The organism is Pseudomonas sp. MWU318 (assembly GCF_016756945.1).
Lineage (GTDB): Bacteria > Pseudomonadota > Gammaproteobacteria > Pseudomonadales > Pseudomonadaceae > Aquipseudomonas > Aquipseudomonas putida_A.
The window spans coordinates 57,672-169,499 of record NZ_JAESJL010000003.1 but is presented as its reverse complement, the minus strand read 5'-3'; the positions used below and the strand labels follow the sequence as shown (position 1 = coordinate 169,499).

At 61.6% G+C, this 111,828-nt stretch carries 110 protein-coding genes (2 of these 110 running past the window's edge); 59 read left to right on the top strand and 51 right to left on the bottom strand.

The window, feature by feature from the left end; translation table 11 throughout:
* Both JN524_RS08840 and JN524_RS08835 read left to right on the top strand, forming a co-directional pair.
* Positions 1-542 carry the 3' portion of an ABC transporter permease subunit gene (locus JN524_RS08840; RefSeq protein ID WP_171061891.1) on the top strand. Its footprint begins 340 nt before the window's first position, so 542 of the gene's 882 nt are visible here — the last part of the coding sequence; its start codon lies off the left edge, out of view; it ends in the stop codon at positions 540-542.
* A complete protein-coding gene (locus JN524_RS08835) occupies positions 539-1,429 on the top strand; it encodes an ABC transporter permease subunit (RefSeq protein ID WP_027610518.1) in 891 nt (296 codons plus the stop codon). The genes JN524_RS08840 and JN524_RS08835 overlap by 4 nt, the downstream gene beginning before the upstream one ends.
* Before the next feature lie 91 nt (positions 1,430-1,520).
* On the opposite strand, the gene JN524_RS08830 is transcribed toward JN524_RS08835, so the two are convergent.
* The gene (locus JN524_RS08830) at positions 1,521-2,162 is read right to left on the bottom strand and encodes an HD domain-containing protein (protein ID WP_202369117.1); all 642 of its coding nucleotides are present in this window, start codon (positions 2,160-2,162) and stop codon (positions 1,521-1,523) included.
* 226 nt (positions 2,163-2,388) lie between these two features.
* Here JN524_RS08830 and JN524_RS08825 point away from each other — a divergent pair, with 226 nt between their 5' ends.
* Positions 2,389-3,354 carry a GlxA family transcriptional regulator gene (locus JN524_RS08825; RefSeq protein WP_202369116.1) on the top strand — a complete coding sequence of 322 codons (966 nt, stop codon included), beginning with the start codon at positions 2,389-2,391 and terminating at the stop codon, positions 3,352-3,354.
* A gap of 140 nt (positions 3,355-3,494) precedes the next feature.
* On the opposite strand, the gene JN524_RS08820 is transcribed toward JN524_RS08825, so the two are convergent.
* On the bottom strand, positions 3,495-5,906 hold the full coding sequence (locus tag JN524_RS08820) for a penicillin acylase family protein (RefSeq protein ID WP_202369115.1): 2,412 nt from the start codon (positions 5,904-5,906) through the stop codon (positions 3,495-3,497).
* 102 nt (positions 5,907-6,008) lie between these two features.
* Positions 6,009-6,587: a DUF6436 domain-containing protein gene (locus JN524_RS08815; RefSeq protein ID WP_202369114.1), complete on the bottom strand. Its 579-nt coding sequence runs from the start codon at positions 6,585-6,587 to the stop codon at positions 6,009-6,011.
* 99 nt (positions 6,588-6,686) lie between these two features.
* Here JN524_RS08815 and JN524_RS08810 point away from each other — a divergent pair, with 99 nt between their 5' ends.
* Positions 6,687-7,634 (top strand): alpha/beta hydrolase, encoded by a 948-nt coding sequence (locus JN524_RS08810; RefSeq protein ID WP_202369113.1) that lies wholly within the window; start codon positions 6,687-6,689, stop codon positions 7,632-7,634.
* A 103-nt stretch (positions 7,635-7,737) separates the two neighbouring features.
* Here the strand turns inward: JN524_RS08810 and JN524_RS08805 are convergent, their stop codons facing one another.
* Complete coding sequence (locus tag JN524_RS08805; RefSeq protein ID WP_202369112.1) at positions 7,738-8,490, bottom strand: DUF2059 domain-containing protein; 753 nt, start codon at positions 8,488-8,490, stop codon at positions 7,738-7,740.
* Positions 8,491-8,598: 108 nt separating this feature from the next.
* On the opposite strand from JN524_RS08805, the gene JN524_RS08800 reads away from it, so the two are divergent.
* The gene (locus JN524_RS08800; protein ID WP_202369111.1) at positions 8,599-9,231 is read left to right on the top strand and encodes a 2OG-Fe(II) oxygenase; all 633 of its coding nucleotides are present in this window, start codon (positions 8,599-8,601) and stop codon (positions 9,229-9,231) included.
* Between the two features lies 1 nt (position 9,232).
* Positions 9,233-9,718, top strand: coding sequence for a DUF523 domain-containing protein (locus tag JN524_RS08795; RefSeq protein WP_202369110.1), 486 nt, complete (start codon positions 9,233-9,235; stop codon positions 9,716-9,718).
* A gap of 100 nt (positions 9,719-9,818) precedes the next feature.
* On the opposite strand, the gene JN524_RS08790 is transcribed toward JN524_RS08795, so the two are convergent.
* Entirely contained in the window at positions 9,819-10,382 is a 564-nt protein-coding gene (locus tag JN524_RS08790) for a transporter substrate-binding domain-containing protein (protein WP_202369109.1), read from the bottom strand.
* A gap of 135 nt (positions 10,383-10,517) precedes the next feature.
* On the opposite strand from JN524_RS08790, the gene JN524_RS08785 reads away from it, so the two are divergent.
* On the top strand, positions 10,518-10,943 hold the full coding sequence (locus tag JN524_RS08785) for a DUF4399 domain-containing protein (protein ID WP_027610528.1): 426 nt from the start codon (positions 10,518-10,520) through the stop codon (positions 10,941-10,943).
* A gap of 61 nt (positions 10,944-11,004) precedes the next feature.
* On the opposite strand, the gene serA is transcribed toward JN524_RS08785, so the two are convergent.
* Positions 11,005-12,234, bottom strand: a complete 1,230-nt coding sequence (serA, locus tag JN524_RS08780) for a phosphoglycerate dehydrogenase (protein WP_003229219.1) — start codon at positions 12,232-12,234, stop codon at positions 11,005-11,007.
* A 204-nt stretch (positions 12,235-12,438) separates the two neighbouring features.
* On the opposite strand from serA, the gene JN524_RS08775 reads away from it, so the two are divergent.
* The 4 genes from JN524_RS08775 to JN524_RS08760 all read left to right on the top strand — a co-directional run bounded on the left by JN524_RS08775 (position 12,439) and on the right by JN524_RS08760 (position 16,719).
* Positions 12,439-13,833 carry an FAD-binding oxidoreductase gene (locus tag JN524_RS08775; protein ID WP_202369108.1) on the top strand — a complete coding sequence of 465 codons (1,395 nt, stop codon included), beginning with the start codon at positions 12,439-12,441 and terminating at the stop codon, positions 13,831-13,833.
* A gap of 39 nt (positions 13,834-13,872) precedes the next feature.
* Entirely contained in the window at positions 13,873-14,538 is a 666-nt protein-coding gene (locus tag JN524_RS08770; RefSeq protein WP_202369107.1) for a fumarylacetoacetate hydrolase family protein, read from the top strand.
* A gap of 213 nt (positions 14,539-14,751) precedes the next feature.
* Positions 14,752-15,675, top strand: a complete 924-nt coding sequence (locus JN524_RS08765; protein WP_202369106.1) for an SdiA-regulated domain-containing protein — start codon at positions 14,752-14,754, stop codon at positions 15,673-15,675.
* A gap of 126 nt (positions 15,676-15,801) precedes the next feature.
* Positions 15,802-16,719, top strand: coding sequence for an SdiA-regulated domain-containing protein (locus JN524_RS08760; RefSeq protein WP_202369105.1), 918 nt, complete (start codon positions 15,802-15,804; stop codon positions 16,717-16,719).
* Between the two features lie 145 nt (positions 16,720-16,864).
* Here the strand turns inward: JN524_RS08760 and rpiA are convergent, their stop codons facing one another.
* Complete coding sequence (rpiA, locus tag JN524_RS08755) at positions 16,865-17,539, bottom strand: ribose-5-phosphate isomerase RpiA (protein ID WP_007913886.1); 675 nt, start codon at positions 17,537-17,539, stop codon at positions 16,865-16,867.
* A gap of 315 nt (positions 17,540-17,854) precedes the next feature.
* Between rpiA and ilvA the strand changes: the two genes are divergently transcribed.
* Positions 17,855-19,369 carry a threonine ammonia-lyase, biosynthetic gene (gene ilvA, locus JN524_RS08750; protein ID WP_202369104.1) on the top strand — a complete coding sequence of 505 codons (1,515 nt, stop codon included), beginning with the start codon at positions 17,855-17,857 and terminating at the stop codon, positions 19,367-19,369.
* Between the two features lie 39 nt (positions 19,370-19,408).
* The gene (locus tag JN524_RS08745) at positions 19,409-19,834 is read left to right on the top strand and encodes a DUF2269 domain-containing protein (protein WP_202369103.1); all 426 of its coding nucleotides are present in this window, start codon (positions 19,409-19,411) and stop codon (positions 19,832-19,834) included.
* A gap of 82 nt (positions 19,835-19,916) precedes the next feature.
* On the opposite strand, the gene JN524_RS08740 is transcribed toward JN524_RS08745, so the two are convergent.
* Positions 19,917-20,573 (bottom strand): HAD family hydrolase, encoded by a 657-nt coding sequence (locus JN524_RS08740; protein WP_202369102.1) that lies wholly within the window; start codon positions 20,571-20,573, stop codon positions 19,917-19,919.
* Positions 20,574-20,716: 143 nt separating this feature from the next.
* Here JN524_RS08740 and JN524_RS08735 point away from each other — a divergent pair, with 143 nt between their 5' ends.
* Both JN524_RS08735 and ptsP read left to right on the top strand, forming a co-directional pair.
* A complete protein-coding gene (locus tag JN524_RS08735; protein WP_003229203.1) occupies positions 20,717-21,196 on the top strand; it encodes an RNA pyrophosphohydrolase in 480 nt (159 codons plus the stop codon).
* Positions 21,197-21,218: 22 nt separating this feature from the next.
* Positions 21,219-23,498, top strand: a complete 2,280-nt coding sequence (gene ptsP, locus JN524_RS08730) for a phosphoenolpyruvate--protein phosphotransferase (protein WP_007965577.1) — start codon at positions 21,219-21,221, stop codon at positions 23,496-23,498.
* A 116-nt stretch (positions 23,499-23,614) separates the two neighbouring features.
* On the opposite strand, the gene JN524_RS08725 is transcribed toward ptsP, so the two are convergent.
* The gene (locus tag JN524_RS08725; protein ID WP_202369101.1) at positions 23,615-24,361 is read right to left on the bottom strand and encodes an NRDE family protein; all 747 of its coding nucleotides are present in this window, start codon (positions 24,359-24,361) and stop codon (positions 23,615-23,617) included.
* A gap of 130 nt (positions 24,362-24,491) precedes the next feature.
* Here JN524_RS08725 and JN524_RS08720 point away from each other — a divergent pair, with 130 nt between their 5' ends.
* From JN524_RS08720 to JN524_RS08710, 3 genes are all read left to right on the top strand, one after another.
* Positions 24,492-25,274 carry a sulfite exporter TauE/SafE family protein gene (locus JN524_RS08720; RefSeq protein WP_027610537.1) on the top strand — a complete coding sequence of 261 codons (783 nt, stop codon included), beginning with the start codon at positions 24,492-24,494 and terminating at the stop codon, positions 25,272-25,274.
* Between the two features lie 93 nt (positions 25,275-25,367).
* Entirely contained in the window at positions 25,368-26,183 is an 816-nt protein-coding gene (gene lgt, locus JN524_RS08715; protein WP_007965581.1) for a prolipoprotein diacylglyceryl transferase, read from the top strand.
* Between the two features lie 50 nt (positions 26,184-26,233).
* Positions 26,234-27,205 (top strand): thymidylate synthase, encoded by a 972-nt coding sequence (locus JN524_RS08710; RefSeq protein ID WP_047596629.1) that lies wholly within the window; start codon positions 26,234-26,236, stop codon positions 27,203-27,205.
* Positions 27,206-27,374: 169 nt separating this feature from the next.
* Here JN524_RS08710 and cadR read toward each other — a convergent pair whose 3' ends face one another.
* Positions 27,375-27,824, bottom strand: coding sequence for a Cd(II)/Pb(II)-responsive transcriptional regulator (gene cadR / locus JN524_RS08705; RefSeq protein WP_007964189.1), 450 nt, complete (start codon positions 27,822-27,824; stop codon positions 27,375-27,377).
* Positions 27,825-27,908: 84 nt separating this feature from the next.
* On the opposite strand from cadR, the gene JN524_RS08700 reads away from it, so the two are divergent.
* From JN524_RS08700 to JN524_RS08670, 7 genes are all read left to right on the top strand, one after another.
* The gene (locus tag JN524_RS08700) at positions 27,909-30,164 is read left to right on the top strand and encodes a heavy metal translocating P-type ATPase (protein WP_202369100.1); all 2,256 of its coding nucleotides are present in this window, start codon (positions 27,909-27,911) and stop codon (positions 30,162-30,164) included.
* A gap of 16 nt (positions 30,165-30,180) precedes the next feature.
* Positions 30,181-31,044: a LysR family transcriptional regulator gene (locus tag JN524_RS08695; RefSeq protein WP_027610541.1), complete on the top strand. Its 864-nt coding sequence runs from the start codon at positions 30,181-30,183 to the stop codon at positions 31,042-31,044.
* Between the two features lie 192 nt (positions 31,045-31,236).
* Positions 31,237-32,313 carry a putative 2-aminoethylphosphonate ABC transporter ATP-binding protein gene (locus JN524_RS08690; RefSeq protein WP_202369099.1) on the top strand — a complete coding sequence of 359 codons (1,077 nt, stop codon included), beginning with the start codon at positions 31,237-31,239 and terminating at the stop codon, positions 32,311-32,313.
* Entirely contained in the window at positions 32,313-34,037 is a 1,725-nt protein-coding gene (locus tag JN524_RS08685) for a putative 2-aminoethylphosphonate ABC transporter permease subunit (RefSeq protein ID WP_202369098.1), read from the top strand. The genes JN524_RS08690 and JN524_RS08685 overlap by 1 nt, the downstream gene beginning before the upstream one ends.
* 47 nt (positions 34,038-34,084) lie before the next feature.
* Complete coding sequence (locus tag JN524_RS08680) at positions 34,085-35,110, top strand: putative 2-aminoethylphosphonate ABC transporter substrate-binding protein (RefSeq protein ID WP_003229178.1); 1,026 nt, start codon at positions 34,085-34,087, stop codon at positions 35,108-35,110.
* Positions 35,111-35,269: 159 nt separating this feature from the next.
* Complete coding sequence (locus JN524_RS08675; protein ID WP_202369345.1) at positions 35,270-36,385, top strand: TIGR03364 family FAD-dependent oxidoreductase; 1,116 nt, start codon at positions 35,270-35,272, stop codon at positions 36,383-36,385.
* On the top strand, positions 36,385-36,942 hold the full coding sequence (locus JN524_RS08670) for a phosphonate degradation HD-domain oxygenase (protein ID WP_202369097.1): 558 nt from the start codon (positions 36,385-36,387) through the stop codon (positions 36,940-36,942). The genes JN524_RS08675 and JN524_RS08670 overlap by 1 nt, the downstream gene beginning before the upstream one ends.
* 128 nt (positions 36,943-37,070) lie before the next feature.
* Here JN524_RS08670 and JN524_RS08665 read toward each other — a convergent pair whose 3' ends face one another.
* Together JN524_RS08665 and JN524_RS08660 are read right to left on the bottom strand one after the other, a co-directional pair.
* Positions 37,071-38,447, bottom strand: coding sequence for a GTPase/DUF3482 domain-containing protein (locus JN524_RS08665; protein WP_202369096.1), 1,377 nt, complete (start codon positions 38,445-38,447; stop codon positions 37,071-37,073).
* A complete protein-coding gene (locus JN524_RS08660; RefSeq protein WP_202369095.1) occupies positions 38,440-39,813 on the bottom strand; it encodes a DUF2868 domain-containing protein in 1,374 nt (457 codons plus the stop codon). Before JN524_RS08660 ends, JN524_RS08665 begins: the two co-directional genes overlap by 8 nt.
* A 96-nt stretch (positions 39,814-39,909) precedes the next feature.
* Between JN524_RS08660 and JN524_RS08655 the strand changes: the two genes are divergently transcribed.
* Complete coding sequence (locus tag JN524_RS08655) at positions 39,910-40,422, top strand: dihydrofolate reductase (protein WP_202369094.1); 513 nt, start codon at positions 39,910-39,912, stop codon at positions 40,420-40,422.
* A 120-nt stretch (positions 40,423-40,542) separates the two neighbouring features.
* Here the strand turns inward: JN524_RS08655 and JN524_RS08650 are convergent, their stop codons facing one another.
* A complete protein-coding gene (locus JN524_RS08650) occupies positions 40,543-41,934 on the bottom strand; it encodes an L-cystine transporter (protein ID WP_097088937.1) in 1,392 nt (463 codons plus the stop codon).
* 241 nt (positions 41,935-42,175) lie between these two features.
* On the opposite strand from JN524_RS08650, the gene JN524_RS08645 reads away from it, so the two are divergent.
* Positions 42,176-43,231, top strand: coding sequence for a haloacid dehalogenase-like hydrolase (locus JN524_RS08645; RefSeq protein ID WP_202369093.1), 1,056 nt, complete (start codon positions 42,176-42,178; stop codon positions 43,229-43,231).
* Positions 43,232-43,412: 181 nt separating this feature from the next.
* Here the strand turns inward: JN524_RS08645 and ilvD are convergent, their stop codons facing one another.
* The 6 genes from ilvD to JN524_RS08615 form a co-directional block, all read right to left on the bottom strand.
* Positions 43,413-45,254: a dihydroxy-acid dehydratase gene (gene ilvD / locus JN524_RS08640; RefSeq protein WP_202369092.1), complete on the bottom strand. Its 1,842-nt coding sequence runs from the start codon at positions 45,252-45,254 to the stop codon at positions 43,413-43,415.
* Between the two features lie 257 nt (positions 45,255-45,511).
* Positions 45,512-46,744: a multidrug effflux MFS transporter gene (locus JN524_RS08635; protein WP_202369091.1), complete on the bottom strand. Its 1,233-nt coding sequence runs from the start codon at positions 46,742-46,744 to the stop codon at positions 45,512-45,514.
* Positions 46,737-47,714, bottom strand: a complete 978-nt coding sequence (locus tag JN524_RS08630) for a diiron oxygenase (RefSeq protein ID WP_202369090.1) — start codon at positions 47,712-47,714, stop codon at positions 46,737-46,739. The genes JN524_RS08635 and JN524_RS08630 overlap by 8 nt, the downstream gene beginning before the upstream one ends.
* Positions 47,711-48,784 (bottom strand): SagB family peptide dehydrogenase, encoded by a 1,074-nt coding sequence (locus JN524_RS08625; RefSeq protein ID WP_202369089.1) that lies wholly within the window; start codon positions 48,782-48,784, stop codon positions 47,711-47,713. The genes JN524_RS08630 and JN524_RS08625 overlap by 4 nt, the downstream gene beginning before the upstream one ends.
* A 439-nt stretch (positions 48,785-49,223) precedes the next feature.
* Positions 49,224-50,420: a class I SAM-dependent rRNA methyltransferase gene (locus JN524_RS08620; protein WP_047596614.1), complete on the bottom strand. Its 1,197-nt coding sequence runs from the start codon at positions 50,418-50,420 to the stop codon at positions 49,224-49,226.
* Positions 50,421-50,671: 251 nt separating this feature from the next.
* Positions 50,672-51,211: a type 1 glutamine amidotransferase domain-containing protein gene (locus tag JN524_RS08615; RefSeq protein ID WP_202369088.1), complete on the bottom strand. Its 540-nt coding sequence runs from the start codon at positions 51,209-51,211 to the stop codon at positions 50,672-50,674.
* Between the two features lie 228 nt (positions 51,212-51,439).
* Here JN524_RS08615 and JN524_RS08610 point away from each other — a divergent pair, with 228 nt between their 5' ends.
* The 3 genes from JN524_RS08610 to JN524_RS08600 all read left to right on the top strand — a co-directional run bounded on the left by JN524_RS08610 (position 51,440) and on the right by JN524_RS08600 (position 53,470).
* On the top strand, positions 51,440-52,252 hold the full coding sequence (locus JN524_RS08610; RefSeq protein ID WP_202369344.1) for an HDOD domain-containing protein: 813 nt from the start codon (positions 51,440-51,442) through the stop codon (positions 52,250-52,252).
* 12 nt (positions 52,253-52,264) lie between these two features.
* Positions 52,265-53,077 (top strand): bifunctional DNA-formamidopyrimidine glycosylase/DNA-(apurinic or apyrimidinic site) lyase, encoded by an 813-nt coding sequence (gene mutM / locus JN524_RS08605; protein ID WP_003229159.1) that lies wholly within the window; start codon positions 52,265-52,267, stop codon positions 53,075-53,077.
* Positions 53,078-53,146: 69 nt separating this feature from the next.
* Positions 53,147-53,470, top strand: coding sequence for a multidrug transporter (locus JN524_RS08600; protein WP_202369087.1), 324 nt, complete (start codon positions 53,147-53,149; stop codon positions 53,468-53,470).
* A 132-nt stretch (positions 53,471-53,602) separates the two neighbouring features.
* Here the strand turns inward: JN524_RS08600 and JN524_RS08595 are convergent, their stop codons facing one another.
* The 5 genes from JN524_RS08595 to JN524_RS08575 form a co-directional block, all read right to left on the bottom strand.
* Positions 53,603-53,854, bottom strand: coding sequence for a YfhL family 4Fe-4S dicluster ferredoxin (locus tag JN524_RS08595; protein ID WP_003195146.1), 252 nt, complete (start codon positions 53,852-53,854; stop codon positions 53,603-53,605).
* 102 nt (positions 53,855-53,956) lie between these two features.
* Entirely contained in the window at positions 53,957-54,436 is a 480-nt protein-coding gene (coaD, locus tag JN524_RS08590; protein ID WP_003229157.1) for a pantetheine-phosphate adenylyltransferase, read from the bottom strand.
* Between the two features lie 115 nt (positions 54,437-54,551).
* Entirely contained in the window at positions 54,552-56,147 is a 1,596-nt protein-coding gene (locus JN524_RS08585; RefSeq protein WP_202369086.1) for a GMC family oxidoreductase, read from the bottom strand.
* A gap of 119 nt (positions 56,148-56,266) precedes the next feature.
* Positions 56,267-56,812, bottom strand: a complete 546-nt coding sequence (locus tag JN524_RS08580; RefSeq protein WP_202369085.1) for a twin-arginine translocation pathway signal protein — start codon at positions 56,810-56,812, stop codon at positions 56,267-56,269.
* Between the two features lie 28 nt (positions 56,813-56,840).
* Positions 56,841-58,271 carry a coniferyl aldehyde dehydrogenase gene (locus tag JN524_RS08575; protein WP_202369084.1) on the bottom strand — a complete coding sequence of 477 codons (1,431 nt, stop codon included), beginning with the start codon at positions 58,269-58,271 and terminating at the stop codon, positions 56,841-56,843.
* 145 nt (positions 58,272-58,416) lie between these two features.
* Between JN524_RS08575 and JN524_RS08570 the strand changes: the two genes are divergently transcribed.
* Both JN524_RS08570 and JN524_RS08565 read left to right on the top strand, forming a co-directional pair.
* Complete coding sequence (locus tag JN524_RS08570) at positions 58,417-59,088, top strand: TetR/AcrR family transcriptional regulator (RefSeq protein ID WP_007964152.1); 672 nt, start codon at positions 58,417-58,419, stop codon at positions 59,086-59,088.
* 31 nt (positions 59,089-59,119) lie between these two features.
* Complete coding sequence (locus JN524_RS08565; RefSeq protein ID WP_202369083.1) at positions 59,120-59,974, top strand: sulfurtransferase; 855 nt, start codon at positions 59,120-59,122, stop codon at positions 59,972-59,974.
* A 77-nt stretch (positions 59,975-60,051) separates the two neighbouring features.
* Here JN524_RS08565 and JN524_RS08560 read toward each other — a convergent pair whose 3' ends face one another.
* The 5 genes from JN524_RS08560 to JN524_RS08540 form a co-directional block, all read right to left on the bottom strand.
* Positions 60,052-60,882, bottom strand: coding sequence for an AraC family transcriptional regulator (locus JN524_RS08560; RefSeq protein ID WP_108591874.1), 831 nt, complete (start codon positions 60,880-60,882; stop codon positions 60,052-60,054).
* On the bottom strand, positions 60,879-61,877 hold the full coding sequence (locus JN524_RS08555) for a hydrolase (protein ID WP_202369082.1): 999 nt from the start codon (positions 61,875-61,877) through the stop codon (positions 60,879-60,881). The genes JN524_RS08560 and JN524_RS08555 overlap by 4 nt, the downstream gene beginning before the upstream one ends.
* Positions 61,878-61,990: 113 nt before the next feature.
* Positions 61,991-62,596: a 16S rRNA (guanine(966)-N(2))-methyltransferase RsmD gene (gene rsmD / locus JN524_RS08550; RefSeq protein ID WP_202369081.1), complete on the bottom strand. Its 606-nt coding sequence runs from the start codon at positions 62,594-62,596 to the stop codon at positions 61,991-61,993.
* Complete coding sequence (locus tag JN524_RS08545; RefSeq protein WP_202369080.1) at positions 62,596-64,083, bottom strand: M16 family metallopeptidase; 1,488 nt, start codon at positions 64,081-64,083, stop codon at positions 62,596-62,598. Before JN524_RS08545 ends, rsmD begins: the two co-directional genes overlap by 1 nt.
* Positions 64,076-65,431 carry a M16 family metallopeptidase gene (locus tag JN524_RS08540; RefSeq protein ID WP_202369079.1) on the bottom strand — a complete coding sequence of 452 codons (1,356 nt, stop codon included), beginning with the start codon at positions 65,429-65,431 and terminating at the stop codon, positions 64,076-64,078. The genes JN524_RS08545 and JN524_RS08540 overlap by 8 nt, the downstream gene beginning before the upstream one ends.
* Before the next feature lie 344 nt (positions 65,432-65,775).
* On the opposite strand from JN524_RS08540, the gene ftsY reads away from it, so the two are divergent.
* From ftsY to rpoH, 4 genes are all read left to right on the top strand, one after another.
* Entirely contained in the window at positions 65,776-67,320 is a 1,545-nt protein-coding gene (ftsY, locus tag JN524_RS08535; protein ID WP_202369078.1) for a signal recognition particle-docking protein FtsY, read from the top strand.
* The gene (gene ftsE / locus JN524_RS08530; protein ID WP_009051326.1) at positions 67,317-67,988 is read left to right on the top strand and encodes a cell division ATP-binding protein FtsE; all 672 of its coding nucleotides are present in this window, start codon (positions 67,317-67,319) and stop codon (positions 67,986-67,988) included. The genes ftsY and ftsE overlap by 4 nt, the downstream gene beginning before the upstream one ends.
* Entirely contained in the window at positions 67,985-69,010 is a 1,026-nt protein-coding gene (gene ftsX / locus JN524_RS08525; RefSeq protein ID WP_007964135.1) for a permease-like cell division protein FtsX, read from the top strand. Before ftsE ends, ftsX begins: the two co-directional genes overlap by 4 nt.
* 115 nt (positions 69,011-69,125) lie before the next feature.
* Positions 69,126-69,980 (top strand): RNA polymerase sigma factor RpoH, encoded by an 855-nt coding sequence (rpoH, locus tag JN524_RS08520; protein ID WP_202369077.1) that lies wholly within the window; start codon positions 69,126-69,128, stop codon positions 69,978-69,980.
* 205 nt (positions 69,981-70,185) lie between these two features.
* Here the strand turns inward: rpoH and mtgA are convergent, their stop codons facing one another.
* Entirely contained in the window at positions 70,186-70,908 is a 723-nt protein-coding gene (mtgA, locus tag JN524_RS08515) for a monofunctional biosynthetic peptidoglycan transglycosylase (RefSeq protein ID WP_202369076.1), read from the bottom strand.
* A gap of 74 nt (positions 70,909-70,982) precedes the next feature.
* On the opposite strand from mtgA, the gene JN524_RS08510 reads away from it, so the two are divergent.
* The 4 genes from JN524_RS08510 to trmB all read left to right on the top strand — a co-directional run bounded on the left by JN524_RS08510 (position 70,983) and on the right by trmB (position 73,224).
* Positions 70,983-71,354 carry a DUF423 domain-containing protein gene (locus JN524_RS08510; protein ID WP_202369075.1) on the top strand — a complete coding sequence of 124 codons (372 nt, stop codon included), beginning with the start codon at positions 70,983-70,985 and terminating at the stop codon, positions 71,352-71,354.
* Between the two features lie 80 nt (positions 71,355-71,434).
* The gene (gene thiS, locus JN524_RS08505) at positions 71,435-71,635 is read left to right on the top strand and encodes a sulfur carrier protein ThiS (protein ID WP_027610571.1); all 201 of its coding nucleotides are present in this window, start codon (positions 71,435-71,437) and stop codon (positions 71,633-71,635) included.
* A 59-nt stretch (positions 71,636-71,694) separates the two neighbouring features.
* A complete protein-coding gene (locus JN524_RS08500) occupies positions 71,695-72,489 on the top strand; it encodes a thiazole synthase (protein ID WP_007964131.1) in 795 nt (264 codons plus the stop codon).
* A gap of 9 nt (positions 72,490-72,498) precedes the next feature.
* Complete coding sequence (gene trmB, locus JN524_RS08495) at positions 72,499-73,224, top strand: tRNA (guanosine(46)-N7)-methyltransferase TrmB (RefSeq protein ID WP_202369074.1); 726 nt, start codon at positions 72,499-72,501, stop codon at positions 73,222-73,224.
* Between the two features lie 236 nt (positions 73,225-73,460).
* On the opposite strand, the gene JN524_RS08490 is transcribed toward trmB, so the two are convergent.
* From JN524_RS08490 to JN524_RS08445, 10 genes are all read right to left on the bottom strand, one after another.
* Positions 73,461-73,784 (bottom strand): DUF3392 domain-containing protein, encoded by a 324-nt coding sequence (locus JN524_RS08490; protein ID WP_003229134.1) that lies wholly within the window; start codon positions 73,782-73,784, stop codon positions 73,461-73,463.
* Positions 73,785-73,812: 28 nt separating this feature from the next.
* Positions 73,813-75,018 carry a radical SAM family heme chaperone HemW gene (hemW, locus tag JN524_RS08485; RefSeq protein ID WP_237403008.1) on the bottom strand — a complete coding sequence of 402 codons (1,206 nt, stop codon included), beginning with the start codon at positions 75,016-75,018 and terminating at the stop codon, positions 73,813-73,815.
* Positions 75,015-75,611: an RdgB/HAM1 family non-canonical purine NTP pyrophosphatase gene (rdgB, locus tag JN524_RS08480; protein ID WP_096795762.1), complete on the bottom strand. Its 597-nt coding sequence runs from the start codon at positions 75,609-75,611 to the stop codon at positions 75,015-75,017. The genes hemW and rdgB overlap by 4 nt, the downstream gene beginning before the upstream one ends.
* A complete protein-coding gene (locus JN524_RS08475) occupies positions 75,608-76,042 on the bottom strand; it encodes a DUF4426 domain-containing protein (protein WP_027610575.1) in 435 nt (144 codons plus the stop codon). The genes rdgB and JN524_RS08475 overlap by 4 nt, the downstream gene beginning before the upstream one ends.
* 26 nt (positions 76,043-76,068) lie before the next feature.
* Positions 76,069-76,689: a methionine biosynthesis protein MetW gene (gene metW, locus JN524_RS08470; RefSeq protein ID WP_003229126.1), complete on the bottom strand. Its 621-nt coding sequence runs from the start codon at positions 76,687-76,689 to the stop codon at positions 76,069-76,071.
* 7 nt (positions 76,690-76,696) lie between these two features.
* Positions 76,697-77,836 (bottom strand): homoserine O-succinyltransferase MetX, encoded by a 1,140-nt coding sequence (gene metX, locus JN524_RS08465; RefSeq protein WP_202369073.1) that lies wholly within the window; start codon positions 77,834-77,836, stop codon positions 76,697-76,699.
* A 230-nt stretch (positions 77,837-78,066) separates the two neighbouring features.
* Positions 78,067-78,360 carry a DUF167 domain-containing protein gene (locus tag JN524_RS08460; RefSeq protein WP_095137544.1) on the bottom strand — a complete coding sequence of 98 codons (294 nt, stop codon included), beginning with the start codon at positions 78,358-78,360 and terminating at the stop codon, positions 78,067-78,069.
* A complete protein-coding gene (locus JN524_RS08455) occupies positions 78,357-78,947 on the bottom strand; it encodes a YggT family protein (protein WP_096795760.1) in 591 nt (196 codons plus the stop codon). Before JN524_RS08455 ends, JN524_RS08460 begins: the two co-directional genes overlap by 4 nt.
* A 10-nt stretch (positions 78,948-78,957) precedes the next feature.
* Positions 78,958-79,776 (bottom strand): pyrroline-5-carboxylate reductase, encoded by an 819-nt coding sequence (gene proC / locus JN524_RS08450; protein ID WP_103369354.1) that lies wholly within the window; start codon positions 79,774-79,776, stop codon positions 78,958-78,960.
* 28 nt (positions 79,777-79,804) lie between these two features.
* On the bottom strand, positions 79,805-80,491 hold the full coding sequence (locus tag JN524_RS08445) for a YggS family pyridoxal phosphate-dependent enzyme (protein WP_202369072.1): 687 nt from the start codon (positions 80,489-80,491) through the stop codon (positions 79,805-79,807).
* A 56-nt stretch (positions 80,492-80,547) separates the two neighbouring features.
* Here JN524_RS08445 and JN524_RS08440 point away from each other — a divergent pair, with 56 nt between their 5' ends.
* Positions 80,548-81,582, top strand: a complete 1,035-nt coding sequence (locus JN524_RS08440; RefSeq protein WP_202369071.1) for a type IV pilus twitching motility protein PilT — start codon at positions 80,548-80,550, stop codon at positions 81,580-81,582.
* A gap of 84 nt (positions 81,583-81,666) precedes the next feature.
* On the opposite strand, the gene JN524_RS08435 is transcribed toward JN524_RS08440, so the two are convergent.
* On the bottom strand, positions 81,667-82,293 hold the full coding sequence (locus JN524_RS08435) for a C40 family peptidase (protein WP_202369070.1): 627 nt from the start codon (positions 82,291-82,293) through the stop codon (positions 81,667-81,669).
* Positions 82,294-82,541: 248 nt separating this feature from the next.
* On the opposite strand from JN524_RS08435, the gene JN524_RS08430 reads away from it, so the two are divergent.
* On the top strand, positions 82,542-82,973 hold the full coding sequence (locus tag JN524_RS08430; RefSeq protein ID WP_041063521.1) for an NINE protein: 432 nt from the start codon (positions 82,542-82,544) through the stop codon (positions 82,971-82,973).
* A gap of 178 nt (positions 82,974-83,151) precedes the next feature.
* Here the strand turns inward: JN524_RS08430 and JN524_RS08425 are convergent, their stop codons facing one another.
* From JN524_RS08425 to gshB, 7 genes are all read right to left on the bottom strand, one after another.
* Positions 83,152-84,423: a dihydroorotase gene (locus tag JN524_RS08425; RefSeq protein ID WP_202369069.1), complete on the bottom strand. Its 1,272-nt coding sequence runs from the start codon at positions 84,421-84,423 to the stop codon at positions 83,152-83,154.
* On the bottom strand, positions 84,420-85,424 hold the full coding sequence (locus JN524_RS08420; RefSeq protein WP_003229107.1) for an aspartate carbamoyltransferase catalytic subunit: 1,005 nt from the start codon (positions 85,422-85,424) through the stop codon (positions 84,420-84,422). The genes JN524_RS08425 and JN524_RS08420 overlap by 4 nt, the downstream gene beginning before the upstream one ends.
* 28 nt (positions 85,425-85,452) lie before the next feature.
* Positions 85,453-85,959, bottom strand: coding sequence for a bifunctional pyr operon transcriptional regulator/uracil phosphoribosyltransferase PyrR (gene pyrR / locus JN524_RS08415; RefSeq protein ID WP_027610583.1), 507 nt, complete (start codon positions 85,957-85,959; stop codon positions 85,453-85,455).
* Positions 85,960-86,040: 81 nt separating this feature from the next.
* On the bottom strand, positions 86,041-86,478 hold the full coding sequence (gene ruvX / locus JN524_RS08410) for a Holliday junction resolvase RuvX (RefSeq protein ID WP_003229101.1): 438 nt from the start codon (positions 86,476-86,478) through the stop codon (positions 86,041-86,043).
* Complete coding sequence (locus JN524_RS08405) at positions 86,478-87,050, bottom strand: YqgE/AlgH family protein (RefSeq protein WP_041063515.1); 573 nt, start codon at positions 87,048-87,050, stop codon at positions 86,478-86,480. Before JN524_RS08405 ends, ruvX begins: the two co-directional genes overlap by 1 nt.
* A 235-nt stretch (positions 87,051-87,285) precedes the next feature.
* Entirely contained in the window at positions 87,286-88,185 is a 900-nt protein-coding gene (locus tag JN524_RS08400; protein ID WP_007964106.1) for an energy transducer TonB, read from the bottom strand.
* 107 nt (positions 88,186-88,292) lie between these two features.
* Positions 88,293-89,264 (bottom strand): glutathione synthase, encoded by a 972-nt coding sequence (gene gshB / locus JN524_RS08395; protein ID WP_027610584.1) that lies wholly within the window; start codon positions 89,262-89,264, stop codon positions 88,293-88,295.
* Positions 89,265-89,489: 225 nt separating this feature from the next.
* On the opposite strand from gshB, the gene pilG reads away from it, so the two are divergent.
* The 16 genes from pilG to madM all read left to right on the top strand — a co-directional run bounded on the left by pilG (position 89,490) and on the right by madM (position 108,316).
* The gene (pilG, locus tag JN524_RS08390; protein WP_007964102.1) at positions 89,490-89,894 is read left to right on the top strand and encodes a twitching motility response regulator PilG; all 405 of its coding nucleotides are present in this window, start codon (positions 89,490-89,492) and stop codon (positions 89,892-89,894) included.
* A gap of 60 nt (positions 89,895-89,954) precedes the next feature.
* The gene (gene pilH / locus JN524_RS08385) at positions 89,955-90,320 is read left to right on the top strand and encodes a twitching motility response regulator PilH (protein WP_025109154.1); all 366 of its coding nucleotides are present in this window, start codon (positions 89,955-89,957) and stop codon (positions 90,318-90,320) included.
* A gap of 10 nt (positions 90,321-90,330) precedes the next feature.
* Positions 90,331-90,870 carry a chemotaxis protein CheW gene (locus JN524_RS08380; RefSeq protein ID WP_007964098.1) on the top strand — a complete coding sequence of 180 codons (540 nt, stop codon included), beginning with the start codon at positions 90,331-90,333 and terminating at the stop codon, positions 90,868-90,870.
* Between the two features lie 200 nt (positions 90,871-91,070).
* Positions 91,071-93,125, top strand: a complete 2,055-nt coding sequence (locus JN524_RS08375; RefSeq protein WP_027610585.1) for a methyl-accepting chemotaxis protein — start codon at positions 91,071-91,073, stop codon at positions 93,123-93,125.
* Between the two features lie 11 nt (positions 93,126-93,136).
* Positions 93,137-99,037, top strand: a complete 5,901-nt coding sequence (locus JN524_RS08370; RefSeq protein WP_202369342.1) for an Hpt domain-containing protein — start codon at positions 93,137-93,139, stop codon at positions 99,035-99,037.
* A complete protein-coding gene (locus JN524_RS08365; RefSeq protein WP_027610587.1) occupies positions 99,030-99,500 on the top strand; it encodes a chemotaxis protein CheW in 471 nt (156 codons plus the stop codon). Before JN524_RS08370 ends, JN524_RS08365 begins: the two co-directional genes overlap by 8 nt.
* Positions 99,501-100,032: 532 nt before the next feature.
* Positions 100,033-100,398 carry a DUF6124 family protein gene (locus tag JN524_RS08360; protein WP_202369068.1) on the top strand — a complete coding sequence of 122 codons (366 nt, stop codon included), beginning with the start codon at positions 100,033-100,035 and terminating at the stop codon, positions 100,396-100,398.
* 670 nt (positions 100,399-101,068) lie between these two features.
* Positions 101,069-102,739, top strand: coding sequence for a malonate decarboxylase subunit alpha (mdcA, locus tag JN524_RS08355; protein WP_202369067.1), 1,671 nt, complete (start codon positions 101,069-101,071; stop codon positions 102,737-102,739).
* Positions 102,739-103,611, top strand: coding sequence for a triphosphoribosyl-dephospho-CoA synthase (locus JN524_RS08350; RefSeq protein ID WP_202369066.1), 873 nt, complete (start codon positions 102,739-102,741; stop codon positions 103,609-103,611). The genes mdcA and JN524_RS08350 overlap by 1 nt, the downstream gene beginning before the upstream one ends.
* Complete coding sequence (locus JN524_RS08345) at positions 103,611-103,910, top strand: malonate decarboxylase subunit delta (RefSeq protein ID WP_003229075.1); 300 nt, start codon at positions 103,611-103,613, stop codon at positions 103,908-103,910. The genes JN524_RS08350 and JN524_RS08345 overlap by 1 nt, the downstream gene beginning before the upstream one ends.
* Complete coding sequence (locus tag JN524_RS08340) at positions 103,903-104,754, top strand: biotin-independent malonate decarboxylase subunit beta (RefSeq protein WP_202369065.1); 852 nt, start codon at positions 103,903-103,905, stop codon at positions 104,752-104,754. Before JN524_RS08345 ends, JN524_RS08340 begins: the two co-directional genes overlap by 8 nt.
* Complete coding sequence (mdcE, locus tag JN524_RS08335; RefSeq protein ID WP_202369064.1) at positions 104,751-105,536, top strand: biotin-independent malonate decarboxylase subunit gamma; 786 nt, start codon at positions 104,751-104,753, stop codon at positions 105,534-105,536. The genes JN524_RS08340 and mdcE overlap by 4 nt, the downstream gene beginning before the upstream one ends.
* A complete protein-coding gene (locus tag JN524_RS08330) occupies positions 105,530-106,150 on the top strand; it encodes a malonate decarboxylase holo-ACP synthase (RefSeq protein WP_202369063.1) in 621 nt (206 codons plus the stop codon). The genes mdcE and JN524_RS08330 overlap by 7 nt, the downstream gene beginning before the upstream one ends.
* Complete coding sequence (gene mdcH, locus JN524_RS08325) at positions 106,147-107,067, top strand: malonate decarboxylase subunit epsilon (protein WP_202369062.1); 921 nt, start codon at positions 106,147-106,149, stop codon at positions 107,065-107,067. Before JN524_RS08330 ends, mdcH begins: the two co-directional genes overlap by 4 nt.
* Before the next feature lie 66 nt (positions 107,068-107,133).
* Positions 107,134-107,550 carry a malonate transporter subunit MadL gene (madL, locus tag JN524_RS08320; RefSeq protein ID WP_003229065.1) on the top strand — a complete coding sequence of 139 codons (417 nt, stop codon included), beginning with the start codon at positions 107,134-107,136 and terminating at the stop codon, positions 107,548-107,550.
* 1 nt (position 107,551) lies between these two features.
* Positions 107,552-108,316 carry a malonate transporter subunit MadM gene (madM, locus tag JN524_RS08315; RefSeq protein ID WP_202369061.1) on the top strand — a complete coding sequence of 255 codons (765 nt, stop codon included), beginning with the start codon at positions 107,552-107,554 and terminating at the stop codon, positions 108,314-108,316.
* A 111-nt stretch (positions 108,317-108,427) separates the two neighbouring features.
* Here madM and JN524_RS08310 read toward each other — a convergent pair whose 3' ends face one another.
* Complete coding sequence (locus tag JN524_RS08310) at positions 108,428-109,342, bottom strand: LysR family transcriptional regulator (protein ID WP_108591843.1); 915 nt, start codon at positions 109,340-109,342, stop codon at positions 108,428-108,430.
* A 211-nt stretch (positions 109,343-109,553) separates the two neighbouring features.
* Here JN524_RS08310 and trhA point away from each other — a divergent pair, with 211 nt between their 5' ends.
* The gene (trhA, locus tag JN524_RS08305) at positions 109,554-110,171 is read left to right on the top strand and encodes a PAQR family membrane homeostasis protein TrhA (protein WP_007964065.1); all 618 of its coding nucleotides are present in this window, start codon (positions 109,554-109,556) and stop codon (positions 110,169-110,171) included.
* Between the two features lie 93 nt (positions 110,172-110,264).
* On the opposite strand, the gene JN524_RS08300 is transcribed toward trhA, so the two are convergent.
* Positions 110,265-110,984: a 16S rRNA (uracil(1498)-N(3))-methyltransferase gene (locus JN524_RS08300; RefSeq protein ID WP_096795744.1), complete on the bottom strand. Its 720-nt coding sequence runs from the start codon at positions 110,982-110,984 to the stop codon at positions 110,265-110,267.
* A gap of 143 nt (positions 110,985-111,127) precedes the next feature.
* Positions 111,128-111,828, bottom strand: the end of a protein-coding gene (locus JN524_RS08295; RefSeq protein ID WP_024164438.1) for an adenosylmethionine--8-amino-7-oxononanoate transaminase. It continues 706 nt past the right edge of the window; only the last 701 of its 1,407 coding nucleotides appear in the window; its start codon lies beyond the right edge, outside the window; the stop codon is at positions 111,128-111,130.

Genomic DNA, 111,828 nt, shown 5'->3' with positions numbered 1-111,828 from the left:
TGATCATGATGCCGACCTGGACTGCGATCCTGATCCGCGTTTACGCGTGGATGGGCATCCTCAGCAACAACGGCCTGCTCAACGGTTTCCTGATGAGCATGGGCTTTATCGACGAGCCGCTGCAGATCCTCAACACCAACCTCGCGGTGTACATCGGCGTGGTTTATTCGTACCTGCCGTTCATGATCCTGCCGCTGTACGCCAACCTGGTGAAGCACGATCAGAGCCTGCTGGAAGCGGCGTCCGACCTCGGTTCGAGCACCTTCAACAGCTTCTGGAAAATCACCATTCCACTGTCCAAGAACGGGATCATCGCCGGCTGCATGCTGGTGTTCATCCCGGTGGTCGGCGAGTTCGTGATCCCGGAACTGCTTGGCGGCCCGGAAACCCTGATGATCGGTAAAGTGCTCTGGCAAGAGTTCTTCAACAACCGTGACTGGCCGGTGGCGTCCGCCCTGGCGGTGGTGATGCTGGCGATCCTGATTGTGCCGATCATCCTGTTCAACCGCAGTCAGGCCAAGGAAATGGAGGGCAAAGAATGAAACGCATCCGTTTCTCCAGCCTGATGCTGGTACTGGGTCTGTTGTTCATCTACCTGCCGATGCTGATCCTGGTGATCTACTCGTTCAACGCCTCGAAACTGGTGACGGTGTGGGGCGGCTGGTCGATCAAGTGGTACGTCGGCCTGCTCGACAACACCCAACTGATGGGCTCGGTGGTGCGCTCGCTGGAAATCGCCTGCTATACCGCCGTTGCCGCGGTGGCGCTGGGTACGCTGGCCGCCTTCGTGCTGACCCGCATCACCCACTTCAAGGGCCGCACGCTGTTCGGTGGTCTGGTGACGGCGCCGTTGGTAATGCCTGAGGTGATCACCGGTCTGTCGCTGTTGCTGCTGTTCGTGGCCATGGCGCAGATGATCGGCTGGCCGCAGGAGCGTGGCATCGTCACCATCTGGATCGCCCACACGACGTTCTGTGCGGCGTATGTGGCGGTGGTGGTGTCGGCGCGTCTGCGTGAGCTGGACCTGTCGATCGAAGAAGCGGCGATGGATCTGGGGGCGCGGCCGTGGAAGGTGTTCTTCCTGATCACCATCCCGATGATCGCGCCGTCGCTGGCAGCGGGCGGCATGATGTCGTTCGCTCTGTCGCTGGACGATCTGGTACTGGCGAGCTTCGTTTCCGGCCCGGGTTCGACCACGCTGCCGATGGAAGTGTTTTCCGCGGTGCGTCTGGGCGTAAAGCCTGAGATCAACGCCGTGGCCAGCCTGATTCTGCTGGCGGTGTCGATCGTGACGTTCATGGTGTGGTTCTTCAGCCGCCGCGCCGAAGAAGCGCGCAAGAAAGCCATCCAGCAAGCCATCGAAGAAGGCGCCGCCGATTCGTGGAAGCAACCGGACGTACGCCGCGCGCCTGCGCCGGAAGCGGCTTAACAGGCAAAAAGATCGCAGCCTGCGGCAGCTCCTACAGGGATTGCATTCCAATGTAGGAGCTGCCGCAGGCTGCGATCTTTTGCTTCTGGGCTCAGGAAGTCCAAGGGGACTTGCGGATGACCTCGACAAAGTTCATCGGTTTGAACCCCGGCTCCTGATCCACCAGCACATCGGTCTTCACGTTGCCGAACGTGGTCTGCGAACGATGGCGCAAGCCGTCGGCAAACGCGCAGATGATGCACTCCTTGAAACCTTCCCCGCGTGGATGCGCATGCACCACCGCCTCGCGCTGGGTGCTGCTGAACGCCGCGTAATCCATGCCCAGCACGTCCATCTCGACACCCGCCGTCACCAGCGCCACGGTCGGTCGCAAATGCTTCGGCACGCCCGGCGTGGTGTGCAGGGCAATCGACAGCCAGACCTGCTCGATGTCGTCATCGCTCAGACCGTACGGCTTGAGAAACGCCGCTGCCGCGTTGGCGCCATCCACTTCGAAACGCTCGTCGTCACTGCGATAGCCTTCGACCAGACCGAGGTCGTGGAACATCGCGCCGACGTACAGCAGCTCCGGGTTGTAGGCCAGTTGCTGGCGCTCACCGCTTAGCGCACCGAATAGAAATACCCGGCGCGAGTGGTGGTAGAGCAGGTCGGATTCGATGTCGCGAATGTACTCGGTGGTGGCCCGGGCGAGGGCGCTGTCGGGGAGCTTGATGCCGGCAATGGTCGTGCTCATGAAGGTATCCTCATCGAAAACGCCGTCGTGGCGCTGATGGACAAAGTCTGTTCCCTGAGGCACTGAACGGACAATCAACGCATGGCTGCGATCCTTGCCAATCGACCTGCAAATCGTGCCAAGCTAAAAAGATCGCAGCCTTCGGCAGCTCCTACAGTTGTCCACATTCCTTTGTAGGAGCTGCCGCAGGCTGCGATCTTTTGCTCTTGAAAGGGAATCCACAGTCATGAACAAAACCATCGCCATCGTGGTATTCCCCGGCGTGCAGGCGCTGGATGTCAGCGGGCCGATGGATGTGTTTGCCGAGGCCAATCGTTTTTTGCCGCCTGAGGATCACTATCAACTGGAGGTGATCGGCCTCGAACGCGGGCCGATGGCCTGCTCCAACGGGTTGAACCTCAGTGCTCACCGGCACTTCAGCGAAGCGCTCGACGCCTGGGACCTGCTGCTGGTGGCCGGCGGCCCGCAGTTGCCGTTCATGGATTTCGGTAAAAGCTTCGACACCTGGCTGCGCGAGGCCTGCGCCCGTGCGCGGCGTTTCGGCTCGATCTGCAACGGCGCGTTCATGCTGGCGCGGGCGGGGTTGCTCGAAGGGCGCACCGTGACCACCCACTGGAACGATGCCGAAGCCTTGGCCCAGTTGTGTCCATCGACCCAAGTCGAGGCCGACCGCCTGTATGTCGAGGACGGTGCGCTCTACACCTCAGCCGGGGTCACCGCCGGGATCGATCTGTCGTTGTACCTGTTGGCCCGCGATCACGGCGCTGAAGTGGCGCTGAGTGTGGCCAAGCGGCTGGTGGTTTTCACCCAGCGCTCCGGCGGGCAATCGCAGTTCAGCCCGTTCCTCACGCCGCATGCGGAGCCGACGTCGGCGGTGGCGATGGTGCAGTTGTATGTGCTGGCCAACCTCACCGGGGATCTGACGATTGCCGATCTGGCAAATGCAGCTAACATGAGTGCGCGCAACTTCTCCCGGGTGTTCGCTCGCGAGGCCCGGGTCACCCCGGCGGAGTTCGTCGAAAGTGCACGAGTGGATGCGGCGCGGGTGCTGCTGGAAAGCACCACGGCACCGCTGAAGACCGTGGCCTATCAGTGCGGGTTTCGCGATGCGCAGCACATGCGCAGTGTGTTCAATCGCCGGTTGGGGGTGACGCCGCAGCAGTTTCGGCTGAATTTTGCGTTGATGCTCTGAAGGTCTCTTGTGTTCTTAAGGGCCCCATCGCTGGCAAGCCAGCTCCCACAGGTTTCTCGGGTGTTCACATAATCTGTGTTCACTGAAAATCCTGTGGGAGCTGGCTTGCCAGCGATGGGGTCAGTCCAGTCAGCACAATCCTATTGAGCAGCCCTTGCCGGCAACAGCTTAAGGGTACTGCGCGTATTGGCCGTCACCTCTTCCTCGCTGAAATGCGCCTGCACATACATCCCCTCGACGTACTCCTCGGCCTGATCGTCGTAATGGCTGTCGAACGGCACACCGCTCTGGCCGACCGGGTTGATGGTCAGGCTGTGCGCCGGGTCGGCGAAGTCCACCAGGCGCCGCGTCGAAGGTCCATAGGTCACCGGCCACGGCGCCGGGCCGAGCTTGGCCGAGAGGTTGTTCGGCACTTCGTGGCTACCCGGCGCAGCGAACGGCCCGACATTGACGATCCGGTCCAGCGGCTTCTGCTGACCCAGCGGATGACCGTGGGTCAGGGTGTGCGCCGTGCCCCATTGCCAGTTGGACGGGTTATCGCCGAGGGTCTGTTTCAGATGCGTCATGCTCGCCTGCCACGCCGCTTTGACGACGTCGGCGCGAGTCTCCCTGTTCGGCGTGTTGCGGTTGTCCCACCACGGTGAATCGGCGTTCGCCGCCAGTCGCGGCAGGGCGGCATCGATCACCCGGGTCGACAGCAGCGTTTCGAAGAAGTCGTTGCCCAGCTCATCACGCATCGCCGCATCGGCGAGGTCGTAAAGAAACTGGTTGAACAGCGTCGCGCTGACCGAATCCAGCGGATAGTCGCCTTGCCACTGCGCCAGTTGCTCGACCAGTTTCAGCTGCGCCGGATCGCTCACCACTTCCCGCAACACCGGCAGCAATGGCGCCAGGGTACGCGGGCCGTAGGCGGTGGTGGTGCCCAGTTGCAGATTCTGGTTGGCCTCGTTGCTCCATTTCACGCTCTTGTCGCTGAGCTGGCGGTTGAGCTGCTGGCCGCGATCGGCGAGGTTGTAGTAACCGGGGATTTCCATCCCGGTCGGCGACAGCGGCTGGAAGTTGGCCGAGACGATGTAGCCGCGCGCCGGGTTTTCTTCCTGCGGGTTGGCGCTGAACGGGTAGTAGCCGTCCTTGTCCGCCTGATTGCTGCTGCCGTCGAGGATGAACTCGGGCTTCACCCCGGCCGGGCGTTTCGGCAACAGCGCCGAGGCCCACCAGGCGATGTCACCCTTGGCGTTGGCGTAGACGATGTTCAGCCCCGGCGCCTGCACCTTGGTCGCAGCGGCCCGGGCCTTGGCCAGGGTGTCGGCGCGATTGAGCTGGTAGAAACCTTCGAGAATCGGATTCGGCGTTTCGAGGAACGCCCACCACATGGCGATCGGTGTCTTGCCGGCGGCAGTGCCGAGCGCATCATTGACGATCGGACCATGGGGCGACTGGCGCAAGGTCAGCGTCACCGGCGTCTGGCCCTTCACGGCGATCTGCTGCTCGGAGCTGACCAGATCGGTCCACTGGCCGTGGTACCAGACCTGATTCGGGTTGTCCGGGTTGACCTTCTCGGCGATCAGATCCAGATCGTCGTTCTGGAACATGGTCAGGCTCCAACCGAAATCCAGGTTGTGCCCCAGGAATGCGAACGGCACCAGCGCCTGATGATGGCCGTAGAGCTCAAAGCCCGGTGCCGACAGTTGCGCCTCGTACCACACCGACGGCACCGAGAAGCGAATATGCGGATCACCGGCCAGCAGCGGTTTGCCGCTCTGGCTACGGCTGCCGGCGATCACCCAGGCGTTGCTGCCTTCGAATTGCGGCAGGCCGTTTTCAATCAGCGCCTGCTCGCTGAGACGGGCGAGGGCATTGAGGTCTTGCCAGTCACCGGCGGCGAGGGTCGGCGACTTCTTGGCCTGACCTTTGACGAGCACGCCTTTGGGCTGCCAGTCGAGGTCGAAGACGTTGAGGTAATCGGCGCCGAGTTGATCGCGCACGTAGGTCAGCAGTGGCTCGGTGCGAAACGCGGCGGCAAAGCTGTAGGCCATGTAACCGGCGACGCTGATGCTGTCTTCGGCGGTGAACGGCCGCTTGGGGATGCCCAGCACGTCGAACTCGATCGGCGCGGCGTGGCTGTCCTGATATTGGTTGATGCCGTCCAGATAGGCTTGCAGGGCCTTCCACGCCGGCGACTGTTTATCGAGACTGGCGACATAACGGGCGGCGCGTTCGCGAATGCGCAGGCTGCGGAACAGTTTGTCGGTGTCGAGCAGCTTCGGCCCGAGCACTTCGGCCAGTTCGCCACGAGCGAGGCGGCGCATGGCTTCCATCTGGAACAACCGGTCTTGAGCGTGCACGTAGCCGAGGGCGCGATACAGATCGGTTTCGTTCTCGGCACGAATATGCGGCACCCCGCGTTCGTCGTAACGCACGGTCACCGAACCCTGCAGATTGCGCAGCTCCACCTGGCCCTGACGCGTCGGTTGCTTGCTATAGACGTACCCGCCGACACTGGCGAGCAGGACAACGATGAGCAAGGCAAGAACGGTGAAAACGCGTTTCATGGTGACTCCTTGTGCATGCGGGATTGCCGCCCGTCGGGCTGCAAACATTTAGCACAGACCTTCCGTGCCGTGCATCGCTGTCCTCGAAAAGTCCGGAATGCCTTACTGCGCCACCACCGGCCAAGGGCAATAACAACCGACCGCCAGGGTGTGAGTGGCGTTGACCGGGCGATCATCGGTCAGGGCATTGAGGATCGGTTCGATAAAGCTGTTGCTGGAGTTGCAGGTCAGCCCTTCGCTGTAAGGGCCGAAGTACGCCAGTTTGCCGCTACGGTCCCAGATCGCCACGGCGGGACTGGCCGGGATCTGCTCGGAGCCGGGCAATACCGCGATGGTTTTCAGATTGCTCAGGGGGGCGGGTAACTGGCCGTGGGAGCCGGCGCGCTGCACGGCGAAGAATTCCACACCGCGCGCGCCGTACTGCTCGACCATCTCGGTCAGGTGCTGTTGATTGCCGACGTTGCACGGGCAGGCCGGGTCCCAGAAATGCACGAGACGGATTTTGCCGGGGCCGGCCAGTTCATCCGGCAGGCGCAACGGGTCCCCGGAAAACACGGCGGTGTGCTGACTGAACGCGCGCAGATAGCGCCCCTGAAACCAGTCGTACGCCGCCCACAGCACCCCGGCACACACAAGCGCGAGCAGGCTGGCAAACAGTGCGGTGCGGTAGGGCGAGCGCATGGTTTTTCGATCCTCGAAGGGGGGCTAGCTTGCCATGCTTGCCGCAACAGATGAATATCGCAGGCCGATAAAGTCTGTTTACCGCTTTGGAATACCCGCATGCCTGACACTTTTGATGCCGATCATTTACGCGCCAGCCTCAAGCCTTTGGCACAGTGGCAGCCGTTGTCGGACGAGGCGAAGGCGTATCAGCGGTTCTATCAGACCGACTTCCCCGAGCGTGATGTCTGGCGCGGCATGGGCCGTTTCGAGGTAGACGGCTATGAGCTGGTCAGCCATTGCTGGTGGCCGGAGAAGGTCAAGGGCACGCTGTTTCTGCTGCACGGTTTTTACGATCACACCGGGCTGTATCGGCATGTGATCGAGTGGGCGCTGGATCAGGATTTTGCCGTCATCGCCTGCGACTTGCCGGGTCATGGTTTGTCGAGTGGGCCGCGGGCGAGCATTCGCGACTTCTCCGAATATCAGGACACGTTGCAAGCGTTGTTCGCTGAAGCCTGTTCGATTGCCCTGCCGCAACCCTGGCACCTGTGCGGGCAAAGCACTGGCGGCGCGATCGTCGTCGATCACGTGCTCAATCATGGCGAGAACAGTCCGGCGCAGGGCCAGTTGATTCTGCTGGCGCCGCTGGTGCGTCCGCGCGCCTGGGGCTGGTCGCAGCTCAGTTATTACTTGCTGAGGCCTTTCGTGCGGGGCGTCACCCGGCGCTTCAGCGAGAACTCCAACGACCCGGATTTCCTGCCGTTTCTGCAGGCCGACCCGCTACAGCCCAAACGCTTGCCGACGGCGTGGGTCGGTGCGCTGTCGCGCTGGATCATCCGTGTGGAACACGCGAAAAAAAGTCCGCGACGGCCGCTGATCATTCAGGGGCAGGCGGACATGACCGTGGACTGGCAGCACAACTTGCAGGTGCTGAAGTGGAAGTTCGATCGGCCGCAGATTCTGCTGCTGCCGCAGGCGCGGCATCATCTGGCGAATGAGACCCTGGAGATGCGCGAGGAGTATTTCGAGTTTCTGAACAAGCGGATCAGAGGGCGGAATCTTTAGCGTATTCGAGGGCCTTATCGCGAGCAGGCTCACTCCTACAATTAATCGCGGTCTCCTGTAGGAGTGAGCCTGCTCGCGATGGCGGTCTGACAGTCGATGAAGATCACTGGCCGAGGTTCGAAGCGCTTTGCCCCACCGCCAACCCCGCCCGGATCGCCGCCAGCGCCGCCTGGTAATACGCCTTGCCCTCGCTGGACTCGGCAAAGGTCGCGAACTGCTCCAGTTCGTCATCCGACAGATCGCGATAAACGTAGAGCAGCGTGTTGTTCAAGTCGGTGCCGATCTGCTCCATCAGGCGCTGGCGCTGACCGTTCAGCATGCCTTGCGCCTGACCGCCACCAAGCAGGCCGGGAATCATCGAACTCAAACTGTCCGCCGCCACCCCGGCAATTGCCAGACTGACTTCGGCGCCGGCCTCGCGTGCCGGCAGCGCTTGCGCCAGATGGCCGATGATCAGCAGGCGGCTGTCGCTGGCCTGCATCTTCGGCAGGCCCTTGGCGTTCTTCGCCAGTTGATCGCGACGGGTGGCGAGCAATTCAGCGGCGACAATTTTCTTGCCCAGCGGCGATTGAAAGAACGTCAGCGCCGGTTGTGGATCGGCCAGGTGCTGGCGCAATTGCGCTTCGGCACGCTGATCCATGGCCTGGGGGGCGAAGCGCTGGTTGCTGTTGTTGACCAGGGCTTGAAACACCGCCGGCGGCAGGTTGTTCTGGTAGCGCTGCTGCGCGGCACTCAGGGCATCATTGAAATGCGCACGTTGATCTGGCCAGCCGGCGATCTTGTACAACTGATCGTGGCCGTCCGCCCAGGCGGGCAAAACGCAGAACATCAACAGTGAAAAAAGCAAACGGCGCATAGGGACTCCTGTCAGCAGCGGACTATTCTCCGTGCGGTGCCGGTACTTGTCGAGAATTCGTAGCAAGCCGCTGCGTGGCTCTGTCGGATTTCCTGCCGCCGGCATACTATGCGCGCCATGCAAATATCCTCTGAACACCCGCTGCTGTTACGCATCGTCGACGACCTGGCCGAACACGGCTGGTCGCAGCAGAACATTTTCCTGCCCGCAGGTTTGACCCGCGAGCTGGCGGCCGAGTGCCGCAAACGTGAGGCCGAGGGCGAGTTGGCGCCAGCGGCGGTGGGTCGTGGGCCGTTTTCGGAGATTCGCGAGGGCATTCGTGGCGACCACATCCAGTGGATCGACCCGGGCCAGGCCGAGGCCAGCGACCGTTATCTGAACCTGATGGACAGCCTGCGCGAGGCGCTCAATCGCGGCTTGTTCCTGGGGCTGGAGGATTTCGAATGCCACTTCGCCCTGTATCCGCCGGGCGCGTTTTACCGCAAGCACGTCGACCGTTTTCGCGACGATGACCGGCGCATGGTTTCGGCGGTGGTCTACCTCAATGACGCGTGGCTGCCGGAAGACGGCGGTCAGTTGCGCATGTATCTGGACGATGAGCGCGTCCACGATGTGCAACCCACCGGCGGCTGTCTGGTGGTGTTCCTCTCCGGTGAGGTGCCGCATGAAGTGCTGCCGGCGCACCGCGAACGCCTGTCGCTGACCGGCTGGTTCCGCCGCCGTGGCAACGAGCCGTTCTGATATGCAGAAGATTCTGGTCAGCCGCTGCTTGTTGGGCCACCGGGTGCGCTACGACGGCGGGGCCAGCGGGCCGTTCGATCTGCTTGAGCAGTGGATCACCGAGGGGCGTGTGGTGCCGTTGTGTCCGGAAGTCGCCGGTGGGCTGCCGACTCCACGGGCAGCGGCGGAGATCCCGGGCGGGCAGGGCACCGAAGTGCTCGATGGCAAGGCGGCGGTGATCACCACCGAGGGCGAGGACGTCAGCGCGCAGTTTCTCGATGGCGCGCGGCAGGCGCTGGCGCTGGTGCAGGAGCACGGTATCCGCGTCGCGGTGCTTAAGGCCAACAGTCCTTCCTGCGGGAATTTGCTGACTTATGACGGGACGTTCAGTGGGGTGAAGGTCTCGGGAGAGGGTGTGACGGCTGCGCTGCTCAAACGCCATGGGGTGCAAGTCTTCAGTGAGCTCGAACTACCGCAGGCCGCTCTGGCCCTGACCCAACTCGACTAAAAGCCCACCCCGGATTCTTCTGTAGGAGCTGTCGAGTGAAACGAGGCTGCGATCTTTTGATCCTTAAAAACAATCAAAAGATCGCAGCCAGCGGCAGCTCCTACGGTTTGGTGAGCCACTTTTGTGACAATGCCGCCAAGCGCCCATCCGCCTTGATCCGCTGCAACGCACCCGCAAGGCTCGCCTGAAACGCCGGGTTGCCCTTCTGAAACGGAATAGCCAGCTCCACCGGGGTCGCCTTCGGCTTCTCCTCGGTCAGCGCCTGTACCAGCACCATCGGTCGTGGCTGCTCATCTTTCTTCGCCCATAGCTGCGAGTCGACCTTGCCGTAAGACTCGCTGAAGTCGAAACGATCCTTGAGTTCAGGTGTCAGTGCTATGTGATTGAGCGCAACGTCGTATTTGCCGCTTTCAACGCCCTGGAGCAGGTCGGCTTCGTCGGTGACGATGAAGTCGGCGCGTACATCCAGCTCGTTGGCCAGCAGTTGCCCAAGCTCGACCTCGAACCCCCTGAGTGTGTCGCCATCCTTGAAATTGAAGGGCGGTGTATTAGCCTCAAGGGCAATGCGCAACTCGCCACGGTCGTTGATGTCATCAATCAGTTCGGCGTGAGCCAGAGGGCTCAGAAGGGGTAGCAGGCAGATCAGGCCAGGCAGAAAGCGCATGGTCACTCCTTTGAAGTCATTATTGCGATGCTCTGAGTCAGGCTCGCTTTGCTATGGTTGTCGAGTGCCTTCGACAACGAATGGTCATGAAGTTGTCATGACCGCGCGGATTTTACGGAAAAACTGGAGAAGAGAATGAAAACGTTTATGTCACGAGCAGCCTTGGCTGGCCTGTTGATGGGTGTTTCAGTGCTGGCCAGTGCAGCGACCCCGGCACCCAAGGGCGCCGAAGTGTTCATCGTTTCTCCCGAAGACGGGGCCACGGTTTCTCAGGAGTTCAAGGTCAAGTTCGGGGTCAAGGACGTTGCGCTGGCACCCGCCGGTGACGTCACCAAGAACACCGGTCACCACCACCTGCTGATTGATGCCAAGGAAATCGTTCCGGCCGGTTCCGTCGTGCCGACCGACGCCAACCACATGCACTTCGGCAAGGCACAGACCGAGGCCACGATCAAACTGGCCCCGGGCAAGCACACCTTGCAACTGGAGCTGGGTGACAGCGGCCACATGGCGTTCGATCCGCCGATCGTGTCGAAAAAGATCACCGTCAACGTCGAATGACGTTTTCGCTCGCATGAAAAAGGGAGCCCGAAGGCTCCCTTTTTTGTCGCTCAGCGTCGGATCAGAACAACACGCGGCTACGGATAGTACCGTTGACGTGTTGCAGCTTCTCTTGCGCCAGCTCCGAGTACTCGGCGTCGACGTCGATCACCACGTAACCGACTTTCTCGTTGGTCTGCAGGAACTGACCGGAGATGTTGATACCGTTTTCGGCGAAGACCTTGTTGATCTCGCTCATCACGCCCGGAATGTTCTCGTGGATGTGCAGCAGACGGTGCTTGCCAGGGTGAGCCGGCAGGGCCACTTCCGGGAAGTTCACCGACGAAACGGATGTACCGTTGTCGCTGTACTTGACCAGTTTTTCCGCCACTTCCAGACCGATGTTGGCCTGCGCTTCGGCAGTCGAGCCACCGATGTGCGGGGTCAGGATCACGTTGTCCAGGCCACGCAGCGGGCTTTCGAACTCTTCGTCGTTGGAGCGTGGCTCCACCGGGAACACGTCGATGGCCGCGCCGATCAGGTGCTTGTCCTTGATCGCGTCCGCCAGGGCGTCCAACTCGACCACGGTGCCGCGCGCGGCGTTGATCAGGATGCCGCCCTTCTTGATGGCGCGGATTTCCTTCTCGCCGATCATCCACTGGGTCGCGGCGGTTTCCGGAACGTGCAGGGTGACGATGTCGGACATGCCCAGCAGCTCGTGCAGGTTGCCGACCTGAGTGGCGTTGCCCAGCGGCAGCTTGGTCACGGTGTCGTAGAAGAACACCTGCATGCCCAGACCTTCCGCCAGAACCGACAACTGCGTACCGATCGAGCCGTAGCCGACGATGCCGAGTTTCTTGCCACGGATTTCGAAGGAGTTGGCTGCGGACTTGATCCAGCCGCCACGGTGGCAGGAAGCGTTTTTCTCAGGAATGCCGCGCAGCAGCAGGATCGCTTCGGCCAGCACCAGTTCCGCGACGGAGCGGGTGTTGGAGTACGGCGCGTTGAACACGGCGATGCCGCGCTCGCGGGCAGCACTCAGGTCAACCTGGTTGGTGCCGATGCAGAAACAGCCGACCGCGACCAGCTTCTTCGCGTGATCGAAGATCTCTTCGGTCAGTTGGGTGCGCGAACGAATGCCGATGAAGTGAGCGTCAGCGATCTTTTCCTTGAGCTCGGCTTCCGGCAAGGAGCCTGTCAGGTATTCGATGCTGGTGTAGCCCGCCGCCTTGAGGACGTCGACAGCCGATTGGTGGACGCCTTCGAGAAGAAGGAACTTGATCTTGCTCTTATCGAGAGAAGTCTTGCTCATCTGCGTAAACCTGTATCCCGGAGAAAAATGGCAGGAAATGGTCAACAGACATTGACCTGGACGACAAGAAAGCCGTCACCGCAGAACTGGCCTTGGGCACTGGCCTGCGGGGTCGGTATGCTAGCATAGCCACCCCGCTAAACACTCATTCCTGCGACGTGAAGCGTCTTCAGGATGACCATGAATTGTTCGAGAGTTCTGTCGATGACCAATCCTGCCCTGATTGATGAACTGAAGACCTTGGTCGAGCCTGGCAAGGTCCTGACCGACGCCGACTCCCTGAATGCGTACGGCAAGGATTGGACCAAGCACTTCGCCCCCGCGCCGAGCGCTATCGTGTTTCCTAAGACCATCGAGCAGGTGCAGGCCATCGTCCGCTGGGCCAACACCCACAAAGTGGCGCTGGTGCCATCCGGCGGGCGCACCGGGCTGTCCGCTGCCGCCGTGGCCGCGAATGGCGAAGTGGTGGTGTCGTTCGACTACATGAACCAGATTCTCGACGTGAACCTCACTGATCGCACCGCCGTGTGTCAGCCGGGTGTGGTCACCGAACACTTGCAGGACGTCGCCGAAGAGAACGGCTTGTACTACCCGGTGGACTTCGCGTCGGCCGGTTCCAGTCAGATTGGCGGCAATATCGGCACCAATGCCGGCGGGATCAAGGTGATTCGCTACGGCATGACCCGTAACTGGGTCGCCGGCCTGAAAGTGGTCACCGGCAAGGGCGATGTGCTGGAGCTGAACAAGGACCTGATCAAGAACGCTACCGGTTACGACCTGCGCCAGTTGTTCATCGGCGCCGAAGGCACCCTCGGGTTTGTGGTTGAAGCGACCATGCGTCTGGATCGCGCGCCGAAAAATCTCACCGCGATGGTCCTCGGCACCGCCGACTTCGACTCGATCATGCCGGTGCTGCACGCCTTCCAAGGCAAACTCGACCTGACCGCGTTCGAGTTCTTCTCCGACAAGGCCCTGGCCAAAGTGCTGGGCCGTGGCGATGTGCCGGCGCCGTTCGAGACCGATTGCCCGTTCTATGCGTTGCTGGAGTTCGAGGCGACCAGCGAAGAAGTGGCCAACACTGCGCTGGAAACCTTCGAGCATTGCGTTGAGCAGGGCTGGGTACTGGACGGCGTGATGAGCCAGAGCGAAACCCAGCTGCAGAACCTGTGGAAGCTGCGCGAGTACATCTCCGAGACCATCTCGCACTGGACACCGTACAAGAACGACATCTCGGTCACCGTGTCGAAAGTGCCGGCATTTCTGCAGGAAATCGACGCGATCGTCGGCGAATACTACCCGGACTTCGAAATCGTCTGGTTCGGCCACATCGGCGACGGCAACCTGCACCTGAACATTCTCAAGCCGGATAACCTGAGCAAGGACGAGTTCTTCGCCAAGTGCGCGACCGTCAACAAGTGGGTGTTCGAAACCGTCGAGAAGTACAACGGTTCGATCTCCGCCGAGCACGGCGTGGGCATGACCAAGCGCGACTACTTGACCTACAGCCGTTCTCCGGTCGAAATCGAGTACATGAAAGCGGTCAAAGCGGTGTTCGACCCGAACGGCATCATGAACCCGGGCAAGATCTTCGCGGTTTGATTGGCAATCCCCTGAATCAATGAAGGCAGGAGTCGGTAAATGAGCTATCAGCACCAGTATGTCGACGGCACGCGCATTCACTTCCCGATCGGGAAAGTCGTGTGCATCGGCCGTAATTACGCCGAACACGCCAAGGAACTGGACAACCCGGTGCCTACCGAGCCGTTGCTGTTCATCAAGCCAGGCAGTTGCGTGGTGCCGCTGGAAGGCGGTTTCAGCATTCCGACCGAGCGCGGTTCGGTGCACTACGAAGCGGAAATCGCCGTGTTGATCGGCAAGCCGCTGTCGACTAAGCCGAGCCGTGAAGAAGTGCTCGACGCGATCTCCGGGTTCGCCCCGGCGCTGGACCTGACCCTGCGTGACAAGCAGGCCGAGCTCAAGTCCAAGGGCCTGCCATGGGAAATCGCCAAGTCGTTCGACGGCGCGGCGGTGATTGCCCCGTTCGTGGTCGGCAGCACTTTCCCTGACCTGACCGACATCGGCATTCGCCTGACCATCAACGGTGAAGTACGCCAGGACGGTAACAGCAGCGCAATGCTCAACCCGATCGTGCCGATGATCCAGCACATGGCCGGCTGCTTCTCGCTGCAGGCTGGCGACGTGATCCTCACCGGCACGCCAGTGGGCGTCGGCCCGCTGAATGTCGGCGACGACATCGTCCTGGAACTGGTTGGCGCGAGCAGCTTCACCAGCAGCGTTCGCTAAGAGCAAAAGATCGCAGCCTGCGGCAGCTCCTACCCCTGTCTCTGTAGGAGCTGCCGCAGGCTGCGATCTTTTGATCCGGCTTTATAAGGCAGTGGCAATCCCGCCATTTGCCGTTTTTTTCACATCCTGTCCGGATAATTCCTCTCATTCTGGCGTCTGAGCCGGCCTCTTTGTGCTATTACCCATAGCCTGAATATTCGGAATGCGTCCCTGATGTCCGCTCAAACTCAGCTCAAAACTTCCCGTCGTTCACGTTTTGCCCTGCGCTGGTATGTCTGGCTGTTGCTGGTGCTCGCTGTCGCTTATGGCGTGGCGCATATCATGCATTGGGACGACCGTGGTCTGCTGTGGCTGCGCGAGCGACTCGAGACTCAGGCCGAGCAGAAGGCAAGCATCTGGTTGCCGGATTATCGGGCGGTGATCGACGGCAAGCTGCTGCCGGGCATGGAAAAGGACGAGGCCTCGGACCTGTCCTACAACCCGCAGACCAAAACCCTGTTTTCGGTGATGGGCAAGAACCCGTTCCTGGTCGAATTGACCCTGCAGGGTGATGTGCTGCGCAAGATGCCACTGGTGGGCTGGAGCAATCCGGAAGGCGTGACCGTGTTGGAAAACGGCCTGATGGCGATTGTCGACGAGCGCGAGCACTTGCTGACTATCGTCAAGGTAGATGCCAATACCCGCGAGCTGAATATCGCCGACTTCCCGAAATACGATCTCGGTCCGTCGAAAAACCAGAACAAGGCGTTCGAGGCAATCACCTGGGATCCGCGCAACCAGCAGTTGCTGCTGGGCGAAGAACGGCCGCCGGCGCTGTTCACCTGGAAAAGCGACGGCAGCCAGATCCTCAAGGGCGACAAGCAGAAGCTGGCCAATGATGAGCTGGATATCCGCAACCTCTCGGCACTGGCCATCGACCCGCGTACCGGCCACACCCTGGTGCTGTCTGCCGACTCGCACCTGTTGCTGGAACTGGACGAGAAGGGTGAGCAGGTCAGCTTCATGACCCTGCTTGGCGGCTTCAATGGTTTAAAGGACACCATCCCCCGCGCCGAAGGCGTGACCATGGACGACGCGGGTACGCTGTACATGGTCAGTGAGCCGAACCTGTTCTATCGCTTCGAAAAGCAGAAATAACCACCTGAATCTCTTCCTGTAGGAGCTGCCGCAGGGTCATCTTGTGGCCTGAGGCAAGTGGCCATTAAGCTTCAGTTCAGACAGGCGTGATATTTCATCCGCCTGTTTTGATCCGAGCCTGCCCGAATGCGTCGACTTGCCCGCCCCAAACCTCTGTTTGTCATCCTGTCGGTGGTTGCCCTGATCGTGTTGATCGCGATCGGCCAATACCTGCGCCTGTTCGAGCGCGCCTGGTTCAATCTGCATACCTTGTGGCAGCCGTTGAGCAGTGAGGCCATTGGTCTGGATCAATACCGGGTCGAGGTCGAGGCCAGGATCATCGACGGCCTGAACGACGATGTTTCGGCGCTGACCTACGATCCGGTGCGCAAAAGCCTGTTCACCGTGACCAACAAGAATGCCGAGCTGGTCGAGTTGTCGCTGGAGGGCAAGATCCTGCGGCGTATCGCGCTGATCGGCTTCGGCGATCCTGAAGCGGTGGAGTTCATCAGCGCCGACACCTATGTGATCACCGACGAGCGCCAGCAACGCCTGATCAAAGTCCATTTGGAGCAGGACACCACGTTCCTCGATGCGGCGGATGCCGAACAGATGACCCTGGGCGTGCACATGAGCGGCAACAAGGGCTTCGAAGGCCTGGCGTATGACTCGGTGGGCAAGCGCCTGTTCGTCGCCAAGGAACGTGATCCGATGCTGATTTATGAGGTGCACGGTTTTCCGCACTTCAATCCGGAAAAGTCCTACGCGGTACACGTGATCAACAACCCCAAGCGCGATGCCGGGATGTTCGTGCGCGATCTGTCGAGCCTGCAATACGACGAGCGCAGCGGCCATTTGCTGGCGCTGTCCGACGAGTCGGGGCTGATTCTGGAACTGGATGTGGACGGGCGGCCGCTGAGCACGCTGTCGCTGAACAAGGGCCGGCAGGGTTTGCGCAAGAGCGTGCCGCAGGCCGAAGGCATTGCGATGGATGACGACGGGACGTTGTATCTGGTGAGTGAGCCGAATCTGTTTTACGTCTTCAAGAAACCTGCGCAACCTTGACTAACACCACAAACCACTGTGGGAGCTGGCTTGCCAGCGATGGCGGCCTGTCAGTCAACATGGTTGTTGAATCTGACGACCTCATCGCTGGCAAGCCAGCTCCCACAGGTTTATTCGTCTGCCCATAACTTGTGGGCAATCGGGCTTACTCAGCCTTCAGCGTCTTCACACCTTCGCTGGTGCCCAGCAACAGCAGATCCGCCGGACGCGCCGCGAACAGGCCATTGGTGACCACGCCGACGATCGCGTTGATCTGCGCTTCCAGCTCCACCGGGTTGGTGATCTGCAGGTTGAACACGTCGAGGATGATGTTGCCGTTGTCGGTCAATACGCCTTCGCGGTAAACCGGGTCGCCGCCCAGTTTCACCAATTGGCGGGCGACGTGGCTGCGGGCCATCGGGATCACTTCGACCGGCAGCGGGAATTCGCCCAGCACCGGCACCAGTTTGCTGGCGTCGGCGATGCAGATGAAGGTCTTGGCCACGGCCGCGACGATCTTCTCGCGAGTCAGGGCGGCGCCGCCACCCTTGATCAGGTTCAGGTGCGCATCGCTCTCGTCGGCGCCGTCGACGTAGAACTCCAGGTCGCTGACCGTGTTCAGCTCATACACCGGAATCCCGTGGCCCTTGAGGCGTGCGGCAGTGGCTTCGGAGCTGGCGACCGCGCCATCGAACGCGCCCTTGTGTTGGGCCAGCGCATCGATGAAGCAGTTGGCGGTGGAGCCGGTGCCGACCCCGACGATGCTCTTGTCGTCGAGTTTCGGAAGGATGAAGTCGACGGCGGCCTGAGCCACTGCCTGTTTGAGTTGATCCTGGGTCATGCGGGCTCCGGAAGCGGGCAAGGTGAGTACGGAAAGGCCGGCATTATAGGCCCCGCGACAAGGCAGGGGGAAACACCCTGTGGTGAGGGGATTTATCCCCGATGGAGGGCGAAGCGCTCCCCGGCACTCCTCCCAAATATTGCGCTCTCAGGTTGACGACGGCTGCGCCGCCGATCGGGGATAAATCCCCTCACCACAATGAGGTTTACATCACAAAGTGTTCGCCCCGGCTAAAACCCCCTGTTCAGTGTGGTCGTGCGCCCAAAAGCCGGGTTAGACTCGTCGGTCCCGCCCAATCGCCAGTGATGCTTTCCGATGCTCGAACAGTACGTCAAAAAGATCCTCACCTCGCGCGTTTATGACGTTGCCGTAGAAACCCCGCTGCAGAATGCTCGCCAGCTCTCCGAGCGGCTGGGTAATGACATTTGGCTCAAGCGCGAAGACTTGCAGCCGGTGTTCTCGTTCAAGATTCGCGGCGCCTACAACAAGTTGACCCAACTGACCGACGAAGAGCGCGCCCGTGGCGTGGTCACCGCGTCGGCGGGCAACCATGCGCAAGGTCTGGCGCTGGCGGCAAAAGTGCTAGGCGTGAAGGCGACCATCGTGATGCCCAAGACCACTCCGGAGATCAAGGTCGAAGGCGTGCGCTCGCGCGGTGGCAAAGTGGTGCTGCACGGCGATTCGTTCCCGGAAGCCCTGGCATACTCGCTGAAGCTGGTCGATGAAAAGGGTTACGTCTACATCCACCCGTACGACGATCCCCACACCATTGCCGGGCAGGGCACCGTGGCGATGGAAATTCTGCGTCAGCACCCGCAACCGCTGGACGCGATCTTCGTGCCGGTTGGCGGCGGCGGTCTGATTGCCGGTATCGCGGCGTACGTGAAATACCTGCGTCCGGACATCAAGATCATCGGCGTCGAGCCGGACGACTCCAACTGCCTGCAAGCGGCGATGGCCGCTGGTGAGCGTGTGGTGCTGCCGACCGTGGGCATTTTTGCCGACGGCGTGGCGGTGGCGCAGATCGGCCAGCACACCTTCGATATCTGCAAGGATTACGTCGATGAAGTGATCACCGTCAGTACCGACGAGATCTGCGCGGCCATCAAGGACATTTACGACGATACCCGCTCGATCACCGAGCCTGCCGGCGCCTTGGGCGTGGCCGGGATCAAGAAGTACGTCGAGTTGCGCGGCGTCAGTGGCCAGACCTTCGTCGCCATCGACTCCGGGGCCAACGTCAACTTCGACCGTTTGCGCCATGTCGCCGAGCGCGCCGAGCTGGGTGAAGGCCGTGAAGCGATCATTGCCGTGACCATCCCGGAGCAGGCCGGCAGCTTCAAGGCCTTCTGCGAAGCGATCGGCAAGCGCCAGATCACCGAATTCAACTACCGCTACAACACCGGCAGCGAAGCGCACATCTTCGTCGGCGTGCAGACTCACCCGGAAAACGACCCACGCAGCGCACTGCTGGCGAGCCTGACCGGGCAGGGCTTCCCGGTACTTGACCTGACCGACAACGAACTGGCCAAGTTGCACATCCGCCACATGGTCGGCGGCCACGCGGCGCACGTGATCGACGAAGTGGTGTTTCGCTTCGAATTCCCGGAGCGTCCGGGCGCGCTGTTCAACTTCCTCAACAAGCTCGGCGGGCGCTGGAACATCTCGATGTTCCACTATCGCAATCATGGCGCGGCGGATGGTCGTGTCGTCGCAGGCCTGCAAGTACCGCATGACGAGCGTCATCTGGTGCCGGCGGCACTTGAAGAAATCGGCTACCCGTACTGGGATGAAAGCGAGAACCCGGCCTATCAGCTGTTTCTTGGCTGAGCGGCTACGCTGATGGGCAGGCCCTGAGGAAATCGAACAATGGAAACGTTAACTGCCCTGAAAGCCGCGCACATTGTCGCCACTGTAGTGTTGCTGGCCGGTGCGCTCGGGTTGGGAGTCTGGGTTTTTCTGGCAAAACGCAAAGGTGATGCAACGGCGGGCAGCCGCATCTTGCAACGGCCACGGGTGTTCATCTGGCTGTTGATGGGCCTGGCATTGTTGAGCATGCCGTTTACCGGCTGGGGCATGGTGCATCTGGTCGGCTGGCCGCTGGGGCAGACCTGGCTGCTGGCCTCAAGCGTGCTGTACACCGTGGCCGCGCTGGCGTGGTTCTGGTTGCTGGTGCGGTTGAATCGGTTGCGCAAGGCGCCGGGTGGCATTGGCAAGTTTACTTTTGCCTTGGCGTTATTCAGCTTTGTCTGTTTTATCGCCATTGCCGGGTTGATGGGCGCGAAGCCTGTGTGAAGCGAAAAGATCGCAGCCTTCGGCAGCTCCTACATGGGATGTATACCTGTAGGAGCTGCCGCAGGCTGCGATCTTTTGATCTTCAGTCGCGCAACGAAATTACCGGCCAGCCACGCTTCTCGGCCTCAGCGCGCAGATTCGGATCCGGATCCACCGCCACCGGGTTCGCCACCTGCTCCAGCAGCGGCAGGTCATTCATCGAATCGCTGTAGAAATAGCTGTCATCCAGCGAATACCCGGTTTCGTCGAGCCAGCGATTCAGGCGCGTCACCTTGCCCTCGCGGAAGCACGGAATATCAGTACTGCGCCCGGTGTAGCGGCCATCGACCATCTCGCACTCGGTGGCGATCAGGGTTTCGACGCCCAGGCGCACGGCAATCGGGGCGGTGACGAAGCGGTTGGTGGCGGTGATGATCACCAGTTTGTCGCCGGCGTCGCGGTGCTTTTTCAGCAGTTCCAGCGCCTTGGGCATCACGATCGGCTCGATGCAGTCGCGCATGTAGTCGTTGTGCCACTGTTCGAGCACGGCCATTTCGGTGCGGCCGAGGATTTCCAGGCAGAAGTTCAGGTACGCGGCGTTATCCAGTTGGCCGGCCAGGTAATCCTGATAGAACTCGTCGTTGCGCGTCTTGTACGCCACCGGATCGAGGAAGCCGCGTTCGCACAGATAATCGCCCCAGGCGTGATCGCTGTCGCCGCCCAGAAGGGTGTTGTCCAAATCGAATAGAGCCAGGCGCATTGCAGTTACCCGCTGAAAAGTCAGTAAAAAGGCGACAAGAATACGGTCTTTTCACAAGAGTGCACATAAGGTAGGAACCTTCGTTGCCGCCTTATCAAGCTTTGTGGAACAATGCGGCGACATGCGTTTGCGAGGTTGTTGCCGTGATCGACCCCGATGGTTTCCGCCCCAATGTCGGGATCATTCTGACGAATGACGCCGGCCAGGTGCTATGGGCTCGCCGTATCAATCAAGATGCCTGGCAGTTTCCACAAGGGGGAATCAACCCCGAGGAGACGCCGGAGGACGCCTTGTACCGCGAGCTGAACGAAGAAGTTGGCCTGGAACGTGAAGATGTTGAAATACTGGCCTGTACCCGGGGCTGGTTGCGCTATCGTTTGCCGCAACGTCTGGTGCGTACCCACAGCCAACCGCTGTGCATCGGCCAGAAGCAGAAATGGTTTCTCCTGCGCCTGATCTCCAACGAGCAGCGGGTGCGGATGGATTTGACCGGTAAACCGGAGTTCGATGGCTGGCGCTGGGTCAGTTATTGGTATCCGTTGGGCCAGGTGGTGACATTCAAGCGCGAGGTGTATCGACGCGCCCTCAAAGAGCTTGCCCCGCGCCTTTTAGCGCGCGACTGACGACGGAGTTCGACCCCGAGCCATGCTCAATACGCTGCGCAAGATCGTCCAGGAAGTTAACTCCGCCAAGGATCTCAAGGCGGCGTTGGGGATTATTGTGTTGCGCGTCAAAGAGGCCATGGGCAGCCAGGTCTGCTCGGTCTACCTGCTTGATCCCGAGACCAACCGCTTCGTCCTGATGGCCACCGAGGGCTTGAACAAGCGCTCGATCGGCAAAGTCAGCATGGCACCCAACGAAGGTCTGGTGGGTCTGGTCGGCACGCGTGAAGAACCCCTGAACCTCGAAAACGCCGCGGATCACCCGCGCTACCGCTACTTCGCCGAGACCGGCGAGGAGCGCTACGCCTCGTTCCTCGGGGCGCCGATCATTCACCACCGCCGCGTCGTCGGCGTGTTGGTCATCCAGCAGAAAGAACGCCGCCAGTTCGATGAAGGTGAAGAAGCCTTCCTCGTGACCATGAGCGCGCAGCTCGCCGGCGTTATCGCCCACGCCGAGGCCACCGGCTCGATCCGTGGTCTGGGCAGACAGGGCAAGGGCATTCAGGAAGCCAAGTTCGTCGGCGTACCGGGCTCGCCGGGTGCGGCGGTCGGTACTGCGGTGGTGATGCTGCCGCCGGCGGATCTGGACGTGGTGCCGGACAAACACATCACTGACATCGACGCCGAACTGGCGCTGTTCAAGACCGCCATCGAAGGCGTGCGCGCCGACATGCGCGCGTTGTCCGCCAAGCTCGCGACCCAGTTGCGTCCGGAAGAGCGCGCGCTGTTCGACGTCTACCTGATGATGCTTGACGATGCTTCGCTGGGCAGCGAAATCACCACCGTGATCAAGACCGGCCAGTGGGCCCAGGGCGCGCTGCGTCAGGTGGTCACTGAGCACGTCAATCGTTTCGAACTGATGGACGACGCCTACCTGCGCGAGCGTGCGTCGGACGTCAAAGACCTTGGCCGCCGCCTGCTGGCCTACCTGCAGGAAGAGCGTCAACAGAACCTGGTCTACCCGGAAAAAACCATTCTGGTCAGCGAAGAGCTGACGCCGGCGATGCTCGGCGAGGTACCGGAAGGTACACTGGTCGGTCTGGTGTCGGTACTGGGTTCGGGTAACTCCCACGTCGCGATCCTAGCCCGGGCCATGGGCATTCCGACGGTGATGGGTCTGGTCGACCTGCCGTACGCCAAGGTCGACGGCATCGAGGTGATCGTCGATGGCACCCGCGGCGAGGTCTACACCAACCCCAGCGATGTGCTGCGCAAGCAGTTCGCCGAGGTGGTCGAAGAAGAGAAACAACTGGCGCTGGGCCTCGACACCCTGCGTGATCTGCCGTGCGTGACCCTCGATGGCCATCGCATGCCGTTGTGGGTCAACACCGGTCTGCTGGCCGATGTGGCGCGGGCGCAGAAGCGCGGCGCCGAGGGTGTCGGCCTGTACCGCACCGAAGTGCCGTTCATGATCAACCAGCGTTTCCCGAGCGAAAAGGAACAACTAGCGATCTACCGCGAGCAACTCGCCGCGTTCCACCCGCAACCGGTGACCATGCGCAGCCTGGACATCGGCGGTGACAAGTCGCTGTCGTACTTCCCGATCAAGGAAGACAACCCGTTCCTCGGCTGGCGCGGGATTCGCGTGACCCTCGACCACCCGGAAATCTTCCTGGTGCAGACCCGCGCGATGCTCAAGGCCAGCGAAGGCCTGAACAACCTGCGGATCCTGCTGCCGATGATCTCCGGCACCCACGAACTCGAAGAAGCCCTGCACCTGATCCACCGGGCCTGGGGCGAAGTGCGTGACGAAGGCACCGACGTGCCTATGCCGCCAATCGGGGTGATGATCGAGATTCCGGCTGCGGTGTACCAGACCAAGGAACTGGCGCGGCAGGTGGACTTCCTGTCGGTCGGCTCCAACGACCTGACCCAGTACCTGCTGGCGGTCGACCGCAACAACCCGCGGGTGGCCGACCTCTACGACTACCTGCACCCGGCGGTGCTGCAAGCCCTGCAAACCGTGGTCCGCGACGCGCATGCCGAAGGCAAACCGGTGAGCATCTGCGGCGAAATGGCCGGTGATCCGGCAGCGGCGGTGCTGTTGATGGCGATGGGCTTCGACAGCCTGTCGATGAACGCCACCAACCTGCCGAAAGTGAAGTGGATGCTGCGCCAGATCAACCTGAGCAAGGCCAAGGATCTGCTGGCGGAGCTGATGAAGATTGATAACCCGCAAGTTATCCACAGCTCGCTGCAACTGGCGCTGAAGAATCTCGGGTTGTCGAAGATGAATCCGCCGGCGGTCAACAAGGCTCTCTAAAACCTTGTGGGCCTCTTCGCGAGCAAGCCCGCTCCCACATTTGACCGAGTTCTACCTTTGGAATGTGGTCGAATGTGGGAGCGGGCTTGCTCGCGAAGGCGTCAGTTCAAACGCTGCTAAACAGCAATCTCCACCTCGCCCAAATGCCCGCCATACGGCCCAAAGCTGCGCTCGACCATTCGCCGCGTGCCGTCCGCCTGCACAATCAACGCCGTACTCGCCCGTGTGCCATAACTCTGGCTGGCAATGAACACACTCGACAGCAGTGATTCGGTCGCCAGCCCGACCCCGGTATCCGGCAGTTCGGCAAACGGTGCGGTCTGCGCATCGCTCAATAACTCGAGCAGTCGCGCAGGCTGCGGATCATCCAGCACCGCACTCAGTGCAGCCTTGGCCTTGAGCAACTTCGGCCACGGTGTATCCAGCCCGGCATTCGACAGCCCGTAAACCCCGGGTTGGAGCATCACCGGCTCGGACGTCCGCGCATTGAAGTGCCACAGCTCATGGGCGTTGCCCAGCAGCAGGTTGAACCCGGCGTACTCCGGCGCGCGACCGACCACATCGCGCAAATAATCATCAATCGACGCATCATCCGTGAGAAACCGCGCCACCAGCTCTCCCCGCGACTTGCGCGCTGGTGGCTGGTGCGGATCGCGGATATTGGTCAGCGCGGCGAAGCGCCCATTGGCGCCGATCCCCAACCAGGTGCCGCCCGCCTCAAGATCGCGGCCGGCATGCACTTGCGGCGCGTCGGCCCATGGCGCCAGCGGCAGGCTCGGGCGGGCGTAGAACTCGTCACGGTTGGCCGCGACGATCAGCGGCTGGGCATGGCCCGGGCGCCAGGCGAATACGATCAGGCACATAAGGTGGTCCTTGTGTGTTTTCTGCTCACTCTACGCAGTCGGCGTCCGTGCATCCATCGTCAGTGGAGCCAAAGGGCATGCATCCGTTACCATGCCGCTCCGGTTTTGGGGATGCGTCTGGGAGACGGTCATGGAATTTCTGCTCTATCTGGCGTTGGGCGCCTGTGCGGGCGTGCTGGCCGGGCTGTTCGGGGTGGGCGGCGGGATCATTATTGTCCCGGTGCTGGTGTTCAGTTTTACCTTGCAGGGATTCGATCAGTCGATCCTCACGCATCTGGCGGTAGGGACATCGCTGGCGACCATCATCTTCACTTCGGTCAACGCCGTGCGTGAACACCATCGACGTGGTGCGGTGCGCTGGCCGATCTTCATGTGGATGACCGTGGGTATTCTGCTCGGCGCCGGTTTTGGGGCGCTGACGGCCGAGGCGATTTCCGGGCCGAACCTGCAGAAGATCATCGGCGTGTTCGCCTTGGTGATTGCCGTGCAACTGGCGCTGGAGGTCAAACCCAAGGCCAGTCGAACGGTGCCGGGCAAACTCGGTCTGACCGTGGCCGGCAGTGTGATCGGCTGGGCCTCGGCGATTTTCGGAATCGGCGGCGGTTCGCTGACCGTGCCGTTCCTGACCTGGCGCAGCGTGCCGATGCAGCAGGCGGTGGCAACGTCGTCGGCCTGTGGCTTGCCGATTGCTGTGGCAAGTGCGTTAAGTTTCATGATTCTGGGCTGGCATGATCCGCTGTTGCCGCCGCATAGTCTCGGTTTTGTCTATTTGCCGGCGCTGCTGGGCATTGCCCTGACCAGCATGGTGTTCGCCCGTCTCGGCGCGCGCCTGGCGCACAGGTTGTCGCCGCGCTTGCTGAAACGGCTGTTCGCCGCTTTGCTGTTTTGCGTGGGCCTGAATTTCCTGCTCTGACCTGCTGGTTCAGAGCAGGCCGCAATCCTGGCTTAATCCTGAGGTGGCAGCGTCGCCCGGGAATTTTGGTTTCAACTCTAACGAGGAGTCGCAATGCTGCCTTACCCGCAGATCGACCCGGTGGCCCTGGCCATCGGTCCGCTGAAAATCCACTGGTACGGCCTGATGTACCTCGTCGGCATCGGCGGCGCATGGCTGCTGGCGTCGAGCCGGCTCAACCGTTTCGACCCGACCTGGACCAAGGAGAAGCTCTCCGACCTGGTGTTCTGGCTGTCGATGGGGGTGATTGTCGGTGGACGTCTGGGTTACGTGCTGTTCTATGACCTGAGCGCGTACATCGCCAACCCGACGCTGATTTTCGAAGTGTGGAAGGGCGGCATGTCGTTCCACGGCGGATTCATCGGGGTGATGCTCGCCGCGCTGTGGTTCGGCAAACGTAACGGCAAGACGTTCTTCCAGCTGATGGACTTCGTTGCGCCGATGGTGCCGATCGGTCTGGGCGCCGGGCGCATCGGCAACTTCATCAACGCCGAGCTGTGGGGCAAGCCGACCGACGTGCCGTGGGCGATGATCTTCCCGCCGTTCAGCGATCCGGCGCAGCTGCCGCGTCACCCGTCGCAGCTGTATCAGTTCGCGCTCGAAGGCGTCGCGCTGTTCCTGATCCTGTGGCTGTTCTCGCGTAAGCCGCGCCCGACCATGGCCGTGTCCGGCATGTTCGCGCTTTTTTACGGCATTTTCCGTTTCATCGTCGAGTTCGTCCGCGTACCGGACGCGCAACTGGGCTACCTGGCCTGGAACTGGCTGACCATGGGGCAGGTGCTGTGCGTACCGATGATCGTCGGCGGTCTGTTCCTGATCTGGCTGGCCTATCGTCGTGCGCCGGCAGCGCCGCTCGCGCCGACCGCTTAAACTACGAACCCCGGCGCGCGACGCCGGGGCTCAAAGGACACAGGTAACTCATGAAGCAATATCTCGAACTGGTCTCGCACGTCATTCAGAACGGCACCAAACAGGCCAACCGCACCGGTATCAACACCATCAGCTTCCCGGGTGCGATGCTGCGTTTCGATCTGCAGGAAGGCTTTCCGGCGATCACCACCCGCAAGATGGCCTTCAAATCGGCCATCGGCGAGATGTGCGGTTTTCTCCGCGGCGTGAACAACGCCGCGGAATTCCGTGCGCTGGGCTGCAAGGTCTGGGATCAGAATGCCAACGAAAATGCGCAATGGCTGGCCAACCCGTTCCGTCAGGGCGAAGACGACCTCGGCGAAATCTACGGCGTGCAATGGCGCAAATGGCCGGCGTACAAGCAGATCCCGCTGAGCAACACTGCCGCCATCGAACAGACCCTGAGCAACGGCTACAAGCAGATCGCCCAAGGCGAAGAAGACGGCCAGGCTTATGTGGTGCTGTACAAAGCCATCGACCAGGTGCGCCAGTGCGTCGACACGATCATCAAGGATCCGGGCAGCCGCCGTATTCTGTTCCACGGCTGGAACGTCGCCCAGCTCGATGAAATGGCCCTGCCGCCATGCCATCTGCTCTACCAGTTTCACCCGAACGTCGAGACCAAAGAGATCTCCCTGACCCTGTACATCCGCTCCAACGACCTGGGTCTGGGCACGCCGTTCAACCTCACCGAAGGCGCCGCGCTGCTGAGCCTGATCGGGCGCCTGACCGGTTACACGCCGCGTTGGTTCACCTATTTCATCGGTGACGCCCACGTCTACGAAAACCACCTGGACATGCTCAACGAACAGCTCAAGCGCGAACCGTTCGCCATGCCGAAACTGAAGATCTCCGACCGCGTGCCGGAGTTCGCCAAGACCGGTGTGTATCAGCCGGAGTGGTTGGAGCTGGTCGAGCCGAGCGATTTCTCGCTGGAAGGCTATGAGCACCATGCGCCAATGACCGCGCCGATGGCGGTCTAATCAACCCGCGCAATGACCATTCCCCCCTTGATGGTGGGAATGATCGGCGCCCTGTAGGAGCTGCCGAAGGCTGCGATCTTTTGATCTTTTTGATCTTTTTGATCTTTCAAACAGCAAGATCAAAAGATCGCAGCCTTCGGCAGCTCCTGCATGGGGGGATGTGTTGCCTTTAGTGGCCGTGGCTGCGGCCTACGTGAGAGTGTTCAACTTCGGTTGCTACGACTCCACCACTCACCTCCAGCCGCTGCAAAATCCCGCACTGATCCGCCCCCGGCCCTTCGCCACAGCGTTGGCGCAGGTCGAGCAGTTGTGTCTGCAACGCCAGCAACCCGTCAATCCGCGCTTTCACATGCTGGATGTGCTCGTCGATCAGCGTATTGACGCTTGCACACTGATCCTGCGGGCTGTCGCGCATGGCCAGCAGGCTGCGGATTTCTTCGAGGGTCATGTCGAGGGTGCGGCAGTTGCGGATGAAGGTCAGGCGTTCGGCGTGGGCCTGGGTGTAAACGCGGTAGTTACCGTCGCTGCGCGCCGGCTCCGGCAGCAGGTTTTCGCGCTCGTAATAGCGGATGGTTTCCACGGCGCAGTCGGTGAGTTTGGCCAGTTCTCCGATCTTCATGACGGCAATCTCCAAAAGGGTGCTTGACCCTATAGTGGCTACAGGGTCTTTACTTGGCAACAGGCACCTTTATGGACGCGACCAATGAGCGATTCCCAGCACAACCACAAATCCCACGCGGGACACGACCACAGCCACAAATTGCAGCCTGTGCATAAGCATGACCACGGTGGCGATTCCTGCTGCGCGTCGAAAGCGGCTGCGCCTGCGCGGGTGCAACTGAGCGAAAAGACCAGCGCTGACGCCCGGTTGAGCAGTTTCCGCATCGAAGCGATGGACTGCCCGACCGAGCAGACACTGATCCAGAACAAACTCGGCAAACTCGCTGGCGTGCAGCAGCTGGAATTCAACCTGATCAACCGCGTGCTCGGCGTGACCCACAATCTGCCGGACACCGCGCCGATCACCGAGGCGATCACCTCGCTGGGCATGCACGCCGAGCCATTGGAGGCGGGCGTCGAAGCCCCGACCCCGGCGCCGGTGAAAAAACACTGGTGGCCCCTGGCGCTGTCCGGTGTCGGCGCGCTGGCGGCCGAAGTGATCCATTTCACCAACGCTGCGCCAACCTGGGTGGTGGCGATCATTGCGCTGATCTCGATCCTCAGCGGCGGCCTCACCACCTATAAAAAGGGCTGGATCGCCCTGAAGAACCGCAACCTCAACATCAACGCGCTGATGAGCATCGCGGTGACCGGTGCGGTGCTGATCGGGCAGTGGCCGGAAGCGGCGATGGTGATGTTCCTGTTCACCGTGGCCGAGCTGATCGAGGCGCGCTCGCTGGATCGTGCGCGCAATGCCATCAGCGGCCTGATGCAGATGACCCCGGAACAGGCCACGGTGCAGCAAGCCCACGGCAACTGGATCGAACAAGAGGTTAAAAGCGTCGAACTCGGCGCCCGCGTGCGGGTAAAACCCGGCGAGCGCATTGCGCTGGACGGCGAGGTCGTCAGCGGCAGTTCGACCATCGATCAGGCGCCGATCACCGGTGAAAGCCTGCCGGTGGAGAAAACCGTGGGCGACAAAGTCTTCGCCGGCACCATCAACCAGGCCGGTTCGCTGGAATACTCGGTGACTGCGGCGGCGAACAACTCGACCCTGGCGCGGATCATCCACGCCGTCGAGCAGGCTCAGGGTGCGCGGGCGCCGACGCAGCGCTTCGTCGATCAGTTCTCGAAAATCTACACCCCGGTGGTGTTCGTGCTGGCGCTGGCGGTGGCGATCATTCCGCCGCTGTTTATGGGCGCGTTGTGGTTCGACTGGATCTACCGTGCGCTGGTGCTGCTGGTGGTGGCGTGTCCCTGTGCACTGGTGATTTCCACCCCGGTGACCATCGTCAGCGGCCTCGCGGCAGCGGCGCGCAAAGGCATTCTGGTCAAGGGTGGCGTGTACCTGGAGGGCGGCTTCAAGCTCGACTATCTGGCGCTGGACAAGACCGGCACCATCACCCACGGCAAACCGGTGCAGACCGATTACCTGTCGCTGGACCCGACCGCTGACGCCACAGCCCCGGCGATTGCCGCCGCACTGGCCGGGCGCTCCGATCACCCGGTGTCGCTGGCGATCGCCAACGCCGCGGTGGATAAAAACCTCGCCGTGCTGACTGTGGATAACTTCGAAGCGCTGGCCGGTCGTGGCGTGAAGGGACAGGTCAACGGCCAGACCTATCACTTGGGCAACCATCGTCTGGTTGAAGAGCTGGGCCTGTGCTCGCCGCAACTGGAAGAGAAGCTGTTTGCGCTGGAGAAACAGGGCAAGTCCGTGGTGTTGCTGCTCGACAGTTCCGGCCCGCTGGCGCTGTTCGCCGTGGCCGACACGGTCAAGGAATCCAGCCGCGAAGCGATCCGCCAGTTGCACGCACTGGGCGTGAAAACCTTGATGCTCACCGGCGACAACGTGCACACCGCGCAGGCGATTGCCACGCAGGTCGGCATCGATCAGGCCAAGGGCGACTTGCTACCGACCGACAAACTGCAAGCCATCGAAGCGCTTTATGCACAGGGCCATCGGGTGGGCATGGTTGGCGACGGCATTAACGACGCCCCGGCACTGGCCCGCGCCGAGATCGGTTTCGCCATGGCGGCCGCCGGCACCGACACCGCGATTGAAACCGCCGATGTCGCCCTGATGGACGACGATCTGCGCAAGATTCCCGCGTTCATCAGCCTGTCGCGCGACACCGCGAGCATCTTGAAACAGAACATCGCGTTGGCACTGGTGATCAAGGCTATCTTTCTTGGGGTAACCTTCGCCGGACTCGCCACCATGTGGATGGCGGTGTTTGCCGACATGGGCGTGAGCCTGCTGGTGGTGTTCAACGGTTTGCGCCTGCTGCGTAAATAAACGATGAGGGATGGTTGTGCTGAGTGCCGAGCTGAAAGCGTTTTATATGGTCGCCCGCCTGGGCAGCATTACGCTGGCGGCGAAAAAGCTCGGCCTCAGCCAACCCACCGTGACCACGCAGATTCGTAATCTGGAAAGTCAGTATTCGGTGGAGCTGTTCTACCGTGGCGGCCGTCGTTTGAGTGTCAGCGACGAAGGCGCGCGGTTGCTGCCAATGGTCAAGGCGCTGTTGCAGCAAGAGGCCGATATCGAGTTCTTCCTGCGCAACAGCGGTCAGGTGCAGGGCACGTTGCGCATCGCTGCCACTGCGCCGTATTACATCCTCGATCTGGTGAAGACCTTCCGCGAGCGCCTGCCGCAGGTGGAAGTGTCGGTGGAAATCGGCAACTCGCAGCAGGTGCTCGAAGCGCTGGAGGATTACCGGGTCGATGTCGCGGCGTCGTCGCAGTTGCTTGAGGATGCGCGGTTGATTCGCCGGGTATTGGGTAGCGATCCGCTGGTGCTGGCGGTGCATCGCAATCATCCGCTGGCGGCGCAGGAGCATGTGGCATTGAGCGCGCTGGCCGGGCATACCTTGCTGATGCGCGAGTCGGGTTCGACCACCCGCCGTTTGACCGAGGAGTTGCTGCAAAGCGCCGGGGTCAGTTTCGGGCCGTTGCTGGAAATTGGCAGCCGCGAATCGATCCGCGAGGCGGTGCTGCGCAATATCGGCATCAGCATCATTGCCCGCCAGGAAGTCCCGCACGATCCGCAATTGCGGGTGCTGACCATCGAGAATGCGCCGCAGATTCCCGAGTACCTTTACTGCTTGAAAGAAAGGAAGGGCGCGCGGTTGCCGGCGGCGTTCCTCGGACTGGCGCAGGAAATGTCTCCGGCCTGAACATCAAAAGATCGCAGCCTTCGGCAGCTCCTACATTGGAATGCGTACCCTGTAGGAGCTGCCGAAGGCTGCGATCTTTTGACTTTCAACCAAAATCCCCGAATACCACTATCGGCCGTTTTTGCCTCACTGCCACATGACGGACGCATTACAACTCTAGGATTGGCCCCATCAGCTTGATGAGGTCTGTCCATGAATCCTGCAATCGCAACTGCCCTGACCAACCCCGGTGCGCCGATGAAAGTGCGCGGCGTGCAGAAACGCTTCGGCGCGTTCACCGCGCTGGATAACGTCTCCCTCGATGTCGCGGCCGGTGAGCTGGTGTGCCTGCTCGGCCCGTCGGGTTGCGGCAAGACCACGCTGCTGCGCTGCATCGCCGGGCTGGAGAAGCAGGACAGCGGCGAGTTGTACCTCGGCGACCGCGATGTTTCGCACCTCGCGCCGCAGGCCCGGGACTACGGCATTCTGTTCCAGTCCTACGCGCTGTTCCCCAATCTGACCGTCGAAGCGAACATTGCCTACGGCCTCGCCGGCAGCGGTCGCGACGAAGTACGCCGGCGCGTCGGGCAGATGCTGGAACTGGTCGGCCTCACCGGCAGTGAGAAAAAGTACCCGGGCCAGTTGTCCGGCGGTCAGCAACAGCGAGTCGCCCTGGCTCGCGCCCTGGCCCCGGCGCCGTCGCTGCTGTTGCTCGATGAACCGATGTCGGCGCTGGACGCCCGGGTACGCGAGCATCTGTGCACCGAGCTGCGCCAACTGCAGCGCAACCTCGGCATCACCACCCTGATGGTCACGCACAATCAGGACGAAGCCATGCTGATGGCCGACCGCATCGCCGTGATGAACAACGGCCGCGTCGAGCAATACGCTACCCCGCAGGAAATCTACAACCGCCCGGCCACGCCATTCGTGGCCGAGTTCGTCGGGCAGGGCAACTGGCTGCCGTTCCAGCGCAGCAGTGCCAGTCACGTCCGGGTTGGCGGGATGGATGTGCGTCTGGCCGATGGTAGCGTCAGCGGCGCCTCGGGCCGACTGTTCTGCCGTCCGGAAGCAATCAGCGTCAATCCGTTGGTGCACGAAGAAAACCTGTTCCCGGCGAAAGTCCGTGAGATCACCTTTCTCGGTAATCGCTGCCGCATGAGCTTCGAACTCGATCAACTGCCGGGCCACGCGCTGCTCGCCGAACTGGCGCCGGAAGCCATGCCACGCCTTGGCGCCCAGCAGATCATGGTCGCCTTGCCACCGCGCAGCCTGCAGGTGTTTGCCTGATGAGCGCGAACATCGCACTGCCGCTACCGCACAAGCAGGCGCGGCGAGTGTCCGGGGCCGAGGTCGGTGACCGGATCTTCGTCCTCGGCGGCAAACTCCTGCTGCTATTGCTACTCGGTGTCGCTGTGCTGCTGCCGTTGCTGGCGATCTTCTGGCGCGGCTTCAGCAGCGAGGCCGGGCAGGGCGGTGGCTGGCTCGCCGCCAAGGAGCTGGTGAGCAGCGCGAATTTCCACTGGCTGCTCGGCAACAGCCTGAAAGTTTCCCTCAGCGTCGCGGCCATCGTCGTACCGCTGGCCTACCTGTTTGCCTACGCCCTGCAACGTACATTGATTCCGGCCAAGGGCATCTGGCGCGGAATTTCCCTGCTGCCATTGATGGCGCCGTCGATGCTGCCGGGGATTGCGCTGGTGTATCTGTTCGGTAATCAGGGCATGTTGCGTGGGCTGCTCTCGGACAATATCTACGGGTTCTGGGGGATTGTGCTGGGCGAGGTGATCTACACCTTCCCGCATGCGCTGATGATTTTGCTCTCGGCGCTGTCGCTGGCGGATGCGCGGCTGTTTGATGCCGCGTCGAGCATGGGCGCCAGTCCGGCCAAGGCGTTCCGCAGCATCACCTGGCCGGCGACCCGGCAAGCGGTATTCGCTGCGTTCTGTCTGGTGTTCACCCTGACCATCACCGATTTTGGTGTGCCCGTGGTGGTTGGTGGCGACTATCAAGTGCTGGCACTGGAAGCCTACAAAGCGGTGGTCGGCCAGCAACAATTCGGGCGCGGCGCGTTGATCGGCATGGTGCTGTTGCTGCCGGCGCTGTTCAGCTTCGGCGTCGATGCCTGGTTGCGTCGGCGTCACGGCGATTCCATGAGTGGCCGTGCACAAGTGTTCAAACCGACGCCGTCGAAGTTGCGTGATGGCTGCTATCTGGCGATTGTTTTGTTGATCAGTGCGGCGTTGCTGCTGGTGTTCGGCATGGCGGTGTTTTCGTCGCTGGTGAAGTTCTGGCCTTACAACCTGTCGCTGTCGCTCAACCACTACCAGTTCAACGAGACCGCCGGCGGTGGCTGGCTGGCCTACGGCAACAGCTTGAAGATGGCGTTGGGTACAGCGTTGATCGGCAGCGTGCTGATCTTCACTGGCGCTTACCTGATGGAGAAAACCCGCAGCCAACGCGGCCTCAACCTGACGTTGCGCATGCTCAGTTTCATCCCGATGGCGGTGCCGGGGCTGGTGCTCGGCCTGGGTTACGTCTTCTTCTTCAACCTCAGTGGCAACCCGCTGCACGTGCTGTACGGCACGATGACCCTGCTGATCGTCTGCACCATTGCTCACTATTTGACCACCGCACAAATGACCGCGACCACCGCGCTGCGCCAGCTTGACGCCGAGTTCGAGGCCGCCGCGCTGTCGCTCAAGGCCCCGCTGTACCGCCATTACCTGCGCGTCACCGTGCCGATCTGCCTGCCGGCGCTGCTGGACATCGTGCGCTACCTGTTCGTCTCGGCGATGACCACTGTTTCCGCAGCGATCTTCCTCTACAGCCCCGACACCATCCTCGCGGCGGTGGCGGTGCTGAACATGGACGACGCCGGCAACGTCGGCGGTGCGGCGGCGATGTCGACCCTGATTCTGTTCACCTCGGCGGGCGTGTCCTTGCTGCTGGCGTGGGCTTCGCGCGGCTTGCTGCGCCGTTCCCAGGCCTGGCGGCAAACCGCGCCCGGTCACTGATTGACGACTTATCCCTACAGCCTCAACTCACCGACAGGAAAACGATCATGTTCAAGCCTATGGCCCTGGCCGCTGCTGTGCTCGCTACTTTCAGCCTGAATGCCTTCGCGGCAAAAACCGAGTTGACGGTGTACACCGCACTCGAAGCCGAGCAACTGACCGCTTACAAAGCCGCATTCGAGAAGGCCAACCCGGACGTCGAGATCAAGTGGGTGCGTGATTCCACCGGGATCATCACCGCCAAGTTGCTGGCCGAAAAGGCCCGTCCGCAGGCTGACGCGGTGTGGGGCCTGGCCGCTTCGAGCCTGGCGATCCTCGATCAGCAGGGCATGCTGCAAAGCTACGCACCGAAGGATCTGGGCAAGATCGGCGCGAACTACCGCGATGCTGCCAACCCGCCAGCCTGGGTCGGCATGGACGTGTGGGCCGCGACCATTTGCTTCAACACCGTCGAAGCCGAGAAGCAGGGCCTGAGCAAACCAGTGAGCTGGCAGGACCTGACCAAGCCTGAGTACAAGGGCAAGATCGTCATGCCGAATCCGGCGTCGTCCGGCACCGGTTTCCTCGACGTCAGCGCCTGGCTGCAAACCTTCGGCGAGAAGCAGGGTTGGGCCTACATGGACGGTCTGCACCAGAACATCGGCCAGTACGTTCACTCCGGTTCCAAGCCCTGCAAACTGGCCGCTGCGGGCGAATTCCCGATCGGCATTTCCTTCGAATATCCGGCGGTACAGCTGAAGCGCCAGGGCGCGCCGCTGGACATCATCCTGCCGAAAGAAGGCTTGGGCTGGGAGATCGAGGCGACTGCGGTGATCAAAGGCACCCCGCATGAAGACGCGGCGAAAAAACTCGCGGACTTCTCCGCCAGCGCCGAGGCGATGGATCTGTACAAGGAGAACTTCGCCGTCCTCGCCCAGCCGGGTATCGCCAAGCCGCAGACCGAACTGCCGGCCGACTACGAGCAGCGCCTGATCAAGAACGACTTTGCCTGGGCCTCGAAGAATCGCGACGAAATCCTGACCGAGTGGCGCAAGCGCTATGACGGCAAGTCCGAGAAAGTTGTTGCCAAGTAAGATCTTTATTGACTGACAGGGCCTCATCGCTGGCAAGCCAGCTCCCACAGGGTTTTGCTGTGACACGAATTTTGTGAACACCTCGATACCTGTGGGAGCTGGCTTGCCAGCGATGACGGTCTCTCATTCAGAGCACCTCTAAATGCTCAACACAAAGACCTGCTCATCGTCGGCGCCGGCATCCTCGGCCTGTCCCATGCCTACGCCGCCGCCAAACGCGGCCTCAAGGTCAGCGTTTTCGAACGCACCGCCACGCCCCTCGGCGCTTCGGTGCGCAACTTTGGTCAGGCGCTGGTCACCGGTCAGCCACCGGGGCCGATGCTTGAACTGGCCAAGGCCAGCCGCGAGATCTGGGGTGACTGGGCGCAACTCGCCGGTCTGCAGATCAAGCGAAACGGCTCGTACCTGTTCGCCCGCAGCGAGGCCGAAGAACACTTGCTCGAAGCTTTCTGCAACGGCCGCGCCGTGGAGCACGGGTACAACGTCGCCTTGCTGCGTGGCGCTGCCCTGCGTGATCTGTACCACGGTCAGTTCAGTCATCACCGCGCGGCGTTGCACGGCTTGGACGATCAACAGCTGTACTCGCGCGAAGCGATTCCGGCGTTGATCGACCATCTGCGCCGCGACCTCGGCGTCGAGTTTCACTTCAGTACGCTGGTGCGCGACGTCGAACCGGGGCACCTGCACAGTACCGCCGGCAGCTTCACGGCAAAGCAAATCATCGTCTGCTCCGGCCACGATTATCAGACCCTGCTGGCCGAGCCGATTGCTACGCTCGATCCGCAGATCTGCCGCCTGCAAATGCTCCGCGCCAAACCGCAGATCGAGCTGAATCTGCAACACGCCTTGCTCACTGGTCTGAGCTGCGTGCACTACGGCGCCTTCGCCGATTTGCCGCAAGCGGCGGCGGTGCAGGCGCAGATTCTGCGCGAACAACCACATCTGCACGACAACGGCATTCACCTGCTGATCAGCCCGACGCCGTATGGCGAGCTGATCATCGGCGACTCGCACCATTACGGCAGCGATCCGTCGCCGTTCAATGCCGAGCAAGTGGACAACTGGATGCTCGAACTGGCCGAGCACACGCTGGGCTGCAAGGTGCAGGTGGTCGAGCGCTGGCAGGGCGTCTACGGTGCCCGTGGGCCGGGGCCGTTTTCGTTGCTGCGCCCGGCCCCGGGGCTGAGTGTGGCGTTGATGCACACCGGCGTCGGCATGAGCGTCGGCCCGGCACTGGCCGAGCGCAATGTCGCGCAGTGGCTGGAGGAAATCTGATGGCGGATCAGCAACAGGTCGTCGACCGGGTGTTCGACTTGTACGAACGCTTCGGCAGCAGCGATTACATCGGCGAGCCGGTGTCGCAGATCGAACACATGTCTCAGGCAGCGCAGTTGGCGATGGCTGAAGGCTTTGATGATGAAGTGGTGCTGGCAGCGTTCTTCCATGACATCGGCCATTTGTGTGCCGAGGGTGCCGATAATATGGGTGGTTATGGCGTGGTCAGCCACGAGCGGCTGGGGGCGGATTATTTGCGTGAGGCGGGGTTCAGCGAACGTCTGGCGCGGCTGGTGGAGTATCACGTGCAGGCCAAGCGGTATCTGACCCTGCGTGAGCCGGGGTATTTCGAGCGCTTGAGTGAAGCGAGTCGCAGGACTCTGGAATATCAGGGTGGGGTGATGACCGAGGCAGAGGCGGATGCGTTTGAACGCGATCCGTTGTGTGCCGTCAGTCTGCTCATGCGCCAGTGGGATGAGCTGGCCAAGGAGATGGGGGTGCCGGTGATGGATCTCCGGGTGTTGAAGGAGAAAGCGGTGCGTCTTTTGTCTTCTTAGGTCTTGGAACCGAGTGGCTGCCATCGCTGGCAAGCCAGCTCCCACGGGTATCTCGGTTGATCACAAAAATAGGTTTCACCGAGAACACTGTGGGAGCTGGCTTGCCAGCGATAGCGTCAGTCCGGGCGCTACAAATCTGCAGCCAGAAACTCAATCTGCTCCTGCCGCTCCGCCTGATTCAGCTTCGCATGCGGGTTGAGCGACGACCACTGCGGATGCGCCCGGGCCTTGCTCAGTGCTTCCGGCAACTTGCCCTCGCGCCAAGTCTTGTCCTGCGGGGTGGCGACCTGGACCGCGTCCATCGCCGCATGCCCGCGCTGGCCGAGCGCCAGCAACAGTTGGCGCTGACGCAACGCCAGCAGCCGCAACACCCCGTCATCCACGGTCAACTCCCGCTGGCCCCTGATCTTGCCGAGCAGGCGGCTGCCATAACTGCGCGCGGTTTGCAGCGCACCACCGGCAATCGCACCGGCCAAAGCCGCCGCACCGAGGGTAATCCCGCCCACCAGCAAATCCACGCCAGCCCCGGCCGCAGCGCCTGCCGCAATCCCTCCGCCGACACGCACGCCGAGTTGCTTCAGGGTTTCCGGGTTGAACAGGTCATCGCCCCAACGCCCATCCAGCAGCGGCAAATCACTGGCCGCCGCGTCCTGCGGGCGGAACGCATAGAGCTTGAGCAGCGCCTCGACGCACTTCTGCTCGCGCTGACGCACGGCTTTGCGCAGTTCGCTGATGGCTTGCTGTTCCTGCTCGGCCTCGCTGACCACGTTGCGCCGGCACGCCGCACAATCGATCAGCAGTTCGGCGATCAAACGCGCCGCACTTTGCTGGCGCGCCAGGCGCTGGGCCTGTTGATCGGCGATCAAGCGTTCCAGTTGCGGCCGGGCGTTTTCCAAGAGCAGCGCGAGGCTTTCGTACAGGCGCCGCTCGCCATCTTCCGGCGGCGCAACGCTGTCGAACCGCACCAACGCATGCAGGCCGAGCCGCGCCAACGCTTCGCGCCAGTCCGGCTCGCGATGGTTGGCGCTGCTGACGAAATTCAGCACCGGCAGCAGCGGTTTGCCGCAACTGGCCAGCACTTCGAGTTCGTCACGATACTTGGCCAGCACCGGTTCGCGGGCGTCGATCACATACAGACCGGCGTCAGAGGCGAGTAGCTGTCGCAGCACTTTTGCCTCTTGTTCGAAACGCTGGCGCGCCTCGCTGCCGTCGAGAAACCGCGCCAGTCGCGCCGGGCCGTCGAGACGTTCGCCGGGGCGCTCCAGACGCTCAAGGAAATCCAGCAGGGCGATGGCATCTTCCAGCCCCGGTGTGTCGTAAAGATCGAGCAGCGGCTCGCCGTCCACCGACAACCGCGCACCCTCGACATGTCGAGTAGTGCTCGGCCGGTGCGAGACCTCGCCGAAACCGACGTCGCGGGTCAGGGTACGCAGCAGCGAGGTCTTGCCGACGTTGGTGTGGCCGACCACCGCGAGTTTCAGTGGGGCCTTGCGGGCATCAGTCATGACCGTTCTCCAGCCAGTTCATCGGCGCGCAATCGGCGAACGGCAACTCCAGTTGTTGCAACGCCACGTGCCAGTCGCCGAGGCGGGCGCTGTCCAGCGCCTCACCGGGCGGTGCTTGCAACAACCAGACCCGGGTGGCGCCGGCGTTGCGCGCCAGCTCGGCAATTAGCGCGAGGCTGCCGCGATCCGGTGAACGCCGTGGATCGCAGGCGATCAGCAGACGCGCCGGGGGGAAACGACTGAGTTGTTCGAGCAGTTTGTGCCGCGACTCGCGGCTGTCGAGGATTCCGGCGTTGCTCACGGTTTTCGGCAGGGCCGGTGGCCACGGGCGCTGATCGTCGAGTTCGATGGCCACCAGCAGGGCGCCGTCGCTGGCCTGTTCGCTGACGCTGCTTTCGACGCGATGCAACTGCGCAGGCGCGGCGTCGTTGATGCCGAGGCGTTCGCTGGTCGGCATCAGCCGCTCACGCAACTGGGCGTAACCGGGCAGGTTCAGGTCCAGCGTCAGCGCGGCTTTGCCGCGACTCCAGCGCCAGAAACACAACAGCGCCAGCAGCAGGCGCGGCAGTACGCCGTAGACCACCAGCACGCCGACCAGCCAGGTTGCCCAGGCCTGGCGTGCGCTTTCGATATCCAGCGCTGCGCCGCCGCTGGCGCGGATCATCTCTACGGTCGGCACGTTGAAGCCGAGCAGCGCCGGCAGCGCGCCGAGGGCTTGGGTCAGGTTGATAAAGGTGTCGGCGCTGAGAATGGTGGTTTCCCAGACGAAGCCGTAGCGCCGGGTCGCCATCAGCGTCAGCAGCAACAGCAGCGCGCTGAGCATCGCCAGCAACCACAGACCGTTGACCAATGTGCCGAGCGCCCAGCGATTGAGTTTTTTGCGTTGCAGCATCAGCAGCAGGGCCGGCGCGAGTTGCGCGGCTTTGGCATCGCGAGCGAGTTTTTCGCTGAGCCACAGCCACAAGCGCCCGAGGGTGGCGCCGTGTTCACCGGCAAAGATCAGCCCCAGCGCCCAGGTCAGCAGCAGAATCAGGTTCAACCCGAGCAGGCTGCCCAAGGCCCAAAACACATTGACCGGTGTCTGGCTCAGCGCGGCGAAGGCCAGACCGGCGCCGCTCAGCAGCGCGAAAATCACCAGCAGCACCAGCGCCAGACGCGCGCCTTGCAGCCAGTGCTGGAGTGCTGCGCTCAGCCCGTCGCGCTCGGCCAGCCACGCGGCGCGGCGCTGAATACGGCTCGGCAGATCGCCGCCGGCCGCGCGGGCCAGACGATTGGCTTCCAGATCCTCCAAGGGGCCTGCGTGTTCTTCGCGCAGGCGGATGGTTTCAGTCAGCCAGAGGTTTTGCAGTGGAGTCAGTTCAGTCACGCGCCATTCCGTTGCTCGATTGAGCAGTGAGCATAACCGCTGTGGCGCTGGTCGGGGCAAGTTGCGGGATGCGGAACCTCTGGTATCCTCACCCGAATGAACAATACTCTTCCGTTATGTCTGATCGCTGCTCTTGGTGAAAACCGAGTCATCGGCGTAAACAACAGCATGCCCTGGCATTTGCCTGGGGATTTCAGGTACTTCAAAGAAAAAACCCTTGGCAAGCCAATCATTATGGGGCGCAAGACTTGGGACTCTTTGGGTCGTCCACTTCCGGGTCGTTTGAACATTGTCGTAAGTCGGCAATCGGATCTGCAGCTCGATGGGGCGGAGGTTTTCACCTCGCTTGAAGCTGCTGTGGCTCGTGCAGAAGAGTGGGCGTTGGAGCAAGGTGCAGGTGAGTTGATGCTGATTGGCGGTGCGCAGTTATACGCGCAGGCACTGCCGCATGCGGATCGCCTGTACTTGACTCGGGTAAATTTAAGCCCTGTAGGGGATGCGTTGTTCCCAGAGTTCACCCCGTACGATTGGGAGCAGACTTCGTTCGAATCAAACGCTGCAGAAGGCGACAAGCCTTCGTACCGTTTCGAGGTTTACACTCGAGCCTAAAAGCTTCGCGGGCAAGCCCGCTCCCACAGTATCCGAGGTGAGACACACATCGTGTTAACACCGAAGATCCCTGTGGGAGCGGGCTTGCCCGCGAAGAGGCCCGCTTAGGCGCCAAAGAGTTTAAGCCTGAGCAAGCTCCGCATGCTCATCGGCATCCAGCAGCGCTTTATCCGTCTGCTGCATCACCTGACTGGTAATCGCACCGGCGGTGATCGAACCACTCACGTTCAACGCCGTACGACCCATGTCGATCAGCGGCTCAACCGAAATCAGCAGCGCCACCAGTGACACCGGCAAGCCCATCGCCGGCAGCACGATCAGTGCGGCAAACGTCGCGCCGCCACCGACCCCGGCCACACCGGCCGAACTCAAAGTCACAATCGCCACCAGCGTCGCGATCCACAGCGGGTCCAGCGGGTTGATGCCGACTGTTGGCGCAACCATCACCGCCAACATTGCGGGGTACAGACCGGCGCAACCGTTCTGGCCGATAGTCGCACCGAACGAGGCGGCGAAACTGGCGATCGATTGCGGAATGCCCAGACGACGGGTCTGCGCTTCGATGCTCAGCGGAATGCTCGCCGCGCTGGAGCGGCTGGTGAACGCGAACGTCAGCACCGGCCAGATCTTGCGGAAGAACCGCAGCGGATTGATCCCAGCCGCCGACACCAGCAGGCCGTGCACCACGAACATCAGGCCCAGACCGAGGTACGAGACCACGACGAAACTGCCGAGCTTGATGATGTCCTGCAGGTTGGAACCGGCGACCACTTTGGTCATCAGCGCCAGCACGCCGTACGGGGTCAGCTTCATCACCAGACGCACCAGACGCATCACCCAGGCTTGCAGGGTGTCGATGGCGTTGATCACTTTCTGACCTTTCTCGGCATCATCCTTGAGCAGTTGCAGCGCAGCAACCCCCAGGAACGCGGCGAAGATCACCACGCTGATGATCGAAGTCGGCTTGGCTCGCGCCAGATCAGCAAACGGGTTCTGCGGAATGAACGACAGCAGCAGTTGCGGCACATTCAGGTCGGCAACCTTGCCGGCGTAGTCGGTCTGGATGGTTTGCAGACGGGCCATTTCCTGCGTGCCGGCGACCAGACCTTCGGCGGTGAGACCGAACAGGTTGGTCAGGCCGATACCGATCAGCGCCGCAATCGCGGTGGTGAACAGCAGGGTGCCGATGGTCAGGAAGCTGATCTTGCCCAGCGACGATGCGTTGTGCAGACGCGCAACCGCGCTGAGGATCGAGGCGAACACCAGCGGGATCACGATCATTTGCAGCAACTGCACGTAACCGTTGCCGACCAGATCGAACCAGCCGATCGAAGCTTTCAGTACCGGGTTGCCGGCACCGTAAACAGTGTGCAGGGCAACACCGAAGGCTACGCCGAGCACCAGCGCGAGCAGGACTTTTTTCGCCAGGCTCCACGTCGTGTGGCGGGTTTGCGCCAGACCGAAGAGCAGGGCGAGGAACACCAGCAGATTGAGGATCAGCGGCAGATTCATGAAGACTCCGATAAGACTTGTGCCAGTCACCTTCTCGGGCAACTGCGAACCGGCAAGCCTAACAGTTTGATTTCCAATGAATTAATACCGAAATCGCAGGTTGTCCGTCGTTTTTGGAATAAGCGCTTGTCGCTCTCGGCAATGCAACTGGCGTTGAGGAGACGTAAGCGGTCGCTGACAGACGAGGACTGTCACACTTATTTGTTAGCGTCGATGTCTTTCAGTCAGGGAGAAAACGCCGATGAAGTTCGCACCGAAAATGCTCGCTGTGGTTCTTGGATTGGGCTTGGCCGCTCATGCATTCGCTACCGATCTGAAGCACTGGCCGGCGGATCAGGCCAAGGCACTCGACGCGATGATCGCGGCCAACGCCAACAAGGGTAACTACGCGGTGTTCGACATGGACAACACCAGTTACCGCTACGACCTCGAAGAGTCGTTGCTGCCGTTCATGGAAAACAAGGGCCTGATCACCCGCGACAAACTCGATCCCTCCCTGAAACTGATGCCGTTCAAGGACACCGCCGATCACAAGGAAAGCCTGTTCAGTTACTACTATCGCCTGTGCGAAGTCGACGACATGGTCTGCTACCCGTGGGTGGCGCAGGTGTTCTCCGGCTTTACCCTCAAGGAACTCAAGGGCTACGTCGATGAGCTGATGGCGTCTGGCAAACCGGTGCCGGCGACCTACTACGAAGGCGATGTAGTGAAGAACCTCGATGTGCAGCCACCAAAGGTCTTCACCGGCCAGGCCGAGCTGTACAACAAGCTGATGGAGAACGGCATCGAGGTCTACGTGATGACTGCCGCTTCCGAAGAACTGGTGCGCATGGTCGCGGCAGATCCGAAGTACGGCTACAACGTCAAACCGCAGAACGTGATCGGCGTGACCACGCTGCTGAAGAACCGCGAAACCGGCGAGCTGACGACCGCACGCAAGCAGATCACCGCCGGCAAGTATGACGAGAAGGCCAACCTCGGCCTCGAACTGACCCCGTACCTGTGGACCCCGGCAACCTGGATGGCCGGCAAACACGCGGCGATTCTGACCTATATCGACGAGTGGAAAAAACCGGTGCTGGTGGGCGGCGATACCCCGAGCAGCGACGGTTACATGCTGTTCCACGACGTGGATGTGGCCAAGGGCGGCATTCACTTGTGGGTCAACCGCAAGGACAAATACATGACCCAGCTCAACGGCATGATGGCAAAGCATGCGGCGGCGCAGGCTAAGGAAGGGTTGCCGGTGACGGCGGACAAAAACTGGGTGATCGTTAAACCCGAGGACATTCAGTAAGCCCTGAAATCTCTTAAATCCCTGTAGGAGCTGCCGCAGGCTGCGATCTTTTGATCTGGTTTTCAAGAGCAAGCTCAAAAGATCGCAGCCTGCGGCAGCTCCTACAGGGGATCGGGTTTGCAATCATCAGGCAAAAAAATGCCCCGCACTTGGCGGGGCATTTTTATTCGACGGCTAAAACTTACAGCCCGTCGAGCATCGCCTTGTTACGCACGGCGCCCTTGTCCGCGCTGGTCGCCAGCAGGGCGTAGGCCTTCAGGGCGGTGGTCACTTTGCGTGGACGCTGCTCGACCGGTTTCCAGCCTTTCTTGTCCTGCTCGACCCGGCGCGCAGCCAGTTCTTCATCGCTGACCAACAGGTTGATCGAGCGGTTCGGGATGTCGATCAGCACTTTGTCGCCGTCCTGCACCAGACCGATCGCGCCACCGGCCGCAGCCTCTGGCGAAGCGTGGCCAATCGACAGACCGGAAGTACCGCCGGAGAAACGACCGTCGGTGAGCAACGCACAGGCTTTGCCCAGACCTTTGGACTTCAGGTACGACGTCGGGTAGAGCATTTCCTGCATGCCCGGGCCACCTTTCGGGCCTTCGTAGCGAATGATGACGATATCGCCTTCCTTCACTTCGTCGGCGAGGATGCCGCGCACCGCGCTGTCTTGGCTTTCAAAGATCTTCGCGTTGCCTTCGAAGACATGGATCGACTCGTCGACGCCGGCGGTTTTTACCACGCAACCGTCGAGAGCGATGTTGCCGTACAGCACGGCCAGGCCACCTTCTTTCGAATAGGCGTGTTCGAAGCTGCGGATGCAGCCGTTTTTACGGTCGTCATCCAGGGTTTCCCAACGGGTCGACTGGCTGAACGCGGTCTGGGTCGGGATGCCCGCCGGGCCGGCCTTGAAGAAGTGATGCACGGCTTCGTCGGTGGTCTGGGTGATGTCCCATTTGGCGATGGCTTCTTCCATGCTGCGACTGTGCACGGTCGGCAGGTCGGTGTGCAGCAGGCCGCCACGGGCCAGGGAACCGAGGATGCTGAAGATGCCGCCAGCGCGGTGCACGTCTTCCATGTGGTACTTCTGGATGTTCGGCGCGACCTTGCACAGTTGCGGCACGCTGCGCGAGAGACGGTCGATGTCGCGCAGATCGAAATCGATCTCGGCTTCCTGGGCGGCAGCCAGCAGGTGCAGGATGGTGTTGGTCGAACCGCCCATGGCGATGTCGAGCATCATCGCGTTCTCGAACGCCTTGAAGTTGGCGATGTTGCGCGGCAGCACGGATTCGTCGTTTTCGCCGTAGTAGCGCTTGCACAGCTCGACGATGGTGCGGCCGGCTTGCAGGAACAGTTGCTCCCGGTCGCTGTGGGTCGCCAGGGTCGAACCGTTGCCCGGCAATGCCAGGCCCAGGGCTTCGGTCAGGCAGTTCATCGAGTTGGCGGTGAACATGCCGGAACACGAACCGCAGGTCGGACAGGCGCTGCGCTCGTACTCGGCAACCTTCTCGTCAGAAGCGCTGGAGTCGGCGGCGATCACCATGGCGTCGACGAGGTCGAGGCCGTGGGAAGCGAGTTTGGTCTTGCCGGCTTCCATCGGACCGCCGGAAACGAAGATCACCGGAATGTTCAGGCGCAGAGCGGCCATCAACATGCCCGGGGTGATCTTGTCGCAGTTGGAGATGCAGACGATGGCGTCGGCGCAGTGGGCATTGACCATGTACTCGACGGAGTCGGCGATGATCTCGCGGCTCGGCAGCGAATACAGCATGCCGTCGTGACCCATGGCGATGCCGTCATCCACGGCGATGGTGTTGAATTCTTTCGCGACGCCACCGGCGCGTTCGATTTCCCGGGCAACCAGTTGACCGAGGTCCTTGAGGTGCACGTGGCCCGGCACGAACTGGGTGAAGGAGTTGGCAATGGCGATGATCGGCTTCTTGAAGTCGTCATCTTTCATCCCGGTGGCGCGCCACAGTGCGCGGGCGCCGGCCATGTTGCGGCCGTGGGTGGATGTTTTCGAGCGGTAATCTGGCATGGAGCACTCCGGGCGGCTAATCAGGTATCAAAAGGGAGTGAGCTTCTATTGACGTCTGGAACACTCAGAAATGGCCGTGTGTCCTGGATGTTGCCGATGACTTTGCGGGATCGCCGCTTGCCTCAGCCTGAGCTCATAAACCCGCCGGGGGATGAATGGCGATGAATCAGCCGATTCTACACCGCTGGCGTCTGGAGGGAATGGCGCAAAGCGTTGTTCCAGCGCCGACGGTGCGTGTTGCATGACGACCGGCAGGCTCAATCGCTGCCAGAGGGCGTGATGGCGCTGGTTTCGATGACTCTGGCGCGGTGGCTGATCCGCTTGTTCAACGCCAGTGCGATGCAGCTGAGCAGGATAAAACAGTAGCCGAGGGTGGCTTGCAGGTTGCTTGGGCTCAGGCTGATCAAGGCGCTGATCAAGCCACCACAGATGAAAATGATCGTACTGCCTGCCGAAGCCGAGGTGCCGGCATTCTCGGGAAACAGGCTCATGGCCCGCGACGTGGCTGCGGGGCGTGCGATGGTGGTGCCGGCGGTGCAGATCAACATCGGAATCAGCACCGTGGCCGCCGAGAGCGCAAGGTGCCTGGCCATGAACAGCATCACCAGCCCCGCCAGCAGGATCAGGCTCAGCCCGACCACCATTTGCTGTCCGGGCGAGATTCGCCGACTCAGCAGCGTGGCGACGATGCCGCCAGCGACATAGGCCGCGCCGTAGATCAGCAGGATCAGCGAGAAGTCGTAGGCTGACAGCTGCAATTGATCCATGAAGATCAACGGCGAAATGACGATGAACGAGAAGTGGCAGGCGAACGCGAAAGCCGAAATCAGCCAGTAGCCGACGAACTCGAAATCCCCCAGCACCCGTCGATAGGCGCTGAGAAAGTTCAGCGGTGTAGCCTTGACGGCTGGCCGCCCACCCTCCAGAAACAGCCAGGCTTTGAGCAACACCACTGCCGCCAAAACGATGAACAGCCAGAAGCTGCCGCGCCAGCCCAGCGTAGCTTGCAGAAAGGTGCCGGCCAGCGGTGAGACCGAGATGAAAATCCCGGTGGCGGTCACCATCAGGATCCGTAGACGATCACGCTCTGCGCCCTCGAACAGATCCTGCACCAGCGCCTGTGACAGGACGAAACAGCCACAACCGATGGCCTGCACGATGCGAAAAGTCATGAACAATGTGTAGTCGCTGGTCATTACGCAGCCGATGGCGCCGAGGATCGAAACAGCCATACCGGCGAGCAACAAACCCTTGCGCCCGATGACGTCGGACAACGGCCCGATCAGCAGTTGAGCAAAGGCGATGCCCACCGCGAACAGGCTGATCGACAGGGCGATGTCGGTCGGAGTGCTGGCGAAGTGTTCAGCCAGCGCCGGGAACGACGGCAGCAGGACGTCCAGCGGAAACACCCCCAGCAGCACCATGGCCAAAAGCAGGCTGATCGCCCCGCGTCGTTGTCGGGTCGTTACCACCGTTCTTCCTTCAAGCATCGATCAGTCCTGCCTTGGCGAAAAGTTTGCGGTTGTTGGGTAGCGCGAAGAATCCGGCTTTTTCGAGTGCAGCAAGCGTAGCCGTCGCTCCGGATCGGGCACGCTGGCGGCTGGCCTGTTCGTTGGTCAGGCTGTCGAGGATTTCCTTGATCGCACCTTCGCCAATGCCGGCGCGGCGCAGGCTTTGGTGCAGCCATTGCTCGTCGACTTCGAAGAAGGTCGCCAGGGTCTCCAGCAAGGTTCTGGCCGCAAAGGCGCGCTGGCGGCTGTTCAGGGTCAACCAGAGGTAGTGAAAGACCTCGGAAAAAAAACGGCTGTGGCGCGCTTCATCAGCGAGGTGGTCGCGCAGCATGTCGTTCACGCTGCTGACCAGCGTTTCCCGACACACATCCAGCAACTCCCGGGCAATGATGGTTTCGGAGACGAAACCGAGCAGAAACCATGCCAGCGGGCGTTTGCTCTCCGGCGTTCGGGCGATCTGACCGGTCAGGCGGGTGATGCGCAGCGGCATCTGTGGACGACCGGTGAAACCATGCAGTTCGGCGATCTGTTCGGCCAGATGATGGGAGAACAATGCGTGATAACCCTCGTCGGTATAGAGCTGCAGCGCGGCGGTTTTCATCCTTGACGGAATGTGCGCGGGCAACTCACCGTGGACGATGGTTTCCACGGCGCGGTTGACGATGCGGTGTTCCAGCAGCGTGGTGTAGTCGAGAAAGTGCACCAGGTGGTTGGCAGCCAGCCGATGCATGACCTTGCTGCCTGCGGCTTCGATCGCCGGGTGGGACAGATACGGCAGGAATGCCGGCGGAAACCAGAAGCGGGTTTGCAGTTGCAACTGCAGGTCTGCCGGCAACTGGTAGTCGTGCCGGCTGGTGCGTACCGACGCGTGGTTGTTCCAGTCGCCGAGGGTGAATCGAAGCGCCCAGGACTCTGGCGCTTCGGGCTGATCCGCGGTTGATGCGCTCATTTGCGCGTCTCCTGCAACAGGTCGCGCATTTCCTGACACATCGCCTGACCGTCGCTGGCGCCGCAGCCGACAAAGAACAACGGTTGTTCAGCGCTGCCTTCGAGTTTGAGCAGGGCTTCGACCTGGCGGTCGGTGAATGCCCCGGTCAGCCACGTTCCCAGGCCCAGCGCTGTGGCCACCAGTTGAAAGGTTTGCGACAGATGACCCGCCTCGACAAACGCCATGCGATAGGCGCGTGAGTGTTCATACTTCCACCAGAGCTTGTCGAAACGAGCGGTGATAAACAGGCCCAGCGGCAGGTTATTGATGAAATGCTGGCCCGCCAGCAAATGGCCGAGCGCGGGTTCGGGCAATGGATTGACCCGGCTGAGTGCGTGTTCTGCCGGGTGATAGGCGTAGACACCCGGTTCCAGGCCCTCGATATTGCGTGCCAGAAGAAACCCTTCACAGGCATTCAATCCTCCACCCGACGGGCTGCTGCGACGGGCGCCGAGGCCTTCGGCGATGCTCTCGTCGCGGTCATTGTCGCGATGGCGAAGAAAACCCAGCGAGAGGTACAGCAGTGTACCGACGTCATTGAGGGTGATCGCTGCGCCAGTGAAAGAGCGACAGGTTTTTCTCAGGCGCAGGACATTGCCCAGGCTGGCGACGGTCAGGGCCGCAGAGGCGGGCAGGGTGATCAGAGGTTTGTCTTGATGGATCGGACGATCTTGCGCGGGTGCCGGTGTGGTCAGCACGGCGCTGCAATGGTTCAGGTATTGCCTGGACCACTCTTGAATATTCTGGGGTATCTGTTCGCAGGGAATGTTCTGGGTGCCAATATGATAAATCTTCGACAATTCATCCCAGCCCCATGGCGGACTGTCTATTTTTGCAACGGTTAATATGCCCGCGTTCAGAAGTTGTGAGTCTATTATGTTGCGTCTGTCGAACTGTTCCGGGTTATTGATAAGTTGTGCAAGTCGACAAGAATAAGTCAGATCCAGTTCGTGTTGGGTGTGATCTTTATAGTTCCAGACTATTTGTCCGGGCGTGCGCGGCAATATGAATAAATAAGGATTGATGTGCATGTTGTATAGATCGCTCTGGAAAGGGTCGAAAGAACGCTGGGGTGCCGGCACTCCCCAGCGTTCTGGCTCACTTAGCGGGCTTTAGGCGCAACCAGGAAGGCCAGGTTTGCGATTTGGTTGGTTTCCAGAGTAATTGCTTTCATAAATATGAACTCCTTGTTCATTGAGAGTGAATGTCACCGTCGTGGTGACAACTTAATAATAGGTTGTAATGAATTATTGGCAAGCGATACTTGGGTAGGAAATTTCTATTAATTTTGTCGGAGTGGGCGTGCTGCACAGGCGGGCTTGTAAGTTTTAACTCTTGAAATTTAACGCGCAGAGAAATGTCCTGCGTACATGTAGGAGGTTAGTTGTAGGAAAAAGGAAGAGAATTCGACGACATTGCATCGCCGTAAAGCCAACGGGGAGCCCGCAGGCTCCCCGTTTCATGGGCCGATCAGCTGTTCGGCAGCAGACGGCAGGTGATGCTCTTGATGTAGCGAGTCTCGGCAATGGCCGGGTGTACCGGGTGATCCGGGCCCTGACCGCCGCGCTCGAGCATCTGGATGTTGCGGTCCAGGTGACGGGCGCTGGTCAGCAGGATGTTTTGCAGATCGTCCTCTGGCAGGTGCATCGAGCACGAAGCGCTGACCAGAATGCCGTCCTTGGTCAGCAGGCGCATGGCTTGCTCGTTCAGGCGACGGTAGGCGCCTTCACCGTTCTTCATGTCTTTCTTGCGCTTGATGAACGCTGGCGGGTCGGCAACGATCACGTCGAAACGTTCTTCGCTGGCCTTGAGTTCCTTCAGCGCTTCGAAGACGTCGCCTTCGATGCAGGTCATCTTGTCGGCGAAGCCGTTCAGCGCGGCGTTACGCTCGACGCCGTCGAGGGCGAAGCCCGACGCGTCGACGCAGAACACTTCGCTGGCACCGAACGCGGCAGCCTGCACGCCCCAGCCACCGATGTAGCTATAGAGATCGAGGACGCGTTTGCCTTTGGCGTAAGGGGCGAGGCGTGCGCGATTCATGCGGTGGTCGTAGAACCAGCCGGTTTTCTGGCCACCAATGACCGGCGCTTCGAACTTCACGCCGTTTTCTTCCAGGGCGACCCATTCCGGCACCAGGCCAAACACGGTTTCGACGTAGCGGTTGAGGCCTTCGGCGTCACGGGCGGCGGAGTCGTTCTTGAACAGGATGCCGCTTGGCTTGAGCACTTGGGTCAGCGCTGCAATCACGTCATCTTTATGCGCTTCCATGGTCGCCGAGGCGATCTGCACCACGAGGATGTCGCCGAAGCGGTCGACCACCAGACCCGGCAGCAGGTCGGAGTCGCCGTAGACCAGGCGGTAGAACGGCTTGTCGAACAGGCGCTCGCGCAGCGACAGGGCCACGTTCAGGCGGTGTACCAGCAGCGACTTGTCCAGTGCCAGTTTGATGTCACGCGACAGCAGGCGCGCGCAGATCAGGTTGTTCGGGCTCATGGCGACGATGCCCAGCGGCTTGCCGCCAGCGGCTTCGAGGATTGCCTGATCGCCGGCCTTGAAGCCGTGCAGTGGCGTGGCAGCCACATCGATTTCGTTGCTGTAGACCCACAAGTGGCCGTTGCGCAGGCGACGGTCGGCGTTGGCTTTGAGGCGCAGGCTAGGCAGGGACATGACGTCGCTCCGGAAAAAAGAGCGGGAGTATACCGTGTTGCTCGGCCTGATTGGCTGGAGAGTGGACATGTGGCAAGGGGAATCAGTGATGAAGGAATTTATCTGTGGCGAGGGGATTTATCCCCGATCGGCTGCGTAGCAGCCGCAAACCCCAACGCAGTTTTCGGATTGACCGCGTAAGTCGATTTGGGACAGCTGCGCTGTCCATCGGGGATAAATCCCCTCACCACATAAACTCACAAGCCCACAGATCAGGCAGAGAGCGCGTCGATCAACTCACGGTTGAACGCCGGAATATCGTCCGGCTGACGGCTGCTGATCAAATGACCGTCCTTGACCACTTCTTTATCGACCCAGTTGGCCCCGGCATTCACCAAGTCATCTTTGAGTGTCTTGAAACTGGTCATGGTCTTGCCGTTGACCAGCCCGGCGGAAATCAGCAGCCAGCTACCGTGACAGATCACCGCAATCGGTTTGCCGGCGGAGGCGCCGGTCTTGACCAGGTGCTGGGCGTCCTGGTCGATGCGGATGGTGTCGGAGTTCTGCACGCCACCCGGCAGGACGATCGCGTCGTACTGCTCGCTGCTGGCGCCTTGAAAGGTCTGATCGACCTTGAAGTCATCCGCCGGCTTGTCGTGGTTCCAGCCTTTGACCTTGCCGGCCTCGGCCGAGAGGATGTCGACCTGAGCGCCGGCTTGCTCCAGTGCTTGCTTGGGGCCGGTCAATTCGACCTGTTCGAAACCGTCTGTTACCAAAATGGCGACGCGTTTGCCGTTAAGTGTGGTGGCCATCGCTAAGCTCCTGAGTCTGTGGACGTTTGCCGCCGCACGGGACCTGAGTCATCCCATGGGCATTACAGATTCCGAAGCCTGAGCGGGAATGAAAGTTCCTGACAAATGCCCACTGGTGTGTCGTCGTGCGGTTTTTAGAGGTTAGAATCGCCGCCTGTCCCAGAGTGTGTACTTATGTCCCAAGAGCTGACCACCGAACAGATTCAACAATCCCTGCAAGGCATCAGTGTGCCGGCGCAGCCGCAGATCATGGTGGATCTGCAAATGGAGCAGTACATGCCCGACCCGGACCTGGAGGTGATCGCCAAGCTGATCGCCCAGGATCCCGGCCTGTCCGGTTCTCTGTTGAAAATCGTCAACTCGCCGTATTACGGCCTGAGCAACAAGATCACTTCGATCCAGCGCGCGGTGAATCTGTTGGGCAGTCGGTCGATCATCAACCTGATCAACGCGCAGTCGATCAAGGGCGAGATGAACGATGACACCATCGTCACCCTCAACCGTTTCTGGGACACCGCCCAGGACGTGGCGATGACCTGCCTGACCCTGGCCAAGCGCATCGGCACCCAGGCTGGCGATGAAGCCTACGCCTTGGGTCTGTTCCACGACTGCGGCGTGCCGCTGATGCTGCAGCGCTTCCCCAATTACATGTCGGTACTGGAAACGGCCTACGCCAACGCCAGCGCCGAATGCCGGGTGGTGGACACCGAGAACGCCGAGTTCAATACCAATCACGCCGTGGTCGGTTACTACACCGCCAAGTCGTGGCGCCTGCCGGAGCACGTCAGCGCGGCGATTGCGAATCACCACAACGCCTTGGCGATCTTCAGCGACGAGTCGTCACGCAACAGCCAGCTGAAAAACCTGCTGGCGATCCTGAAGATGGCCGAGCACATCTGCGCGTCCTACCGGGTGCTGGGCAATCAGACCGAAGACTTCGAATGGAACGCTGTCGGGCCGCTGGTGCTCGATTACGTCGGCCTGTCGGACTACGATTTCGAAACCCTCAAACAGACGATCCGCGACCTCGGCGCGCATTGATTCGAGAACGTCATGCCTGAATTGCCGGAAGTCGAAACCACCCGCCGGGGCATTGCTCCGCACCTGGAAGGCCAGCGCGTCAGCCGGGTGATCGTACGTGACCGCCGGCTGCGCTGGCCGATCCCCGAAGACCTCGATGTGCGTCTTTCCGGGCAGCGCATCGTGCTGGTCGAGCGGCGGGCCAAGTATTTGTTGATCAATGCCGAAGTCGGCACTTTGATCAGCCATCTGGGCATGTCGGGCAACTTGCGGTTGGTCGAAGTCGGGTTGCCGGCGCTTAAGCATGAGCACGTCGATATCGAACTGGAATCCGGGCTGGCCCTGCGCTACACCGACCCACGGCGTTTCGGCGCCATGCTGTGGAGTACCGATCCGCTCAATCACGAACTGCTGATTCGCCTCGGGCCGGAGCCATTGACCGATCTGTTCGACGGTGAGCGCCTGTTCCAGCTGTCGCGCGGGCGTTCGATGGCGGTCAAGCCGTTCATCATGGACAACGCAGTGGTGGTGGGCGTCGGCAACATTTACGCGACCGAAGCGCTGTTCGCTGCCGGGATCGATCCGCGCCGCGAAGCCAAAAGCATCTCCCGGGCGCGGTATCTGAAGCTGGCGATCGAGATCAAACGGATTCTCGCTGCGGCCATCGAGCGCGGCGGCACCACGTTGCGGGATTTCATCGGCGGTGACGGGCAACCGGGGTACTTCCAGCAGGAGCTGTTCGTTTATGGCCGTGGCGGTGAGCACTGCAAGGTCTGCGGCACCGGCCTGCGCGAAGTGAAGCTGGGGCAACGGGCCAGTGTGTTCTGTCCGCGCTGCCAGACCTGAGGCAAAAATCTGAAAAAGTCCTACGGTCTATAGTGAGTGGTCTCACTGTTCAGCCCGAAGGATCGTGCCATGAAGTCCTTGCAAGTCCTGTTTGTCACACTGTTGCTGTGTTCCAGCCTGGCCGTTCAGGCCGCGGAGCACGGCAGCGGTGATCCGCGCTACACCATCCAGAACCCTCCCGCCTACGCCATGATCGGCGATTTGCTGATTGCCCGACCTTTATTGGTGGTGGCAACGGTGCTGGGTGCGGGGGTGTTTGTAGTGTCATTGCCGTTTACCGCGCTGGGTGGCGGGGTAGGTGATGCGGGGCAGGCGCTGGTGGTGGATCCGGCGAAAGCGGCGTTTGTGCGGTGTCTGGGGTGTACAGGGGAGGGGTTTGAGCAGCGCGAGTGAGCTGATCAGGGTTTTGCGCTGCTGCTGATGGCCCTTTCGCGAGCAAGCTCGCTCCCACATTGGAGCGCATTTCAAATGTGGGAGCGGGTTTGCTCGCGAAGAGGCCCGGAAGAGCGCTACAAAACGTTCAGATCAGGCCTTGCCGGTAATCTTGCGGTACTTTTCCATCAACTGTTCTTCAGTCTCAGGATGCGCCTCGTCCAGTGGAATGCAATCCACCGGGCAGACCTGCTGGCACTGCGGTTCGTCGTAATGGCCGACGCACTGGGTGCACAGGTTCGGGTCGATCACATAGATCTCTTCGCCTTGAGAAATGGCGGCGTTCGGGCACTCGGGTTCGCAGACGTCGCAGTTGATGCAATCGTCGGTGATGATCAGGGACATGCTAACTCCAGCCGGGGCGGCAGGCCCGGGCGCAATAAATCAATGCGCGCAATTGTGCCGCATTGGCGCCCGCAGTGCACGCGGGCGCCGTTTGAACGGTCGTTACTTCTTGAAGCGCAGGGTCAGGGCATCGGCCACGGCCGGGTGCACGAACTTGCTGATATCGCCGCCCAGCGCGGCGATTTCCCGCACCAGCGTCGAGGAAATGAACGAATAACGCTCGGACGGGGTGAGAAACAGGCTCTCGACGTCCGGGGCCAACTGGCGGTTCATGTTGGCCAGCTGGAATTCGTATTCGAAGTCCGACACCGCACGCAAGCCACGCAGGAACACATTGGCGTTCTGCTCCTTGGCGAAATGCGCCAGCAGCGTCGAGAAGCCGACCACTTCCACGTTCGGCAGGTGTTTGGTGACCTCGCGAGCCAGTTCAACCCGTTGTTCCAGCGGGAACAGCGGGTTTTTCTTCGGGCTTGCGGCGACCGCAATGATCACGTGATCGAACAGGCGCGAGGCGCGTTCGACCAGATCGCCATGCCCTTTGGTAATAGGGTCGAAGGTACCTGGGTACAACACTCGGTTCATCGCGTCGTCCTGGCGGGAGTCCGTTGGGGAGTCGGATGGTATCGCAGCCGTCCCGGTCGGCCAAGTCGCCTGTTGGGTAAGAAAGCACTATAGACGACGCGATAAACCGGTTTTTTCACGGATTTCTCAGCCGATCGGCGAGGGCAGTCGCCAATTGTGCTGTCAGCCCATACACCGACAATTGCGGGTTGGCGCCAATACTGGTGGGGAACAGCGAGCCATCGTGAATCGACAGATTGCTCAGTTGATGATGCCGGCCAAGGCTGTCGGTGACTGCGTTTTTCGGGTCTTCGCCCATCGCACAACCGCCCATCACGTGGGCACTGCCCAGGCGCGTGCGATACAGCTCAAGGCTCAGACCGTTGATCAGCGTGCGGGCTTCGGCCAGGGTTTTCACGTAGCGCGCATCGGCGTGCATCGGCATCACGGCTTTGGCGCCGCCGGCAAACTGGATCTCGGCCATGCTGTGAAAGGCGCGGCGCAGGCCCTCCCAGGCATAAGGCGAGACTTGATAGTCGAGCACCGGCGAGCCATCACCGCGCAGTTCGACACTGCCGCCGGGGCTGTCCGGGTGGAAACCGTCGCGCAGCAACGCGAGCATCGCGTGGGTGTGCGGCAGCTCGGCCATGTGTTCGGCATTCTGCTGGCCGAAACCGCCGAGCAAGGTCGCGGCCAGTGCCGGTTGCAGCGGTGGCACTTCGAGTTTGTAGCCCATCGGCCCACTGGTGCCGTCCTTCCACTGGAAATGATCCGAGTAGATCGACTGCGGCGCGCCGTAGAACGGATTGATCACCTCGTCGAAGCGGCCGGCGGACATGTTCACCAGATGCAGGAACGTGCGTTTGCCGAGGCGCTGATGCGGATCCGGTGCATCCGAGCGCAGCAGCAGGGCCGGGCTGTTGATGCCGCCGCCGGCCAGCACGTAATGCCGGGCCTTGATCGTGATGGTGTGGCCGGTCGGCGCGACGCAGCGCTCGTCCATCGCCACGCATTGCAGGCCGGTGATCTTGTCGCCGCTGATCAACAGCTTTTCCGCACGGGCCAGGTACAGCAGCTCGCCACCCTTTTCCAGCATCGCCGGGATGGTCGTGACCATCATCGACTGCTTGGCGTTGGTCGGGCAGCCCATGCCGCAATAGCCAAGGTTCCAGCAGCCACGCACGTTGCGCGGGATCACGTGCCAGCTGTAGCCGAGTTGCTCGCAGCCCTTGCGGATCACGTCGTTGTTGGCGTTGGGCGGGACCATCCACGGCGCGACGCCGAGGCGCTGCTCCATTTTTTCGAACCACGGCGCCATCTCGGCCGGGCTGTGGCCTTTGACGTTGTGTTCCTTGGCCCAGTGCTCGAGGGTCGGCTCGGGCGTGCGGAAACTCGAGGTCCAGTTGATCAGCGTGGTGCCGCCCACCGCACGGCCCTGGAGGATGGTGATCGCGCCGTCCTTGCTCATGCGGCCGATGCCTTCCTGATAGAGGCTGCTGTAGGCCTGGTCTTCGAGCATCTTGAAGTCGGAACTGGTCTTGAGCGGGCCTTCTTCGATCAGCAGCACTTTGTAACCGGCGGCGCTGAGGATTTCTGCCGTGGTGCCGCCGCCGGCGCCGCTGCCGATGATCGCCACGTCGGCTTGCAGCGTCAGGTCGGCGGTCAGCTGTGCGCCGTTGTAGGTTTTCCAGCCACGGGCGAGGCCTTCGCGGAACGGGTCGGGTACGGGCATTGATCAGGTTCTCTTGTTCTTGTTGTTCTTGCGGGCCCCTTCGCGAGCAGGCTCGCTCCCACAATTGCGCCGCAAACCCCTGTGGGAACGAGCCTGCTAGCGAAGGGCGCGACTCGGTTTCAAACCGTGGGCGGGCCGGGGTAGCCGCAATGGCCCCAGGACTCGGTGCGGGTGTACCAGGCCATCATCACCATCTGCTGCAATGAGCTGTGGCCCATGCGCAGCAGGCTCAATGAACTGTTCTGCCAGCGCTCGAGGAAGTGGCGCAGCGCCTCGGGGCTGGCGTTTTCCCAACTGCCCCAAATGCCCGTGAGCGGGCCACGGGTGACCGCCATGCCGAGCACATCGAACAATTGCCGGGTGAGTTTGAGCATTTCCGGCGACAGGTGATCGAGGCTGTAGTCCAGCGATTTGAGGGTGCCATCGACGGCGCCAGGCATTTTTTCGGCGGCCACGGCGCCTTCGAGCATTACCGGAATCAGTGCGCGCAGAAACAGCAGGTCGCCGTCGCGCAAAGTGACGAAGCCGTTGGCCGCGACACTCGATGAGCAGCCACTGAGGCTGGCGCCGAGGCCGGCGGTGGCGAGAAAGGCCGTGGCACCGAGGCTGAATTTCAGCAGGCCACGGCGCGACAGGGCAGGTGTTTCGGTCAGGCTTGGGTGCATTGTTGTTATTACCCGGCGGTGACGACGATTAACGGATGAACAGCTTATGGATCAGTTTTTGAATCGATTTGCCGTACGGCGGGTAGATCAGCTTCGCCGCGTTGAAACGCTGTTTGATCAACACGCCCTTGGCCTTGCTGAAGGTCAGGAAGCCTTCGTGGCCGTGGTAATGACCCATGCCCGACGGGCCGATGCCGCCGAACGGCATGTCGTCCTGCGCCACGTGCAGCAGGGTGTCGTTCAGGCACACGCCGCCGGAGTGGGTTTCGTGCAGCACGCGGTTCTGCTCGCGCTTGTCGTAGCCAAAGTAGTAAAGCGCCAGAGGACGCGGGCGCTGATTGATGTAGGCAAACGCCTGATCCAGATCCTGATACGGCACGATCGGCAGCAGCGGGCCGAAGATTTCGTCCTGCATCACGGTCATCTCGTCAGTGACATTGAGCAGCAGGCTGTGCGGCATGCGCCGGCCCTGGCCCTGTTCGAATAGCGGGATCAGCAGCGCGCCCTTGCTCGTGGCGTCGCTGACATAACCGTTGAGTCGGGCCAGTTGGCGTTCGTTGATGATCGCGGTGTAGTCCGGGTTGTCGGCGAGGGTCGGATAGAAATTGTTGACCACCTGACGATAGGCTTCGACGAACGCGCCGACGCGGTCTTGCGGCACCAGCACGTAATCGGGGGCGACGCAGGTCTGGCCGGCGTTCAGGGTCTTGCCGAAGGCGATGCGTTCGGCGGCGTCCTTGAGCGGCACGTCGCGAGAGACGATGGCCGGGGACTTGCCGCCCAGTTCGAGAGTCACCGGAGTCAGGTTTTCCGCCGCAGCGCGCATCACATGTTTGCCGATGCTGGTGGCGCCGGTGAACAGCAGGTGATCAAAACGCAGCCGGGAGAACGCCACGCCGATGTCGGCCTCGCCCAGCACCACGCAGACCAGATCTTCGGGGAAAATCCGCCCTAGCAGGGTCTTGAGCAACTGGCCGGTGGCCGGGGTCGATTCGCTGAGCTTGAGCATCACCCGGTTGCCCGCCGCCAGCGCGCCGACCAGTGGGCCGATGGCCAGATACAACGGGTAGTTCCACGGGACGATGATGCCGACCACGCCAAGCGGCTGGTACACGACTTTCGCCGACGCCGGCTGAAAGGCCATGCCGACTTTGCGTCGCGACGACTTCATCCAGCCCTTGAGGTGGCGGCTGGCGTAATGGATGCCGTGCAGGCTGGGCATCAGTTCGGCGAGCAGGGTTTCATCGGCGCTGCGATGACTGAAATCTGCGCTGATGGCATTGACCAGCGCCTGCCGCTCCTGGCTGAGCAATTCGCGCAACGCCTTGAGCCACTGCTGGCGCTGATCTGCCGGTGGCATCGGGTTGGCGGCATAGGCGGCGCGCTGTGCCGCGAACAGCCGATCCAGCTCTTCCAGGGGCTGTTGCAGCGTTTGCAGATAAGCAATGTCGGCAGTCATCGTCGGCTCCGGATTTATTGTAGTGATGACTTTCTAGAGTCTATGCTCTAGAAAGTCAAATGACTTCCCGACACAGCTTTGTTTTATCCCATTCCGGTTAGGTCGTAAGATGCTCCTCACCGCACTCTGAATTAAAGCTCAAGCCATGGCCCCACGAATAAAAACCAGCGAGCGCATCGTGCAGAACAGCCTCGAACTGTTCAATCAGCAGGGCGAGCGCAGCATCAGCACCAATCACATTGCCGCCCACATGGAGATTTCTCCGGGCAATCTGTACTACCACTTCCCCAACAAGCAGGCGATCATCGCCGTGCTGTTCAGTGAGTACGAAAGCCTGGTGGACAGCTTTCTGCGCCCGCCGCAGGGGCGTGCCGCCACCGTCGAAGACAAGCGCTATTACCTCAAGGAGCTGCTGTCGGCGATGTGGGGCTACCGCTTTCTGCATCGCGATCTCGAACACCTGCTCGACAGCGACCCTGATCTGGCCGCGCGCTACCGACGTTTTTCCCAGCGCTGCGTGATCCAGGGCATGGCGATCTACGAGGGTTTCGTCGCCGCCGGCATCCTCAAGATGGATCGGGTGCAGATCGAATCCCTGACGATCAATGCCTGGATCATCCTCACCTCGTGGGTGCGTTTTCTGTGCACCACCCGGGAAAACTCCAACCACCTCAGCGAACAGGCCATCAAGCGTGGCGTGTATCAGGTGCTGGTGCTGGAGGCCGGATTCGTCACCGATCAGGCCCGCGAAGAGGTGAATGCCTTGTTCGACGAGTTCTACGTGCCGCTGGCCCAGGCCCTCGAGGAAGGGCGGTAACCCATTTCGAAGTCGCTCACAGGAGTCCGTTATGCCGATTGCGCAACTGCTCAGCCCGAATGCACTGGATGCCCGCAAGGAGCAGGCGGGGCTGGTGATTCTCGATTGTCGTTTTGCCCTCGAAGACCCGGACTACGGGCAGCGCAGCTATGCCGAAGGGCACATCGCCGGTGCCAGCTTCGCCGACCTTGAGCGCGATCTCAGTGGCAAGGTGATCAAAGGTGTGACCGGGCGTCACCCGTTGCCCGAGCCGGCAGCATTGATCGAACGTCTGCAAGCCTGGGGCATCAATGCCGACAGCGATGTGGTTTTGTACGACGACGGCCCCGGTGCCTATGCGGCTCGGGCCTGGTGGCTGCTGGCGTGGCTGGGCAAGCGCGATGGCGTGTTCATTCTCGACGGCGGGCTGAAGGCCTGGCACGCGGCGGGTCTGCCGCTGAGCCTGGATGCGCCATCGGCCAGCCGGGGCAGCTTCAGCGGCAAACCGGACATGGGCCTGCTGCTGAGCGCCGAGCAATTGCACAAGCGCCTTGATCAGCCATCGCTGACGTTGCTCGACGCCCGGGCCTTGCCGCGCTTCAAGGGTGAGGTGGAGCCGATCGATCCGATCGGCGGGCACATTCCCGGCGCGCAATGTGCGGCGTTTACCGAAAACCTCGGCAGCGACGGACGCTTCCTCCCGGCGGAGCAGCTCAAGCAGCGCTTTGCCGCGAAACTCGGTGATCGTTCGCCTTCGGAACTGGTCGCTTACTGCGGCTCCGGGGTGACGGCATGTCACAACCTGTTTGCGTTGTGCCTGGCGGGGTATCCGCTGGGTTCGCTGTATGCCGGGTCGTGGAGTGAGTGGATCAACGAGCCTTCTCGGGGCATAGCCACGGGCGAATAAAAGCAAAAGATCGCAGCCTGCGGCAGCTCCTACAGGGGCCGGTGTACCTTGTAGGCGCTGCCGAAGGCTGCGATCTTTTAGCGCTCCACGCGGGCACTGCGATACGCCGCCGGCCCAACCCCGTAAACCTGCTTGAACTGCCGGCTCAGATGACTCTGGTCGGCAAAACCCAACTGCATGGCGACTTCTACCGGCAGACAACCACTCTGCAGTAAACCCCGGGCGGTGGCGATGCGTTGCTGCATCAGCCAGGTGTGCGGCGGCATGCCGGTGGCGCGGCGGAATACCCGGGCGAAGTGGAAGGGCGACAGGTTCACCGCGGCCGCCAGTTCTTCCAGCGATGGCGGCGCCGCGAGTTGCGCATGCAGCAGTTCCTTGGCCATTACCACCGCACGATGCTCCTTGCCCGGTTTGCCGTTGATCTGCACCGCCGCATGGCGCTGCAACAGCAGCATCATCATTTCGCGCCACATCGTCTGCTGTTGCAGCGCGGTGGCGGGGCTTTCCAGCAAGCGATGCAGCTGACAGAAACCGTTGACCAGATCCGGGTCGCGGTACAGCGTCGCGCCAAACGCCGGCATCGGTGCGGTGGGCAGTTCCAGTTCTTCGAGCAGTGAAACGATCTGTCCGGTATCGGGATAAAACGCCCGGTACAGCCAGCCGTCCTCGGTGCCCTTGTGCCCGGTGTGCAATTCGTCCGGGTTGATCAGCACCAGCGTGCCGCTGCCAGCCAGGTGTTCGGCGCCGCGATAGCGATAACGCTGGGCACCGGCCATGATCATGCCGATCACATAGCCGTCGTGGACGTGCGGGGCGAAGCGATGCTCGATGTAGCGCGCCGACAGCAACTCGACCCCGGCCAGTGGCGCGGTCTGCCAGAAACGGATCGACTCGCCCTGGTCGCTCATGACGTCACACGGGCCAACCATTGCGGGATGCGCCGTTCCAGGTAGTAACCGGGCTGGCGCAACGTGCCATCGACAAACCCGACATGCCCACCCTTGGCCTGCAGCTCGAACAGCGTGGTGGCGGACAACTCCTCGGCCGTCGGCAGGCTGTGGGGGAACACGAACGGATCGTCGGCGGCTTGAATGATCAGGGTCGGGGTGCGGATTTCACCGAGAAAGTAGCGACTCGATGCCCGGCGATAGTAATCCTCGGCATCGGTAAAACCATGCAACGGCGCAGTGATCCGGCCATCGAAGTCCCAGAAGGTGCGCATGTTCTCCAGCGAACCGAGCGCCGCCAGAGCCGCCAGGCCATCCTCGCGTCCGTCATGCTGGAACTGGCGTTGCTTGTTCTTGATGTAGGCGACCATCTCGCGCATGAAGTGCGCCTGATAGACCTTGGAGAAGCCTTGGCCAATGCGGTCTGCACACTGATCAAGACGAAACGGCACCGACACCGCCACTGCCCCGAGCACGCCGCTGTCGCTGCCGGTCTCGCCCAGATGCTTGAGCAACACATTGCCGCCGAGGGAATAGCCGACCGCATATAGCGGCGCCAGTGGCCGCTTGGCGCGCAGGTGTCTGATGGCTTCGGCGAGGTCTTCGCTGGCGCCGGAGTGGTAGCTGCGGGGCAGCAGGTTGGGTTCGCCGGAGCAGCCGCGCCAGTTCAGCGCGACACTGGCCCAGCCTTGCGCGGCGAGTGCTGCCTGAATCCCGGCAACGTAAGGCGAATTGGAAGAACCGGTCAACCCGTGCAATACCAGCACTAGCGGCGCGTCGGCGCTGTGCGGGCCATGCCAGTCGAGATCGAGGAAATCCCCGTCGTCCAGCCACAGGCGTTCACGCTCGCGATCCAGGTGGACGGTTTTGCGCCACAGCGGCCCCCACAAGGTTTGCAGGTGCGGATTGCCGAGGCCGAAGGCGGGGGTGAAGCGTTCAGTTTCCAGAGGGCACACACCTTTTGTGGCGAGGGAGCTTGCTCCCGCTGGGGCGCGAAGCGGCCCTTTTTGGGGACTGCTGCGCAGTCCAGCGGGAGCAAGCTCCCTCGCCACAGGGTTGTTCAATACGTTCAGTTAACGGCCATACGTTGCCACAACGCGTAGTACACCCGCCCGGATTTCTGCTCGCGGTGCAGGCGCCAGTTGCCCGGCAGACCCAGCGTCGAAGGCGCGGTCTCGCTTTCAGTGTAGATCCACGAATCCCGCGCCAGCCATTGGCGCTCTTCCAGCAGGGTGCAGACGGCCGGAAGCAGGTTCTGGTTGAACGGCGGATCGAGGAACACCAGATCAAACGGCGTGGCGACCTGGGTTTCCAGATAGCGCAGCGCATCGGCGGTCTGCACCTGACCATTGGTGCAGCGCAGGGTACCGAGGTGTTCTTTCAGGCTCGAAACAGCAACGTGGCTGGCATCTAGCGCCTGACCCATGGCCGCGCCACGCGACAGTGCTTCAAGAAACAGCGCGCCGCTGCCGGCGAACGGGTCCAGCACCTTGGCCCCGGCCACATACGGTGCGAGCCAGTTGAACAGGGTCTCACGCACGCGGTCCGGTGTCGGGCGCAGGCCCGGCGCATCGGGGAAGCTCAGTTTGCGGCTGCGCCATTCGCCGCCGATGATGCGCAGCTGATTCACACCGTTGTGGACGTTCTGCGCAGGTTTTTTAGGACGAGTAGCCATTAATGCTCCGGAACCCCGAGCGGTTGCTCGGCAGGTTTATCAGATGGGGCCGGTAACGGCTTTTGCGGCACGGTCGGGCCAGCGCTGACGATGACCAGTTTGTCCGTGCTCAGGTGTTTGTTCATTGCGTCTTTGACCTGCTCGACAGTCAAGCTCTGGGACTGACGCATGAAGTCATCCAGATAGCTCAACGGCAGATTATAGAAGCCCATGGCGCCCAGCTGGCCGACGATATCGGCGTTGCTCGCGGTGGACAGCGGGAAGCTGCCGGCCAGTTCGCGTTTGGCGTCGTCGAGTTCTTTCTGGGTCGGGCCGGTCTTCAGGTAATCGGCGAGCACGTCCTGCACCAGTTTCAGCGTGCCTTCGCTCATTTCCGCGCGAGTCTGCAGGTTGATCATGAACGGGCCGCGAGCCTGCATCGGGCTGAAACCCGAGTACACGCCATAGGTCAGGCCGCGCTTCTCGCGCACTTCGCTCATCAGGCGGGTGCCGAAACCGCCGCCACCGAGGATCTGGTTACCCATCGACAGCGCCGCGTAATCCGGATCGTCACGGTCGATGCCCAGTTGCGCGAGCAACAGGTTGGTCTGCTTCGACGGGAACTCGATGTGATTGACGCTGGCTTTCGGTTCCTGCGGCTGAGCGATCTTCGCCAGCGCCGGGCCTTTAGGCAGCGCGCCGGAGACCTGATTGGCAATCGCCTCGGCTTCGGCGCGAGACAAGTCACCGACCAGCGCGATCACCACGTTGCCGGCCGCGTAGGCCTTGGCGTGGAATTCACGCAGTTGCGCCAGAGTGATCTTCGGCACGCTCTGCGGGTTGCCGTCGCTGGAATGCGCATACGGGTGGTCGCCGTACAAACGCTTCATCAGCTCGAGGCTGGCGAGTTTGCCGGGGTTCTGTTCCTGGTATTCGAAACCGGCGAGCATCTGGTTCTTGATGCGCGCAAAGGAGTCGGCCGGAAAGGTCGGTTTGCCCACCACTTCGGAGAACAGCTTCAACGCCGGCTCGCGCTTGTCGGCGGCACTCAGACTGCGCAGCGAAGCCAGCGCCATGTCCTTGTAGGCACCGTTGCCGAAATCTGCACCGAGGCCTTCGAAGCCTTGGGCGATGGCGCCGACGTCTTTGCCGGCCACGCCTTCGTTGAGCATGGCGTTGGTCAGGACTGCCAGACCCGGTGCATTGCCGTCCTGACTGCTGCCGGCGGCGAAGATCAGGCGCATATCGAACATCGGCAGCTCATGGGCTTCCACGAACAGCACCTTGGCGCCTTCGGCGGTGTTCCAGGTCTGCACGTCGAGCTTGCGGCTGGCCGGGGACTTGCCATCGAGTTCGGCCAGCGATTGCAGCTTCTGGCTGGTCTTGGCGTTGTCCAGAGCTTCACTGGCGCCGGTTTTGACACCGGGCATCAGATAGAACGCGGCGGAGCCGATCACTGCAATGGCGATCAGGCCGAGCAACAGGCGTGGGGATTTGCGCTCACTCATGAGTCGTCTCCAGTGGCAGGACGTGGGCGACGCTGAGACGTTCGCGGGTGAAATACAGCTTGGCGGCGTTCTGGATGTCTTGCGGGGTCACGCTTTCCAGGTCGGCGAGTTCGGTGTCCATCAACTTCCACGACAGCCCGACCGTTTCCAGTTGGCCGATGGCGGTGGCCTGGCTGGTGATCGAATCACGTTCGAACACCAGACCGGCAATCACTTGTGCCCGCACGCGCTCGAGTTCTTCGACGGACGGTGCGGTGGTTTTCAGCTGTTCCAGCAGTTTCCACAGACCGGCTTCAGCTTGCGCCATGGTCTTTTTCTTCTGCGTGTTCGGCGTCGCCGACAGGGTGAAAAGGCTGTCGCCACGGGTGTAGGCGTCGTAGCTCGACGAACCGCCGGAGACCAGCTCTTCGCCGCGCTCCAGTTGCGTCGGGATGCGCCCGCTGTAGCCACCGTCGAGCAACGCCGAGATCAGGCGCAGGGCGTTGACCGAGCGCTTGTCTTCAGCGGTGGCGATGCTGGGCACGTTGAAACCGAGCATCAGGCTGGGCAGTTGAGTCTGCACATGCAGGGTGATCTGGCGCTCACCCGGCTCGGCCAGTTCCAGCGGTTTCTTCGCCGGTGGCACGTCGCGCTTGGCAATCGGTCCGAAGTAGCGTTGGGCGAGGGTCTTCACTTCATCGGGGGTGACGTCGCCGACCACTACCAGCGTGGCGTTGTTTGGCACATACCAGGACTGATACCAGTGGCGCAGCTCTTCGACCTTCATCCGATCGAGGTCGGCCATCCAGCCGATGGTCGGTGTGTGGTAGCCGCTGGCCGGGTAAGCCATCGCCTTGTAACGCTCGTAAGCCTTGGACATCGGCTTATCGTCAGTGCGCAGGCGACGCTCTTCCTTGATGACTTCGATTTCCTTGGCGAACTCGTCAGCCGGCAGGCGCAGATTGGCCATGCGGTCGGCTTCCAGTTCGAACGCTACGCCCAGACGGTCGCGGGCCAGCACCTGGTAATACGCGGTGAAATCGTCGCTGGTGAAGGCGTTTTCTTCGGCGCCCAGGTCGCGCAGGATCAACGAGGCTTCGCCGGGGCCGACTTTCTCGCTGCCCTTGAACATCATGTGCTCAAGCGCGTGGGACAGACCGGTCTGGCCCGGGGTTTCGTAGCTGGAACCGACCTTGTACCAGACCTGCGACACCACCACCGGCGCGCGATGGTCTTCGCGCACGACGACCTTCAGGCCGTTGTCGAGGGTGAATTCGTGGGTCGGTTGCGGGTCGGCCGCCAAGGCCGAAAGGGGCAGGCAGACTGTGCTGAGCAGCAGGCCTGCAGCGCGGCGGGCTAGAGCATTCATTCGTTTTTTAACCTGTTGGGCTGCCCGCTTGGTCTTAGCGTCGGCGGGCGAGAGGGTGCTAGGATACTGATCCGTTTTACCGGCGACCACGCCTATCAGGTTTTCAGGCCTGATGCGGTTGTATAGGTTGGCGGCAGAAAGCTGCGGTTTATCGACTAGACTTCGCTTTTTCGCCGATTTTGCCGATTTAGTCCTTCGTTAATACGAATCTTTGGGGTGCCGCTGGCGCCTCGACAAAATGTTGCGCGTGAACAAGCTGGATGAAACACAGTCTGTTCTGCATCGAATATTTATTTGCCGGGGCGCCCTTATGGCGCGTCGCTACCGTGAGATAGCCGTCCTCCATGTTTGGTTCCAACGACGACAAGAAGACCCCAGCTGCGGCTGGCGAGAAGAAAAGCCTGTTCGGATGGCTGCGTAAGAAACCGCAGGAACCCGTCGTCGAACAGCCGCCCGCGATTCCTGAACCGGCTCCGACGCCAGCGTCTGCTATAGAAGAAGAGCCGGCGCCGATCGTGCTGCCGATTGCCGAGCCGGTGCTGCAACCGGTCGAGCCCGAGCCAGAACCTGAAACCCCGGTGGCGGCCGAGCTGCCACTGACTCCGGCGGCCGAGCCGTGGCTGACCTTGCCGGTGGCGGAAGAGCCGGTGGCCTTGGTCGAAGAGGCCGCGCCGCATGTGACACCGCCGATTCCGGCGCCTGCCGCGTTCGTCCCTGAAGTCGCTCCGGCGCCAGTGGTTGAGCCGGTTGTCGAGCCTGCGCCGGTTGTTCCCGAGCCAGTGACCCCGGTGGTCGTCGCCCCTGTTGCGCCGGTCGTTCAGCAGCCCGAGCCTGCACCTGCACCTGCACCTGCACCTGCACCTGCACCTGCACCTGCACCGGTCGTCGCTGCTCCGGTGGTGCCGGTAGACGTGGTTGCTGAAACGCCAGTCGAAGTCCCGCGCAGCGAAGAAACCAAAGTCGGCTTCTTCGCCCGCCTCAAGCAAGGCCTGTCGAAAACCAGCGCCAGCATCGGCGAGGGCATGGCCAGCCTGTTTCTCGGCCGTAAAACCATTGATGACGATTTGCTCGATGAGCTGGAAACCCGTCTGCTGACCGCCGACGTCGGTGTCGAAGCCACCACGCAGATCATCCAGCGCCTGACTCAGAAGGTTGCACGCAAAGAGTTGGCTGACGCCGACGCTCTGTACAAGTCGTTGCAGGCCGAGCTGGCGGCAATGCTCAAACCGGTCGAGCAACCGCTGAAAATCACTTCGCAGAACAAACCGTTCGTGATTCTGGTGGTCGGCGTCAACGGCGCCGGCAAGACCACCACCATCGGCAAGCTGGCGAAGAAGCTGCAACTGGAAGGCAAGAAAGTCATGCTCGCCGCCGGTGACACCTTCCGCGCCGCTGCCGTTGAGCAACTGCAGGTCTGGGGCGAGCGCAACAAGATCCCGGTGATTGCCCAGCACACCGGTGCCGACTCCGCGTCGGTGATCTTCGACGCCGTGCAGGCCGCAAAGGCCCGTGGCATTGACGTGCTGATCGCCGACACCGCCGGTCGTCTGCACACCAAAGACAACCTGATGGAAGAGCTGAAGAAAGTTCGCCGGGTGATCGGCAAGCTCGACGCCGACGCACCGCACGAAGTGCTGCTGGTACTTGATGCCGGCACCGGTCAGAACGCGATCAACCAGGCCAAGCAATTCAACCAGACCGTCGAACTGACCGGCCTGGCGCTGACCAAGCTCGACGGTACCGCCAAGGGCGGGGTGATTTTCGCCCTGGCCAAGCAGTTTGGCCTGCCGATCCGCTACATCGGCGTCGGTGAAGGCATCGACGATCTGCGTACCTTTGAAGCCGAACCCTTTGTCCAGGCACTGTTTGCCGAACGGGAGCGTTCATGATTCGTTTCGAACAGGTCGGTAAACGCTACCCGAACGGTCACGTCGGCTTGCATGAGCTGAGCTTTCGAGTGCGTCGTGGCGAGTTTCTGTTTGTCACCGGTCACTCCGGTGCCGGTAAGTCCACGCTGTTGCGCCTGTTGCTGGCGATGGAGCGTCCGACCAGCGGCAAACTGCTGCTGGCCGGGCAGGATCTGAGTACCATCAGCAACGCACAGATCCCGTTCCTGCGTCGGCAGATCGGCGTGGTGTTCCAGAATCACCAGTTGCTGTTCGATCGCACGGTGTTCAACAACGTCGCGCTGCCGCTGCAGATTCTCGGCTTGTCCAAGGCCGAGATCGCCAAGCGCGTCGATTCGGCGCTGGAGCGCGTGGCGCTGTCGGATAAAACCGATCTGTACCCGGGCGATCTCTCCACCGGTCAGCAACAGCGCGTCGGCATCGCCCGCGCCATCGTCCACCGTCCAGCCCTGCTGCTGGCGGACGAACCGACCGGTAACCTCGACCCGCGTCTGGCGGCCGAGATCATGGGCGTGTTCGAAGACATCAACCGGCTGGGCACCAGCGTGCTGATCGCCAGTCACGACCTGGCGCTGATTGCGCGTATGCGGCACCGCATGCTGACCCTGCAACGCGGCCGATTGATCGGCGACGGGGAGGCCAGCGTATGAGTGCGACACGCAGTCCGAAGGTTTCCGAGCGCGTGGCCCCGAAAGCCGCCGACCCGCAACCGCCAAAGAAGAAAAAACACGACGATGACGACGGCCCGGACTTTTCCACGCTGTTGCGTTCGTGGATCGAAAGTCACCGTGCCAGCCTGCTCGACAGCCTGCGGCGCCTCGGCAAGCAGCCGATCGGCAGCTTCTTCACCTGCATGGTGATGGCTGTGGCGCTGAGCCTGCCGATGGGCTTGTCACTGCTGATCAACAACGTCGAGCGTCTCGGCGGTTCGTGGCAGCGTGCGGCGCAGATTTCGCTGTACCTGCAGCTGGATGCCACGCCCGCGCAGGGTGAATCGTTGCGCGAGCAGATCAAAGGCATGCCCGGCGTCGCTGATGCCGAATATGTCGGTCGTGATCAGGCGCTGGAAGAGTTTCAGCAGCAGTCCGGTCTGGGCGAAGCCCTGCGCGAGCTGCCGGAGAACCCGCTGCCGGGCGTGGTGCTGGTGACCCCGAACGAGGTCGACAAGCCGACTCTGGAAGCATTAAGACAAAAACTTTCCGAGCTGCCCAAGGTACAACAGGCGCAACTTGATCTAGTCTGGGTCGAGCGTCTGGCCGCCATCCTCAAGCTCGGTGACCGCTTTGTCTTCGGTCTGACGGTGCTGCTGGTTTCTGCATTACTTTTGGTGATAGGCAATACCATTCGTCTTCATATTGAAAACCGCCGCACAGAGATAGAAGTGATTAAACTCGTCGGCGGCACTGACAGTTATGTGCGTCGCCCCTTTCTTTATATGGGCGCGTTGTATGGCTTCGGTGCGGGTGTTTTGTCCTGGGGTGTGCTGGCGTTTGGCCTGAATTGGCTGAACGACGCGGTGGTTGGACTGGCCGGCTTGTACGGCAGTGATTTTGCGCTGGCCGGAGTGCCAGTTGCCGACGGTCTGTCGCTCTTGCTTGGCGCGGTGCTGTTGGGTTATATCGGTGCATGGATTGCAGTCGCACGTCATCTCAGGGAGCTGGCGCCGAAGTAGAATCTTTTTTGCGCGTGATTGACCTTGCGGTTTTTTTGGGAACTTGTACTTGAATTCCCGGTCAATTTTTCGCAGTGCCGAGAGGCACGAGTATGTAAGTGGGAGGTTTTTTCGCATGACCAATTCTTTGCAACCTGCGTACGCGTTGGTTCCGGGTGCGAACCTGGAAGCCTATGTGCACACCGTCAACAGCATTCCATTGCTGACGCCGGATCAGGAGCGTGAACTGGCCGAGAGTCTCTACTATGAGCAGGATTTGGGGGCGGCTCGGCAGATGGTGCTCGCCCACCTGCGATTTGTCGTACACATTGCCCGTAGCTATTCCGGCTACGGTCTGGCTCAGGCTGACCTGATCCAGGAAGGCAACGTCGGTCTGATGAAGGCGGTAAAACGCTTCAACCCGGAAATGGGTGTGCGTCTGGTGTCGTTCGCCGTGCACTGGATCAAGGCGGAAATTCACGAGTTCATCCTGCGCAACTGGCGCATTGTGAAGGTCGCGACCACCAAGGCCCAGCGCAAGCTGTTCTTCAACCTGCGCAGCCAGAAGAAACGTCTGGCGTGGCTGAACAACGAGGAAGTCCACCGTGTGGCGGAAAGCCTTGGCGTCGAACCACGTGAAGTGCGCGAGATGGAAAGTCGTCTGACCGGCCACGACATGGCTTTCGACCCGGCTGCAGAAGCTGACGACGACAGCGCTTTCCAGTCGCCGGCCAACTACCTGGAAGACCACCGGTACGACCCGGCGCGTCAACTGGAAGATGCCGACTGGAGCGACAATTCCAACCACAACCTGCACGAAGCGCTGGAAGTGCTGGACGAACGTAGCCGCGACATCCTCTACCAGCGCTGGCTGGCAGAGGAGAAAGCCACGCTGCACGACCTGGCGCAGAAGTACAATGTGTCGGCCGAGCGGATCCGTCAGCTCGAGAAGAGCGCGATGAACAAGCTCAAATTGTCGATCGCCGCATAACCGGCGCTTGGCAAACAAAAACGCCCCGATCAGCGATGATCGGGGCGTTTTTTTATGCGCCTATGTCAGGGCAGCATTAATCCCTGTGGGAGCTGGCTTGCCAGCGATGGCGTCGAGTCAGTCATGTAGATGGTGGCTGAACCACCGCTATCGCGGGCAAGCCCGCTCCCACAGGGATTTTCAGTGTCTACAAGAACAGTGAGGGCTATCGAGACCAAGGCGCCCGGCGCGAATCATCAAGCCCCAGCAGGTAACTGGTCCCGCCCAACTGACTCATCTGTTGCCGAATCCACCCGGCCCGGCGCGACACATACGCTGTCGGATGGCTGGCGCTCCACACGCGCGGGTTAGGCAGCACCGCCGCCAGATAACTCGCCTGCTGACGCGACAGTGACTTGGCGCTCACGCCAAAGTGATGGCGTGCCGCCGCTTCGGCACCAAACACTCCGTCATCCCACTCGACGCTGTTCAGGTACACCTCAAGAATCCGCTGCTTGGGCCAGAACACCTCGATCAGCGCGGTAAACCACGCCTCCAGACCTTTGCGCAGATAACTGCGACCGGACCACAGGAACAGGTTCTTGGAGACTTGTTGGCTCAAGGTGCTGGCACCGCGAATCGAACCGCCGAGTTCGTTGTGGGCCAATGCCGCCTGGATCGCGCCGAAGTCAAAACCCCAGTGCTCGGGAAACTTCTGATCTTCGCCGGCCATGACCGCGACCTTGAGGTCGTCGGAAATCTCGTCCCACGGTTTCCAGGTGCGCTGCAGGTCAATCGGCTCGCCGTCGACCCAGGATTCGATCTTGCGCTCGACCATCAGGGCCGTGCCCGGCGGCGGTACGAAGCGAAACAGCAACACCAGCAATACACTGCCGCCCGCGAACCAGAGCAGGGCCTTCGTGAGACGACGCAAAAGTGAACGCAGCATAGAGATGGCTTGGCCGAACCGATAGAGCGGGCCATTATACAGACCCTGCCGAACGAGTCTGACTGGAGTTCCACATGCTGCGTGGCTTTCTGATGCTGGCCGCTTTCTTTGGTTTTACCGGTGTGGGCCTTGGCGCCTTCGCCGCTCATGGCCTGAAGAGCCGCCTGACCCCCGAGTATCTGGCGATTTTCCACACCGGCGTGACCTATCAACTGGTGCACACCCTGGCGCTGTTCGGCGTTGCGCTGCTGGCCACGCAGATTCAGGGACGGCTGGTTACCTGGGCTGGTATCTCGTTCGCCGTCGGCATCCTGTTGTTCTCGGGCAGCCTGTATGTGCTGACCACCACCGGCATCAGCAAGCTCGGCATCATCACCCCGTTCGGCGGCCTGGCGTTTCTGGTTGGCTGGGTGTGTCTTGGACTTGCCGCTTGGCGCCTGCAGTAAACCGCTTGACGCTTGGTGCTGACCTTTAGGTCATGATCGGGCTAGAATGCCACCCCCTAAAAATGATGGCGGCCAGGCGCATGCGCATTCAGTTGAACGGCGAATCCCTTGAACTGCCCGACGGTGAAACCGTTGCGGCCCTGATTGCCCGTATGGACCTGACCGGTCGCCGGGTGGCAGTCGAACTCAATCTGGATATCGTCCCGCGCAGCCAGCATGCCGACACCGTGCTCAACGACGGCGACAACGTCGAAGTGGTGCACGCCATCGGCGGCGGCTGATCGCCGGCCCGCAAGGGCACAGAATTCTGCAAGACCCTCACCCCTAAAGAGGATTCCCCATGAGCATCGTTCGCAGCGACAAGCCTTTTGTTCTGGCCGGTCGTACTTACCAGTCGCGTTTGCTGGTCGGTACCGGCAAGTACCGTGACATGGAAGAAACCCGCCAGGCCATCGAAGCCTCGGGTGCCGAGATCGTCACCTTCGCCGTGCGCCGCACCAACCTGGGCCAGATCGAAGGCGAGCCGAACCTGCTCGAAGTGCTGTCGCCGGATCGCTACACGTTCCTGCCGAACACTGCTGGTTGCTACGACGCTATCGAGGCCGTGCGCACCTGCCGCCTGGCCCGTGAGCTGCTCGATGGTCACAACCTGGTGAAGCTGGAAGTGCTGGCCGACCAGAAAACCCTGTTCCCCAACGTGATCGAAACCCTCAAGGCCGCCGAAACGCTGGTCAAGGAAGGCTTCGACGTGATGGTTTACACCAGTGATGACCCGATCATCGCCCGGCAACTGGCGGAAATCGGCTGCATCGCGGTCATGCCGCTGGCCGGTCTGATCGGTTCCGGTCTGGGGATCTGCAACCCGTACAACCTGCAGATCATCCTCGAAGAAGCCAAGATTCCGGTGCTGGTGGATGCCGGTGTCGGTACCGCCTCCGACGCCACCATCGCCATGGAACTGGGCTGTGACGCGGTGCTGATGAACTCGGCCATCGCCCATGCTCAGCAACCGGTGATGATGGCCCAAGCCATGCAACACGCGATCGTCGCAGGCCGTCTGGCCTACCTCGCCGGCCGCATGCCGAAAAAACTCTATGCCAGCGCCTCTTCGCCGCTGGATGGTCTGATCAAGTAAGAGCCATTGATGACTGAATCGAACGACACGCCTATCCAGAGGGAAGAGGGCGACGAGCGCCAACACCGCCGCATCAAGAGCTTCGTGATGCGCGCCGGGCGCATGACCGAAGGCCAGCAACGGGGTCTGGACCAGGGCGCGCCGCTGTACGTGCTGCCGCTGGCCGACGCGCCGGTGGATTACGATCAAGTGTTCGGCCGTTCGGCGCCGCGCTCGCTGGAGATCGGTTTCGGCATGGGCCACTCGCTGCTGGAAATGGCTGCGGCGGCGCCGGATCAGGACTTCATCGGAGTTGAAGTGCACCGTCCGGGTGTTGGCGCGCTGCTCAATGGCGTGCTGACCCAGGGCCTGACCAACCTGCGGGTCTACGATTGCGACGCGATTGAAGTGCTCAACCGCTGCATCGCCGACAACAGCCTCGATCGCCTGATGCTGTTCTTCCCGGATCCATGGCACAAGAGCCGTCACCACAAGCGTCGCATCGTTCAGGCGTCCTTCGCCGAGCTGGTGCGCAGCAAGCTGAAGGTTGGCGGCATCCTGCACATGGCCACCGACTGGGAACCGTACGCCGAGTACATGCTGGAAGTGATGAACGTCGCCCCGGGCTACCGCAACCTCGCCGAAGACGGCAAATGCGTACCGCGCCCGGCCGAACGCCCGATCACCAAGTTCGAACGCCGCGGCGAACGTCTTGGGCATGGCGTGTGGGATCTGAAGTTCGAAAAAATCGCTTAAGCAACACGCAATAAAAACTGTGGGAGCGAGCCTGCTCGCGAAAGCGGTCTGACATTCAACGATGAGGTTGAATGTTAAGACGTCTTCGCGAGCAGGCTCTCTCCCACATTTGTTTTAGGTTCACGGTGCAAGCGGTGTAGGAGCTGCGGCACGCTGCGATCTTTTGATCTTGATTTGAAGATCAAAAGATCGCAGCGTGCCGCAGCTCCTACAGTTGTTTTGGGGGTACTGAAAGATCAGCGGCGGTCAGCGACTACGCCGATAAGCACCAGCACCACCAGCAGCACCGGTGCCAGGCTGTAGTTGTTGAACTGGCTCAGGCCCTTGACCACCCACGGCGTCGCATAGATCAGCGCGGCGCCGCTGCCGATTACGCACAGCAGGGCCATCAGCGGTACGCGCAAGGCGCCGGCGATGCTGCCCAGGCGTTGTTCGACCCAGCCTTTGAAGTCGGCGCCGAACAGCACCAGCAGGCAGCCCACCAGGGCCAGGGCGATTTCCGAGAGGTTGCTGCGGCTCCAGCGGGACACGGTGGCGAGCAGATCGAGTATCAAATCCATGCGGTTTTCCTTAGGGCGGCCGTGGGGCTCAGCTCAGAAATTTCTGCAGCAAGTCGTTGAGAAACAGTTGTCCGCGCTCGGTGGCCGCCAGACGTGACGGTTCGACCTGCATCAGGCCACTTTGTTCGGCCTCGCGGCGGTGTTCGGCGAGACTTTCCAGCGGCAGGCCGGTGCGTTCGGGATACAGGCGTGATTCCACCCCGGCAGTCAGGCGCAGGGCGTTCATCAGGAACTCGAACGGCATCTCGTCATTGCTCAGGGCTTTCTCGCCGGCCTGGAAACTCTTGGCTGGGTTGAGATAGTCCTTCGGCAGGCGTGTCTTCCAGGTGCGGACGATGCGCCCGTCCGGATGACTGAGCTTGCCGTGGGCGCCAGCACCGATGCCGATGAAGTCGCCGAAACTCCAGTAATTGAGGTTGTGCCGCGCCGACCGCCCGGGCTGGGCATAGGCCGAAACTTCGTATTGCGCGTAACCGTGCGCGGCCAGCAGCGCTTGTCCGGCTTCTTGAATGTCCCACAGCGTGTCGTCTTCCGGCAGCACCGGCGGCTGGTTCCAGAACACCGTGTTCGGCTCCAGTGTCAGCTGATACCAAGAGATGTGCGTCGGTTTCAGTTCGATGGCCTGACGCAGGTCGCTCAAGGCATCGTCCAGCGACTGATCGGGCAGGCCGTGCATCAAGTCGAGGTTGAAGTTATCGAACCCGGCCTGACGCGCCATACCTGCCGCGCGCACCGCTTCGTCGCCGTTATGGATGCGCCCGAGGGCTTCGAGTTTCTGCTGCTGGAAGCTCTGAATGCCGATCGACAGGCGATTGATCCCGAGCTTGCGATACGCAACGAACTTCTCTTGCTCGAAGGTGCCGGGATTGGCTTCCAGGGTGATCTCGATGTCGTGGGCAAACGGGATGCGCTGCTCGACGCCTTTGAGCAAGCGCCCGAGGGCTTGCGCGCTGAACAGGCTCGGCGTACCGCCACCGAAGAAGATCGAACTGATTTCACGGCCATACACCGCGTGCAGGTCCTGATCGAGATCGGCCAGCAACGCGTCGACGTATTCCTCTTCTGGCAGCACCGGGCTGGCGGTGTGCGAGTTGAAATCGCAATACGGACATTTGCGCACACACCACGGAATGTGGATGTACAGCGCCAGAGGCGGTAGCGTAGGCAGCGGCGCCCGAGGCGAAGAGGCGGCGCCGCCGATGATCAGCGACGACGCGGGGTAGCTGTCGGTCATTTCAGGCCCAGACGCTGGCGCAGCAGATCCATTGCACGGGCGCGGTGGCTGATCTGGTTCTTGTCGGCCGGGCTCAGTTCGGCGCTGGACACGTTTCGCTCCGGCACCCAGAACAGCGGGTCGTAGCCGAAACCGTGCTCGCCGCTGGCGGCGGTCAGGATGCGCCCGTGCCACAGGCCTTCGCAGAGGATCGGCAGCGGATCATCGGCATGCCGCACCAGTGCCAGCACGCAGACGAACTGCGCGCCGCGCTCGGCTTGCGGCACGTCTTTGAGGGCCTCGAGCAGTTTGGCGTTGTTCGCCGCATCGCCCTTGCCGTCGGCATAGCGCGCCGAGTAGATGCCCGGGGCGCCGCCGAGGAAATCCACCGCCAGACCGGAATCGTCGGCCAGCGCCGGCAGGCCGGAGATGCGCGCGGCATTGCGTGCCTTGAGGATCGCGTTCTCGACGAACGACAGGCCGGTTTCCTCCGGTTCGACCTTGCTCCATTCGCCGATCGAGCGCAGTTGCACCGAGTCGCCGAGCATGGCCTGGAGTTCCTTGAGTTTGCCGGCGTTATGGCTGGCCAGTACGAGTTGCGTGAGGTTCATCATTCGCCGGGAAAGAGTTCTTGGTTGAAGTTGATGGTGTTGATCTTGTCACCGTTCTGCACCTTGATTTCAAAGGTGCGGGTTTCCTGCTGCTCCACCGGGTACTGGGCGATGTAGTAGATCGCGCCCTGTTCGGTAACCTGGCGGAAGTTCAGCGGCACGCTCTGGCTGGTCAGGTCTTTGACAGTGCCGGTGACGTTGGCGATCAGCGGTTTGCCGTCCTTGATCACCGAGACATTGATCACGCCCTGGTTCTTGCTGCGGATCAGCTCGGCTGCTTTGGCGATGTCGGGTGTCAGGAAGGTCGAGTTGAAGGTGTTGTAGTGCACGGTAACGTCACCGAACACTTCCTTGCGTTCGCCCTTGATGGCATCGGCGGCCACCGCCGACAGACTCAGGCAGGCGGCCAATAGCACAGTAATCAAGCGACCCATGATCGTTCTCCTCGAAATGTCGTGGTTCAGACCGCGACCCGATGATCTGCAAGCACCGGGCTGCTGACGCGGTAGATACCAATCTCACCTAACAGATTAGGCCATAGCTTACTGGCCCACCCGTGGCGGTGCTGTTGATCCACGGCAAGCCGATCAATGACCTTCGCGTCACGTTCGCGACAAAGTTCTTCAAAGTCTTCGAAGGTGCAGAAGTGAATGTTCGGCGTGTTGTACCAGGTGTACGGCAGAAACTCCGACACCGGCATCCGGCCCTTGCTTGCCAGATACCAGCGGCAGCGCCAGTGACCGAAGTTGGGGAAGGTGATGATGCACTGACGACCGACCCGCAGCATCTCGTCGAGGATCTTGTCCGGGTAGTGCACGGCTTGCAGGGCCTGGGTCATGACGACGATGTCGAAACTGTTGCTGGCGAAGTTGCCCAGCCCCTTGTCCAGATCCTGCTCGATGACGTTGATGCCCTTGGCCACGCACTCGGCGATGTTGTCGGCGTCGTTTTCCAGGCCATAACCGGTGACGTTCTTGTTATCGCGCAGCCAGGTCAGCAATTCGCCGTCGCCGCAACCGAGGTCGAGCACGCGGCTGCCGGCGGGGATCCATTCCTGGATGATTTCCAGATCAGCTCTCATGGCTTGTTCACACCGTAATTCGGTTCATGTAATTGCCGAACGCCTGCAAATAGCGCGGGATCGGAATCAGGAAGGCGTCGTGGCCCTGGGGTGCATCAATTTCCAGATAGCTGACGTCTTTGCGTGCCGCCATCAGCGCGTCCACGAGTTCTCGCGAGCGAGCCGGGGAGAAGCGCCAGTCGGTGGTGAACGACATCACGCAGAACTTGGCGGTGGCGTTTTCGAAAGTTTTCGCCAGGTTATCGTCGAAGTTCGCCGCCGGATCGAAGTAATCCAGCGCCTTGGTCATCAACAGATAAGTGTTGGCATCGAAGCGCCCGGAGAATTCTTCGCCCTGATAGCGCAGGTAGCTCTCGACCTGGAACTCGACGCTGTGGAAGTCGTAGTTGAGCTTTTCACTCTTCAGGCCACGGCCGAATTTTTCGCCCATCGAGTCGTCGGACAGGTAGGTAATGTGCCCGACCATCCGCGCCAGCATCAGCCCGCGCTTGGGGATCACCCCTTGTTCCTGGAACGAACCACCGTGGAACTCCGGGTCGGTAAGGATCGCCTGGCGCGCCACTTCGTTGAAGGCGATGTTCTGCGCCGACAGCTTGGGGGCCGAGGCGATGGCCAGGCAGTGGCGCACGCGATCCGGGTAGGTGATGGTCCACTGCAAGGCCTGCATGCCGCCGAGGCTGCCGCCGATCACGGCGGCGAACTGGCGGATGCCGAGCAGGTCAGCCAGACGCGCCTGGCTGTGCACCCAGTCTTCGACGGTGAGCACCGGGAAGTCGGCGCCGAACGGCTTGCCGGTCTCCGGGTTGAGACTGCTCGGGCCGGTAGAGCCGTTGCAGCCGCCCAGATTGTTCAGGCTGACCACGAAGAACTTGTTGGTGTCGATCGGTTTGCCGGGGCCGATGCAGCTGTCCCACCAACCGGGCTTGCGGTCGTCGGCGCTGTGATAGCCGGCGGCATGGTGGTGCCCGGACAACGCGTGGCAGATCAGCACGGCGTTGCTCGCCTGCGCGTTCAGCGTGCCGTAGGTTTCGTAGATCAGGTCGTAGGCGGGCAGCGAACGGCCACAGGCCAGGGCCAGAGGTTCACTGAAGTGCGCCGTTTGCGGCGTCACCAGACCAACAGAATCGGGGGGAAAGGCAGCTGGCATCGACCCTGCTCTCGTTGAAATGAGGCGTAAGTCTAAAGACCGGGGGGGTTAGCGGCAAGCAAGGATAAGGCCTGATCGTTGATTAAGCGAAGTCCTTGTGGTGAGGGGATTAATCCCCGATGGCTGCGTAGCAGCCCTGTAATCTTTGGCCGTGCCGAGAGAATGCGGTTGGCAACAACCAGGGGGCCGCTTCGCGCCCCATCGGGGATAAATCCCCTCACCACAGTGGATCAGGCTGGACGCACCAGATCAGGCAACTCCGGCAGCTTCTTGGGCGCACAGATCTTCACCCGTTTCTGCCGGTTCAACTCGCCGCTGAGCAAACTGACCTGGCTTTTGGAAACCCCAAACGCCTTGGCCAGAAAGCCCATCAGATATGCATTGGCCTTGCCCTCGACCGGCGGCGCGGTGAGGCGGATCTTCAGGCGGTCACCGTGCAGCCCGGCGAAATCATCGCTGCGGGCTGCCGGTTGCAGATGACATTCGAGGATCAGATCGTCGCCGTCCCAGCGAAACCAGCTCACATCAGCAGGCGCAGGATGTCCGGCATCATGGTCATCGCCGCCAGATTGTTGATCACCAGCATGTCGATCAGCTTCAGCGCCAGGAAGGCGAAAATCGGCGACAGGTCCAGTCCGCCGAGGTTCGGCAGAATCTTGCGGAACGGTGCCAGCGCCGGCTCGCAGATCTGGTTCACCAGTTCAGCGCCCGGGTTGTGGCTGCCCGGGGCGACCCACGACAGGATCACGCTGATGATCAGGGCGAAGAAGAAGATCTTCAGGAACAGCGCGGTCACGCCGATGATCGACCAGATGAACAGCTGCAGCGGGTTGCCGGTGGTGCCATAGGTCAGCAGCAGGGTCAGGGCCATCAGCGCCAGCTGCACCAGAATCGCCAGCACCAGCGATGACATGTCGAGGCCGAAGATGCTCGGGATGATCCGGCGCAGTGGCTTGAGCAGCGGCTGGGTAGCCTTGACCACGAATTGGCACAGCGGGTTGTAGAAGTTTGCGCGCACCAGTTGCAGGACGAAGCGCAACAGCACGATCAGCAGGTACAGGCTGCCGAGGGTTTGCAGCACGTAAACCGCTGCGGTGTTCAATCCAATCATGTAAGGCTCCTTATTTGCCCAGTTGTTCAGCCATTTCGGCCGAGCGGTGCGCGGCGGCGCCGAGTGCTTTTTCTACCAGGGCTTCGAAGCCGTTAGCCTGGAATGATTTGATCGCGGCCTCTGTGGTGCCGTTTGGCGAGGTCACGCGGCGGCGCAGTTCGGCAGCGTCGACATCGCTGGATACCGCCATGTGCGCGGCGCCCAGAGCCGTTTGCAGGGTCAGTTGCTCGGCGATTTCCTTTGGCAGGCCGAGTTTGACGCCCGCGGCGGTCATCGCTTCGATCAGCAGGAAGAAATACGCCGGGCCGGAACCGGAGACGGCGGTCACCGCATCGAGTTGCTGCTCTTCGTCCAGCCACAGCGCGATGCCGACGGCGGACAGCAGCTCTTCAGCCTGTTGACGCTGTTCGGCGGTCACTTCGCTGGTGGCGTACAGGCCGCTGACGCCCTGGCGCAGCAGTGCCGGGGTGTTGGGCATGCAGCGCACGATCGGCTGCTCGCCAAGCCACGCAGTCATGCTCGCGCAGGTGATGCCGGCGGCGATCGACACCACCAGTTGCTGCGGTTTCAGACTTGGGCGGATGGCTTCGCACACAGCTTTCATCGCCTGTGGCTTGACCGCCAGCACGATCACGTCGACGCCATCAATAGCCTGCGCGTTGTCGGCGAAGGTTTCGATGCCGTGTTCGGCGCTGACGCGTTGGCGGGTCTCTTCGCCCGGATCGCTGGCGCGAATCTGGCTGGCTTGCAGACCCTTGGCCCGCAGGCCGCCGATCAGGCTGGCGGCCATGTTGCCGGCACCGATAAAGGCAATGCGTGTGTTGCTCATGTCAGGTCCTTTTTCAGATGGCTGTCGGTCATTGCTGACCGTAATCTCTGGCGCCAAACAGGGCGGTACCGATCCGCACCCAAGTGGCGCCTTGAGCGATGGCCGACTCGAGGTCGTGGCTCATGCCCATGGAAAGTGTGTCGAGCGGCAGATTCAGGCTGGCCTGCAAACGTTGCACGGCAGCAAAAGCGGCATCTTGTTCGGCGCGATCTTCGGTCGGCTCGGGAATCGCCATCAGCCCGCGCAGTTTCAATCGGGGCAGGGCGCTGATGGCCTCGGCCAGCGCCGGCAGGTCGGCCGGGGTGCAGCCGGACTTGCTCGCCTCACCACTGACGTTGACCTGAATGCAGATGTTCAGCGGCGGTAGCTCGGCCGGGCGCTGTTCGGACAGGCGTTGGGCGATTTTCAGGCGATCCACGGAGTGCACCCAGTCGAAATGCTCGGCAATGGCGCGAGTCTTGTTCGATTGAATGGGGCCGATGAAGTGCCAGATCAAGGGCAGGTCGGCCAGTTCGAGCTGTTTGCCCAAGGCTTCCTGCAGATAGTTCTCGCCGAAGTCACGCAGGCCGGCGGCGTAGGCTTCACGCAGGGCCTGCGCCGGTTTCGTCTTGCTGACGGCGAGCAATTGAACGCTGTTTTCGGCGCGCCCGGCAGCAGCGGTGGCAGCCTGGATACGCGAACTAACCTGAAGGATGTTGTCTGCTATCGTGGACATCAAGAGGCGCCGGCGGTCTGAAGGTTCGCGGCATTCTACTGGAATTGAGGGACGCTATGGATATCACTGAACTGCTGGCGTTCAGCGCCAAACAGGGCGCTTCCGACCTGCACCTGTCGGCCGGTCTGCCGCCGATGATCCGCGTCGATGGCGATGTGCGGCGGATCAATCTGCCGGCGCTGGATCACAAGCAAGTGCACGAATTGATCTACGACATCATGAACGACATCCAGCGCGTCGACTTCGAGAAACACCTGGAAACGGATTTCTCGTTCGAAGTCCCCGGCGTGGCGCGCTTTCGGGTCAATGCGTTCAACCAGAACCGAGGCGCTGGCGCGGTGTTCCGCACCATTCCCTCGAAAGTGCTGAGCATGGAAGACCTCGGCATGGGTGACGTCTTTCGCAAGATCACCGATGCGCCGCGCGGGCTGGTGCTGGTGACCGGGCCGACCGGGTCCGGCAAATCGACCACGCTGGCGGCGATGATCGATTACCTCAATACCCATCGCCATCACCATATCCTCACCATCGAAGATCCGATCGAGTTCGTCCACGAATCGCGCAAATGCCTGATCAATCAGCGCGAAGTCCATCGCGATACCCGCAGCTTCGCCACCGCCCTACGTTCGGCGCTGCGCGAAGACCCGGATGTGATTCTGGTGGGCGAGATGCGTGATCTGGAAACCATCCGTCTGGCGCTGACCGCTGCCGAGACCGGGCATCTGGTGTTCGGCACGCTGCACACCACTTCGGCGGCAAAGACCATCGACCGGGTGGTGGACGTATTTCCCGGTGATGAGAAGTCAATGGTGCGTTCGATGCTATCGGAGTCGTTGCTGGCGGTGGTGTCGCAGACGCTGATCAAGAAGATCGGCGGCGGGCGGGTGGCGGCGCACGAGATCATGCTGGGAACGTCGGCGATCCGGAACCTGATCCGCGAGGACAAGGTGGCGCAGATGTATTCGGCGATTCAGACCGGTGGGTCGTTGGGGATGCAGACACTCGACATGTGCCTGAAGGAGCTGGTGACCAAGGGCTTGATCAGCCGTGAGCATGCGCGGGAGAAGGCGCGTACGCCGGATAATTTCTGAAGGCCAAAAGCAGAAGATCGCAGCCTTCGGCAGCTCCTACAGTGATTTTTGTAGGAGCTGCCGAAGGCTGCGATCTTTTGATCTTTAGCGCTGGACTACGCGCATCTGCTTACCGGCAGGCTCTTTCGGCAGCACACGCTTGGCAACTACGTAATGCTGTTCCCAGTACGGCTTGTTCAGCGTATCGATGCTCACCGCTTTGCCACGACGCGGTGCGTGGATGAAGCGGTCGTTGCCCAGGTAGATGGCAACATGGTTGACCCGACGACTCTTGATGTTGAAAAAAATCAGGTCGCCCGGCTTCAGATCCTTGCGTTCGACTTTCTCGCCATGTCCGCTGGCCATCGCGTTGGAAGTGCGTGGCAGGTCGAACGTGGCGTCGTTGAACGCATATTTCACCAGACCGCTGCAGTCGAAACCTTTACTTGGGCTGCTGCCGCCCCAACGGTAAGGAGTACCGAGGACGTTCACCGCGCGGCTCAGGACGTTGCTGCTTTCCTTGTTGGCCATCGGTGGCACCAGCTTGCCGTGATTCTTGCTGGCGAGCGTAGTGTGTCTGGTTTGTTTGCTGCTCTTGCTCGAAGGAGCCGAAGCATGGGATTTAGGGGTGAAACCGTTAACGTTGGGAAGACGTTGCTCACGATTGGTGGCGTGGGCGGCCAGTGGCATTAATAGGCAAATAGTTAGCCATGTCTTGAAAAATGGTCGCATTAGGCGTGGCTCTTATGTGTTAGCGCGCAACTTTATAACAGCTTTTTTGTCCCTTCCGAGGCCGTTGGTCGATTCCATCTGAGGGCAACGGAACCAAACAAGCGGCAAACGGACGCAATTGTCGGACAGAAGTGCGGTGCTATAAGGCTTTGACGGACGACACGGTAACATTTGCCGTACGTCGGCTACATGTAAAAAAGTCACAAAGAATTAAAGAAAATTTATCTATCGAGTGAATCGAGGTCTTCATGAACCGCTATCAGCAGGTCGCTGCACCGCAGGATACGCACAGCAAAATCATCGGTTATCTGCTGTGGATTTTTGGTTTCACCGGCGCTCACCGCTTCTATTACGGCAAACCTGTGACCGGGACGATCTGGTTCTTCACCTTCGGTCTGCTGGGCATTGGCTGGCTGATCGACGTGTTCCTGATCCCGGCAATGGATCGCGAGGCGGATCTGCGTTTCACCGCAGGGCCGATTGAATACAACGTGGCGTGGATTCTGCTGACGTTCCTGGGCGTGTTCGGCGTGCACCGGATGTATCAGGGCAAGTGGATCAGCGGGTTGCTGTATCTGCTGACCGGCGGGTTGTTCTTTGTCGGGGTGCTGTATGACTTCTGGACGCTGAATGATCAGGTGTCGGTGCGTAACGCACAGAATCGCGGCGCCTTCCAGTAAGCCTTCGCTAGCAGGGCTGGCTCCCACAGGGGATTTGTGTCGTTCACAGATCCAATGTGGGGGCCAGCCTGCTGGCGAATGGGGCGATGAAGATCAAAAGATCGCAGGCTTCGCCAGCTCCTACAGGTTGGAATGCATTTTCCCTGTAGGAGCTGCCGCAGGCTGCGATCTTTGCTTTTTAGGCTTGGTGGCTGATCCGCCCGTCCACCAGCGTATAGCGCACTACACCCGGCAGGGTGTGACCGAGGAACGGGCAGTTTTCGCCCTTCGACAGCCAGCGTTCACCGGCCACGGTGGATGCCTTCGGGTCGAACAGCACGATATCCGCCGCACCGCCCACCGCCAGTTTGCCCGCGGGCAGACGCAGCGCATCCGCAGGCCCAGCGCTCAGGCGCGCCAGCAGGGTCGGCAGATCCAGCAGACCATCCTCAACCAGCGTCATCGCCAGCGGCAGCAGCAACTCCACACTGCTGATGCCCGGCTCGGTCGCGCCGAACGGTGCCAGTTTGGCGTCGCGTTCGTGCGGCTGGTGATGGCTGGAGATCGCCGAAATCACGCCGGACTTCACCGCTTCACGCAGGCCGTCGCGGTCGGCGCGGGTGCGCAGCGGCGGTTGCACGTGATACAGGCTGCTGAAGTCGATCAGCGCTTCATCGGTGAGAATCAACTGATACAGGGCGACATCCGCCGTGACCTTCAAGCCACGGGCCTGTGCCTGAGCGATCAGAGCCACGCCGCGCGCGCTGGTCAGTTGGCTGAAGTGCGCGCGCACGCCGGTCTGCTCGACCAGCAGCAGATCGCGAGCCAGAGCCACGGTTTCCGCGGTTTCCGGAATCCCCGGCAGGCCGAGGAAACTGGCCACCGCGCCTTCATGGGCCAAACCGCCATCGGCCAGATCGTGATCCTGCGAATTGAAAATCACCGTCAGGTCGAAGGTCGCCGCGTATTCCAATGCCCGGCACAGGGTGCGGGTGTTGCGGAAACTCTCCAGACCATTGCCGAACGCCACACACCCGGCGTCGCGCAGCGCCACCAGCTCTGCAAGCTGTTCGCCGTCCAGCCCTTTGCTCAGCGCACCGATCGGGAACACCTTGGTGTTGCCGGCTTCGCGGGCGCGGTCGAGGATCAGTTCGGCCACGGCCGAGGTGTCGAGCACCGGTTTGGTTTTCGGCGGGCAGCACAGGCTGGTCACGCCACCGGCCGCTGCGGCGCGGGTTTCACTGGCGATCGTGCCTTTGCGGCTGTAGCCCGGCTCGCGCAGGGCCACGTTCAGGTCGACCAGGCCCGGTGCTGCAACCAGACCGTTGGCGTCGATGGTTTCCACAGCGGTGAAACCGGCCGGTGCGGCGCCGAGGGCGACGATCTTGCAGGCTTCAACGTGAATGTCGGTGATTTGATCCAGGCCGCTGCTTGGATCGATGACACGGGCGCCGAGAATGCTGAGCTTCACTGGGCGTTCTCCTGCTCGAATTGACGTTGCGCTGTTTGCCCGCTCATGGCCATCGACAGCACGGCCATGCGGATGGCGATGCCGTAGGTGACTTGATTGAGGATCACCGAGTGCGGGCCGTCGGCCACCGCGGACTCAATCTCTACCCCACGGTTGATCGGCCCTGGGTGCATGACGATGCAATCGGGTTTGGCCCCGGCCAGACGCGCGGTGGTCAGGCCGAACAGGCGGTAGAACTCGCCTTCGCTCGGCAGCAGGCCGCCGGTCATGCGCTCACGCTGCAGGCGCAGCATGATCACCACGTCGACGTCCTTCAGGCCTTCGTTCATGTCGGTGTAGACCTTGACGCCGTACTGCTCGATGCCGATCGGCAGCAGAGTCTTCGGCGCGATCACGCGGATGTCCGGGCAACCGAGGGTCTTCAGGGCGAGCATGTTCGAACGCGCCACCCGCGAGTGCAGGATGTCGCCGACGATCGCCACCGAGAGGTTTTCGAAACCGCCCTTGTGCCGACGGATGGTGAGCATGTCGAGCATGCCTTGGGTCGGGTGCGCGTGACGGCCGTCGCCGCCGTTGATGATTGCCACCTGCGGGCAGACGTGTTCGGCGATGAAGTGTGCGGCGCCGGAGTCACCGTGGCGCACCACGAACATGTCGGCGGCCATCGCTTCGAGATTGCGCAGGGTGTCGAGCAGGGTTTCACCTTTGCTGGCCGACGAGGTCGACACGTTCAGGGTGATCACGTCCGCCGACAGCCGCTGGGCCGCCAGTTCGAAGGTGGTGCGGGTGCGGGTGGAGTTTTCGAAGAACACGTTGCACACGGTCTTGCCGCGCAGCAACGGGACCTTCTTCACCGCCCGGGCACCGACTTCGAGGAACGAGTCGGCGGTGTCGAGGATTTCCGTCAGCAACTCGCGGCGCAGGCCGTCGAGCGAGAGGAAGTGGCGCAGCTGGCCCTGATCATTGAGCTGCAGCGGGCGCTTGGTATCTAGAGGCGTCATCGCGAGGGGGACTCTCAATAAGGGCGGGTTAGGAATTCAGGTCTTGCAGTTCGAGCGTCAGCGGCTCCGGGCCGGACAGCTTGACCCGCTCATTGGCGGCCAGCGACAGGGTCGCACCGACCACGTTCGGGCGGATCGGCAGCTCGCCGGCGTCCAGGTCGAGCAGGCAGACCAGGGTCACGCTGGCCGGGCGGCCGTAGTCGAACAGTTCGTTCATGGCGGCGCGGATGGTCCGGCCGCTCATCAATACGTCATCGATCAGCACCAGGTGCTGGCCTTCGATCTCGAAGGGCAGGGCCGAAGGACGCACTTGCGGGTGCAGGCCGTTCTGGCTGAAGTCGTCGCGGTAGAAGGAAACATCCAGCGTGCCCAGTGGCGCGTCGCTGGCCAGTTCCTTGAGCAAGGCCTGCGCGACCCAGATGCCGCCAGTGCGGATGCCGATGTAACGCGGTTCGCTGATATCACGCTGTGCAAGGTGCGCCTTGAGGCGGGTCGCCATCTGGCTGATCAGATCGGCGGGATTGGGCAGGCTCATGGTTGCTCCTTCGTGATTCCGAGCCGCGTCCTGCCGGACATGGCTGGGTTTATAACCAAAAGAAAAGCGCCGAAGCGCTTGTCAGGATTCAAACAATGCAGTGTTTTCATCGAGCCAGCCCTGCAACAGCAGGGCGGCGGCGATGGCGTCCACCGGGTTGTCGCGGTAACTGCCTTTCTGCCCGCCACGCACCAGTCGCTCACCCTTGGCTTCAAAGGTAGTCAGGCGTTCGTCGTGGGTATAGAAGGGCACATTGAAGCGGCCATTGAGCCGTCGGGCGAATTTCTCCGCGCGCAGGCACATCTCGCTGGGCGTACCGTCCATGTTCAGCGGCAGGCCGACCACCACGGCGTCGGGTTTCCATTCCTTGAACAGCGCTTCGACCTGATTCCAGTCGGGTACGCCGTTCTGCGCTTTCAGGGTGCACAGCTCGCGAGCCTGGCCGGTAATCACCTGGCCGACCGCAACGCCGATCTGTTTGGTGCCGTAGTCGAAGCCGAGAATCAGGCGCAGGGCCATCAGGCGTGCCCTGCCTGGCTGGTCAGCAGGCTGAGATTGATCCCCAGATGCCGTGCCGCCGCTTCCAGACGCAGCTCGCTGCTGGTGTTGAACAGGATGTCGGCGTCGTACGGGCAGGTCAGCCAGGCGTTGTCGGCCAGCTCGGCCTCCAGTTGCCCGGCTTCCCAACCGGCATAACCAAGGGTGATTACGCTTTTCGCCGGGCCTACGCCGTCGGCGATGGCGAACAGCACGTCCTGCGAGGTGGACAGCGCCAGATCACCGTCCAGTTCGACGGTGGCCTGAAAGGTCTTGCCCGACGGGTGCAGGACGAAACCGCGATCGGTCTGCACCGGGCCGCCAATGAAGATCGGCACATGCTGGCACAGCGCTGGCGGATCGATGTCCGGGCGTAATTGCTCGAGAATGTCAGCCAGATTCAGCTCTTGCGGTCGATTGACCACCAGCCCCATGGCGCCATTGGCCGTGTGCTCGACGATGTAGGTCAAGGTGTGGGCAAAGTTCGGGTCGGCCATGTGCGGCATGGCGATCAGGAAGTGATGCTTGAGGTAGCTGGGGCTGACGTTTTTCATGAGCGATAGTGTGGCGTTCAAGGGGCGAACTGACAAGCTGAGGATCAGAGAACAACGCAGATCCATTGTTGAAGCTGAACCTTTGTGGTGAGGGGATTTATCCCCGATGGGGCGCGAAGCGGCCCTGAATCCATTGACGTGATATGCCTGACATACCGCGCATGCTGGTTTTGCGACTGCTTCGCAGCCGATCGGGGATAAATCCCCTCACCACAAAAAAACTGTATGCCGGCGGTCAGTTGCTGGAAAGCTTGTCGCCCCGGGCGAATTTCCAGGTGCGGATGATTTCCAGTCGGTCGATATCCGACAGATCGCCGGTAAACGGCGCGAACGGCGCCGCCAGCCGGACAATGCGCTGCGCCGCCTGATCCAGCAGCGGCTGGCCGGAGGACTCGAGCACCAGCACTTCATACAGCGAGCCATCGCGGTTGATCGAGACCATCAGCCGCAGGTTGCCGTAGATCTGCTTGCGCCGCGCTTCCTCCGGGTAATTGAGGTTGCCGATGCGCTCGACCTTCTTGCGCCAGTCGTCCTTGTACCAGGCACCCTTGTCGCGCATGGTCGAGGCCGCGCTCAAGCGGTGAATCCGCGGGCGCTTGGCGTACAACTGTTGTTCGTTGGCCAGTTCCGCTTCGAGGCTGGCGATGTCGCTGGACAGCTGTGAACTGTCGAACGTCGGCGCGTTGACCGCAGGTTTGGTCTCGGTTTTGGTTTCTTCTTTCTTGGTCGGCGCCTTTTGCTGTTTCGGCGCCACGGTGGTCACCGCAGCCTTGGGCGCCGCTTCGCGCACTTCCGGTTTGGCGGCCGGGGGCGGGGTGACCTTCTTGACCTGATTGTCCTGGAACGGCGCGACCTCGGTGGTCTTGGGAATCGCCTTCTTGTCGAGGGTGCCGCTGCCTTCCTGGTTTTCCTGAGCGAGGAAATCAGCCTTTTTCGGCTTGGTTTCGCTCTTGAAGGTGGCGAGGGTGATTTCCAGGGTTTTACTGATCTGCTTGGGTTCGACCATGGTAAAGCCGACGCCGAGCAGCAGCGCCAAATGAATCAGCGCCGCGAGAAACAGGGTAAATCCGAGGCGATCGGCCGGGCGCACGCCACGGTGGGCGAGTTCTGCGGGCAGATCGGACGGGAGGGTCATGACAAGAAAACCAACATCGCGTTTTTCAGAGGCTGCGCATGATAACGCAATGTTGGTTTCGCGCCTTGGGCTTCACGCTTCAAGCGACAAGCTGCATGTGACACACGTCAAGCTTGCGGCTTTTTGCCGGCGGCTTGCAGCTTCTTGTCGATGGCATCCATCAGCATGCCGCCGATATCGGTACCGAAAGCGTTGTCGATTTCGCGGATGCAGGTCGGGCTGGTGACGTTGATTTCAGTGAGGTTTTCACCGATCACGTCCAGACCGACGAACAGCAGACCTTTCTCGCGCAGGGTCGGGCCGACCTGGGCGGCAATCCAGCGATCCTTGTCGGTCAACGGCCGTGCTTCACCACGACCACCGGCCGCGAGGTTGCCACGGGTTTCGCCCTGGGCCGGAATTCGCGCCAGGCAGTAATCCACCGGCTCGCCGTCGATCATCAGGATGCGCTTGTCACCGTCCTTGATCGCCGGCAGGTAAGCCTGGCCCATGATCTGCTGATTGCCGAGGGCAGTCAGGGTTTCCAGAATCACCGACAGGTTCGGATCGCCCACGCGGTGACGGAAAATCGAAGTGCCGCCCATGCCGTCCAGCGGCTTGAGGATCACATCGCCATGCTTGGCGGCGAATTCACGCAGCACATCGGCGCGGCGGCTGACAATGGTCGGTGGGGTGCACTGCGGGAACAGCGTGGCGAACAGTTTTTCGTTGCAGTCGCGCAGGCTCTGCGGCTTGTTGACCACCAGCACACCGGCGGTTTCGGCCTGTTCCAGCAAGTAGGTGGAGTAGACGAACTCCATGTCGAACGGCGGATCCTTGCGCATCAGGATCACGTCGAGGTCGCTCAGCAGGTTGTCCTGCTCGGCGTCCAGTTCGAACCACTTTTCCGGGTTGGCGAAGACTTTCAGCGGCTTCATGCGCGCCCGGGCCTGACCTTCGGCCTGATACAGGTCGCGCTGCTCCATGTAGAACAGTTCCCAGCCACGTTTCTGCGCGGCCAGCAGCATGGCCAGCGAGCTATCCTTTTTATAGGAAATGCTGGCGATAGGGTCCATGACAATCCCGACGCGAACGCTCATTGGGTTTTCCTCGAAAATTGGCTACCGGATCGGTATTGAAAAAGTGCCGCCAGAGTGGCGCTGGCAGGGTTTTCGGTCAAGGAAAAACCCGTCGATAGATTGCATCTGGAGACTGTGCTAAAAAGGCTGGCATAGCGTGCTGGCCCTTGAGCATCAAGGGTTTCCAGCCATTACTCATCGCAAAACGGACAATTTGATTCGCAAAGGCGACGGTAGAGCCCTCTTATGGAACAGCAGTCCAGCGCCTTGAAGGTCATGGTGATCGATGACTCGAAAACGATTCGTCGCACCGCCGAAACGCTGTTGAAAAATGTGGGCTGCGAAGTTATCACGGCGATCGATGGCTTCGACGCTTTGGCGAAGATCGCCGACCACCACCCCGGAATCATTTTTGTCGACATCATGATGCCGCGTCTGGATGGTTATCAGACCTGCGCTTTAATCAAGAACAACAGTGCGTTCAAGACCACGCCGGTGATCATGCTGTCGTCGCGTGACGGGCTGTTCGACAAGGCCAAGGGGCGGATTGTCGGTTCTGATCAATTTTTGACCAAACCTTTCAGCAAGGAAGAACTGCTCGACGCGATTCAGGCCCATGTTCCGGGCTTCGCCGCCGTTTTGCCGCAGTAAGACACGTACAGTGACGCTCGGCCAGCGGGCCGGGTGTCGACAAGAAAAATGGGGAAGACCATGGCACGTATCCTGATCGTCGATGATTCGCCGACTGAAATGTACAAACTCACCGGCATGCTGGAAAAGCACGGCCATGAAGTGCTCAAGGCCGAAAACGGCGCCGACGGCGTGGCCCTGGCCCGTCAGGAAAAGCCTGACGCCGTGCTGATGGACATCGTCATGCCCGGCCTCAACGGCTTCCAGGCCACCCGGCAACTGACCAAGGATGCCGAGACCAGCCACATCCCGGTGATCATCATCACCACCAAGGATCAGGAAACCGACAAGGTCTGGGGCACGCGCCAGGGCGCGAAGGATTACCTGACCAAACCGGTCGAAGAAGACATGCTGATCAAGACCCTGAACAACGTGCTGGCCGGTTGATCGCGCGGCCATGAACCAGTCGCTGACCGCGTTCGAGCTGCTGTGGCAGATCGACCAGCGCTGCCGCCTGCTGGCGGCGGACCTGCCGTCGCAGCCCGGCCGTCAGGATCGCTGGAGCGGCATCGGTTTTCGCCTCGGCGAGCATTGGTACGTGACGCCGATGGGCGAAGTCAGCGAAGTGCTGCACGAACCGCGCTGCACTCAGTTGCCCGGGGTCAAGCCGTGGGTCAAAGGGGTGGCTAACCTGCGTGGGCGCTTGCTGCCGATCATGGACCTGTGCGGCTTCTTCGGTCACGAGCTGTCGCCGTTGCGCAAACAGCGGCGTGTGTTGGTGGTGGAGCACAACGATGTGTTCGCCGGGTTGCTGGTGGATGAGGTGTTCGGTCTGCAGCACTTCGAGCAGGACAGCTTCGAACCGATCTCGATCAGCAAGCGCCAGGGCTCCAAGGCCGAGTTCGTCAAAGGCTATTTCCGGCGTGAGCAGAACTGGCGGGTGTTCAGCCTGTTTGCGCTGGCCAAATCGCCAGTGTTCATGAGCGTCGCGATATAGCCGAAGCACCAGATATCTATGGGGTGGGGGTCTGTGGCGAGGGGATTTATCCCCGATGGTTGGCGAAGCCAACCCAAAACCTGCATTCGCGATGTGCCAGATACAACTCAGTTTTGGGGCCGCTGCGCGACCCATCGGGGATAAATCCCCTCACCACAAATCCCACAGTGGACCGTGGCAGGTTTCATAGGCGAGGACCGATGACAAAGGCAAAAACAGGCAAATCGGCGGAGGGATCGCGCAGTCGCTCGCAGATCATCGTGCTGTTCATCGCACTGATCGTGTTCATCATGCTGCTGTTCGCCAACTTCGCCTACCTCAACACCCAGGCCAACTACGACAAGCAGTACATCGGCCACGCCGGTGAGCTGCGCGTGCTGTCGCAACGCATCGCCAAGAACGCCACCGAAGCGGCTGCCGGGAAGTCGGCAGCGTTCAAGCTGCTGAGCGATGCGCGCAATGATTTTGCCCAGCGCTGGGGTTACCTGAAGAAGGGCGACCCGGCCACCGGCCTGCCGCCCGCTCCGGCCACCGTGCGCCCGGAAATGCGCGCGGTGCAGCTGGATTGGGAACGCCTGCTGAAAAACACCGACGCGATTCTCTCCAGCGAACAGACCGTGCTCTCGCTGCATCAAGTCGCCGCGACCCTGGCCGAAACCGTGCCGCAGTTGCAGATCGAATACGAAAAAGTCGTCGAGATCCTCCTGCAGCGCGGCGCGCCGGCAGCGCAGGTGGCGATGGCCCAACGCCAATCGCTGCTGGCCGAGCGCATCCTCGGTGCGGTCAACACCGTGCTGGCCGGCGACGAAAATTCGCAGCAGGCTGCCGATGCGTTTGGTCGCGATGCCACCCGTTTCGGTCAGGTGCTCAACGGTATGCTGCAGGGCAACCCGACCCTGAAAATCAGCCAGGTCGAAGACCGCGACGCCCGTGCGCGCCTGAGTGAAATTTCCGAGCTGTTCCAGTTCGTCTCCGGCTCGGTGGATGAAATCCTCGAAACCTCGCCAGAACTGTTCAAGGTCCGTGAATCGGCGAGCAACATTTTCAGCCTGTCGCAGACCCTGCTCGACGAGGCCTCGCACCTCGCCAGCGGTTTCGAAAATCTTGCCGGCGGGCGTAACACCGACACCATCGGCGGTTACGTGCTGGGCTTGCTGGCGCTGGCCTCGATCATCCTGATAGGCATGGTCATGGTTCGTGAAACCAACCGCCAGTTGCGCGAGACCGCCGAGAAGAACGAGCGCAACCAGAACGCGATCATGCGCCTGCTCGACGAGATCGAAGACCTCGCCGACGGCGACTTGACGGTGACCGCCTCGGTGACCGAAGACTTCACCGGAACCATCGCCGATTCGATCAACTACTCGGTCGATCAACTGCGCGATCTGGTCGCGACGATCAACCTCACCGCCGGTCAGGTCGCCGCCGCCGTGCAGGAAACCCAGGCCACCGCCATGCACCTGGCGCAAGCCTCGGAACATCAGGCGCAGCAGATTTCCGAAGCCTCGACCGCGATCAGCGACATGGCCCAGTCGATCGATCAGGTCTCGGCCAACGCCGCTGAATCCTCGGCGGTGGCCGAGCGTTCGGTGGAGATCGCCAACAAGGGCAACGAGGTGGTGCACAACACCATCCACGGCATGGACAACATTCGTGAACAGATTCAGGACACCGCCAAGCGCATCAAGCGTCTGGGCGAGTCGTCGCAGGAAATCGGCGACATCGTCAGCCTGATCGATGACATCGCCGACCAGACCAACATCCTTGCGCTCAACGCGGCGATTCAGGCTTCGATGGCCGGGGATGCCGGACGCGGTTTTGCCGTGGTCGCCGACGAAGTGCAGCGACTGGCCGAACGTTCGTCCGCCGCCACCCGGCAGATCGAAACCCTGGTGCGGGCGATTCAGACCGACACCAACGAAGCGGTGATTTCCATGGAGCAGACCACCACCGAAGTGGTGCGGGGCGCGCGACTGGCGCAGGATGCCGGGGTGGCACTGGAAGAAATCGAAGGCGTTTCGAAAACCCTCGCCGCGTTGATTCAAAGCATCTCTAACGCGGCGCAGCAGCAGACCTCGTCGGCCGGGCAGATCTCGCTGACGATGAACGTGATTCAGCAGATCACCACGCAGACCTCGTCCGGCTCCACCGCCACCGCCGAGAGCATCGGCAATCTGGCGAAAATGGCCAGTCAGCTGCGCCGTTCGGTATCCGGTTTCACCTTGCCGTCGGCGTCCGCGACGGATAAGGCGTGAGTGGAGTGGTTATGGGTGACCGGCACGACTACGTGGCCCTCGAATGGGTCAAGGGTGAAATTGCCGAAACGCTGAAACAGGCGCATCAGGCAATTGAAGCCGTGCTCGATGACCCGCAGGCCGCGCCGGGGCTGGATGAGTGTCTGGCCTATATCCATCAGGTGCACGGCAGTTTGCAGATGGTCGAGTTCTACGGCGCGGCGTTGCTGGCCGAAGAAATGGAGCATCTGGTCGAAGCCTTGCAGCAGGGGCGCGTCGCCCATCGCGACGAAGCCCTGCACTTGCTGCTGCAAGCCTTCGGGCAATTGCCGATCTATCTCGATCGGGTGCAGAGCGCCCGCCGCGATCTGCCGCTGGTGGTGCTGCCGCTGATCAACGATCTGCGCAGTGCCCGCGGCGACAGCCTGCTCTCGGAAACCAGCCTGTTCAGCCCGCCACTGCAGGACTTGCCGCCGTTGAGCGCAGAAGCCTTGGCCGCGCTGGAGCCGGCCGAGTGGCCCAACGTGCTGCGCAAGTTGCGCCAGATGCTGCAAATGGCGCTGGTCGGGTTGCTGCGCGAGCAGGATGACCAGACCCACCTCGAATACCTGGCGAAAGTCTTCCAGCGCCTCGAAGCGCTGAGCTTTGACGCGCCGTTGAGTCCGCTGTGGCAGGTCGCTTCAGCGCTGGTCGAAGGCATGCGCGAAGGTGCCATAGCCAACAGCCCGGCGTTGCGCAGCCTGTTCAAGGACGCCGACAAGGAACTCAAGCGCCTGCTCGAACAAGGCCCGCGCGGCCTTAATCAGCCGCCCCCGCCGGAGTTGCTGAAAAGCCTGCTGTTCTATATTGCCAAAGCCGAACATCCCACCGGGCAGATGCTGACCATGAAAGATCGCTACTCCCTGGACGACGCGTTGCCCGACAGCGCGATGGTCGACGAAGAACGCGCACGTCTGGCCGGCCCCGACCGCGATGCGATGCGCTCGGTGCTGGCGGCGCTGTGCGAAGAATTGGTGCGGGTCAAGGAACGCCTCGACCTGTTCGTCCGTAGCGACCGTCAGCACACCTCCGATCTGGAGAGTCTGCTGGCGCCGTTGCGGCAGATCGCCGACACCCTCGCGGTGCTCGGTTTCGGCCAGCCGCGCAAAGTCATCATCGATCAACTGGCGGTGGTGCTCAGCCTCGCTCAGGGCCAGCGCGAACCGAATGACGCGACCCTGATGGACGTTGCCGGCGCGCTGCTTTACGTCGAAGCCAACCTCGCCGGAATGGTCGGCACCGTCGAGCCGGAAAGCCCCGAAGACGCGCGCCTGCCGACCACCGACCTGACACAGATCCATCAGATCGTGATCAAGGAAGCACGCATCTGCCTGCAACAGGCCAAGGACATGATCGTCGATTACATCGACGCCGACTGGGATCGCCAGCAACTGCAGCCACTGCCGGAGTTGCTGACCCAGGTGCGCGGCGCGCTGGCGATGATTCCGCTGAGCCGGGCGGCGAGTCTGGTCGAGGCCTGCAACAGCTTCATCCGCGAACACCTGCTGCTCGATCCGCATCAGCCGGGCTGGCAGCAACTGGATAATCTGGCCGACGTCATCACCAGCCTCGAGTATTACCTCGAACGCCTGAGCGACGACCCGCAGGCGCCGAATGAGCAACTGCTGGATGTCGCACAGAAGAGCCTCGCCAGCCTGGGGTTCTTTCCACATGAACAACACGTACCGCTGCTCGACGATGTGCTCAGCCCCAGCGAAGCGCTGGTGATGCAGGATCTGCAGGCACTGGATGACCCCGAGACCGTGCAGTCGCTGGCCGATGTGCTGGCCAGCCCGGTGTCGGCGGTCAATCCGCCGGCCTTGATCACCCCCGGCAGCCTGATGCCGCCGCCGGTCGATGAAGAACCGGTGGACGATGAACTGCGCGAAGTATTCCTCGAAGAGACCGACGAGGTGCTCGAGGTTCTGCACGAATACCTGCCGCGCTGGACGGCCGACACCCATGATCGCGCCGCACTGACCGAACTGCGCCGCGCCTTTCACACCTTGAAGGGCAGCGGGCGCATGGTTCGTGCGCTGATCCTTGGCGAGCTGGCGTGGGCGGTGGAAAACCTGCTCAACCGCGTGCTGGAACACAGCGTAGAACCCGGCGCGCAGGTGCAGCAGTTGCTCACCGACACGGTGTTGCTGCTGCCGGAACTGATCAGCGAATTTGCCACGCACCGCCAGCGTCAGCGCAGCGATGTCGATCAACTGGCGGCCCGTGCGCATGCGCTGGCCAAAGGTGTCGAGCCGCTGGCAGCCGAAGACGTCGACGACGTGGCGGCCCTCGATCCGCTGTTGCTGGAGATCTTTCGCAACGAAGCCGAGACCCACCTCGCCAGCCTCAACCGCTTCCTCGATCAGGCTGCCGAGCATGTGCCGCTGCCGGCCAGCGACGAATTGCAGCGCGCCTTGCACACGCTCAAGGGCAGTGCCTCGATGGCCGGCGTGTTGCCGATTGCCGAACTGGCGGCGCCGCTGGATAAACTGGCGCGCGAGTTCAAGGCGCATCAGTTGCCGCTGGATCTCGATGAAGTAGAACTGCTGCTTGAAGCCGAAGGCCTGTTCCGCGTCGGTCTGCGCCAGCTCAAGCACGATCCGCTGGCACCGATTGTCGGTGCGCAGTCGCTGATCAAACGCACCGAAACGCTGCTGGCCGAACGCCTGGAGGCGATCCTCAACGCGCCGAACACCGGTTTGCGGATCAAGCGCGATCCGCAGTTGATCAACAACTTTCTCGCCCAGGGCATGGACATCCTGCTCGACGCCGAAAGCCTGTTGCAGCGCTGGCAGCAACACCCCGGCGAGCGTCAGGAACTCAGCGCGCTGCTCGATGAACTGACCACCCTTGGCGAAGGCGCACACCTCGCCGATCTGCTGCCGGTGGACGTGCTCTGCGAAGCCTTGCTCGACCTGTATGGCGCTGTCGAAGAAAGCAGCCTGGCGGTCAGCGACAGGTTTTTCCACGAGGCACAGAACGCCCACGAAGCGCTGATCAACATGCTCGACGAACTGGCCGCCGGACAGGAAATCACCCCACAGCCGCAGCGCATCCGCGCCTTGCACGAACTGCTCGATGAAAGCCTCGACCCGACGGCGATGGGGCTGATTCGCAGCGACGGCAGCAGGACCTTGAGCATCAGCGAACTGGGCGCCGCGACCGCCGAACTCGCCCACGCCAATGCCGAGACCGCACCCGACGACGAGATCGTCGAGATCTTCCTCGAAGAAGCGGTGGACATTCTCGACAGTGCCGGGCAAGCCCTGCAGCGCTGGTTGAGCGACCCGGACAACGCTGCGCCGCTGTCGTCGTTGCAGCGCGATCTGCACACCCTCAAGGGCGGCGCGCGGATGGCCGAAGTCGACGCCATCGGCGATCTGGCCCATGAGCTGGAAAGTCTTTACGAAGGTCTGGTGGATCGTCGCCACAGCTACAGTGAGCTGCTCGGACGCTTGCTGCACAAAAGCCACGACCGCTTGGCCCAGTTGCTTGAACAGTTGCACAACCATCAGCCACTGACCCCGGCGCAAGACTTGATCGAAGCGATCCGCCATTTCCGTCAGGGCCACTCCGGCAGTGCCGAAGCGGCACAGCCGACAGCTGAGCCCGACAGCGCCGCGCATGATCCGGAGCTGCTGGAAATCTTCCTCGAAGAAGGTTTCGACATCATTGAAAGCTCCGGCGCCGCGCTGTTGCGCTGGCAGGCCGAGCCGGGCAATCGTCAGGAAGTGGAAACCCTGCTGCGCGATCTGCACACCCTCAAGGGCGGCGCGCGGATGGTCGAGATCGGCCCGATCGGCGACCTCGCCCATGAACTCGAATACCTTTACGAAAGCCTCGCCACCGGCGTGCTGCAACCGTCCGCCGAGCTGTTCGCGCTGGTGCAGCGCGGGCATGACCGGCTGGCGCAGATGCTTGATGGCGTGCGCGCCGGGCAGCCATGCCCGCCGGCGGATCGGCTGATCAATGCGATCCAGAATTTCAGCCACCCGGCGACTCCTGACACACCGCCGCCGTTGCCGATTCCGGCCAAGACCGAGCCTGCGGTACCCGCCGCCGATGCCGGCGCAGACATGGTCAAGGTCTCCGCCGAACTGCTTGATGAGCTGGTCAATCTGGCCGGCGAAACCTCGATTTTCCGTGGACGTATCGAGCAGCAAGTCAGCGATGCACAAACCGCGCTGAACGAGATGGAAACCACCATCGAACGCATGCGCGATCAGTTGCGCCGGCTCGACACTGAAACCCAGGGACGGATTCTCAGCCGTCAGCAAGTCGATGCCGAACGCCTCGGTTACGAAGAATTCGATCCGCTGGAAATGGACCGCCATTCGCAGTTGCAGCAACTGTCGCGGGCGCTGTTCGAGTCTGCCTCCGACCTGCTCGATCTCAAGGAAACCCTCGAGCGCCGCAATCACGACGCCGAGAACCTGTTGCAGCAACAGGGGCGGATCAATACCGAATTGCAGGAAGGCCTGATGCGCACGCGCATGGTGCCGTTCGAGAGGATGCTGCCGCGCCTGAAACGCATCGTGCGGCAGGTCGCCGAAGAGCTGAACAAAGACGTCGCGTTCATCATCGGCAACGCCGAAGGCGAGATGGATCGCAACGTGCTGGAGCGCATGGCCGCGCCGCTGGAACACATGCTGCGCAACGCCGTCGACCACGGCCTGGAGTCGGCCGAAATGCGGTTGGCGGCAGGCAAACCGGCGCAGGGCACGATCACCCTCGACCTGACTCGCGAGGGCGGCGACATCGTTTTCGATATTCGCGACGATGGCGCCGGGGTGCCGCTGGAAGCGGTGCGGCGCAAGGCGATCAAGCGTGGCCTGCTCGCACCGGACGCCGAACTCAGCGACCGCGACGTGCTGCAATTCATCCTGCAGCCGGGCTTCTCCACGGCGGAAAAGATCACCCAGATTTCCGGACGCGGCGTCGGCATGGACGTGGTTCACGAAGAAGTCCGTCAGCTCGGCGGCACCATGAGCATCGACTCGGTGCCGGGGCAGGGCGTGCATTTTCGCATTCGTCTGCCGTTCACCGTGTCGGTCAACCGCGCGCTGATGGTGCAGTGCGGCGAGGATCAATACGCGATTCCGCTGAACACCATCGAAGGCATCGTCCGCGTGTTGCCGAATGATCTGGAAGCGCACTACCGCAACGATCCGCCGAGCTACCACTACGCCGGCCAGCGTTACGAACTGTGCTATCTGGGCGAGCTGCTGAAAACCGCGCCACGGCCGAAACTGCTCGGCCAGAGCCTGCCGTTGCCGGTGTTGCTGGTGCAGTGCAATGACCGGCACATCGCGGTGCAGGTCGATGCGATGGCCGGCACTCGCGAGATCGTGGTCAAGAGCCTCGGCCCGCAGTTCGCGGCAGTGCAGGGCGTGTCCGGGGCGACGATTCTTGGCGATGGCCGGGTGGTGCTGATTCTTGATCTACTCGCACCGATCCGCGCGATGCAGGCGCGGGTTGCACAGCGTCCGGCGCAGGCGGAAATCGACAGCGAACCGCAGAAGCCGTTGCTGGTGCTGGTGGTCGATGACTCGGTGACCGTGCGCAAGGTCACCAGCCGTTTGCTCGAACGCCACGGCATGAACGTGCTGACCGCCAAGGACGGCGTCGACGCCATGTTGCTGCTGGAAGAACACATGCCCGACCTGATGCTGCTCGACATCGAAATGCCGCGCATGGACGGTTTCGAAGTCGCCACCCAAGTGCGCAACGATGAGCGCCTGCAACACCTGCCGATCATCATGATCACCTCGCGCACCGGGCAGAAACACCGCGACCGCGCGATGGCCATCGGCGTCAACGACTACCTCGGCAAGCCGTATCAGGAATCGGTGCTGCTCGAAAGCATTGCCCACTGGAGCAAGAAACATGCATGAGCGCCGCCACAACGCGCGCACCAGCCAACTCACCGGCCTGCTGCTGCCGTTGGCCGATCGCAACCTGATCCTGCCCAACGTCGCCGTCGCCGAGCTGATCGACTACCAGGCCAGCGCCTTCGACCTCGACACTCCGCCGTGGTACCTGGGTCGGGTGAGCTGGCGAGAGCGGCAGATTCCGCTGCTGAGTTTCGAGTCGGCCTGCGGGCAGAAAATCGTCATCGGCGAACGCGCGCGGATCGTCATCCTCAACGCCCTCGGCGGCTTGCCGCAGCTGAAATTCATTGCGCTGCTGGTGCAGGGGATCCCGCGTTCGTACAAGCTCGACAGTCAGTTGAGTTATGTCGATGTGCCGCTGTGTGCGCTGGAGCAGGCGGCGGTGCAGGTCGGGGAGCAGGTGGCCAAGGTCCCGGATTTGTTGGGGTTGGAGCAGTTGTTGGTGGAGGCTGGGTTGGTTCACTGATCCTGCCTTTGTGGTGCTTTGACTGGCCTCATCGCTGGCAAGCCAGCTCCCACAGTGTCCACGTCGTATTCGGATTTTGTGAATCACCCAAAACCCTGTGGGAGCTGGCTTGCCAGCGATAGGGCCAGTTGAATCAGCAAATTCTTACAGGCAAATCTTCAATTTCTGCAGTGCAATAAACACCTTCCTGCACAACTGTTTAAAGACACTCAGTGTTACGCCTAATCCGCCTACAAATCCTTGCGCCGCTGCCTACGCATGCACCAGAATCCGCCGGCTTGTGCGCCCTAGACAGGCTGCGTAACTTGATCCCGTCACTGATTCCCAGTGATCGGGTTTAGCAGCCCGGCTAGTTGTCCGGTCGTACGAGTCTCATCCAGTCAGGTATTCGCCTGCGCTTGATGGTGGCTGTGCGCATGGCACCTTCGGGTGCGCCGGTATTGGATGACTACCGGTCTGCTAACTTGCGCGCAGCTGCCTCCCTATCGTTTAGCAGCGGGATGGTCGCAGCCTCAACAGAGGAAAGTCGTCCATGTTCAAAGTAACGCCAAATCCGCCGGTCACCGACACGGCATCCCCTTACGAAGCCCCCGAATCAAAGAAATTCCACGAAGCCGCCGAACGCGCGCTCGACCATTACCTCGGCCCGCCAAAACCCGACCTCATGGCCACGCCCTACACGCCCAACACGCTGTACATGGCCAACCCCGACGCCGACAGCGAATCCCTGCTGGCCGACGCCAGCGAATCCCTCGGCTCCGTTACGGTCATGCTCAACAATCATGCAGCGCTGGTGCAAGGCACGCACCGCAAGACCCTGCAAGGCATCGCCCAGGTGGTGATGGTGGCGGAGATGGCGGTAAATCGGGTGTTGGATAAGTTGGTGCCGACGAACTGAGAAGCGCAATGCCTTCCCCTGTAGGAGCTGCGGCACGCTGCGATCTTTTGATTTTGATTCTGAAAATCAAAAGATCGCAGCCTCGTTTCACTCGACAGCTCCTACAGGGATTTGGAGTGAGCACAGGGGAGTGAGCAACCCAGAACCCTGTAGGAGCTGCGGCACGCTGCGATCTTTTGATCTTGATTCTGAGGATCAAAAGATCGCAGCCTCGTTTCACTCGACAGCTTCTACAGGGATTTGGAGCGAGCACAGGGGAGTGAGCAACCCAGAACCCTGTAGGAGCTGCGGCACGCTGCGATCTTTTGATTTTGATTCTGAAAATCAAAAGATCGCAGCCTCGTTTCACTCGACAGCTCCTACAGGGATTTGGAGCGAGCACAGGGGAGTGAGCAACCCAGAACCCTGTAGGAGCTGCGGCACGCTGCGATCTTTTGATCTTGATTCTGAGGATCAAAAGATCGCAGCCTCGTTTCACTCGACAGCTCCTACAGGGGATTTGGGTTGTCACATAGTGGTTGAACAACCCAAAACCCTGTGGGAGCGAGCTTACTCGCGAAGGCGTCGTCAAACGTTACGCTCAGCGTAACGATCCACCACCGCGCTTGATTGATGCGCCCCGCTCACACGCCTAACTTGGCGCCACGACAGCGAACCCCGTGGAGTGAGCATGACAACAACAATTTCCCCCGACTCGCGCTGGACGCGGCGGCGTGACGAGAAGCAGCGGCGTCTCGACAAGGTGCGCGGGCTGGCCGACGGTGTGGTACTGCCAAGCGACAAGATCGTCGCCGCACTCGAAGCGTTGATCCATCCCGGCGACCGTGTGGTGCTGGAGGGCAACAACCAGAAACAGGCGGATTTCCTTTCCCGTTCGCTGGCCAAAGCCGATCCGGAAAAGCTGCATGATCTGCACATGATCATGCCCAGCGTCGGTCGCTCCGAGCATCTAGATCTGTTCGAACGCGGCATCGCCCGCAAGCTCGATTTCTCCTTCGCCGGCACCCAGAGCCTGCGCATCAGCCAGTTGCTCGAAGACGGCCTGCTGGAAATCGGCGCGATTCACACCTACATCGAACTCTACGCGCGGCTGGTGGTGGATCTGATCCCCAACGTCGTGCTCTCGGCCGGGTTCATGGCCGACCGTGCCGGCAATATCTACACCGGCCCCAGCACCGAAGACACCCCGGCACTGATCGAACCGGCGGCCTTCAGCGACGGGATCGTCATCGTTCAGGTCAACCAGTTGGTGGACGACGTCAGCCAACTGCCACGCGTGGACATCCCTGCCTCGTGGGTCGATTTCGTCGTGGTGGCCGACAAGCCGTTCTACATCGAACCGCTGTTCACCCGCGACCCACGGCACATCAAACCGGTGCACGTGTTGATGGCGATGATGGCGATTCGCGGGATCTACGAAAAACACAACGTGCAGTCGCTCAACCACGGCATCGGTTTCAACACCGCTGCCATCGAATTGATCCTGCCAACCTACGGCGAATCGCTTGGCCTCAAAGGCAAGATCTGCCGCAACTGGACGCTCAACCCGCACCCGACGCTGATCCCGGCGATCGAGAGCGGCTGGGTCGAAAGCGTACATTGCTTCGGCACCGAACTGGGCATGGAAAACTACATCGCCGCGCGCCCGGACGTGTTCTTCACCGGGCGCGACGGCTCGCTGCGTTCCAACCGGATGTTCTGCCAATTGGCGGGGCAGTACGCAGTGGATCTGTTTATTGGCGCGACCCTGCAGGTCGATGGCGACGGGCATTCCTCGACCGTGACCCGTGGCCGCCTCGCCGGTTTCGGCGGTGCGCCGAACATGGGCCACGACCCGCGTGGTCGCCGTCACGGCACCCCGGCGTGGCTCGACATGCGCCACGACGATTCGCAGCAACCGATGCTCGAACGCGGCAAGAAACTCGTGGTGCAAATGGTCGAGACCTTCCAGGAGGGCGGCAAACCGACCTTCGTCGAAACCCTCGACGCGGTGGAGGTGGCGAAGAAAAGCGGCATGCCGCTGGCGCCGATCATGATTTACGGCGACGACGTCACCCACCTGCTCACCGAGGAAGGCATCGCCTACCTGTACAAGGCGCGCTCGCTGGAAGAGCGTCAGGCGATGATCGCCGCGGTGGCCGGCGTCACCGCCATCGGTCTGCGCCACAACCCGAAAGACACCGAACGCATGCGCCGCGAAGGCCTGATCGCCTTGCCCGAAGACCTCGGCATCCGCCGCACCGACGCCAGCCGCGAACTGCTGGCGGCGAAAAGTGTGGCCGATCTGGTCGAGTGGTCCGGCGGCCTCTACAACCCGCCCGCCAAGTTCAGGAGCTGGTAATGCACGCACTCAACCTGCAAGCGAAACCCCTGAGCGTCAGCGAACATCTAGCCGATCTGGCGGTGGATGCGCTGATCGACGAAGCCGATCTGTCGCCGAAGCCGGCGCTGGTGGATCGGCGTGGCAATGGCGCGCACACCGATCTGCACCTGGGCCTGATGCACGCTTCGGCGTTGTCGTTGTGGCCGGCGTTCAAGGAAATGGCTGAAGCCGTAGTTGAAATCGGCGCAGTCGATTCAACGTTGCGCGAAGCGATTGGCCGCATCGGTCGCGAAGGCGAGCAAGCGATGCTCGCGACCACCAACGGTGTGAATACTCATCGCGGGGCGATCTGGGCCTTGGGCCTGTTGATCACCGCCGCTGCACTGGAACCCAAATCCTCCAGCGCCAACGCCGTTACCCTGCGCGCCGCACGTCTGGCCTTGCTGGATGATCGCTACGCACCAAAACCGCTGAGCCACGGCGCACAAGTCGCCCTGCGTTACGGCGCACGCGGCGCTCGGGAAGAAGCGCAACTCGGCTTTCCGTCCGTGCTGCAACGCGGCCTGCCGCAACTCAAACGCAGCCGCGCCAGCGGCCACGGCGAACAGAACGCCCGGCTCGATGCGCTGCTGGCGATCATGACCGATCTGGCCGACACCTGCGTGCTCTACCGCGCCGGTGAACAGGGCCTGCACGCTATGCAGCAAGGCGCGCAAGCGGTGCTCGACGCTGGCGGCAGCGCCAGCCTCAGCGGACGTCGGCGCCTGCACGAACTGGATCAACAACTCATCGCATTGAATGCCTCGCCCGGTGGCGCCGCCGACTTGCTCGCCGCCACGCTGCTGCTCGATCGAATCGAGCGCGACGGCATCCTTCAGGGAGCGTTTTGATGGAAACCTTATCCTTTGAATTCCCCGCCGGGCAGCCGCCACGCGGAAGGGCGCTGGTCGGTTGTGTCGGCTCGGGCGATCTGGAAGTGCTGATCGAACCGGGGCTGGCCGGCAAGCTGACGATCAATGTGCAGACCTCGGTCAACGGTGCGCAGCAGCGTTGGCAGCATCTGTTTGCGCGGATGTTCGACGGCACCACGCCACCGGCGATGGCCATCGACATCCACGATTTCGGCGCCACGCCGGGGGTGGTGCGTTTGCGCCTGGAACAAGGTTTCGAGGAGATCGGCCATGACTGACAGCGCAGCGCTGTTGCACAAGCACAGCTTCGTCGAACTCGGGGCGCGGCAACGGGCGAAAGCCTTGCTCGATGCCGGGACCTTCCGCGAATTGCTCGACCCGTTTCAACGGGTCATGTCGCCGTGGCTCGAACGCCAGGGCGTGGTGCCGCAAGCCGATGACGGCGTGGTGATTGCCAAGGGCAGCCTCGACGGTTTGCCGGTGGTGATCGCCGCCATCGAAGGCGCGTTTCAGGGCGGCAGCCTCGGCGAAGTCGGCGGAGCGAAGATTGCCGGCGCGCTGGAACTGGCCGCCGAAGACAATCGCAAAGGCATCCCGACCCGCGCCGTGTTGCTGCTGGAAACCGGTGGCGTGCGTTTGCAGGAAGCCAACCTCGGGCTGGCGGCGATTGCCGATATTCATGCGGCGATTGTCGACTTGCAGCAGTGCCAACCGGTGGTCGGTGTGGTCGCGGGCAGCGTCGGTTGCTTCGGCGGCATGTCGATTGCCGCTGCGTTGTGCAGCTATTTGCTGGTGACCCAGGAAGCACGTCTCGGTTTGAACGGGCCGCAGGTGATCGAGCAGGAAGCCGGGATCGAGGAATACGACTCCCGCGACCGGCCCTTCATCTGGAGCCTGACCGGTGGCGAGCAGCGTTTCGCCAGTGGTCTGGTGGATCGTTATGTCGCCGATGATGTGGCGCAGATCCGTCAGCAGGTCGGTGAATTGCTGCAGCAGGGTTTGCCCGCTAAGCCGCGCAGTCAGCGCGCCGATTGGTTCCTGCAACGTCTGGCGAGCCTGGACACCGATAAGCAAATCGAACCGTCGGTGGTTCGCGATCTGTATCAAGGAGAGCGCTCATGAGTGGTTATTCCGTGCGCGGTTTGAACTGGTTCAACGCCCTGAGCGCGGGCGCGAAAGCCGTAGAAGGTTTGCCGCCATCGTTGCAAGTGGCCGACGGCGAACTTGGACGCTTTATTGCGGTGGTCGCTGACCCCGACAACCGTTTCCCACGGGCTCGCAATGGCGAAGTCGGTTTGCTCGAAGGCTGGGGTCTGGCCAAGGCTGTAGATGACGCGATCACGGCGGATCGCGACAAAGCGCAGAAGCGCCCGATCATCGCCATCGTCGACGTCCCGAGCCAGGCTTACGGTCGTCGCGAAGAAGCCCTCGGCATTCATCAGGCCCTGGCCGGTGCGGCGAACAGTTATGCCCGCGCCCGTCTGGCCGGGCATCCGGTGATTGCACTGCTGGTGGGCAAGGCCATGTCCGGGGCGTTTCTGGCCCACGGTTATCAGGCCAACCGCTTGATTGCCCTGCGCGATCCCGGGGTGATGGTGCATGCGATGGGCAAAGCCTCGGCGGCGCGGGTGACCTTGCGCAGTGTCGAGGAACTGGAAGCACTGGCCGCCAGCGTGCCGCCGATGGCCTATGACATCGACAGCTACGCCAGCCTCGGTTTGCTTTGGGAAACCTTGTCGGTGCAGCAGATCGAGCAGCCGACGGCGGAGGATCTGGCGCGGGTGACCGAGTGCCTGAAACAGGCCATCGGCGATGTCTCCGGCACTGACTTGCGCAAGCGTCTCGGCGCGAAAAATCGAGCGGCCTCCAGCAAGGTTCGCGAACTGCTGAGGGCGCAGTGGTGAACAGCGTTCTCGCCCACGACTTGCTGTGGGGCATGATGCCTGAGCAGTTGCCGGCGGATGCGCCGCAGTGGGCAGTCGAGTCGCTGATCGCCGGGCAACCGGTGGTGGTGCGGCGGGCGTTGAGCGATGAGGGTTTTATCGCGGTCGGTGTGCGCGGCGTGTTGCGCGAGCAACGGTTGGCGGCGTTTATGGCGGTCGATTCGATTGCCTGTCGGGTCAGTCCCGAAGCGCTTTGTCATGTTGAGTGCGAGCGTGATCTGCCGGTCATGCACGCGCTCCGGCAACTGCGGCCAATGCTCGACGATTGCGGTTGGGTCTGGGGCATCAGCGGCAGTGTCGGGTTTGAATTGGCCAGTGGTTTTAGGGCGATGCACGCGGCCAGCGATCTCGATCTGATTCTGCGTACACCGCAGCTGATTACCCGCAATCAGGCACGCAAACTGGTCGCGGTTTTTGATCAAGCCGTGTGCCGGGTCGACATGCAATTGCAGACGCCGTTCGGTGCAGTCGCGTTGCGCGAATGGGCCAGCGGGTCTGCACGGGTGTTGCTGAAAAACGCCCATCAAGCGTGTCTGGTCGCTGACCCGTGGAACCCGCAGGAGCAGGCAGCGTGAGCAGCCTGTTGGTGTTCCCCGGCCAGGGTGCGCAACAACCGGGCATGCTCCAGCGTTTGCCTCGGGAGACCTTGACCGAGGCCAGCGACGTGCTCGGTGAAGATGTCGCGCTGCTCGATTCTGCCGATGCGTTGCGCAGCACCCGGGCGGTTCAGCTATGCCTGTTGATCGCCGGGGTCGCTGCCTCGCGGCAGTTGCTGCAGGACGAATTGGAAGCGGATTACGTCGCCGGTCTGTCCATCGGTGCCTACCCGGCAGCGGTGGTCGCCGAGGCCTTGAGCTTCAGCGATGCGCTGCATCTGGTCAGCCTGCGTGGCGAGTTGATGCAGCACGCTTATCCACAGGGCTTTGGCATGACCGCAATCATCGGCCTGCAATTATCCACCGTCGAAACGCTGCTGGCGCAGGTGCACAGCGCGGAGTCGCCGGTGTACCTGGCCAATATCAATGCCGATAACCAGGTGGTGATTGCCGGCAGCGACGCGGCGATGCAAGCGGTGGCGGAGCTGGCGCGCAGTCGTGGCGCCGGTCTGGCGAAACGCCTGGCGGTGAGCGTACCGTCGCACTGCCCGCTGCTGGAGGCACCGGCGCAAACCCTCGCCGAAGCCTTTGCCAAGGTTGCACTGAAGACCCCGAAAGTCGCCTACCTGAGCGGCAGTCGCGCGCGTCCGCTGATCAAACCTGAAGCCCTGCGTGACGACCTCGCTTTCAACATGTGCCGCGTGGTGGACTGGCGCGGCACCGTGCAAAGCGCTTACGAGCGCGGCGTACGTTTACAAATCGAACTGCCGCCCGGTGCGGTGCTGACCGGGCTGGCGCGCCGGGTGTTCGAATCGGGCACGGTCACTGCCTTTGACAGTGCGCGTCTGGACACCTTGCAGGCGCTGTTGCGAGAGGAGGGTGGCCGCCGACCATAAACCGCCGCGACTCAGGCTTCGAACAACAAAAACAACATTCGACGATGCACTTTGAGGACTACAACAATGATTATTTACGGTGTGGCGCTGTTGGCGATCTGTACGCTGGCAGGGGTGATCATGGGTGACATGCTCGGCGTGTTGCTGGGCGTCAAATCCAACGTCGGCGGGGTCGGCATCGCCATGATCCTGCTGATCTGCGCGCGGTTGTGGATGCAGAAGCGCGGCGGCATGACCAAGGATTGCGAGATGGGCGTCGGCTTCTGGGGCGCGATGTACATTCCGGTGGTGGTGGCGATGGCCGCGCAACAGAACGTCGTCACCGCCCTGCACGGCGGCCCGGTGGCGGTGCTGGCGGCAATCGGTTCGGTGGTGGTGTGTGGTTGCACCATTGCTCTGATCAGCCGCACTCATAAGGGTGAACCATTGCCTGACGAACCGGTGGAAGTCACCCCGGTCGGCACCCCGGTAGGAGGTCGCTGACATGTGGGCACTCATTGAAAACGGTCTGGAACACAACGGCCTGATCACCGCGTTCGCTTTCGTCGGCGTGATCATGTGGGTCTCGGTGATTCTCTCGAAACGCCTGACCTTCGGGCGCATTCACGGCTCGGCGATTGCCATCGTCATCGGTCTGGTGCTGGCCTGGGTCGGCGGCACCATGACCGGTGGCCAGAAAGGCCTGGCGGATCTGACGCTGTTCTCCGGCATCGGCCTGATGGGCGGTGCGATGCTGCGTGATTTCGCGATTGTCGCCACGGCGTTCGAAGTGCAGGCGACCGAGGCGAAGAAGGCCGGGTTGATTGGCGTGATCGCGCTGCTGCTCGGTACGATCCTGCCGTTCATTGTCGGCGCGAGCATGGCCTGGGCCTTCGGTTATCGCGATGCGGTGAGCATGACCACCATCGGCGCGGGCGCGGTGACCTACATCGTCGGCCCAGTGACTGGCGCAGCGATTGGCGCGACCTCGGATGTGATGGCGCTGTCGATTGCCACCGGGTTGATCAAGGCGATTCTGGTGATGGTCGGCACGCCGGTCGCGGCGCGCTGGATGGGCCTGGATAACCCGCGCTCGGCGATGGTGTTCGGTGGTCTGGCCGGGACGGTGAGTGGGGTTACCGCGGGGCTGGCGGCGACGGATCGGCGGTTGGTGCCTTATGGGGCGTTGACGGCGACGTTCCACACCGGGCTTGGGTGCTTGCTGGGGCCTTCGCTGTTGTTCTTCATTGTTCGCGGGATTGTTGGTTAGGTCCGGAATTTGAGTTGTCTGGGCTGACGCTTTCGCGAGCAAGCCCGCTCCCACATTCGGAATGCATTCTCCTGTGGGAGCGAGCTTGCTCGCGAAGGGCGCAATTCGGTCTCAAGCCTGGCGATTGGCATACATCCGACACTCCGCCAACAACGCCAGCAGATTCGGATCGCGCTCCTTGGCCTTCAAGAACACCACGCCAATGTGCTGCTGCAAGCGGTACTTCTCCTGCAACGGAATCAGCTTCACGCGATTCTCGTACACCGCTGCAATCCTTCCTGGCAGCAACGCATAACCCACCCCCGAGCTGACCATGCTCAGCAGGGTAAAGATGTCGTTGACCTGCATCGCCACCTTCGGCTCGAACCCCGCCTGCTTGAACACCCGAATACCGTCCTGATGCGTGGCGAAGCCCTGGGTCAGGGTGATGAAGGTTTCGTCGCGCACTTCCGCCAGATCGACTTCCTGACGCTGGGCGAACCTTGAATCTGCCGGTGTGGCGAGGAAAATGTCGTCGGAGAACAGCGGGATCTGCTCGCAGTCCGGGTCGCTGACCGTGTCGTCCAGTGACACCAGAATCGCGTCGACTTCCATGTTCTTCAGCTTGTAGAGCAGGTCGATGTTCGAGCCGAGGATCAGGTCGATGTTGAGTTCGCTGCGGCGCAGCTTCAGGCCCATGATCAGCTGCGGCACGGTTTTCACCGTCAGCGAATACAGCGAACCGAGCTTGAAGCGTTCAGCGGAGAACCCGGCGGCTTCGCGGGTCAGGCGCACGCTTTCGACCACGTCCTGGATCAGCTTCTGCGCGCGCTCTTCGAGCACGTAGGCGCTTTCCAGTGGCGTCAGGTTGCGCCCTTCATGCTTGAACAGCGGGCAGCGCAGGGCGCTTTCCAGCGAATGGATCGCCCGGTGCACGCTGACATTGCTGGTCTGCAACTCGGCCGCGGCGCGCGCCAGATTGCCGGTGCGCATGAAGGCGAGGAACACCTCGAGTTTTTTCAGGGTCAATTCTTCGTCGATCAGCATGGCGCGGACTCTTTTTCGAATGCGTCGATTGTGCCTTGAAGATCAAAAGATCGCAGCCTTCGGCAGCTCCTACCTTTGGAATGCGATCTTCCTGTAGGAGCTGCCGAAGGCTGCGATCTTTTGATCCTGGCTTTGAACAGAAACATTGCGCTTTTACGCTCAAGGCCCGAGCCTTGCGCGTTGCGGTAACGAATCTTGAGGTGAGCGACACATGTATCACGGGGAAAAACTCAACGCCTGGACGCATCTTGTCGGGGCAGTGGCCGCGTTTATCGGCGGCGTGTGGATGCTGGTGATTGCCAGCCTCGACGGCAGTCCGTGGAAGATTGTCAGCGTGGCGATCTACGCCTTTACCTTGCTGGTGCTTTATAGCGCCTCTACCGTGTACCACAGCGTGCGCGGGCGCAAGAAAGCGATCATGAAGAAGGTCGATCACTTTTCGATCTACCTGCTGATCGCCGGCAGTTACACGCCGTTCTGTCTGGTGACGCTGCGCGGGCCATGGGGCTGGACGCTGTTCGGGATTGTCTGGGGGCTGGCGCTGATCGGCATTTTGCAGGAAATCAAACCACGCTCGGAGGCGCGGATCCTGTCGATCGTGATTTATGCGGTGATGGGCTGGATCGTGCTGGTGGCGGTCAAACCGTTGATTGCTGCTTTGGGCACGGCAGGCTTTGCCTGGCTGGCGTCAGGGGGTGTGTTGTACACCGTGGGGATTATCTTTTTTGCCCTCGACCATCGGTTGCGACATGCCCACGGGATCTGGCATCTGTTTGTGATCGCCGGGAGCCTGCTGCACTTTGTGGCGATTCTGTTTTATGTCCTCTGAAGCAAGATCAAAAGATCGCAGCCTGCGGCAGCTCCTACAGGTGGATTGCGTTTCGACTGTAGGATCTGCCGCAGGCTGCGATCTTTCAGCGCTTTAGAAGTCACCCCAAAGTTGCTGAGCCACCGCCAGTGCAACCACTGGCGCGGTCTCGGTGCGCAACACTCGCGGTCCAAGCCGAGCTGCATGGAAGCCGTTGCCCTTGGCCTGCTCAACCTCGGCATCCGACAAACCGCCCTCCGGCCCAATCAGGAACGCCAGTGTCGCCGGTTTCGCATGACTCACCAGCGGCTCTGCCACTGGGTGCAGCACCAGTTTCAACTCAGCCTGGGTCTGCTTCAGCCAATCGGCCAGCAGCACCGGCGGATGAATCACCGGCACCCGCGAGCGGCCGCATTGCTCGCAGGCGCTGATCGCCACCTGACGCCAGTGCAGCAGGCGTTTGTCGGCGCGTTCGTCCTTCAGGCGCACTTCGCAGCGGTCGCTGAAGATCGGGGTGATTTCCGTAACGCCCAGCTCGGTGGCTTTCTGGATCGCCCAGTCCATCCGTTCGCCCCGCGACAGACCCTGGCCGAGGTGGATCTGCAGCGGCGATTCGATCTGCCCGGCCAGTTGCTCGTCGATCTGCACGACGACGCGTTTCTTGCCGACTTCCACCAGCGAGCCGCGAAACTCATGGCCGGAACCGTCGAACAACTGCACCGCATCGCCCTCGGCCATGCGCAGCACGCGGCTGATGTAATGCGCCTGGGCTTCCGGCAGTTCGTGTTCGCCGGTGCTCAGGGGGGCGTCGATAAAGAAGCGGGACAGTCTCATTTCGGGTCTCTGGAAAGATATGAATCAGTTGGATCGGTGTCGACTTCATTCGCGAGCAAGCTCGCTCCCACATTTGGAATGCATTTCCCTGTGGGAGCGAGCTTGCTCGCGAAAGCGGCAGTTCAGGCGCCACAAATTTTGAATCAGCCCGGATCGCGGAAGCCGGGGTGGAAGTCTTTCGGCACGGCCACGCTGACGCTGTCACGGGTGGCGATGTCGATGCCTTCGCTGGCGACTTCGGCGAGGAAGTCGATCTGCTCCGGGGTAATCACGTACGGCGGCAGGAAATACACCACACTGCCCAGCGGGCGCAGCAACGCGCCACGCTCCAGCGCATGCTGGAACACCTTCAAACCGCGACGCTCCTGCCAAGGGTAGGCCTCTTTGGTGGCTTTATCCTTGACCATCTCGATCGCCAGCACCATCCCGGTCTGGCGCACTTCGGACACGTTGGGGTGATCAACCAGATGCGCAGTGGCCGAGGCCATGCGGCGGGCCAGTGCCTGGTTGTTCTCGATGACGTTGTCCTGCTCGAAGATATCCAGCGTCGCCAGCGCCGCCGCACAGGCCAGCGGGTTGCCGGTGTAGCTGTGCGAGTGGAGGAAGGCGCGCAGGGTCGGGTAGTCGTCGTAGAACGCGCTGTAGACCTCGTCGGTGGTCAGGCACGCCGCCAGTGGCAGGTAGCCGCCGGTCAGGGCCTTGGACAGGCAGAGGAAATCCGGGCGGATGCCGGCCTGTTCACAGGCGAACATGGTGCCGGTGCGGCCGAAGCCGACGGCGATTTCGTCGTGGATCAGGTGCACGCCATATCGGTCGCAGGCTTCGCGCAGCAGCTTGAGGTACA

Excerpts from the sequence above, each read along its gene's own strand:
- JN524_RS08835 (WP_027610518.1), top strand. The coding sequence starts at position 539 with ATGAAACGCATCCGTTTCTCCAGCCTGATGCTGGTACTGGGTCTGTTG.
- JN524_RS08830 (WP_202369117.1), bottom strand. The coding sequence starts at position 2,162 with ATGAGCACGACCATTGCCGGCATCAAGCTCCCCGACAGCGCCCTCGCC.
- JN524_RS08825 (WP_202369116.1), top strand. The coding sequence starts at position 2,389 with ATGAACAAAACCATCGCCATCGTGGTATTCCCCGGCGTGCAGGCGCTG.
- JN524_RS08820 (WP_202369115.1), bottom strand. The coding sequence starts at position 5,906 with ATGAAACGCGTTTTCACCGTTCTTGCCTTGCTCATCGTTGTCCTGCTC.
- JN524_RS08815 (WP_202369114.1), bottom strand. The coding sequence starts at position 6,587 with ATGCGCTCGCCCTACCGCACCGCACTGTTTGCCAGCCTGCTCGCGCTT.
- JN524_RS08810 (WP_202369113.1), top strand. The coding sequence starts at position 6,687 with ATGCCTGACACTTTTGATGCCGATCATTTACGCGCCAGCCTCAAGCCT.
- JN524_RS08805 (WP_202369112.1), bottom strand. The coding sequence starts at position 8,490 with ATGCGCCGTTTGCTTTTTTCACTGTTGATGTTCTGCGTTTTGCCCGCC.
- JN524_RS08800 (WP_202369111.1), top strand. The coding sequence starts at position 8,599 with ATGCGCGCCATGCAAATATCCTCTGAACACCCGCTGCTGTTACGCATC.
- JN524_RS08795 (WP_202369110.1), top strand. The coding sequence starts at position 9,233 with ATGCAGAAGATTCTGGTCAGCCGCTGCTTGTTGGGCCACCGGGTGCGC.
- JN524_RS08790 (WP_202369109.1), bottom strand. The coding sequence starts at position 10,382 with ATGCGCTTTCTGCCTGGCCTGATCTGCCTGCTACCCCTTCTGAGCCCT.
- JN524_RS08785 (WP_027610528.1), top strand. The coding sequence starts at position 10,518 with ATGAAAACGTTTATGTCACGAGCAGCCTTGGCTGGCCTGTTGATGGGT.
- serA (WP_003229219.1), bottom strand. The coding sequence starts at position 12,234 with ATGAGCAAGACTTCTCTCGATAAGAGCAAGATCAAGTTCCTTCTTCTC.
- JN524_RS08775 (WP_202369108.1), top strand. The coding sequence starts at position 12,439 with ATGACCAATCCTGCCCTGATTGATGAACTGAAGACCTTGGTCGAGCCT.
- JN524_RS08770 (WP_202369107.1), top strand. The coding sequence starts at position 13,873 with ATGAGCTATCAGCACCAGTATGTCGACGGCACGCGCATTCACTTCCCG.
- JN524_RS08765 (WP_202369106.1), top strand. The coding sequence starts at position 14,752 with ATGTCCGCTCAAACTCAGCTCAAAACTTCCCGTCGTTCACGTTTTGCC.
- JN524_RS08760 (WP_202369105.1), top strand. The coding sequence starts at position 15,802 with ATGCGTCGACTTGCCCGCCCCAAACCTCTGTTTGTCATCCTGTCGGTG.
- rpiA (WP_007913886.1), bottom strand. The coding sequence starts at position 17,539 with ATGACCCAGGATCAACTCAAACAGGCAGTGGCTCAGGCCGCCGTCGAC.
- ilvA (WP_202369104.1), top strand. The coding sequence starts at position 17,855 with ATGCTCGAACAGTACGTCAAAAAGATCCTCACCTCGCGCGTTTATGAC.
- JN524_RS08745 (WP_202369103.1), top strand. The coding sequence starts at position 19,409 with ATGGAAACGTTAACTGCCCTGAAAGCCGCGCACATTGTCGCCACTGTA.
- JN524_RS08740 (WP_202369102.1), bottom strand. The coding sequence starts at position 20,573 with ATGCGCCTGGCTCTATTCGATTTGGACAACACCCTTCTGGGCGGCGAC.
- ptsP (WP_007965577.1), top strand. The coding sequence starts at position 21,219 with ATGCTCAATACGCTGCGCAAGATCGTCCAGGAAGTTAACTCCGCCAAG.
- JN524_RS08725 (WP_202369101.1), bottom strand. The coding sequence starts at position 24,361 with ATGTGCCTGATCGTATTCGCCTGGCGCCCGGGCCATGCCCAGCCGCTG.
- JN524_RS08720 (WP_027610537.1), top strand. The coding sequence starts at position 24,492 with ATGGAATTTCTGCTCTATCTGGCGTTGGGCGCCTGTGCGGGCGTGCTG.
- lgt (WP_007965581.1), top strand. The coding sequence starts at position 25,368 with ATGCTGCCTTACCCGCAGATCGACCCGGTGGCCCTGGCCATCGGTCCG.
- JN524_RS08710 (WP_047596629.1), top strand. The coding sequence starts at position 26,234 with ATGAAGCAATATCTCGAACTGGTCTCGCACGTCATTCAGAACGGCACC.
- cadR (WP_007964189.1), bottom strand. The coding sequence starts at position 27,824 with ATGAAGATCGGAGAACTGGCCAAACTCACCGACTGCGCCGTGGAAACC.
- JN524_RS08700 (WP_202369100.1), top strand. The coding sequence starts at position 27,909 with ATGAGCGATTCCCAGCACAACCACAAATCCCACGCGGGACACGACCAC.
- JN524_RS08690 (WP_202369099.1), top strand. The coding sequence starts at position 31,237 with ATGAATCCTGCAATCGCAACTGCCCTGACCAACCCCGGTGCGCCGATG.
- JN524_RS08685 (WP_202369098.1), top strand. The coding sequence starts at position 32,313 with ATGAGCGCGAACATCGCACTGCCGCTACCGCACAAGCAGGCGCGGCGA.
- JN524_RS08680 (WP_003229178.1), top strand. The coding sequence starts at position 34,085 with ATGTTCAAGCCTATGGCCCTGGCCGCTGCTGTGCTCGCTACTTTCAGC.
- JN524_RS08670 (WP_202369097.1), top strand. The coding sequence starts at position 36,385 with ATGGCGGATCAGCAACAGGTCGTCGACCGGGTGTTCGACTTGTACGAA.
- JN524_RS08665 (WP_202369096.1), bottom strand. The coding sequence starts at position 38,447 with ATGACTGATGCCCGCAAGGCCCCACTGAAACTCGCGGTGGTCGGCCAC.
- JN524_RS08655 (WP_202369094.1), top strand. The coding sequence starts at position 39,910 with ATGAACAATACTCTTCCGTTATGTCTGATCGCTGCTCTTGGTGAAAAC.
- JN524_RS08650 (WP_097088937.1), bottom strand. The coding sequence starts at position 41,934 with ATGAATCTGCCGCTGATCCTCAATCTGCTGGTGTTCCTCGCCCTGCTC.
- JN524_RS08645 (WP_202369093.1), top strand. The coding sequence starts at position 42,176 with ATGAAGTTCGCACCGAAAATGCTCGCTGTGGTTCTTGGATTGGGCTTG.
- ilvD (WP_202369092.1), bottom strand. The coding sequence starts at position 45,254 with ATGCCAGATTACCGCTCGAAAACATCCACCCACGGCCGCAACATGGCC.
- JN524_RS08635 (WP_202369091.1), bottom strand. The coding sequence starts at position 46,744 with ATGCTTGAAGGAAGAACGGTGGTAACGACCCGACAACGACGCGGGGCG.
- JN524_RS08630 (WP_202369090.1), bottom strand. The coding sequence starts at position 47,714 with ATGAGCGCATCAACCGCGGATCAGCCCGAAGCGCCAGAGTCCTGGGCG.
- JN524_RS08625 (WP_202369089.1), bottom strand. The coding sequence starts at position 48,784 with ATGCACATCAATCCTTATTTATTCATATTGCCGCGCACGCCCGGACAA.
- JN524_RS08620 (WP_047596614.1), bottom strand. The coding sequence starts at position 50,420 with ATGTCCCTGCCTAGCCTGCGCCTCAAAGCCAACGCCGACCGTCGCCTG.
- JN524_RS08615 (WP_202369088.1), bottom strand. The coding sequence starts at position 51,211 with ATGGCCACCACACTTAACGGCAAACGCGTCGCCATTTTGGTAACAGAC.
- mutM (WP_003229159.1), top strand. The coding sequence starts at position 52,265 with ATGCCTGAATTGCCGGAAGTCGAAACCACCCGCCGGGGCATTGCTCCG.
- JN524_RS08600 (WP_202369087.1), top strand. The coding sequence starts at position 53,147 with ATGAAGTCCTTGCAAGTCCTGTTTGTCACACTGTTGCTGTGTTCCAGC.
- JN524_RS08595 (WP_003195146.1), bottom strand. The coding sequence starts at position 53,854 with ATGTCCCTGATCATCACCGACGATTGCATCAACTGCGACGTCTGCGAA.
- coaD (WP_003229157.1), bottom strand. The coding sequence starts at position 54,436 with ATGAACCGAGTGTTGTACCCAGGTACCTTCGACCCTATTACCAAAGGG.
- JN524_RS08585 (WP_202369086.1), bottom strand. The coding sequence starts at position 56,147 with ATGCCCGTACCCGACCCGTTCCGCGAAGGCCTCGCCCGTGGCTGGAAA.
- JN524_RS08580 (WP_202369085.1), bottom strand. The coding sequence starts at position 56,812 with ATGCACCCAAGCCTGACCGAAACACCTGCCCTGTCGCGCCGTGGCCTG.
- JN524_RS08575 (WP_202369084.1), bottom strand. The coding sequence starts at position 58,271 with ATGACTGCCGACATTGCTTATCTGCAAACGCTGCAACAGCCCCTGGAA.
- JN524_RS08570 (WP_007964152.1), top strand. The coding sequence starts at position 58,417 with ATGGCCCCACGAATAAAAACCAGCGAGCGCATCGTGCAGAACAGCCTC.
- JN524_RS08565 (WP_202369083.1), top strand. The coding sequence starts at position 59,120 with ATGCCGATTGCGCAACTGCTCAGCCCGAATGCACTGGATGCCCGCAAG.
- JN524_RS08560 (WP_108591874.1), bottom strand. The coding sequence starts at position 60,882 with ATGAGCGACCAGGGCGAGTCGATCCGTTTCTGGCAGACCGCGCCACTG.
- rsmD (WP_202369081.1), bottom strand. The coding sequence starts at position 62,596 with ATGGCTACTCGTCCTAAAAAACCTGCGCAGAACGTCCACAACGGTGTG.
- JN524_RS08545 (WP_202369080.1), bottom strand. The coding sequence starts at position 64,083 with ATGAGTGAGCGCAAATCCCCACGCCTGTTGCTCGGCCTGATCGCCATT.
- JN524_RS08540 (WP_202369079.1), bottom strand. The coding sequence starts at position 65,431 with ATGAATGCTCTAGCCCGCCGCGCTGCAGGCCTGCTGCTCAGCACAGTC.
- ftsY (WP_202369078.1), top strand. The coding sequence starts at position 65,776 with ATGTTTGGTTCCAACGACGACAAGAAGACCCCAGCTGCGGCTGGCGAG.
- ftsE (WP_009051326.1), top strand. The coding sequence starts at position 67,317 with ATGATTCGTTTCGAACAGGTCGGTAAACGCTACCCGAACGGTCACGTC.
- ftsX (WP_007964135.1), top strand. The coding sequence starts at position 67,985 with ATGAGTGCGACACGCAGTCCGAAGGTTTCCGAGCGCGTGGCCCCGAAA.
- rpoH (WP_202369077.1), top strand. The coding sequence starts at position 69,126 with ATGACCAATTCTTTGCAACCTGCGTACGCGTTGGTTCCGGGTGCGAAC.
- mtgA (WP_202369076.1), bottom strand. The coding sequence starts at position 70,908 with ATGCTGCGTTCACTTTTGCGTCGTCTCACGAAGGCCCTGCTCTGGTTC.
- JN524_RS08510 (WP_202369075.1), top strand. The coding sequence starts at position 70,983 with ATGCTGCGTGGCTTTCTGATGCTGGCCGCTTTCTTTGGTTTTACCGGT.
- thiS (WP_027610571.1), top strand. The coding sequence starts at position 71,435 with ATGCGCATTCAGTTGAACGGCGAATCCCTTGAACTGCCCGACGGTGAA.
- JN524_RS08500 (WP_007964131.1), top strand. The coding sequence starts at position 71,695 with ATGAGCATCGTTCGCAGCGACAAGCCTTTTGTTCTGGCCGGTCGTACT.
- trmB (WP_202369074.1), top strand. The coding sequence starts at position 72,499 with ATGACTGAATCGAACGACACGCCTATCCAGAGGGAAGAGGGCGACGAG.
- JN524_RS08490 (WP_003229134.1), bottom strand. The coding sequence starts at position 73,784 with ATGGATTTGATACTCGATCTGCTCGCCACCGTGTCCCGCTGGAGCCGC.
- hemW (WP_237403008.1), bottom strand. The coding sequence starts at position 75,018 with ATGACCGACAGCTACCCCGCGTCGTCGCTGATCATCGGCGGCGCCGCC.
- rdgB (WP_096795762.1), bottom strand. The coding sequence starts at position 75,611 with ATGATGAACCTCACGCAACTCGTACTGGCCAGCCATAACGCCGGCAAA.
- JN524_RS08475 (WP_027610575.1), bottom strand. The coding sequence starts at position 76,042 with ATGGGTCGCTTGATTACTGTGCTATTGGCCGCCTGCCTGAGTCTGTCG.
- metW (WP_003229126.1), bottom strand. The coding sequence starts at position 76,689 with ATGAGAGCTGATCTGGAAATCATCCAGGAATGGATCCCCGCCGGCAGC.
- metX (WP_202369073.1), bottom strand. The coding sequence starts at position 77,836 with ATGCCAGCTGCCTTTCCCCCCGATTCTGTTGGTCTGGTGACGCCGCAA.
- JN524_RS08455 (WP_096795760.1), bottom strand. The coding sequence starts at position 78,947 with ATGATTGGATTGAACACCGCAGCGGTTTACGTGCTGCAAACCCTCGGC.
- proC (WP_103369354.1), bottom strand. The coding sequence starts at position 79,776 with ATGAGCAACACACGCATTGCCTTTATCGGTGCCGGCAACATGGCCGCC.
- JN524_RS08445 (WP_202369072.1), bottom strand. The coding sequence starts at position 80,491 with ATGTCCACGATAGCAGACAACATCCTTCAGGTTAGTTCGCGTATCCAG.
- JN524_RS08440 (WP_202369071.1), top strand. The coding sequence starts at position 80,548 with ATGGATATCACTGAACTGCTGGCGTTCAGCGCCAAACAGGGCGCTTCC.
- JN524_RS08435 (WP_202369070.1), bottom strand. The coding sequence starts at position 82,293 with ATGCGACCATTTTTCAAGACATGGCTAACTATTTGCCTATTAATGCCA.
- JN524_RS08430 (WP_041063521.1), top strand. The coding sequence starts at position 82,542 with ATGAACCGCTATCAGCAGGTCGCTGCACCGCAGGATACGCACAGCAAA.
- JN524_RS08420 (WP_003229107.1), bottom strand. The coding sequence starts at position 85,424 with ATGACGCCTCTAGATACCAAGCGCCCGCTGCAGCTCAATGATCAGGGC.
- pyrR (WP_027610583.1), bottom strand. The coding sequence starts at position 85,959 with ATGAGCCTGCCCAATCCCGCCGATCTGATCAGCCAGATGGCGACCCGC.
- ruvX (WP_003229101.1), bottom strand. The coding sequence starts at position 86,478 with ATGGCCCTGCGCCTGATTCTCGGCTTCGACTACGGCACCAAACAGATC.
- JN524_RS08405 (WP_041063515.1), bottom strand. The coding sequence starts at position 87,050 with ATGAAAAACGTCAGCCCCAGCTACCTCAAGCATCACTTCCTGATCGCC.
- JN524_RS08400 (WP_007964106.1), bottom strand. The coding sequence starts at position 88,185 with ATGACCCTCCCGTCCGATCTGCCCGCAGAACTCGCCCACCGTGGCGTG.
- gshB (WP_027610584.1), bottom strand. The coding sequence starts at position 89,264 with ATGAGCGTTCGCGTCGGGATTGTCATGGACCCTATCGCCAGCATTTCC.
- pilG (WP_007964102.1), top strand. The coding sequence starts at position 89,490 with ATGGAACAGCAGTCCAGCGCCTTGAAGGTCATGGTGATCGATGACTCG.
- pilH (WP_025109154.1), top strand. The coding sequence starts at position 89,955 with ATGGCACGTATCCTGATCGTCGATGATTCGCCGACTGAAATGTACAAA.
- JN524_RS08380 (WP_007964098.1), top strand. The coding sequence starts at position 90,331 with ATGAACCAGTCGCTGACCGCGTTCGAGCTGCTGTGGCAGATCGACCAG.
- JN524_RS08375 (WP_027610585.1), top strand. The coding sequence starts at position 91,071 with ATGACAAAGGCAAAAACAGGCAAATCGGCGGAGGGATCGCGCAGTCGC.
- JN524_RS08370 (WP_202369342.1), top strand. The coding sequence starts at position 93,137 with ATGGGTGACCGGCACGACTACGTGGCCCTCGAATGGGTCAAGGGTGAA.
- JN524_RS08365 (WP_027610587.1), top strand. The coding sequence starts at position 99,030 with ATGCATGAGCGCCGCCACAACGCGCGCACCAGCCAACTCACCGGCCTG.
- JN524_RS08360 (WP_202369068.1), top strand. The coding sequence starts at position 100,033 with ATGTTCAAAGTAACGCCAAATCCGCCGGTCACCGACACGGCATCCCCT.
- mdcA (WP_202369067.1), top strand. The coding sequence starts at position 101,069 with ATGACAACAACAATTTCCCCCGACTCGCGCTGGACGCGGCGGCGTGAC.
- JN524_RS08350 (WP_202369066.1), top strand. The coding sequence starts at position 102,739 with ATGCACGCACTCAACCTGCAAGCGAAACCCCTGAGCGTCAGCGAACAT.
- JN524_RS08345 (WP_003229075.1), top strand. The coding sequence starts at position 103,611 with ATGGAAACCTTATCCTTTGAATTCCCCGCCGGGCAGCCGCCACGCGGA.
- JN524_RS08340 (WP_202369065.1), top strand. The coding sequence starts at position 103,903 with ATGACTGACAGCGCAGCGCTGTTGCACAAGCACAGCTTCGTCGAACTC.
- mdcE (WP_202369064.1), top strand. The coding sequence starts at position 104,751 with ATGAGTGGTTATTCCGTGCGCGGTTTGAACTGGTTCAACGCCCTGAGC.
- madL (WP_003229065.1), top strand. The coding sequence starts at position 107,134 with ATGATTATTTACGGTGTGGCGCTGTTGGCGATCTGTACGCTGGCAGGG.
- madM (WP_202369061.1), top strand. The coding sequence starts at position 107,552 with ATGTGGGCACTCATTGAAAACGGTCTGGAACACAACGGCCTGATCACC.
- JN524_RS08310 (WP_108591843.1), bottom strand. The coding sequence starts at position 109,342 with ATGCTGATCGACGAAGAATTGACCCTGAAAAAACTCGAGGTGTTCCTC.
- trhA (WP_007964065.1), top strand. The coding sequence starts at position 109,554 with ATGTATCACGGGGAAAAACTCAACGCCTGGACGCATCTTGTCGGGGCA.
- JN524_RS08300 (WP_096795744.1), bottom strand. The coding sequence starts at position 110,984 with ATGAGACTGTCCCGCTTCTTTATCGACGCCCCCCTGAGCACCGGCGAA.